This window comes from Paenibacillus chitinolyticus NBRC 15660 (assembly GCF_000739915.1).
GTDB classification, from domain to species: domain Bacteria; phylum Bacillota; class Bacilli; order Paenibacillales; family NBRC-103111; genus Paenibacillus_F; species Paenibacillus_F chitinolyticus.
The window spans coordinates 57672-171919 of the sequence record NZ_BBJT01000004.1 but is presented as its reverse complement, the minus strand read 5'-3'; the positions used below and the strand labels follow the sequence as shown (position 1 = coordinate 171919).

The following is a 114248-nucleotide window of genomic DNA, read 5'->3' as shown; positions in this document are numbered from 1 at the left end:
ACGATCGTCATAGTTGTGGGCATCCTGGCCGTTCAGCTCGTTACGATCACGCTGGCCGCCTATGCGTTTGCCCGGTTGAATTTTGTCGGCTCCGGCATTCTGTTCATCATCTTCCTGACGCAGATCATGATTCCGCCGGACATTCTGATCTATCCGAACTACACGATCATGAAAGAGCTGAATCTCGTCGATACGAAGCTGGCGATCATGCTGCCGTACTGGGCTTCCTCGTTCGGAGTGTTTCAGCTGCGCCAGACGTTCAAGCAGATTCCGCTTGATCTGGACGAAGCGGCACGGGTGGACGGCTGCAAATGGTGGCAGACGCTCTGGTACGTGTACCTGCCTGCCGCCAAACCGACTTACATCGCGTTCGGCCTTATTTCCGTGAGTACTCACTGGAGCAATTTCATGTGGCCGCTCGTCGTTACGAACTCCGTCGAATCCCGTCCGCTTACCGTAGGGATCGCGATTTTCGCCCAGTCGTTTGAAACCGGCGCTCAATGGGGAACGGTCACGGCAGCGACGCTGATGGTGATCCTGCCTCTGCTCATCGCGTTCTTCGTGTTCCAGAGACAATTCGTCGACAGCTTTATGCACTCCGGTATCAAGTAGGGGGGCGCGCAGACATGGAACTGATTTTAATGGGGACGGCGTGTGCTTCTTCGGGCAGGGATAGAGACAATACGTATCTGCTTGTGCGCGATACGTCCGGGAGCACGCTTATTGACATCGGAGGCAACCCGCTCGGGAAGCTGAAAACACTCGGACTTACGACGCACGAAGTCAAGCGGGTGGTGTTTACACATGTTCATATCGACCATATTTACGGTCTGCCCTCCCTGCTGTGGGGGATGTGGATCGACGGTCGTGAAGATCCGCTGGAAATTTACTGTGACGAGTCGGAGAAAGAATGGCTGCAAAACTGGCTGGACCTGATGAAATTGACGAAATGGCCCATTGCTTTCGAGATTTCGGTCCGGGCGTTCCAGTGGGAGAAGCCTGCACTTCTATGGAAAGAAGGCGAAACGGCTCTGTCGGTTTTTCCGAGCAGGCACGGCGTTGCGGCCGTCGGCATCCGGGTGGAATGCGGCGGAACGGTATTCGTTTATTCAACGGATACGATGCCGAACCCGCTCATTCGGGACATGGACCGGATCGACCTGCTTATCCACGAATCGACGACGGCGGAGAGAAGTCTGGCGATGCACAGCACCTTGCGCGACATTGCCGGTTACTACGACTGGAGCAAAATCGGCCGGGGCATACTCGTGCACCTGACGGACGACGAGCCTTACGAGGATCTGCTGAAGGAAATACCGGAGCCGGTTTCTTCCAAAATATTTTTGGGCCGGGAACTGGAAAGAATTTTTTTGTCCGGTGAAAATTCGATTGACTAGGGGAATGCGCCCGAGAATCAGCCGTATCCGGCAGAATACGAGGGCTTATTGTGAGCGAGAGGGAGTGAAGAGATGGATCATTATGCGGGGTACATATTTGATTTGGACGGAACGATTTACTTGGGCGATCATGCGATCGAAGGAGCGGTGGAAACGATCCATCATCTGCAGTCCAAAGGGAAGAAACTTCTGTTCTTGACGAACAAGACGATCGAATCCCGTGAAAACTACGTTAAAAAGCTCCATGAATTCGGGGTGAAGATAGGCATGGAACAGATGCTGAATCCCGCGCTCGTCACGATCCGTTATTTGCAGAATCACTATCCGGGCCAAAAGGTATACGTCATCGGAGAGCCGATTCTAAAGGAAGAATTTCTGGAAAACGGCATCTCCTTCGCGGATACGCCGGAGGAAACCGGTGTCGTCGTCATTTCCTGGGACCGCGATTTTCATTACAACCATTTGGATTTCGCTTACCAGGCGATCAAGCACGGGGCCGAGGCGATTGCGACCCATCCAGACAGAACTTGCCCGATGCCGGGCGGAGACGTTCCCGACTGCGGAGGAATGATCGGTGCCATCGAAGGCACGACCGGCAAGAAGGTCACGATGATTATGGGCAAGCCTTCCGTCATGACGGCGCTGACCGCGCTCGAAATTTTGCAGGTGGAAGCGAAGGATTGCCTGATGACCGGAGACCGTCTGGAGACGGACATCCGGATGGGAGCCGAGGCGGGAATGAGCACCGCGCTTGTCCTCACGGGCATTACGAGCGAAGCGGATGTCGCATCGGCCGAGTTTAAGCCGACTTACGTGCTGCCTTCCGTTCACGCTATTGTGAAGCAAGGCTGTTCTTCCCAGTAACCCGCCGCCGGGAGACCGCACCGCTCGAAGCTCCAAGCGCGCTGCTCGGAGTCACATGACGGTGGTCACATGAGATTCAACTTAGAGGCAGCCGGATCAACCGGCATGTCACTTGCCTAAAGGGACTGAAGGTGCTGAACGTTTGATTGGACCGGAGACCTGGAGAATGTTTAATCAACGATGAGGTGATGAGGATGAAAGAGACGACAGAACGTGCACAGCGAGTGGCTTATTGTCTGAAAAAGAAACCCGTGATTACAAGCTTGATGAATGCGGAGGAGCTGCCGGGCATTTTGCAGACCTCCTCCAATATCGTCTTTATATTGAAATCGGATATTTTTATGATCGAAGGCATTGTGGAAAAAATCCGCGAAGCCGGGAAGCTGTCCTTTGTCCATTTCGACTTGATCGAAGGAATCGGCAAAGACAAAGCGGGAGTCGCCTATATGGCGGAGAAAATCGGCATCGACGGGATCGTCACGACGAAGAACAACATTATTGCCGAAGGGAAAAAATACGGCCTGATTACCGTACAACGGCTGTTCGTTTTCGACTCGGTATCGCTGGATAACGGCATCAAAATGACAAAAAGCTCCCAGCCTGACGCGATCGAGGTTCTTCCGGGAATGGTCTGCTCGCGGATTATGAAGCGGATCCGGGCCGAAGTGGATGTGCCGGTTATTGCAGGCGGTCTGATGACCGATCTGGAAGACTTTAACGCCGCTCTCGGCAGCGGGGTTATCGGCATCTCGACGTCCAGTAAGGAATTGTGGCGCTGGCAGGATGAAAACCGCTAGAGCCGCCTTAACAATTTCTTCATTAGATGTGCGGCGCCGGATGCGTTAGGATATTCAAGGGATTTCTATAGATGCTTTTGTATCGTTTCTGCGGGAAGTAAGCGTACGCGGCTCCTTTGGGAAATAACGGTTGAATACTTGTGGATGGCTTTGAAAACACGATCCGCTTTTATTCGGCCGTTTTTCATATAATCGATACGCCTAGGAGGATGAAGAATGCGCAAAAGTTTACGCAAAAAGATGGCCGGCGTCTTGACTCTGGCCCTGGCGGCGGCTCCGCTCCTGCCGGTCTTGCCGACTCAGTCCGTTCAGGCAGCGGCCATGCCGAAGCTGCTCATTACGGAATTGGTGCCGGATACGACCAATTTCGCGAGCTACGACGCTTTCGAGTACATCGAGGTGTACAACAACAGCGCCGTGCAGGTCGATCTGCAGGGCTACCGGTTCAAAGCCGGAAGCTGGAACGCTCAAATCGCGCAGTCCTACAAGCTGGGGCCTTGGGAGACCGGCGTGGTTTGGACTCGTAGAGCCGAAATCGCTCCGCTTGGCAAAGAGGCGTTCAACAGCTATTATTCCCTTTCCTACGCAAGCAAGTACGTGCCGGACAGCAAGCTTCACATCATTGAAAATGTCGGCGGCCTGACGAACAGCGGAACGCAGACCGTCACGATTCTGGACCCGGCGGGCGCGGAAGCGGTCAAGGCTTCGTACACGGCCGACGATGTGGCCGAAGGCAAGACGATCACCTACCGCTATCCGGCGGCAGGCGGAACGGCGATGCAGAAGATCGCCGGACTGCAGGCGCCGACACCCGGCAGACTCCTTGCCGGACAAGCCCCGGCCCGTCCGAAGCAGGACAATCAGGCGCCCCAGGCACCGGCGGGGGTTACGGCGGTGGCGAGCGGAGGCAGCGCGAAGCTGGCGTGGTCGGCGAACCCGGAGGCAGACGTGTTCCAGTACAACGTCTACCAGAACGGAGTGCTGCTCTATACGGTGCCCGCTTCGCAGCGCGAGTTCACGGCTTACTCCCTGATCGGAAACAAGCCGTATACGTTCCAGATCAGCGCCGTGGATCTGTCCGAGAACGAGTCGGCCAAAACGTCCGTTACCGTTACGCCTTCCCACCAGTTGATCACGCAGGAAGAAAGAGCCGTCAATCCGAAAGACAGCAAGTACCAGAGCCTGTGGAACATCAGCTCCGACGGTCCGGTCGTTCCGGGACTGAAACAGGATCTCGTTCCGCAGGGAATGGCGTATTACGGGGCCAACAACTGGCTGCTCACTGTGGCATACCTGGAGGACGGACGCCCCGCGACTCTCACCGTCACGGACGCTTCGACGAACCAGTACGTCAAATCCGTCGTGCTGTATAACAGCGACGGCACTCCGTACACCGGACATGCCGGCGGCGTGGCGGTCAGCCGGGATCACGTGTGGATCGCCTCCGAAGGGGCGCTGCACCAGCTCCGGCTGAGCGATGTGACCGGCGCCCAGAACAACGGCGAAGTCTCCTTCATCGGCTCCGTTCCGGTGCCGGTGGATGCGGCGTTCAATACGTTCGCCGACGGCGTTCTTTGGGTAGGCGAGTTCTACGAAGCGAAGAGCTACCCGACCGACCCGAGCCACAAGCTCGTAGGCCGCGACGGCGTGCAGCACTACGCCTGGACCGCGGGATATCGGCTCGATCCGGTCACGGATACGATCCGTTCGGACAAGTGGAACGGCAGCGCCGGCACGGCTGCGGTACCGGACTATCTCCTGTCCATCACGGAGAAAATTCAGGGCATCGCGTTTATGCAGAATTCCGTCGTGCTCAGCCAGTCCTACGGACGCGGCAACGACAGCACGCTGTACCGCTACAACAACCCGCTGCAGGAACCGGCTCACGCCACGGGAACCGTGGGCGGGACAAGCGTGCCCGTCTGGTTCCTCGACGGGCAGTCCGCCAAGGCTACGAACAGCAAGCTGACCGCCGTCCCGATGACCGAGGGCATCGTGCCGGTGGGCGACGACCTGTTCGTCCTGTTCGAATCCGGTGCGAACAAATACCGGTACACGACGACGTACATCATGGACCGCATTCTCAAAATCAACTGGAACCAGTGGGACCAGATGTAAATCACCCGGCCGTCCGCTTCTCGGAAGCGGGCGGTTTTTTATTTTGCGGGAAAAGGCAAGGGGATGTAAGATATAGGAAACAAGGGAAGAGGGTGATAAGGCCATTTTCATCTATATCGTGCTGATCGCGGTCGGTCTTGTGATGCTGCTCGCGCCGGGGGCCGTATGGACCGTTAAGGAAAGCTGGAAATCCAACGACGGAACGGAGCCGTCCGATCTGTATCTGCTCTCCACAAGGCTGGGCGGTGGGATTTTTTTGCTGGTCGGAATAGCTTGTATCGTGGTTAGCCGGCTGTAAGCGTGAACATGCGCAGCATTTAAAGGGGGAAGAGAATTGATAAAAAAATGGAACGGCACGTTGTTCGGCACACTCGGGCTGACCGTGCTTTTGAGTTTTCTTCACGGAGCGGGTGGAGAGCTGCTTTTTCTAAGCGCTTATAAGTACTCTGCGATAGTAGAAAGCTTAGGTCTCGCTGTGGCTGTCTTGACCATTTTTTACGCGCTCCCGGTTTTTGCATGTTTTAGAACGAAATATTGGGCTGTGTTGGCTTTTCTCTTTGTACTGAGCCCGCTCGGCTCCTTGCTGTTTTTTTTCATCGGTGGACTGTTTTTTTCGGTCGCGGAAGATGACTTAGGAGCCGGAATACTTTGGTTCATTACGACGGGGATCAATCTTGTGAGTGTTGTGCTCGGCACACTCCTCGGAGGCTTGACCAACCTGATGCTGCACAGCAGGCGTATGCTGAATTCTTGAATGTTTCTTATAAAAGGAGGACCCACCCATGCCGATTCAGGCGATTCTTTTCGATTTCGACGGCACGCTGGCGGATACACTGCCGCTTTCTTTCGACGCTTTCCGCTGCGTTTTTGAAACGTACGAAAACGAGACGCTGACCAACGAGCAGATCACGGCCATATTCGGACCCACGGAGGATGACATCATCCGGAGGAATGTGTCGGACTCATCCAAAGCGGAAGCGGCCATAGCGGATTACTATGCTTTTTATGAAAATCATTTTCATGAAAGAGTGAGCATGCCCCGGGACATTGTACATATGCTGGAGGATTTAAACGGGCAAGGGGTCCGGATGGTCATCATAACGGGCAAGAGCAGAAGAGCCCTCGATGTTAGCTTGAACAAGCTGGGAATTGAGAAGTATTTCTGCTTCTCCGTATCCGGCGACGAGGTGGAACGGCCGAAACCGGATCCCGAGGGGATTTTTGCGGTGCTGAAGCTGCTTGGGTTGTCTAAGGAGGAAGCGATCTTCGTCGGAGACAGCAGCGCGGATATTACAGCCGGAAAGTCGGCCGGATTGATGACGATTGGAGCTCACTGGTTCGAGACCGTTCAGACCGCACGATTTGATCCGGAGCCGGACCGTGTATTAAAGAGCGCACGGGATCTGACGGAGCTGGTAAGAGAATCGGGTGCTGCGCTAGAACGTTAAGAGCAAAAAGAAGGGACAAATGCAGCATGACATACCAAAACGCACTGGAAGCATACATAACAGCTACGAACACGCATGACTTTGATGAAGTGAGAAAAATTCTACACCCGCAGGCGGTCTACTGGTTTACGGACAAGAGCTGCACGACGCCGGAGCAGATCCGGGCGTACTTTGAGAACACGTGGAACCTTATACGGGAGGAAGTGTATTCGGTCCGTGACGTGCAGTGGATAGCGGAAGGGCCGCAGTCGGCCGCATGCATCTACACGTACTGCTGGGAAGGCTACCACGAAGGGAAGTTCGTTTCGGGCAGCGGGCGCGGGACGAATGTGTTCGTCAAGGACGCTGCGGGCGAGTGGAAGCTTGTGCATGAGCATCTAAGCGGTGCCGTTCAGTAGGGTAAGGGAGTGGGATTATTGAGGCGAACCTTATAGGACATGAACAAGAATAGTAGGAAATACAATTTGAGGAGGCCGACCTGTGGGAAGAAATTTTGCGAATTTGCACATCAAGTCGAATAACCTGGAGAAAGCTCTTAAAGCATTAAGAGAGCTTAGCGAAGGTTCCCCCGAATTATTAGGTAAGAAATCGTCCGTTCAAAACCGAGCGGTCTCGGATGCGGACAAGACGGGAAATGAAGCTCAAGACAATACATTTGTCTTTTATGTAAGCAAAAGCAACGAAAACTGGATCAGTGTGCTCCACGATTATTTTGTATGGGGTACGGTGAAGAAGATCGGCAAAGCGTTGTCCCGGCTTATCGAGGAGCCGGTGGTGACGATCGGATTTATAAATGATGAAATATTTGAGTTGTCGATTTTCGAGAATGGAGATATCGGAGCGGAAAGAATCTTCTGCGGACCGTGGACGAGAGAGGACTATGAACTCCAAGAGGAGCGCCTTCATGATGACCGCCTGCGGGAAGTGTTGGATATCCGTAAGGAAGATTTTGACGAATTCATAAAGATTACGAGTCCGGAACAAGCCGTGGATCAACTGTCGGAATTCTTAAGCATGTCTTTGTGGAGTGATTCGGAGTGGTTGCCACACGATGAAAATCTTAGAAATCGTTTTGAGAAATATGAATTTCATATTGAAAATACATGAGCTGTATAGATATGGCCCACGCTCTATCATTAAAATGTTGAGACATGAAGTTGTTTTCGTATAGCTGCATAAAATAACGCAGGAGCCGGCCGACGCTGGTTCTTTTCTCAATTTTCGCCTGTAAAGGACGGGCCCCTCCCGCTCCAAACGCCCGCCAAAACGGACTCATGATCAAAAAACTTCGGCATTAACGCGCCGGAGCTTTTTTGCATTCAATCAGAGAGCCAGATGGCATGAAATGTTGACACACATAGCCGGCCGGCAGTTTGCATAAGGCGTTAAAAAATACTTTTGACACGACACCGAATGGTGTCCTATAATTCAAAGTGACACCAAATGGTGTCCAATTAGGAAGCAGCCAATTAACAAGATTTGGACCTGAATAAGTTTCATTTAAAACAATGAGGAGGAAACAAAATGAGTACAATCATAAGTGCGGAAACAACCGTCAAAGAAGAAACCCGGCACCGCGGAAAAACGATTGCTTATTGGACCTTCACATTACTGCTCGTAATATCCATTACGTTAAGCGGTATCGGGCAACTCATGCGATATGGGGGGAATGTGGACTTAGTGAAAAATATCGGGTTCCCTTTATACGTCACGAGCATTCTTGGGACTTGGAAATTACTTGGGGTCATTGCTATCATCGTGCCGGGTTTTCCCCGGCTTAAAGAATGGGCTTACGCCGGTATTTTCTTCTTAATGACGGGTGCGGCTTTATCTCATGCGTTTGCTGACGATTATGGTGATTATGGTTTTAATCTTATCCTTCCGCTTTTCTATGCCGCATTGAATATCGCCTCGTGGGCGCTGCGTCCGGGGAGCCGCAAAATGTAAGGAAGCGGTGAAATTATCGGCTGCTCCTTCGTACAACCAATAGATTCCTACTATTAAAATGTTAAATTGGAGAGACTGCATTCGGTACCCTCCGTTTTTGAAAACCAAAACATAAAAGGAGAGATTTAAATGTCGTATATCGTTGATTTTAAAAATGTGTCCACAGTTGGTTTAGAGTCCTCACCTGTAGCGGAAGCGCTTGCTGGATTGCGTGCTAACGAAGCCCGTTATTTTATGAACAAATACAAGCATGAATTTACGGTTGTACCCGCCAGTGAAAGTCAGGAGAACCTTGATTACGTGAACCGGATTTTGAAAGAAGAACGTGGTCTTGCGTTTGCGGCCAAGCCTTTGGAAACGTCGCAGTTCCAAGTGGAAAATATCCAATTTACCTACGTCTTTTATGAGGACGGACTTGCGCTCAATGTCATGTATACGGTGGATGACCCTAAGAAGCGGGCCGTTGGTTTTAAGCTTTCCGAGGGAATGGAGGTACCGCAGGAGCTAGAAGGGAAGTTTAAGTTTGCCAGGCAGAAGTCCAAACTAGCCGGAACCATTCGGGGATCGTTTTTTGTAATCAAAGGAGAATATTAAAGCAAGCCAACATGTAAGTGGAGAAAACATTGTTCGAACACGACAAGACTTACAGGCTGCTGATCGAAAACATTTTGGAACGCCTTCCCCGGATTGGAGACGAAGCCTGTCTCACCAGTCCGCTCACAGGAAAAGCGGCCGCCTTCATTTCCGGAGGGCGGCCGCTTTTTATATGGGAAGAGGAGGGGCAGGGCCGGCAGGGTCCGTTGTGCGGGTTGGGGACTCGTTCCTCCTTTCTGAGATTATCGTATGCGAGATTAATAGAAAGGTGGCGGCGGCCGCCCGAATCTATGAAAAAAGGGTTTATCGATCTCATATGAAAAAAGTCCTTTTATGTTCGCTATTGTTATGATACACTTAAAACGAACTTAAATGAACATAAACGTACCTTATAGGAGGTTACACCATATGGAAATCCGTCACACGACCAACCCTGCTGATTTTAAAACGTTTACAACCGAACGCATGAGAAACGATTTTTTGATCGAAAATCTGTTTCAGGAAGAGCGCATTTCGATGGTTTACACCCATTATGACCGCATGGTCATCGGAGGCGCGGTTCCTGTCAAGGAAACGCTGGAACTTGAAGCGGCCGAAACGCTCAAAACGGAATACTTCCTGGAGCGCCGCGAGGTTGGCTTCCTGAACATCGGCGGAGACGCCGTCATTACGGCGGACGGAGAGAGCTTCGAGCTGGGCCGTCTGGATGCGCTGTACGTGGGCAAAGGGAACAAGAAAGTGACGATCGCAAGCAAGGATTCTTCGAATCCGGCCCGCGTTTATTTCTGTTCGGCTCTCGCTCACGCGGAAATTCCGTCGAGAAAAATTTCCATCAAGGAAGCGAATCCGAACCACCTCGGCTCTCTGGAAACGTCCAACGAGCGGATTCTGAACCAGTACATTCATGCCGACGGCATCCAGAGCTGCCAGCTGATGATGGGCGTTACCCAGCTCAAAACGGGAAGCGTATGGAACACGATGCCGGCTCATATTCACGACCGCAGAATGGAAGCTTACCTGTACTTCGATCTGAAGGAAGACGCGCGCGTATTCCATATGATGGGCGAGCCTTCGGAAACGCGTCACCTCGTAGTCTCCAATGAACAAGGCGTGATTTCGCCGAGCTGGTCCATCCATTCTGGAGCGGGAACCAGCAACTATTCGTTCATCTGGGCTATGGCCGGTGAAAATTATACCTTTAAAGATATGGATATGGTGCCTATGAACGAGTTAAAGTAGAAGCATGAACCTGTTTGACAGGCAAGGAGGAATTATTCATGCTGGCTGCTGAACGCCATCGTACCATTCTGGAAGAACTGGAAGGCCGGAAAAGCGTCAAAGTTTCCGAGCTTAGCGATAAATTTCAGGTCACGGAAAAGACGATCCGCGAGGATCTCGAGAAGCTGGAGGAGAAGGGGCTTCTGAAGCGGACCCACGGGGGAGCTGTCCCTTTGCCGGACGAAGAGAGCCTGCTGCCGCAGATTCCGAATATCAAGCATGTCCGCGAAAAATCCGCCATCGCCGAATACGCGCTGACGTTCATCGAACCGCACGACATCATTGCGCTCGACGCCGGGAGTACGACGCTGGAGATCGCCCGCAAGGTGAAGAACATGCCGCTCACGGTCCTGACCAACGATCTGCTCATAATCCGGGAGCTGACGGCCAAGGACCAGATCCGGCTTGTCGTGCCGGGCGGGTACCGGCATCATAACCTGCTCGTCGGCACCGATCCGGATTGGGTGAAGAAACTCAACGTACACAAGCTGTTTCTGTCCGCGACCGGCATTCATCCGGATTACGGACTGACCATTTTCACGGAGGAGCTGACAAGGCTCAAGCGCGTGTACATGGAATGCGCCAAAACGATTTACTGCGTCGCCGACCACAAGAAGTTCGGCAAAGGAGCCTTGATCACGTTTGCCGGGCTTGACGAGATCGACTACTTGATCACCGACAGCGGCATCGGTTCCGAGACGCTGAGCAAATACGGGGAAGCCGTCAACATTTTGCAGGCCCCCCTCTAATAACCGTTAGGCTAAGGAAGGTGTACGGAATGAACTTATTTGATTTGTCCGGCAAAAAAGCCGTCGTAACCGGGGCGGGCCGCGGCCTAGGCGCCGCTATCGCGATCGGTCTGGCCGAGGCGGGAGCGGACGTGGCGCTGGTGACGAACCGGACGCCGGCGGATGACGTCAAGGCACGGATCGAGAGCCTCGGCCGCCGCGCGGTCACCATCCAGGCGGATGTCTCCGACCGCAGCCTGCTGTCCGGCGTCATCGGCCAGGCCCTCGAAGGCCTGGGCGGACTCGACATCCTGGTCAACAACGCGGGCATCATCCGGCGCACGCCGGCCGCCGAGCATGACTACCAGGACTGGCAGGATGTGCTGGACGTGAACTTGAACTCCGTGTTCACGCTCTGCCAGCTTGCCGGCCGCCATATGATCGCGCAGGGTTCCGGCAAGATCATCAATGTGGCCTCCATGCTGTCGTTCCAGGGAGGCATTAACGTGCCCGGCTACACGTCCAGCAAGCATGCCGTAGCCGGCCTGACCAAAGCTTTGGCGAATGAATGGGCCTCCAAAGGCATTCAAGTCAACGCCATCGCACCGGGCTACATGAGCACGGACAACACCGAGGCGCTGCGCGACGATCCGGTCCGCAGCAAGCAGATTCTCGAGCGCATTCCGGCGGCACGCTGGGGCACGTCCCAGGATCTGGTCGGACCGGCGGTGCTGCTCGCATCCCGGGCCTCGGATTACATGAACGGACACATTCTGTGCGTCGACGGGGGCTGGATGGTCCGCTAATCCGTCCCGCCCTGCTTTTTCCGCTTCATCGGGACAGGGCCGAACTCCCCTGCACAAAGCCATGCCCTTCCGGGTTACAATGAGAACATCCTTCTCGTTCAACCCGGCAAGGGCTTTTTTTGCGTTGGACAAATAAGTTTAATCAATAGGAGTGGAAAAAGGGACGCATAAAAGACTTATTAAGTTTATAGGAATATGATTGACTAGAAACTCTTTAAGTCCTATAATATTTCGTATGCAAAATATTTGCAGGCGAATAGTAAAGAAAGGAAGGAATTCGTATTGGAGGAACAGGATCGCATTCACCGGATTTTTCAATCCTATCGTGAGGTCAATCAGGCTTTTTTCCAAGTCTTGATGAAGGCGGCTCAACTGTACGGCCTGACGCCGGTCCAACTGCTTACCCTGAAAAATCTGAAAGAACATCCGCTTATCGGATTGGGGGAACTCAGCGAGTATATTCTGCTCGGGACCAGCACGACGAGCGGGATTGTGGACCGTCTGGTCAAAGCGGGCCTCGTTTCCCGGGAGCGTTCGGAGACAGACCGCAGGTCCGTTACGCTCAAACTGACGGAGCAAGGGCTGGAGCAGTGGAACCTGGTCGAACGGGACCACATGGACCGATTGTATATTCTCGCTTCGGTATCCGAAGAGGATCAGCGGCAGCTGGAGCGTATCAATACACAAATCCTAGAGATTTTACAGAAAGTGAGAGATGAAGAAACCCATGAGTACAGAAGCACCCCAATTTAAACGGGGGCCCATTGTGGCCTCCCTGCTGATCGGAGCGTTCGTCGCCCTGCTCAGCCAAACCTTCCTCAACGTCGCCCTGCCGGGCATGATGAAGGACCTCAAAGTAAGCGAGAACACCATCCAGTGGCTGTCCAACGGCTATATGCTGGTCAGCGGCGTTCTCGTCCCGATCAGCGCCTTTCTGATCGAACGTTTTACGACGCGGAAGCTGTTTATCGCCGCGGTGGGATTGTTCACGCTGGGCACGATCATAAGCGGATTCGCCCCTGGGTTCGAACTGCTGCTGACCGGCCGTCTTGTCCAGGCGGCAGGCGCAGGCGTGCTAATGCCGCTGATGTCGATCGTCTTCCTGACGATCTTCCCTGTGGAAGAGCGCGGCAAAGCGATGGGCATGATGGGCGTCGCCATGATTTTCGCCCCGGCTATCGGTCCTACGCTGTCCGGCTGGATTATGGAGCATTACAGTTGGCGCGCCCTGTTCTACATCATTATCCCGCTTTCCGCTTTTGCCCTGATTTTCGGAGCCGTATCGCTTAAAAACGTGACGCGCACGTCCAAGCCGCGTCTTGATATTCTCGGCGTTATTCTATCCACACTCGGTTTCGGAGGACTGCTCTACGGCTTCAGTGACGCGGGTAAAGACGGATGGGACAGCACGATTGTTGTGACTTGTCTGGCGGTCGGAGCCGTTTCGCTCATCCTGTTCATCTGGCGCGAGCTGGTGACCGAGAAGCCGATTCTGGAATTCCGGGTGTTCAAATTCAACATGTATTCCCTTACGACCGTCATTAACGTCATTGTGACGATGGCCATGTTCTCCGGGATGATTCTTCTCCCGCTCTATCTGCAAAACATCCGCGGATTTACGCCGTTCGAATCCGGACTTCTGCTTCTGCCGGGCGCGATCCTGATGGGGATCATGTCCCCGATTACCGGTATTATTTTCGATAAAGTCGGAGCCCGCTGGCTATCCGTCACAGGTCTTTTGATCACGGCCGTGACAACTTACGAATTCAGCAAGCTTACCGTGGATACGACGTACACGACGCTTATTCTGATCTACACGATCCGCAGCTTCGGGATGTCGATGCTGATGATGCCGATCCAGACCGCAGGAATGAATCAACTTCCCCAGCGTTTGAACGCGCACGGATCGGCCATGTCGCAGACGCTCCGGAACGTGGCCGGCGCCATCGGTACCGCCCTGCTCGTGTCCCTTATGACCAATGCGGCCAAGTCCCATGGAGCGGAGCTCGTTGCCGCAGGCGGCATCAATCCCGCCGATAAGGTCAAAATGGCGGAGATTGCCCAGCAGTCCGCGATTTACGGCATTAACCATTCCTTCGTCGTGGCGACATGGATGACGGTGGCCGCTCTCGTTATGGCCTTCTTTATCCGTAAAGTGAAGCCGCACGTCGAGATCAAGCACGAGAGTGTCGTGATCGAAAACAAAGACGCCGAAGCCGTCACGGTTTCGTCGAAATAGGTAAAACGGACATCGTCCCGAACGCAGCCCCCAAGGCTGCTTCCGGACGATTTTTTTTGCTCCGGAACAGCATGCTCCAGGAAGGAATCCATCGAGGAGTTGTCGAATTTTGGAACCATGCAAGCTTTGCAGAGAGAGGGGACTTATCAAATGAAATGCAGCATTTGCCAATGGGTTAAAATCGTCGATATGAACAACGAAGCTATGACGGAGCAGCTCTTTGTACACGGGGAGATCGAAGGGGCGGCACTGACGGTGGGCGCTTCGGTCGTTACACATTCGCTCGGCCTCAAGAAATTCGAAGTCGTTTACGACAAGAGGGAGGGCATCGAAACGGCCCGTTTTAAAGTGGTCGACATCGAAGTGGACATGCTCCAGCACCCGTTTACGACCCGTGCCTACCTAGAGCCGCAGGTGCTCATTATCGGCCAGCACGACGTGGGTGAAACGGAGTAATCCGCGAGGCTCCCGGCAGGGCTGAGAAGGCGGCTGAAAACCGTATCCCGATTGGATTCTTCGCGGATAATCGGCTATCATGGGGAGAGACGACTTTGCTTACAAAGGAGAATGGAGACATGATGCGTTTATTCATGATGCTGGGAAGCGTTAATATGTTTTTGGCGGTGGCGCTGGGGGCTTTCGGCGCTCATATGCTGAAAACGAAAATCAGTGCGGATATGCTTGCCGTCTACCAGACCGGCGTGCAGTATCATATGATTCATGCGGTTGGCCTTATCGCAATCGGTCTCGCCGCGGATCGTCTGACGCAGAACCAGTCCCTGGTTAATGCTTCGGGCTGGGCGATTGTGATCGGAATTATTTTATTTTCCGGGAGTCTCTATGTCCTGAGCTTGTCCGGTATTAAAGTGTTAGGGGCCATTACGCCTTTCGGCGGGGTTGCGTTCCTGGCAGGCTGGGTTATGCTGGCGATTGCCGCAATGAAATAAGAGCCGGATAAAACGGCTCTTTTCTTTTTTGTAAGGGACTTAAATAATAGCAGGAAAATTTACCTATTGCGTAGAAGTTGTTACCATTTGCACGGTTGTCTGTCGATTCAGGTGTTTGTCGGAAGACGATAATGTCGATTGAGGGCGGATTTGCAGGATGACCCTCCGTATAAAGCCAACAAACCCAAAATCCTTTTGGTTGAAAGGAATACCGGATGTATAAGACATTCAGTCCAGATGAGGATAGCGAATCGGGCTTTATCGCACCCGCTATGATTCCCGTGTTTGCCTACGCGTTCAAAGAGGCCTTGATCGGAATGGCGGTTGTGAATCAGCAGGGTGATATTCTTGAAGTGAACGAAGTGCTCTGCGGGATGCTGGGCTATACGCGCCGGGAGCTTCTCGGAATGAACAAGGACGATATCGTTTGCGCAGCGGTCGGCACGGGGGACTGGATGAGCCGGTGGAAGGAACTGGCCGCAACCAAAAAACTGCAGATGGAGAAAAGGTTCCGGCATAAAGACGGGCACTGGGTCTGGGCGATGCTGAACGTGTCTCTTCTCCCCGGTACGGACGGTTCCTTCGTCTATTATGCGCAGCTGCAGGACCTGACGAGCCGGAAAGCCATGGAAGAAAAGCTGGAGCGGAGCCGTCAGGAGCTTGGGCCTCTTTTCGAGTATAATCCGGACATCGTCTGCATAGTGGATATGAAGGGGCACATTGTAAGCATTAATTCTACGATGAGGCAGATCACGGGGTACGAGACGGGCGAATTGGCGGGGCATCACTGCAAAAGGTTCATTTTCCCGGGAGACCTGGTGGCGGCGGCGGAACTCTTCGAGGCTGCGAAAAGCGGCAGAACCGGGACAGGCGAATTCAATGTTTCGCGCAAGGACGGAAGCTGGATTACCGTGGAGGTCAACACGCTTCCGATTCAGGTAGGCAGCCACGTGGAAGGGATTTATGCGATAGACAAAGACGTAACGAGGCGCAGGGAAACGGAAGAACGGCTGAGAACGTCCGAGAAGCTGTCGGCCGTGGGGCAGCTTGCGGCGGGTGTCGCCCATGAAATCCGGAATCCGCTGACAGCTCTGAAAGGCTTTACTCAGTTTCTGCAGTCCGGGGCGGAGGGGAAGCAGGAATACTACGAAATCATGATGTCCGAGCTTAACCGGATTGATCTCATCCTTTCGGAGCTGCTTATGCTAGCCAAGCCCAAAGCGTCCGAATTCGCTTGGTTAAATCCGGAGCTTGTGATCCGGCATGTACTTGCGCTCCTTGAAGCGCAGGCCATTCTCAAGAACGTCCAATTCTTGACGAATGTGGACGGCAGCCTGTCCGGCATGATGGGTGCCGAGAATCAGCTCAAGCAGTTGTTCGTGAATTTATTGAAAAATGCGATCGAGGCCATGCCGGACGGAGGACTTATCACGATCCGGCTGCAGGAGCAGGCGGACAAGCGGATTTGTTTCGCCATTGCGGATCAGGGAAGCGGGATCCCGCAGGATTTGATCGACAAGATCGGCGTGCCCTTCTATACGACGAAAGATCAGGGCAGCGGACTGGGCATGATGGTCAGCCGCAAAATTGTGGAGGAGCATAAAGGCACCCTTCAGATTGAAAGCGTCATAGGGGAAGGGACGATCGTTTACGTTCGGCTGCCCATAAACAGAGAAAGCGGCGAAATGGAGGAAAAGCGGAAATGATACCGGTTCTCTTAGGCGGGTATGCAGCAGTTATCGTGATCGGAAGTGTGCTGCTGAGAGCCTATGCAGTCTGGATCTGCCTGGGAGCCTCGGCCGTACTGGCGGGGGCGCTGTATACCCTTAACAAGCGCGGAAACCTCGCTGCTTCCGGGCAAGAAGGACTTCCGGCATTGGACAACAAGCCGGCGGATCCGCCAATTGCGGATGAAACCTCCCGATTGCTGGACACTTTATTCGATTACAGCCCGAACGCGATCAGCGTAACGGATGAGCACGGCAAATTAACCCGGGTAAGCCGGACCATGGAACGGCTCCTCGGAGCGACGAACGAGCAATTGATCGGCAATTCTTTCGGAGCCTACGTGTCCGATGAGCACAAGGATAAGCTCAAGCAGCGCTATGGAGATCTGCGCACGGGGACGCCGCAGTTGTTCGATATCCCGGTGCTCCACCGGAGCGGGTACCGGATCGACTTGTCGGCTACGGGTGTGCCGCTTGAGACGGAGGGGGCAAACCGGCGGTTCCTGTTCATGTTCCAGGATATCACGGAACGGCGGAGAGCCGACGAACAGTTCCGGCATATGGCCTATTACGACGATATGACGGGCCTTCCGAACCGGCGGCTGTTCAAGGAGCAGCTTACGGAGACGCTGCATCTGGCGGAAAGCCACCATCAGCGGGTAGCGGTCATGTACGTGGACATCGACGGGTTCAAGTTGTTTAACGACTGCTTCGGTTACGACTACGGGGACATGCTGCTGCTTCAAGTGGCGGAACGGTTCACCCGCTGCGTCTCGGATAACGACTTCATCGCCAGAACGGAAGGCGACGAATTCGCCTTCTTCTATACGGGCATTCAGGGGCGGGAACAGGCCCTGCAACTGGCCTCCAGGCTGCTGTCCGTGCTTGAGGAACCTTTCATGCTGGAGCAGTACGAGCTGCACGTTACGGCAAGTATAGGCATTTCGCTGCTCTCGCGCGAACACGAGGATGCGGATACGCTGATGAAGCATGCGAATATGGCCGTCACCCGGGCCAAGGAGAACGGAAAAAGCGACATCCAGATTTTCAACTCCGAAATGAGATCCGTCTCTCTTCAGAAACTCCAATTGGAAAACGACCTGAGACGGGCCATTACAAACAACGAATTCGTGCTGCATTATCAGCCGCAGGTCGAGATCGAAAGCGGTCAAATCGTAGGGATGGAGGCGCTTATCCGCTGGAACCATCCTCAGAAGGGCTTTATTCCGCCGGGCGATTTCATCCCATTTGCGGAGCAGTCGGGACTGATCGTGCCGATCTCGGAGTGGGTGCTGCACGAGGCGTGCCAGCAAAACCAAGCCTGGCAGGATGCCGGCCTACCGAAAGTTCCGGTATCCGTGAACTTGTCCTCCCGGCAGTTTCTCCAGCATAATCTGAAGGCGAAAGTCGATCAGGTGCTGCAGCATACGGGGCTGGCTCCCCAGTTTCTGGAGCTGGAGATTACCGAGAGTATGACCATGGACGTGGAGCATGCCATCGCTTCGCTTCTGGAGCTGAAGCAGCTCGGTGTCCAGGTGAGCATCGACGATTTCGGCACGGGATACAGCTCCCTGTCCTATTTGAAAAGATTTCCGGTCGACCGGCTGAAAATCGACCGTTCCTTCGTCCGGGACATCATGGAGGACCCGAGCGACGCCGCTATCGTCGCCACGATTATTTCCATGACGCGGCACTTAAACTTGAAAGTGATCGCCGAGGGCGTGGAGACGGAGGAGCAGCTTTCCTTTCTGCACCGCAATCAATGCCATGAGGTTCAGGGCTACTGGTTCAGCCCGCCTCTAACGGCGGATAAGATGGGCTCTATGCTGCGCCGGATCACCTGCAGCGCCGGGAGGCTCAAGGAAGCCTAGGTCGGCCGAGAAGGTGCGGATCAGTCGATAAGGCTGCAGGCATGCGGAAAAAACCGCGAAAGTTAAAGCGGTAAAGCTTTGGCCTCAGTTTTTAGAAGCCAGACTCGCGATTGAGAGAAAACGGCACCGGGATGCGGTTCAGGTCCCCGATGCGGCGCCGTTTTACGCTAGTCAATCTCGCCGCCCTATAGAAGAAAGGCCCGAGCGCGTATGCGCCGGGCCTTTTTTAATGCAAGGACATATTGTCAATCTCGTTGAGCTTAAACAGATAGACTTTCTTTTCGTCCACATGGTAGACGGTAACGTTGCCCGATTCTTCATCGAAATTCAGAACCCGGCAGGGAAGATTGAGGCGGATGCCGGCCCCTTTTACGACGGAAAGGCGGATCAGGGTGTTGTCCTTGATCATCTTCCGGAGCTGCTCCTCGACCTGGGGGCGGGTCTGGTTGGAAGCGGATGCAGTGGAAGGCGCGGACGAGCCGGTTTTGGATGCGGAAGCCGCCTGGTTCCCGGAGGAAGCCGGGGTACCGTCCGATCCGGCAGCTTGTGAAGAAGGACCGGTCGAAGATGTGCCGGAGGAAGGCGTATTTAATGCGATCAGCTTGCCGAGCTCAATTCCCTGCTCGATCGTAAAATCCGTGAAATTAGCGTTATTCAAGACCTGCAGCAGCTTTTGAAGCGCAAGGCCATTCGTCTCTTCTTCCATCAAAATTTTAACGGTAAACAAATGGCCTTGTTTGGATGTTTGATTCTTGTTAGTAGTCATAAGACCTCCGTCTCGCTAAATCTGGTCCTTTTACTATAGCATGAAATGGGTCTTTAGATACACTCTGTTTTTCGGGAACCAAAACTCTTTACCGGGCATATACTGCGTATGATTTTGAAGCGAGGAGATGTGTCATTATGATGAAAGTGGAACCCATCGAACTGGATGGAAATACGGCCATTGCGATAGAAGTAAAGCTGCCCAAAACGACGCTGCTTGTCGTGACGACGGATAAAGGCTATATCATGTGCGGAGCCCAATTTATACCCTATTTTACAGGGTGAACAATAATGGCTTTGAAAAGCTGTAATTCCTTATGGGACAAAGCCTCCCGGCATTTTCGGGTGTTTTTTGAGCCATGGACAAAATGTCTTTATTGAAGTCTTTGTGATCACACTTGTGACCAAAATGTAAGGACAAACGGTTCAAAACGTGACTATTTTAAATTACACTTTTGTCCAAAATTTGCACCAATTTAATAAACCCACTAACAGGTAAGATAGTGGGTTGTTTAGCTATTCCTTTGGTTTAAGTGGTCCAATTTTTTTCTTTTCAAAAGTAGGTAAGTCCGGGGTATCCTTGGATTGTTTAAGTAATTTATACTGAGGGGTAAAAGTCTTATTCTTAATGTCCACCGGTGCAAGTATAAAATAATCCTTGTACGAGTCAATGACGATCATTGGTTCTGTTGTGTTAGTAACTAAATACTCTGTTTCTTCTCTTGCGTCATTTTTTCCTTTTTCTTGAACGAGGAACATATTACAAGAAATGATTGCGAAGAACAAGAAGATCACTGTTACCTTTGTTCCATATTTTTGAGAAATGTTTTTAAAAATATTATTTCTGCCTGTTTTCTCAGTGTAAAAAATTCGATCTATCCAGCTTTTGATTTCTCTATATTTAACAAGAGGAATAATAACATAAGCTATGATCGTGAAAGCAAAAAAGAGGCCATATGCTAAGGTCCCAATCGAACCGAGATTATAGAGAATGCTAAACGCACCTATATAGCCCATTAGACTAATATAGCTTAATGAAATCTCAACTCTTCTTGTTTCAAGGTAGGATAAAATATTTATAAAAAGGAGCGTAATCATTATAGACCTAAATAAACTCCATGTTGATTTAATGATTGTCGGTAATCCTACCTCTACAAACATGTCTGGCAGCTCATAATAGTCTTTATAACCAACTTCATAAAGATAGCCAGCAAGATAGCCGAAGGCCGTTATTAAGATAACAATAAGCGCTTCACCAATTAGTCCATTTGAAGATTTTTCATGCTTACCCTTGTTTATTTCTTCTGTCAAATCCATTCCCCCTGAATTGTAATATGCTGGATATTATATCACATTAGTGAGCGCATAAAATTACTTAAAAGTATTCACTATTAAAATGCAAATGGCTCCCGATTATTATATCTGGAGCCTTTCTCTATACCTAAGATTCCTTTTTGCTATTGCTGTCCATTTCGACTTTAAATGTGATTGATTCTATTTTTAATGACCAATGAGGAAAATGTGTATAGGTAATCTTAATCGGTTCAATTTTCAACAATATTATCTCCTTTCAGTTTAATCTAAGTCTCTTGATGTCTTAAACAGGTATGTATACTGTATTGCTTTTTGCCGTTTTGTAATACTCTAGTTGCCATAACATTTGAAATTTTGATGGATATCCTTTACCGTACACATGTTTGCCTTTACAATAGTTCGTGACAGCTTGTCTTGCAGATTCTTTTTCGCCATAATAGATTTGAGTTTGATCATCTACATACATTTGAAAAATCCAATGGAGGGAAATAGTATAGCATTTGCTCGTTATGGGAGTGAACTTAATTTTTTTATACTCCTTTGTCTCTGAAATGATTTTTAATTTTGCGATTAGCTGTTCCTCGTTTTGGAAATAATTGAAATCGGCATGAATGTTAGAGAGTCTGTTTTCGATTTCTTCTGTTTCTCCATAATAAAGCTCTGTCTTACCTTTTAAATTAATGAAAATTGCGATAGCGAACGGTAAGTTCATTCAACAGACTCCTTTTAACATTGTAAACAACGTAAACTTCGTTAAACGACTAATTCAAAATTATGGTATACTATGTTAAACGACTTGTCAACTGGTTAAACAGAGTTGGCACATTAAATCCATCTAAAGGGAGTATCATATGGATTTTGGAAAATACCTAAAACAATTGCGCGGCAATATGACTTTAAGGGAAGCTGCAGATAGAAGTGGACTTAGTCATACTTATATTAGCTTCCTCGAAAAAGGTGAGAGGCCTGGAACTAAAAAGCCAATTCAAGCTTCTCCTGAAGTCTTAAAGAAATTAGCAATGGCATATAACCATCCTTATGAAGACCTATTACAAAGAGCCGGTTATCTTGATGAGCAATTAATGATGGATTATGAAGGAAAAATTTATAGTGAACCTGTGATGGCTTCATTTGTTAGAGAGCCAGTGTCAAAATACTCTTACAGTAATGTTATTGAGCTTAGCACACTGTTATTTTCAAAAAATAACATAGCCTATGAGGGACGAATTCTATCTGATAATGAAAAGAGAAAAATATTAAATATAGTAGAAGTTCTGCTTGATGATGAAGAACCGTAAATGGTTCTTTTTTTGTTCGCAAAATAAGAATGTATGTTCGTATTAAAATGTATCATTAGTTCCAGATGTTGTCAATGAGTAGTTCCATGTACCTAAATTTGAGTAATTGCATCCCTTAACTCAACATAATTACAGTGTTCGTTGAAGCATTCGTATTGCTCTTTTATTTCTTCGTCTGTTTCATGGTAACCGGCAAAATCAACTTCTGATTTACACTTTGGACAAGTAAACAAAGGTAACACCGCCTTATCAATTTTCTGGTATAATGAGATCTGAAATGAGTTACCTTAATCATTAAATAGCGGCGGCATATATAGTGTTAACGTGGTGAGTTGTTACCCTGTCGAAAACCATGTTTAATTTAGACTTGTTTAACTCAGTGTACATTTCCTGCGCTGAATCAAAGAATTTGAAGAATGGCATTTTAACATTTACAAGAGCTACCTGTACGGCTGTGGATTCGCCGTAGTGCATTTCACATACCAGATTATTGCGGACAACCTTTTGAACAATTGCTACCGAATATACTTTTTTCATAGTCAATACCTCTTTTCTTTATTCCACTTTCTTAATTACATATTACACTTTTGTAATGTGGAAGTCAACTAATTACGGTTACTTTTTTTGACTTTGTAATTTGACTTATGTAATATCATATTAGAAACTGTTAGGGAGTTGCTTGCATGGTAATTGTAAAGCCTTGCTTAAACAAGCTTTTAGCGGAACGTAATCTTAAACAAATTGATCTTGCAACAATGACAGGGATTTCTGCGCCTGTCTTGTCTAGGTTTGATAAGAATACACAACATGTTGACAATCATCTATTTACTATTGCTAAGGCTTTAAAAGTAAAAATCGATGATTTGTTTGAAATCGTAGATAATGATGATTTGTTTGAAACCGTGGAGAATAACGAGGGAATGCTAAAAGTTGACATAAATGAAAATTAGAAATTTAGCCCAAATTCAGAATTGAATTGGGCTTTTTTGTAATAACATTCTAATTAATTAACATGTAGATTATGGAAGATACATATTGTATAATAAAATCATCATTACAAACCAACTGCGAGGTTATTTTATGACACCCTTCGGCATTTTCTTTGTTGTTTCTCTTTCAGTCTTTATTATATCTGTTGCTATTATAAATATAAAAAAGAACATTAAGGCTGCTATACCAACCTCATCTTTTGACGGTAAACACGTCTTAGGTATCCCGGGCATTGGAACTGGCATCTCTGCAAAGGTAGTTACAAACAAAGACAACATTACAATCAATAACACGCAAATTATTCCTATGGATCGCTTCCAGTTTGCAAGAGGGGTGTCTGCTCAAGAAATCGTCTTAGATGATCAGCAGAAGTCTGTAATTCTTAGAGGGATTGCTGGCGGCTTACTATTGGGGCCTATTGGGGCTGTAGTAGGGGGTATGAGCGGCTTAGGTACGAAGCAGCAGAAGAAAGAGGTTACGCAACACTATATCCAATTAACTTATACTAACAAGGATAATGAACAGATAGATGCTTTATTCTTGGTTGATCGTGATAAGAAATATTGTGATGGTGTAGCTGATTACATTAACAAAGAAACAGGTAAAACAGCACCAGTACAAAAACTACAATACGAAATTTAACACTATGTATAGACGCCGCTGAGCGTCTTTTTCTTTTTATATATCGCCTGAACAACTAACCGCATGAGCTTCGGTTACTTTGCCCATTGTTATTGGTCCAACTCTAGCAAGCTTATGTAGCAGCCTAGACTTATCAACTGTTCTTACCTGTTCAAGCATAACAACTGAATCCTTTATGGTTCCGTTTGGAGATGCTTTTAATACAACATGAGTAGGCAATTTTGCTTTGTGTACTTGAGCAGTAATAGCACAAACAATAACTGTTGATCCATATTTATTGCCCCGATTATTAGAAATCACCAGTGCAGGCCTTAAACCGCGTTGCTCAGATCCAATCCCATCAAACTTTACCATCCAAACTTCCCCACGATTAACCATTTTACCATCGTCACATGTAGCATCTAGAAGTAGTTTACTCATACAAATAAACACCTCATATTATATTATTTTACTGTTATTGTATAACTTTAGTTTTATACATACAAGGGAATATATGTTCTATTTAGAATTAAATAATAAATGATTGCAATAATTATAAATTATGATATGATGGCATTGTCAGGTGATCTATCTGGCTGCTAAGATTGGTCAACATGATCTAGAAATAGACAGATTGAATAAACGGATTAGATGAATCATTGGGAGCCTAGACGCCTGTCTAGGTTCTTTGTCTTGCTCATTTATTAACAGGAGGGATAGACTATGTCCAAGCAATCACAGGAGGTTGTAGACCTATTTGAGAACGTCTGCGAATTGATTGAGTCGGTTAGAGGAAGCCAGGAGCGATTTGAAAAGAGGTTTGAACAGTTTCAGAAGGAATTGACCGCTCAACTGAACAGAATAGATGATAACAACAAGGTAACAGCGGCTGAAGCTAAATATGATATAACCTTTTTAGCCAAAGAGTACGGACAACTTAAATTAGAGATGAGCCGGTTAAATCAAGCTTAGTAAAAACGTTAAAGAACCCGGATGTTTGTCCAGGTTCTTTTTCTGTTATCTTCTTCTGCGACTTGTTCTTGTATCTTTGCTTTCATTGAACAATACAAGGAGAATAAGAATGCCAATGATTAATAACAAGAACAACAGTTGCAAAAAGGTACTGAGGAAAAAATAAATTAAATATGCGGATATTATACCAATAGGGATAAAGAAAATTACAGGCCACTTATAATATTTTTCATTTTCATAAGCTATGTAAGTATTCCAAAACGAACCTATTGAAAGAGCTAGAAAACAAATAGCAGATAAAAAGCTTAGACCAACTACTTTAAAGGAAGGTCCCGGATTACGAAAAATATACAGGCACTTATCTAAGAAGCTTTCCGGAAGCTGAAATAACATAAGCTGTTCATAAGCCAAATAACCAAAGCCACATGAACACGCTAATAAAAGTAGATAAACTCTCCAGTCTTCAAAATATTGAAGTTGGTCAAAAAAACGTTTCATTCAATTCCCCCTCGAATGTATGTTTGGTGGTATAATTGAAATGTAACATTTTGGATTTGCGCTTGTCAACTTTTGGCACTTGTCATAATATTATGTAGGAGTATATACCTATAGAAAGAAGGGCAGCTATTTGAGATTAGATATGGGTAAAATATTGGACATTCTAAAGTTAACGCCGTTATACTTGTTTCCTATTGTTTTAGCCTCTGCAGCAATGCTGTTTTTGCCAGTAGACATATTAAAACAGCTTGGAATAGATCCTTTTACAGTGAAATATAAGACATGGATAGGTTTAACCTTTATCATATCTTTTTGTTTTTTGATTACTCATCTGATTTACAAATTCACTACTTTTGTCACTGGAAAAAATGGTGACAGAAAGTTGCATAAATTCCGCATAAAATACCTACATGGTCTAACCGAAGAAGAAAAAGTTATTTTAAGATACTATCTTTTTCATAACACAAGATCACAAAAATTAGACTTGTTTAACGGAGTTGTAAGTGGGTTGATACACACTCAAGTGATATACCAGGCTTCTTCAGTTGGAGACTATTATGGATTCGCCTGCAACATACAACCATGGGCTTGGAAATATTTAAAAAAGAATACCCATTTGCTAAATCCCGAATAGCTTTATCCATGCCTAGACAAACAAGTCTGGGTATTTTTGTTTTGTTTAGAAAACGGAAAACTCCGTTTTCAGATCAATTAGGGAGTAATATCAGTCCTCAAAGTTGGGGTTTGCTAATCGCATTCTCCTCTAGACCCTTAGTTTTATCATTAGATTATTGATGTCACTGAGGGAGAAATTTCCCTAAGTATCCGCTATCTATCCTGGTATCCTGTAAGATACCCTTGATTTTATAGGGTGTACAAGTATCCTGTTGAATTTACATGTGCAGATTAGGCGTCTGCCCTAAAGAACCCAACTATCCCAGCAATAACGCAAGCAGCTCCAACAACAAGGGCAATAGCATCTCCTGTATCTGGACTATCCGAATAGTTAAGCCCAATTAAACCTACCCCAAAAATAACGCTACCAACACTAAGCAATTTATTTAACAAATATTATTCCTCCTATAGATTTTCATATATGCGAGCAATATTCAATTATCTATTGATATACATAAATAGATATGGTATAATAAAAGTATAAAGGAGGTGAACAAATGGCAAAAAAGAAGAGAAAGAAAAAGAAGCAGATGTCCGATAAACTAATTCCGCTCACCACAGCAATCATTAGTTTATTGGTGTCCATCATCAATCTCATCATAGCACTGAAGTAGTAACCAGTACGGATGGGATACACGGTCGGAAAATAAAAGTACGGCCGTGTACTTCTTAATCTTTCTCTTCATTATTATAGCATGAACAAAGCAATGGATGAAGGAGGATGAAAATGTCAAGAATAAATAAAGCGGCTACTGTAATTAGTCTTATTTCCATTGGAATTAGTGTGCTGACACTGTTTATTATATTGAATAAGTAGGTGAACAAATTTGGATAGAGATGAATTGATTCGAATCGTTAATTATGAAATATTAGCAGTTCCTGAAGTCCTGGAGGAATTAGACATTACCAATCAGGCTTTAAGTTCTCTGATCGAACGCGGTAAACTTGTTCCAGTAAAAGAAGTAGGTAGAACAAGGTTGTTTTTACGGGAAGATGTAGAGAAACGCAAGAAGGAAGCTGCTGAACTCAAAGGGAAATATAGACCATTCGACTAAATGAAAAAGATCAGCAATAATTACCCCACGCTGTTATAGTGTTATTCGCCCCTAAGAAGACCATAAGCGCCTGTTATAATGCACAAGGCTCCTACTATGTACATTGGAATATCTCCACTTGCAGTATCAAAATAAGCAAACATGAGCATACCAATACCAAACAGTAGGACAGCAAGGCACATCCCTGTAAATTTACTCATAATCTGTTATAGTCCTTTCAGTTTATTTTACACTTGTCACACTTTTAAATATGCCATAGGCTCCAGCAATAGTTGCATTTAAATCCACACACCCATAAAGGGTGTGACACTGATTAAGATTCCTAGTAGCGTAGGGAGAGTCCTATTTCAATCCGCGCACTCATACAAAGTGCGACTACCTTACATAAACAAGTATATCACATAATTATAATATTGTATAGTTATATTTAATAAAGGTTACATTAATTCTTCTGTACTTTCTTTGGCATTGAATCCTTATGTACAATCATGTATTATTGGGTAGCAGGAAGGGTTTCCCCTTCCTTGCTGTTTTAGGACTAAGAGCGCTTTTCATTTCTTGGAGGAATTGGGGCGCTCTTTTCCTTTTCCGCAACTTCTAGTTCAAGTTTACGGATTTCAAGTTTGAGTTTTTTAAGCTCAAGCTTGTTTTTTTTGTTCGCTATTCGGAATACACCATAACTAATGAATAATCCCAATAGCGTTAGGAAAGTTTTAAACATTTCCATGTTTCCAACAACTCCTATGTATAATTTACCTTACAAGATAATTATAACATATTTATATCATCCTGTATAGTTTTATTTTATAAACAACGATTGATTATTCATTGACTATATGCAACTAATTTAACGAATATTGGACTATGTAAAAGGTAAATACAATGGGATTATTTCTATGTGAAAAGGAGAGACAATTAGATAAATAAAGTGTGACAATGGTGTATAAGTATACATAAAAAGGAATGAGTATTAGTGTGATGAATAATGTGAATAAGGGAATAAGGGAATGTAATAGGGGAAAAGGAATAAGGGAAACTAAGAGGAATAAAGGAAACTTAGAAGAATAAAGGAAACTTAGAAGAATAAAAAGTGTTAGGCCGAGCCGATTCTGTTACTATTGCGATAACTTACAAAAAGTAAGTGGATTATAACTGGCTTATGATTATAGATAACTATTACATTCATTTTGACATTATCAAAATGCCTATCTAATTTGATTCTTTACTATATAATGTATCTTATATAGTAATTAGAGGGGGGTATTTTACATCTAAAAGCCGGTCAATTTTAGAGAATGAGGCCGCAGCACTTCTACTCCTACACTCACCTTATTTTAATTTTCACTCTAAATTTCCATCGATTTTGTTATCGTAGTGCTATCGTTAAAATGTCTCAGCTAGGCTTTAATACTCTACAAACATTAATGTATACTCGTTGCATATTTTTTCGATGTATATCTAGGTTAGTTGAATTATCCTATTAGATCAGTGTTTATACGATATCAATTATAAATGGCAAAGCGCAACATATCATTAAAGCCTATAAAAGAACATTGGCAAACCGTTATCTCGATACTTGATAGCGACTTGCACTTCTAGTAGTTCACAAGAATGCAGTTCATCTTTATGTAATCATATGGAAAATTTACATAAAAAATGGTATACTCTTATCAATACATACCGGGTGTAGGTGACAACTCCCCATGCCTAAAGGCGAGGGCTTCTCAGATCATCGAGACTCGTATCCTCATCTCTCCCTGAAGGCTCTGTCCGAGCCTTACATATTTGGTTTCGTTACGAAACTGCTAATGTACGTTGAAGAATGTTTTTTGCTGCGTTTATATCTCTATCCTCAACATATCCGCAATGACTACAGTTGTGTATGCGAACAGAAAGAGACTTCTTTATGATTTGACCACAATTGTTACACTCTTGAGATGTATTTCTTGGATCTACTTGGACAACTACACGACCAGCACTCTCAGCCTTGTACGTTGTAAATTGAACAAGTTGATTCCAACTAGCATCAGCAATGCTTTTAGCAAGATTATGATTTTTTAACATCTTAATTTTAGTGAGCTTTTCAAAAGCAATGTATCCGTATTGGTTAACCAATTTTCTAGAAATCTTATGTGCATAATCTTTGCGTTGATTTGCCACTTTTTCATGTAACTTTGCAAGAAGAAGTACAGATTTCTTTCTACGGTTTGATCCACGTATCTTATTTGAAACATTACGTTGTAATTGTTTTAGTTTATTTTCGCTCTTACGAAGATACTCTGGTGAATCAAATATTTGACCATCAGAAGTTATTGCTAAATGTTTAATCCCAAGGTCAATACCAACCCTTTTATCAGATACAGGAAGTTTTTGAGCAGGAGTCTCACATGAAAAACAGACATAATACTTCCCATTCTTCACTGTGATAGTACAAGTCTTTACTTTACCTTGTGGCTGGCGATGTAGCTTTATTTTCACATCTCCAATTTTTGAGAGTCTAACTTTATTTCCAATAATAGAGTAACCAGCTTGAGGGTATGTAAATGAATCATATCGCTTTTGTGGTTTGAACCTTGGAAATCCAGGAGTTTCACCACTTTTTACACGACGAAAGAAAGATTGGAATGCTTTATCTAAACGATTAGCTGCATCTTGCAGCACTTGCGAATGAACTTGTTTTAGTGCTGGAATATACACTTTGCGTTCTGTGAATGTTTTAGCTTGATCGTAATAATTTAGACTTCTTCCTTCATTTTTGTAGGCTAAAATTCTTTCTTCGAGTAGGCGATTATAGAGCAGCCTACAACGTTCAAGAGTGAATTCGATCTTCTCTTTTTGTTGCTTGGTTGGATACAATCTAAACTTGAATGCGATTCTCATATAATTCACCTACTTGTCTCTCTGATTTTCAATATACTATTTTACATGTATCTAGAGGGAACACTTCCTACTGTAGTCAAATACAATGTTATTGTTATTCTCTACTTGCCCATGTTAAATAATGCCACAGTACATTAGATATATGCAAGATGTCTATTATGGATTCCTTTTAGCGTCTTACATCCCCATAGCTAAAGCAAGGGGTTTTTGGTGCTGATTATAAAATACATGCCAAGAACAGCGCTTATTGTGATAGGTGCTGTTCTTGGTTTCAGGAGGGAATAGTAATGAGTAATTTAACTATTGCAAACAGAAGCTCAGAATCTTTGAATTATATAATATATCTTCAGAATGCCATATTGAACACTGATATTGAGTTAAACGGAACAAGCCACAGGAAATTTCCTTGGGTATCAATAGATTTAGATAAATCAGTTCTGGTAGAGCTTCAACATGTTCTTATCAATATTTGGGTAGACTTAGTGAAGAATGTTAGAGCAGAAGATGCAGGTACACAATTGATCAATTTAGAAATATTAAATCGTGTTACAGGCGATAAGGTAAAGGCTGCGCTTGAAAAATTAAAAGCTTCTTTTTTGGCTTGGTGGAACGATCCTTACATTGGAGGTTACAATAAACTTAATTACATTGACAGAAACTTGCTTAACAAAATTTATGATAGAGTCAAAGAGAAGCTAAACCACTCAGAAGCGACAATTTCATTAGTTATTGATGTAGTTTTTGATGTGCCTGTATTTGACACTATTATGAACAGCAGAAATTACGTAGTTATAGCTATTGCAGAACTTCCCGACATGCGTCTTTTCCACGACAGTGGTTACATAGATGAGCGATTGATATTGAAATTAGTAGAAAAAATATATAATTTTCTTGAAATTTAAGAGAGGAGAATTAACTTCAAGGAATAATAAAATAAAACTGTACAATAACATATTTGAATGTTACACTCGAATTGTACCTTCACAAAAGTATTTCAAGCGAGGACGGTGTAATGGAAAAGCAAAAACTAATATCCTTGTTGCAGCCTAAAGACTACGAAAGAGTATATATACATAATGAGATTTTTACTGAGTTGAAGAATACAGATAAAATCAAATCTGCCACAAACATAGCCTTTGCTTATTGCTATTACTGTTTAAATTGCTATTTATTTCGTTACTGCAAATATGGAAACGCGTATTGGTTTACCAAGGAGACCTTAATCGAAATGCTTGGATTTGCCAGGAACAATAAGACTTTTGATTACCTCATAAAGAAAAATGGTTTATTGGATCGATTAGGCTTAACAGAAACAGTGTCAGACCTTCCTGTACAAAGCGAGTTTGATGACCAATTTGTTTCATTCATCATGTATAAAGCTTTAAACGACAAAGAAATCTTCACTCTACCTCACAAGTATACAGTTAAAAAACCAATCAAGGCTTTTAGACGTTATGAGGATGACGTATTTGATGGAACATTCTACGACATCAGTAACACTCACTTATTTTCAATTCATCGGTTCATTCAAATTATAAGCAACCCGGATCTAGGAGCCATTGGTTTCTTTATGTTTCAGTATTTGTTGTACAATTGTGCAAAATTTCCTAGTGGATATTTTATAACTCTAATTAGGTTGTCAGAAGAATTATCGCTAAGTACAGGAACTATTCAAAAGTACATAAACAATCTAGAAAAGACAGGAAATATAAGAATAGAGCAGCCAAAACGTTATCTAAAAGAAGGGGAGTGGAAAAGATATGCCAACACCTATTTTATTAATCATTAAAATAAAAAGGTTAAATATTTAGTGTACATATAATAGATCTTAAGAGAGAGTCTTATTAATAATTAAAAGATTATAAGCAATACAAATATTTAACCTTTTTGATTTCAAACTTAAATGAGGTGAAAAATGAGTAAACTAGATACTTTAGTTTTAATTGTGGTAACACATTTGGTGTTAGCCGGTATTGCCTTGATTTTGTGGGCATGTTTTAATGATCCGGCAGTAGAGGATTTCTTATTATACTTATTAGGACTCGTATGGATAATCGGAGGATCTGTTGCGATTGCTAAGATTTAACCAGGGTACTCCACAACAAGCGATAGAGTTTAATTCTAAGCCAAAATCCAACACATTTATCAATAAAATTCTCATGTCTCCTACTCGATTAAGGGTTTCATTCCTTTAACAAAAATGCATCTTAAATTTATTAATTACTCTGTTGTATTTTCTTTCATAAACTTTAGTCAGTTAAAAACATAGAAAATGGCATACACCTATAATAGAGTAATTATTAAATCTAATACTTATATTTATATTATATATATTACTCTATTATAGGTGTATGTCAAAATCTATGTTGTTGAGCATTCATCTTTTACTCCCAGAAATCGACTAAGTCACGGTGAATTAAGAGAATAGAAAAGCCTGCTAGAATTTTAGAAAAACGCTGTAACCCTTGATATGCTTGGGTTTCTAGCACATTAGGACAGAATTACTGATATAGAAAAGTCCTCATATTCCTTATCTAATAAGGATTTTACCTATTTTTCTTAATCGTATTAAAGGGAGACAAAAACCACTACCGCTTTAGAAAATCGTTGTAACCCGCAGCAGTACTAGGTTTGTGGATTTTTTTTATAAAAGTAAAAGAATGATATATTATTAATTATCCCGTTGCAGAGCGATTTTACTGTAAAACCCTTAATGGTATTAAAGGGGACATCAACAACCAGCGCTTAAAACTTGAGTGATGTCTCTCTTCACAGCGCAGGGAGGCAGGGATTAGGTGACAATTGTTCACATCAAATAATAGACCTGTCATCTGCGCTTAATATAACTAGTTAGACAGTGAATTGAGAAGGTGAAATGCTTCTCCGGCTTGTGATGCGGCAAGCAACTAACAACTAAATATCTTATCGCTTAATGCGAGGCTTTGACAGCCTTATCATCATCCTACTCATTACGTTGTGAGTAACCATAATTACGGAACTAGTGATATCAGGGCGCCTTTCTTTGAAAGAGGGCGCTTTGACACTGGACCAATATAAATGGAAAAGGATGATTAACTGATTGAGTAAAGAATTAACGAAATTTGAGAGTGAATTTGGACTAGTAGTTAATAAAGAGGGCAAAGTGGTAACAAATAGTCTAAGGGTTGCAGCCATCTATGGTAAAGAACATGCAGATGTTTTAAAGAAAATTCGCAAGTTCATTGGTCTTATCCCAGATTTAAGCCGACACGGAAATTTTTCCGAGTCCTCATATATTAATGAACAAGGCAAATCTCAACCGATGTTCGAGATGGATCGACAAGGATTTTCTATGCTCGTCAATAAGTTTACTGGCGATGATGCAACAGTTTTTACATATAAATATACAGAAGCATTTGAACTTATGGCTGAACAGCTTGCTAATCCAGCAATGAGATACCTGGCCTTGTCAGAAGAGGATAGAGCTATTGCTTACTTTAGTGAAGTTAAGAAAAAGAAAGAGCTTGAACATCAACTCGAACTATCGGCACCTAAGATTCAAAAGTATGACGAGTTTCTAGATGCAGATGGTTATATGACCATTGGCGATGCTGCTAAGGTACTGAATATTGGTAGGAATAAATTATTCGAGTTTTTGAGAAGAATCGGAATCCTAATGAACAACAATACTCCTTATCAGAAGTATAGGAACGGTACTGATAAATTCAAAGTAATACATACGACAAGGAATAGAGAGCCAATCAGTGTAACTTTGCTAACTCCTAAAGGCTTTGACTATATTGCAGATAAAGTAAAAGAAAAATTTCAAACATTTAATTCTAAGGGAGAATGAGATTAGATTATGCAAGGAAAACAAGATCTAAGCAGCTTAGAAGAGTTGCTGTCAGGAAGCATCGATCAACTTGATAGATTACTTATTAACATAATGACTACGGTTAAAGAAAACGGATTTGAAAGCGATGTATTTGAGAAAGCAAGCAGTGACAATGAAATTAGTATAGATACGTTGGAATACCTAATTCATGTAAATAAATATATTGATGAGAGGGAAGAAGAATATGAATAAGGAGCAATTGGTGAAGAGAGTAGCTAAAGAACTGGATATGAGTAATAAACATGTAGAGTCTGTTGTAGATACAGTTCTTGAAACAATTACTGTTACAGTTGGCGATGGTGAAGAAGTTGCTTTGCATGGTTTCGGTAAATTTGAGATTCGTTCCCGCGCAGCTCGCAAGGGATTTAACCCGTCTACTCGCGAAGAAATGCAAATTGACGAGTCTAAGTGCCCAGGATTTACGGCGGGTAAAAACTTCAAAGAAGCGGTCAAATCTAAGTAAGGAGTGAATAAGTGAATCATTCCAATCTAACACGCGGTTCAGAGGAAAGCTTAGATCGTTTTCTATTGCGTCTCGGAGACGATAAGGAGATTTATGGATTAGATAATTGGCATCAAATTAGAGATGTTATGAATGCTGAGTCAAATGAAGATTTTTCTGAATCTAAGTGGAGAAAAGATTATCACCTTTTAAAGCGCGGGTATGATTTGCATCAAGCTCAATTAAATCCCGATGGTATTGTATTGCTCCAAGAAGAAAAGAAGCTTGAGGCTCAAAAGGAATACAAAAAGATTCAAACTATAAAAAGTGAGCTCAATAAGAACCTAAATAAAGCAGCTAGACGAGAAGTAATGTGGGACATGATTAAAGATTCTATCGAGAAGATTCCTGTTCCAAAGTTTCAACCCATTATCTATCCACCTACAAGGGATAAGGTTGGCGTTCTCTCCTTTGCCGATATCCATTTCGGTAAATACTTTAAGAGCTTGAAAAATGAATATAACGAAGACATAGCGCGCGACAGGATGTCTCTGCTTATGGGTGAAACGTTAGAAATCATTAGGCAACATGGTTTTGAACATATACATATTATCAATGGTGCAGATTCAATTGAGGGTATGACACTCCGAACGAGTCAATTGCAATCTATACAAAGCGGACTTATTGATCAGACTATTAAATTTAGTAAGTTTATCGCATCCTGGCTCAATGTATTGTCTCAGTATGTGAGAGTAACCTATCATCATGTGCCATCGGCTAATCATTCGGAGATTAGGCCATTTAACAGTAATCGCGGCGAGTATCCATCGGAGGATTTAGAATTAGTGATTATGAACTATGTTCACGATGTGCTTGCAAACAATCCAAGAATTGAGGCTCCGCTGTACGATAAGGATTACGTAAAACTGGATGTACTCGGATATAATGTTTGGGCGTTGCATGGACATCAGTTAAAAGGTAAAAAGAATGCCATTAGGGATTTATCCTTGTTGCATAGAGAATTCATCGACTATTTATACATAGCGCATTTCCACCATGCAGGAACCTTAACGGTAGGAGAAGGGTTGACGAATGACATAGAAATAATTCAGATTCCTAGCGTAATGGGAGCAGATGAGTATTCGGACTCACTCATGACAGGAGCTAAAGCCGGTGCTAACTTTTCTGTATATGAACGGAATAAGGGTAGATCAATCAGTTACAGTCTAAAACTAAATTAGTGAGTTAACTTCAAGCACATCACGCCTTTTCGGTTTGGTGTGTTTTCTTTTGTTCATTAAATAATGAAGGCGGAGAACCCTGTTCTTAAATTGGCCACTCCCTCCTATCCGTCTTCATTTTAAACTTAAGGGAGTCAAGGATGGTGTAATTATGGCGGAGAAACGAAAGCCTTCAGCTAGGCGTCCGGCTGCTGAGAAAAAGAAATGTGAAAAGTGCAAACAAGATAAAAATAGAGATAGAGAATTTTATAATTCAAATTCAAAATGTTCAGATGGTAAGGCGAGTATATGTAAAGAATGCTTTGAAGTGCTAGTTGAGGAATATGGTTTTGAATTTTTTATTCAATTTTTGCAGCATGTAAATCGTCCTTATCTATCTGATGAATGGATTAAATGGGAGGAAAATTGCGGGAAATACTTAAAGAATGTCTCTTCGCTTCCTCAGTATAAAGATTTATCGTATTCATCTTCTATTGAAATTCCAAAATCAATTGTTCAAAAAACTGAAACCGATATAGATCAGTTATTGATGGAGAAGTGGGGAGAGGGATATGAACCAGAAGAGTACCGAGCGTTTGAACGCAAGTATGCAACTTTAAGCAATAATTATCAAGAAAGAACTGCCATGCACACAGAGGCGCTAATTACGTATATTCGCTATAGAGTAAAAGAAGAGTTAGCAACAGCAAGGGGAGATGCAAGAGAGGCAAAAGATTGGGGAGCATTGGCAAAGGATGCGGCAACAGCGGCAAAAATCAATCCATCACAATTATCTAAATCAGATTTATCTGATGGATTAGATGGATTTGGTCAATTAGTGAGAAGCGTTGAACAATCTGTTGACATCATCGAGATTTTACCTAAGTTCAAAGAACGCCCTCAAGATTCAGTCGATTTTAACATTTGGTGCTATGTAAACTATGTAAGAGACATGAAAGGCTTACCATCGGCCGAATACTCAGAAATTTATCAATTCTATGAAGAACGTAAGAAAGAGTATGAATCGATGAAACAAGAAGCGGATGCCTATGAAAAATAATTCATGCTTACAGGCTGATGGATTTTCAAAAAACTTAGATAAATATTATGACTTGGTTTCATGGGCAAGGTGGAACCCTGATCTTTGGTGGGATCTCATCACTCCCCCAACTGGTGGAATAAGACTAGACTTAGATCAACGAGTTTACCTAAGATGTATAGCAAGATTTGTATCGAATTATATGGTGTTTCCCCGTGGATACGGAAAAACTATGCTCGAAGTTATGGGAATGGTACATACGGCTATCTTTTTTCCAGATATAGAAATATCAATGACTGCGCAGACCAAAGAGAACGCGGCAAAACTTGTTGAAGAAAAGTTTAGGGAAATAACGAAATTTTATCCTATGCTTTTACATGAAATTCAAGGAAGACCTCTTTTCAGTAAAGATTCGGTAGAGATCGTTTTTGCATCTGGCGGCAGAATAGATGTTATGGCAAATGCTCAAAGCTCAAAAGGCGCAAGAAGAAAGCGTCTAAATGCAGAAGAGGCGGCATTGCTTAATAATGCATTGTTTGAAGATGTTTTAGAGCCAATCGTAAACGTGCCGCGTAGAACAATTGGTAAGGAAGCGTTGATAAATCCTGAAGAGTTAAATGGGCAGATTAACTTCATGACAACATCTGGTTTTAGAGGCTCAGACGAGTTTGAACGTAATTTAAGAATGATTGACGAAATGGCGGAATTGAAGGGGAAAATTGTACTTGGCTCGGATTGGCAACTTGCCGTGAAGTATGGGCGTGGCGAACCCAAATCAGCAATACTTGATAAGAAATCAAAGTTATCCCCAACATTCTTCGCAATGAATTATGAAAGCAAATGGGTCGGAGCTTCTGACGGAGCGCTCGTTAATATTAATAAAGTGTTAGATTTAAGAACTCTTTCTCAGCCTGAGTTTGAAGGTGATGGAAAGAGTTCTTACATTTTGGGTGTCGATGTAGCACGAAGCCAATCTAAGAATAACAACCAATCCTCAGTAGCAGTATTAAAAATAAAAAGAAATAAAGAAGAGAAAATAACAAGAATAAGTCTTGTGAATTTAATCAATTTACCTATAGGAATGAATTTTACTGGTCAAGCAATTGAGGTGAAACGGCTTCAAAATCTTTATAATGCTAAAACTGTCGTCGTCGATGTTAATGGTGTAGGTACAGGCTTATGCGACGAGTTATTAAAAGATACCGTAGATCCAAATACAGGTGAAAGTCTTGGCTGTTGGGACACAATTAATACAGATCATGAACCGGAAATCCAACGATCAGACAAAGTGATTTATGCGCTCACTGCTCAAGGTATAAATCATGATATTATTGTTAGCTTCATTGATATGGTGGAAAGTGGAAAGCTTCAGTTATTAGTGAAGAATGTAGATAATTCATACGATATTAACGATACTGACTCGACCAAAAAGAGTTTGCCGCATATCCAGACAGATTTACTTATTGAGGAAATAGCAAATCTTAAACTTAGACAAACCCAGAGTGCCAGATACACAGTAGAGCAATTGACGAAACGTGTGGACAAAGATAGATACAGTGCTTTGGCTATGGGCCTATGGTATATAAAGAATTTTGAAGATAAACAGAGAAAAGTCAAAAATAAAATGGTGTTTCTATACAACTAAAGAAAGGAGGACAAAGTGTGTCGGATACAGTCAACATAGTAAAGAATGAAAAGGGCAAGGTTATTACCGCTCAATTAGCTTATACGCCATATAACAGTAGCAATCATTATGGTAGCTATAAGCAAGATGCAAAGTATTCTAGCCAAGATATCAAGAGGCTGCTCTCAAACCATGAAAAGAACTCTGTTGCACTTAGAGAAATGTCTGATTACCTTTACATTACAAATGGAACTTACCGAAGATTGATTGATACCACTAAAAACATTATTTCATTTGAATATCTTATCGAACCTTCCGTTGCAAACATTGAAAAACTAAATACGAAGTCGTATCAGAAAAAACACGCTGAGGTAAAAGTATACTTGGCGGACTGCATTATGGATACCACAGTAGATGACATCCTGTTCAAAACAATTAAATACGGTCGGTATTCAGCATATGATCGTGAAACTTTTCTACAGCCATTGCCTTTAGATTACACGCGAATAATTGGAATAGCTTCTGATGGCAATCCGGTTATACAGTTCAATTTTGAGTATTTTGAACAGTTTACAGATATCCGAGAAAGAGAAATGCAGTTAAACGGATACGACCCTTTATTTAAAAAGATGTATCTGGACTATAAAAATCGTATCGATGACCCTAAAGTTAACTTTTCCAATGAATACAATTGGAGAACGCTACCTCATGAGAAAACATACACAATAAAAATTGGTTCCAATTTAGAAAGTTCAGAAGGAATAGGCTTACTGTATGGTTCCATTGACGATATTCAGTATTACGACGAATTAAAGGAGTTAGATAGAGGTGTAGTCAACTCCCAAAGAAGAAAGATTATTGTACAGCAAATACCGGTTGATAAAGAGGGCAATTCGATTTTAGGCGAAGAAGAAATCATACAATCGCATGAGAATTTAAAGGCCTTATTGCCCCCAAATGTGGGGTGCTTGACTGTTTTGGGTGGAACAAAGTTCGATGATATCCCTCTGCAATTATCTGCACTCGAAAAGGGTAAGGTTCAGGAAGTGCAGAGCGATGTACTTATGAACGCCGGTATTGGCGAGGGGGCATTAAAAGGTGGAAACTTCTCTGCTGGCGTATTAAACGTCGAGATTATTACTAATTCTCTTGTTAAGATTCTTGGACAGATTCAATCGATCTGGTTTAATCGAAAATTTAAGAAGTTTGGTAATAGTCAGTTTCAATTTCGAATGAAATTCCTCGGGATTACATCATTTAACCGAGATAAAGTGATTGCTGCATTTGATGGATTGCTTGATAAGGGTGGAAGTCTAAGTCATTCTATCGCGGCTAGAGGAATGGATGTTTCAAATTATATTGACATAGTAGCTATTGAGGATGTTTTAGAGTACAAAGATAAATTTAAACCACTGCAGACTTCTCACACGATAAGTGGTAAAGATGGAGGCAGACCGCCAAGTTCTGACTTGTCCAATGATAATACTGTGAAAGACAAAACAAATGGTGGAAATATGGCTCCGCGTACAGGTCAGTGAGAGGAGGTGATTGATTGCAGAAACAGCTTGTATTGAATTCCCTAAAAACAGTTCTAAGTGAAGAAAACAGTAATCCATTGTTTCTGGAAATGGACATTCTTCTCATGCGAAATGCAGTGAACCTGAACAATTACTATTTCACTGAGAGCTTTATCGATGAAATTGTTCAGAATCAGAATAAATATAATGGTCTTCCACTGGTTGTCGATTTAGAAAGATTGCTTGAAAATGACTATGATGGTCTTGGACATCAATATTCCGAATTTCTGAATAAGTTTTTTACTCAACAGATTGGGAACTACGTTTCTTTTGAGAAGAAGTATGATGAAAATGGGATTGCAGAATTACATGGAACAGCGAGGATCAGCAAACGAAATGAAGACCTAGTGAAAGTAATAAATGAGCTATATGTAACATCTGGTCTAAATTTTAGTGTTGAAGTGATTGCTCAAGAATATAGAGTCGATGAAAACAATTGGCTTATTATTGATGCCCATCCGGGGAACTTATTAGTTTCGGATTGTCTTGTATCGGTTCCTGCAGAACCATCAAGTAAGGCATTAAAATTAGTTGCTCAATTGACTAAAGGAGGAAAAGAAAAAGTGAGTCTAGAGGAAATGAAGATTGAAAAAGAAAAACTCGAAGCCCAGGTAGCGACTCTTACCGCTCAACTAAATGAAGCGAATCAAGCGGTAACGACACTTGGGAAAGAGAAAGAAATGCTAACTGCTCAAGTAGATGATTTGTCTAAGTATAAGAACGACACATTGGAGAAGGCAGAAGTAGACAAAATTAACGCCTTGATTGCAGAGGTAAAAGAAAGCCTAAGTGAACAAGAGCTTACATTGGTTAACGAAGTAGCGGAAGCTAAAGAGTTCACTAAAGTTCAATTCAAAGTGAATGAAATTTGTGCTCAAAAGTATAAGGAATCAATTAGGCTTAACAATTCGACTGGTGGCAGTTTCTTTTCTGTAACCAAGCAAAAAGACCTTGGCAATGACGAGCTTACAAAGTTCAATATGTAAAAAACTAATCAGCCTTTGATGGCTGTTTTTTAATCTAAGGAGGAACAGATAGAAATGGCAAATAAATATGGTATTGTGCGTCTGGATCGTGTGTCTGGTACACCAGATGGCCGACTTAAAGCAAAGGTTGATTTGGAGAATGGGCAATTTGTAGTACAGGATGAAGTAAATGGTGAACTAAAACTTCCAGCAGCGGTGACTGACCGTGTTGTATTGGTGGCTTCCGTATGTCATCAATATGAAAGCAAGAATGAAGGTGACTTCATTAATAAGGCGGGGTCTAATTTAAAACCCCGTACCTATGAGAAAGTAGCCGGTGACATCTTTACTGTTACTGCAATTGGTTATACAGGTGGTACTTCTCCGCGCGGCGACTTTAATTCTATTCAAGTTGGAGATAAAGGACATGTACAACCTAGCGGTAAGCTTGTGTTCTATGCCGCTGCTGACACTACTGCCTATCTAACTGTTGAAGTGATTGGTAAAACTAAACTGAACGGTGACAATGCTGTTCAAGTTAAAATTGTAAAGTAAATAATTAATATACTGGAGGAATACATAAATGATTGAACAACGTATTTTGAACTGTGCCGTTGATGCAGCTCTTGGTAGAAGTACCGATCCTAAATTTACACCTGAACAACGTGTAGAAGGTATGCGGGCATATCTAGCTGAATTGGGGAAGGATTATCGTCGTAATGAGATTCTGATTAATGAGGTTATTGAGCAAACAGTTGATGCTATTTTGCCAATTAAAATCACTGAACGATTGGGAGTATTTGCAGATGTATCCCAAGTTCAGGACGGTGTAACTAAGAAGTGGCACGTTAAGAATGGAAAGATTACTGCCGCCTATACTGCACTCGGTGTTGAGCAACCGCGTCAAAAGTTGTACAAAGGAACGTTCACTACACAAACAGCACCAATCAGTGGTGCGGTTTATGCTGAATACGAGGACTTGATTACTGGACGTGTTGACTTTGCTGATATGATCAACCAACTTGTTGGTGCGATTATGGATCAAATTTATGCAGGTATTCAGGATGCGCTGATTGGTGCATTCGGCACTACAAATAATGCAAATCGGTTTGTTGGCGGCTCTTTCATGCAGGCTGAATTTGATAAGTTGAAAGGTACAGTCCAGGCATACGGCAAACCAGTTATCTTTGGAACAGCGGTAGGACTTACTGGTATCTCTAATGGTGCAGGCTTTGATTGGAATAAAACATCCGAAGCTGACCGACTTGATATTCGTAATCTTGGACATGTAGGCAAATATAAGGGTTCTGATGTAGTGGAATTGCCTAACTCTTTTACCGACGAAACAAACGCGCAAAAACTGCTTGATGACGGCTATATTTACATGGCTCCTGTTAATGCTGACAAGCCAGTAAAGATTGTACTTGAAGGCAGTATGCATATTCGTGATAAACAAGAGCGCGACTGGTCTACAACAAAAGAGTACTATCGTAAAGCCGGTATCTCTGTACTAGCAATTAATCATATGGCTTTGTACGAGAATTCTTCGCTGTAATCAAACAAATGGAGGGGGATTTCCCCTCCTTATATTAAGGGAGGCTATATGACTAAAACAAAAATGATTAGAGTGGTCAACAATATGCCAACAGGTTCACTTGGAATTGTATTGACCGACGGGAAGCCGATTGTTTTGCCTAAACCCGGCAACTACAAAGAGGTATCCTTTGATAATGTGCTTAACATTTTTAACTCATGCAAATTAATTCAAAGAGGACATCTATATATTGATAACAAGGATGTTCGGATTGAATTTGGACTTGAAGACGGTGATCAAGTTGATATCAATGCACTCTCTAGAGAAGAGTTAGGCGAACTTGTAAAGGAATCTGACGCAAAGCAGCTTGAGGCAATTCTCGCGGCTGATACAAGCGATGGGACTAAAGAGAAGATTGTCCTGCTTGCGAGAGAACAGTACAATAATGAGTCCATGGATGCTAAAAAGGTGAAAGTAATCGAAACAGCTACAGGAATGTCGGTTACGGAAGAAGCTCCAAGCGAATCAGAAACAACTAAATCAAGCATGATTTCAAAGAAGTAAAGTTGGTGAGAAATGTCTGTCACATTAGAAAAAATATATGATGTATTTTACTCATCGATAAATGAAGATCTGGCGAAACACCCTGAATTAGATGTAAATGTTCCCGACAACATTGTTGATACCTTTTTAGATTCTGCTGCCTACGAATATGAAGAAAACTTTGGCGAAGAGATTGTTTACGATTCCAATAAGACAGAAATTTTAAATGATATTCCCCGACATCATATTCGTTTACTCGGAAAGCTGATTTACAAAAGCTATATGGAGCGTGAGCTGAATAGTTGTCTAAGGCTTGCTAATCATTTCAACAAAAGATCGGAATTACAGGTAACGGGGTTGCAAGCTAAAATAGTTGCTCTTAAAGAAATAACAGGTCGTCTTACACGGGAAACTAACAGGATGTTCACGAGGGGAATTCTAAAAGGGGTATCAAAGTTAGGGTGAATACATGAAAGACTACAGCAAATGGATGTCTCCTAATTCAGACAGTGAAGAGATTCTTTTCGATCTATGTGAAAAAAGCAAAGTTAAGATTAATGATTTTACTGCAGGCGCTGTTTCTTATGAAGCTGTGATAAACGATGCAAATGAGTGGCAAAAAGACGTTGACCTAATTATTCTCATTAAAAAAAGCGAATATAACATTCATTGTGGAGATTATATTCAAGCTAACAATCAATGTTTCCTTGTTCTGTTTAGTCCAGAGGACAGAAATTTCTTTTGGTCAGTTAAGGTGCGTAAATGCCATTCGCTTATTAGATGGTTGAATGAAACGGGCAGTATTAAAGAGATTCCTTTCCTGTTGGATAATGTAATAAATAGCTTAGGAATTGAGATGGGAAGAGTAGTCAATCTCCCCGATGAAGAACGAAGAATTTTGATTCAACGTAACAGCGATACGCTCAAATTCGCCAAATCAAAAAGATTCATTTTTGATAACAGGGGTTGGAAAATCACAGCAATTGATGGGTTATCTAGAGAAAACATCATAGTCATCACATTACTTGAAGACACAATTAACACTTATATTGACAACGTCGATGAATGTATCGCTAATTTTAAGAACGAGAAGACGTCTAAGCCTGGCATCTGAGGAAGGGGCGTGATAAATATTTGGCATATTTTAAAAACTTGAATAAGTATATAAATGAAACCGTTCTTAAACTGATTGCTAATCAAAATCTTTGCAAATTGCTCAAATTCAATTCGAATAATCCTTACGCTGAGATTGACATTATGGACACTGGCGAACTGATTTACTCTAAGATTTTTCCTTACAGTCATGTTCCAGAAACCGACAAAGAGGTGGGCAGTTACTTATGCATTATTCTAGATCGGTTCAGATTGACTTCAAACCAAGCGATTAAATCTGGTCAATTAAATATCGATATCATAGTCCACAATGATTTGTGGAGGATGAATGGTACAGGAGAAATGAGGCCTTATGCAATCATGCATGAAGTTGACGAGGCTCTTAATGGGAAAATAAGAGTAGGTATCAAGGATTTGACGTTCTCGGACTGTAGGCATGTAAGATATAACCAATCTTACAGCGGCTTTCAGCTTACATACTCGATTCAAAGTGTTAACTAGATGGAATCCGTTAAGTATATCTTAGGAAAACCAGAAGTGATTCAGGAAGCAGGAGAAATATTCCCCATCAAAGTAAAGGACTACGACGAGTTTAATGATTGTAGAAATGTCCTCTACATAAATAAGAATCATTTCTCTAACGAATATCAAGAATACCCTCTATTAGATCTTATAGTATACGGTTATAAAGATGTCGAGATGATACGACAGCTTAAACTGCTTATTAAGTTAGTGACAGGTTACGATCCTCAACTTCACGAAGACAAAAACGGCTGCTCTTTTATCATAAGTGGTGATAAGAAGGTGTATAGCGGTAATTATGATAGCTTTCGCAGAATTGTCATGCGACAGAACCTGCTGTTTGAGCAAAAGGTTTACAAAAATAAGCTCACACAAGAATGGGCCAATAAGGCAATTGAAGCAAAGAGCAAGAACGGAATCCCTATCACCTTCGAAGACATGATTACAACGGTCTCTGTAATTACTGGCAAAACCTATGACCAAATTGGGGAACAAACCATTTATCAATTAACTGCTGATTTCAAACGCATAGCGAGAGATAAGAGTTATCACACTTCGATTGCGATGAAATGTGCTGGTGCTGAAAAAGTTTCTATCGAGCATTTTGCAGAGGAAATCAATATGTTTGAAAATCCTTACGATAACTTATTCGTTGGTAAAGATAATCTAAATAATTTAAATAAAGCATTGAAAAAATAAAAGGGCGAAAGCTCTTTATTTTATTTTAGGAGGAATTTTTAAATGGCATTGATTGCTGACGTATTTATCGCACTTTTAGTTGACCCGAGTGGTCAAACTTTTGCATCAACTACTCTTCAAAGTGGGGATATTGATTTTAACGTAAAGGAAAACGAGGTTCGCGGTGGTCGTGGTAATGCACTGCAAGGTGTTCTACACTCTGACCGTGATATCTCTGTGAAGATGACAGATAGTCTGTTCCGTTATGATTGGATGGCTAGACAGCTAGGACAGACTATTGTGACAGGAGCAGGCAAAGCATATGCTATGCCAGAATGGTACACCGCCAGCGGCACGACTACGATCAAGATTTCGCTTCCTGAAGCACCGATTGCTGATACATTAGTAATTTACAAAGCTGACGGAACCCTTGTCTCAAAGGCTAATTACACACTCTCTAATAAAGATGTAACCTTTACAACGGGTGTTACTGCAGGTGAAAAAGTCGATGTTAGGACTTATCAATATGCCACCTCTGCAAAGACAGAAACCATTAACATTGACAACAGTGTATTTGCAAAGGGTACAAAGCTAATTCTTGAGACTCTTGAGATTGATAACGACGAGACACCTCTGTATAAGATTCAGTACATTTTCGAAAGCGCAGTCCCTACGGGGAACTTCTCGGTTAAAACGGCTTCCGAGAGAAACGGTCAAGCGCAGCAATTTGATTTGAAAGTGCTTAAACCAAAGGACGGCAACGTTATTGGTCAAATTGTACGTATTCCGCTAACTTAATTTGTAGAGGGTAGATTCCTTTTGGTTTCTACCCTATTTTTTATTAGAAATTCATCTTGAGAAACCTGATAAAAGGTTGCTGAATATGGCTTTTTACAATAGGGAGGATAAAAATGACAAAAGCAAAAAATAAAAAACTGGAACTTACACTTGAGCAAGTTACTGTCCAGGATGAGCAATACGACAATTTGAAAAAGGTTGTATTTGATGATGGGGCTTATACAGAGGTTTATGAAAAGTTCCGTCCATCTCGAATCGAAACGATGATTGAGCAATTGGCGAATTTCTTAGAAGAGTATGAGAAGCACCAAGGGAAAATTGAGGATGACAGCACAATTGCCAAATTCCTATATCTACATGTAGTTGTTCACTTTTCAACGATTGTTTCTGAAATGCCTTCTGAATTTTCGACAAAATTAGACCTGTTTACCAAGCTTGCCGACAACGTATATGTTAGAAAGCTTGAAATACATTTTGATAAGAGTGAAGTCGAAAAGGTGTATGAAATGATATTCAAACGATTGGATGATTATCAGAATCTAATTGAGCAGAACACGGAATTGAGCAAGAAGATGAGCGAAAGAGTAGATAAATTGAATATCCAGAACAAAGAGCTGCTTAACTGGAATCAGGAAAATGCCTGATTTTAATTCAATTAAAGAACTTCAACGATACATACAGACGAAAGCAAATTTAGCTTTAAAAAATGAGGTTGCCACTAACACGGTTGAAGCAATGATGAAGAAGATTGATGAAGTTGTATATGACGTATATGAGCCCAAGGTGTATGAACGTGAAAAGGATCATGGTGGTTTAACTGACCCAAACAATATTAGAGTACAGATGATCAATGATGATACAGTTTCAATTGAGAATATTCGTTCAGATGGGAATAGGAACGTAGTGGAGATAGTGGAGACTGGGCAGGGTTACTATTATTCATTTGATTATACCAATAAACCAAGAGCGTTTACTGGCGCCACTCGGCAAGAACTTAAAACTTCGAAATCCCACATAAAAGCAATGAAGCTTGGGTTAGAAAGACAAGGAATTAGAACAGAACAGTAAGCACTAGGAAGCGATCATTGTGTCGCTTCTTTTTTATTTCCTTTAAAGGAGTGAGACAATGGCTGATGATTTGAGGATATTAATTACTGCCGGTTTAAACGTTGGGAAAACAACAACTGAGATCAATAAAGCAGTAGCTGCCTTAGATAAGAAGATAGACAAACTGCAACTAAGAATTGATGTTGACCAGAATTTTACCAAAAATATCCAAATCTTTACTGGGGCTATAGAGAAGTTAAAGAAGCAGTTAGAGGAATTAAATAAAACTTTTCAAAATACGAATGCAGTAAACAACTTTAGAAGATCTTTAAGTGATACTGACAATCAACTGAGAACATTAGGAAATACAGCACAAGCAAGTAGAACACATGTAACAGGTATAGGCGAAGCCATGGCTTCTGCAATTGCAGGTACACTTACCTGGGGAGTAGCCACCACTGCTATTTATGGTAGCAAGAGAGCCATGGAAGAAATGCTCCAGGTTATTGTTGAAGTTGATACCCAGATGACTCACCTTAAGCGTGTCATGGATGCTGATACAAACTTTGAAGAAATGCTGAACGGCTCAATTGCTATGGCAAATGAGTTGGGGCAAAAGATAACCAAGATTAATGAGGCTTTAATTGACGCGGCACAAGCAGGGTATGCTGCTCAAGAAGCTTTGGATATAACCAGGACAGCAACACTTGCATCTAATGTATCTGATTTAAGTCCAAAAGAAGCTATGTCCAATCTAATCGCGGCAATGAAGGCATATAAGATTGAAGCAAAAGATACCATCCAAATTGTCGATAAGCTGAATCAAGTAGATAACGACTATTCAATTACCACTAAGACATTGTCACAAAGTATGGAAAAGGCTGGTGCTACGGCTGCTACTTACGGAGTTAGCCTAGATCAGTTAATTGGCTATACAGCGGCGATTGGCGAGGTAACAAGAGAAAGCGGTAATATTATTGGTAATGCTCAAAAGTCTATCTTCTCCAGTCTATACAGCAAAAAGGCTGCTACTGCTCTTGCCGAAGTTGGAGTAGCGATTACGGATGTAAATGGACAGAATCGTAAGGCATCTGAAATTATTAATGAGCTGGGTAGCAAATGGAAGTCGCTATCTATGACTCAACAACAGCATACAGCGTTAAGCATTGCGGGTAAGTATCAATTGACGCGATTCCTGGCTTTGATGGGTAATTTTGATATTGCTATTAAAGCGACTCAAACTTCTCTCACTTCTCAGGGATCTGCATTCCGTGAAAATGAAAAATACATGGATTCACTTCAGGCAAAGTTGAATCTAAATAGTGCAGCTTGGCAAAACCTTGCTATAACAATTGGGAATAGCGGAGTAAAGAGTGCGTTTAGTGCAATTGTAAGTTCAATAACTGGCATGGTTAAAGGCTTCACATCGCTTACAGAGGCTACTCATGGATTGAATATCTATTTACCTTTAGCTGCTGCAGGCGTATATGGATTAGTTAAGGCGTTTAATGCATTAAAAGCTGCTGGAATCGGTCTAAAATCAGCTTTTGGATGGGTAGGTATCGCGCTAATTGGTGTGGAAATGTTGATATCTGCATTCATGGGTGGCACAAAATCTGTAGAGGCTAACTCTCAAGCCCTTGCCGAAAACGCCAATCAAACTCGAATGAATGCCGATAACATTCAAAGTCTAGTTGACCAATATAACAAGCTTGAACCACTAGCTACAGGTAACAGTGAGAAACAAAAGGAATTACAGTCTGTACTGAACCAAATTAACAGCATTGCCCCTCAATTAATTGAACATACAGGAAAATATGGCGACTCTCTTTCACTCAACAAAGAAAAAGCTAATGAGTACATCGAATCTTTAAGACAGATGACAAAAGAGCAGGTCGAACAGGCTAAATTGGCTAATGGTATCGAACTCAACAATGTGAATACCGAAATTGCGAAAGCAGAAGATAAGATAAAAAAGTTTGGTACGAATGTTTCTAAAGAGTTTAGTGACTTACAAGTTTACCAAAAGCTATTTGATGCTCGAACCGCTGAACAGGCTGCAATTAATTTCACGAACACGGTAAAGAAAATGAAGAGTGAAATTAAAACTCTTTATGAATCTGGCGATGTTTCGAAGGCCATAGTAAAAGAGGGAGAACTCAAGAATTTACAAAAGCAGTATAGTGATTTTAAAAGGCTCCTTGAAACTAGCGGTGCAAGCCTAAAAGAATATGCAGAGGTAGTAAACGACAAGAATGGTCTTGAGCAGAAGAAGACTCAATTTGTTGAGAGAGAAAGAGCATTAGATAAACTTACGCAGACTCAAGATAAAGCTAAAGGTAGTACCGATCAATTAAGCGGAGCTTTCAATGAACAGACTGGTGAGATTGAAAATAACACAGATGCTCTACAAGATAACAATGATCAAGTTGCAACCGGCATAGCTAAGAATCAAAATTTCATTAAGCAATTTAATACTACAACTAATGAATTGAAAACTTTAAATAACGCTATCCATGATGTAACAAAAGGTCAGGCTTTGTCCAGTGAAGCCACTCAAGATTTAATATTGCAATATCCCGAATTGGCTAGTTACGTACAGATTAGCGCAGAAGGTTTTACTATTGAGAAGTCAGCATTAGATAAAGTTAGACAGGCTAAAATTGATAAAGCGAAAGCGGACCTGGAAAATGAGAAAGCTTCTACGGCCGCCGCTATATCTAATACTATTGCACGGATGCAAGCTTATGGAAAAGAAATCGGAGCAATTAGAAGTGTAGCTGAAGCTAAAGGTAAGCTTGAAGATGTAAACAGAAAAATTATTGAGAATTCTAAACCAGGCATTGAAGAGGAATTAGGATTTAAAGTTGCAACAATTCCTAATCAATATAGAGAGAAATTTGAACAGCAAAAGAAAGCTCAATTAGCAGAGGCCAACGCAACAAGAGATGCATTAAGAGGCTTTATCAGTGAAATGACTGGCTTTGATGCTCAAATTGCTGTTTTGCAGAAAACATTAGATAACCCTAATTTGGGTGTATCTTCATCTAAGACTAAAACGCCAAAAGAGAAAAATGCTAAAACAAAGTCTGAACCGTCAGCTTATGATGAAACCGAAAAGTATAAAATCAACGAATATGAACGTGCATTGCGAAGTCTAGATGATGAACTCAGGGAATCGGAAGCTATTATCAATCGTTATCCTGACACGTCTAAGGATTATCGCGACGAGTTAACGAAGCAAGTTGATATTCGGAAGAAGATGCAAGCTCTTGCCCATAACGAAGCTGAACGACTTCGCTCGGAGATATCGGATGTTAAGAACAAAATTGCCGTTGGTAAACTCAATCAAAAACAAGAAAATGACTTACTCAAGCAACTTGAACAGAAAGAAAACAATCTTAGCCAACTCAGCAATAATTGGTGGGATTATCAAGTTGCAGTTGAATCGACTCAGAAGAAGATTACCGAAAGCATAGCCAAGTACAATAAAGAACAATTCGATATTTCTAAGAATTGGATTGATCAAGAGAAGTATTATAAGCGGCTATCTTTGGAAGATGAATTGGCTGCTTGGGAACGTGTCCAGGCTAGGTATGAGCAAGGGACAGAAGAACGGTTAAATGCGGATAAAGAAGTATATCGTGTCAGACAAGAACTCTTGTCTAAGTATGAGGAAGACTTCAACAAGGTAATGGAGAAAGCATCTCAAGCTGCAGATGAAACAATTGAGAAGCTTCGTAAAAAGATGGAGACAAAGGAGTCGTTTAATCCGGGTGAACTTGCAGATTCAGTAGATGCAATCATGGCAAGTATCGATATGATTGATAAGAAATACCCGAATGGATACTCGCCTATAGATACTTCTGACGAAGCTAGAACGCGGCTTAATGCTTATAAAGGTAACATTACTGGACTCGCGGCCAACATGAAAAGTATCATGGAAATGCCGTATCAAAACGCAGATCAGCTCAAAAATATGATTGATGGACAGATTCAGTTTGCCAACAATATCAAAAAGATTATGAATGAAACGAACGCGCTTATTAAGCAGACTGAAACCGCATATCGGATGCAAGAGGCGTCGTTAGAAAATCAAATTAAACTTCATCAGCAGAGAAACGATAAGATTATTGAAGGTTTGAATAAAGCCCTTGAGGTCAAAGATACGTTTAATTCGACCGATTTCAACACTTCGATTAATTCTATCTTGTCTGCTTTAGATGCATTAGATGGTAAGTATGTTAAAGGTAATTTCGTTGAATCCACATTAGGTACGCGCACTGATTTAGCGGATTATAAAAAGAAAGTTACCGAGATAGCTGAAGCGATTAAGAATTATCAAAACAACGCTAACTTTTCCTCGTCCTCAATTACAGAGCAGACTAAATACATTAATGGGTTGAAGACTCAAATTGATTTGCTTAACGATTCCATCCGAGCCAGAGAGTTACAGTACAAGAATGAAGAAGAAGCTCTCGCTCAACTAATTAAAACAAAAGAGAAATCTTATGACGATGAAATCAATAAGCAGAAAGAAGCATTAAAGAATCTTGATGAGCAAATTGATAAAGAGGATCGCTTAAAGAAACTCAAAGATATTAATGACGAGCTTGATAAAGTTAAGAATGATAAGCGGTTTTCTTATATCGGTGCAGATGGCAAGGAAATTCTTACTTACGACAAGGGTAAGGTTGCTGAATTAGAGAAGCAGCGCGACGAGCTTTTAAAGCAGTACGAACGCGAAGACGTTAAGAAGGCTCTCCAAGACAGCATTGATCAGCTTGAGAAAACCAAGAATGAGACTATTCAAAAACTGCAGGAACAACTGGATAAGACTAAAGGTATTCATCAAAACGAACTCGAATCCCAAAAGCTGTACGTTAAAAGTCTTGAGGATTTGTATCGGATTGGTTTACAGGATGTACAGAACAAAATTGGTCAGTTGAAGTCTCATTATGATACTGAAATTGCAAATGAACAGGCGCGCCTAGATACGCTAAGACAAGTTCATCAATCTGAATTAGACAGTATGAATATGTACGCCGGTTATCTGTCTCAGTTAAATCAATTTCTTACCCAGGATACTCAAACGAAGATCGATGCTCTTAAAACCATTTATGACAAAGAGGCAGAAGACCTTAAAAAGCACCTCAAAGAAATGGTCGAGAATACTAAAAATGGCTCAATTGAGTTTCACAAAGTTCTAGATGAATATAAAAACGGTGCGATCTCAAGACTTGACTCGATGGTGTCAGCAGCTCAAGACAGACTTCGGCAGATGCAGGCTATAATGGCGGCTATGGCTTCTATGTCTGGAGGCGCAGCTCCTTCTTCTGCAATCGTTCCTAAGTATCATACGGGTGGCGTAGTTGGTTCTGCTCCACTAGCCAGTAATGAAGTTCCCGCTATTCTAAAGCTTGGAGAAGAAGTATTTACGCAGGACCACATAGCCAAACTAAAAAGCATCATCATGCAACCAATTAATTTTGTTGGAAGCATCTTAGGAAATGTACGCAACACTATTCCTGATACTCCAATTAGAAACAATCAAGCAATAGCAGGACCTACGTATAACTTATCTAATTTTACAATTCAAGCGAATAACCCTACCGAGTTGTTTAGCGGATTGAATAATTTAATTAAATCAAATAGGACTTAATATGGAGAGGTTTAGGCCTCTCTTTCTTTTTTTATGGAGGTGAATTATGACAATTATCGGATACGATTTTTATGGAACACAGTTTTTCCATAGTCCAGGAAACGCAATAAAAGACATCTTCTATGGTGAGTTAAAGGGTGGTATCTACGATGAATTAGAGATCCGAGATCGTACAGATATGCCGACGGACAAGAACAAAACCAAATGGGAAATTGACCATAGAGCGATATTTAAATTCGTCGGTGATCTAGAAGGTGGCAATATTTCCAATAGTGGATTAGAGATTGTATCCTTTGCAATTAAGCGCCGAAGAGTCAATGAAATCGATTCTGTTACGCTTGACCACATTCCTTTTGTAAATAATCTCAGCATCAACTACGAAGATTACACGCAACCAAATGATGAGTTAATTTATACAATCGTTCCTATTGCCCAAAATGACCTGGAAGGCAAGCCGGTTGAAGTTCATGTGAAATCTGATTTTGTTGGCTGGTGGTTGGTGGATAAAGAAACAGATAATACACTTGGATTTGATTCAGCAATAGGTGAAATCGGTAGTGTCGAAACAGCTTTAAATCAAGGTAGAACGGTAATTGAAACCCTCTCTCGTTATCCTTCTGTATATTATTTCGATAAGGATTATCACACTTTTTCTCTAAGCACTGCAATTATTCCAAGCGAGTTCGAACGTTCTGGACAGAACTATGAGAAGATCGTGAATACGTTTATTCGTGATCATAGACCTTTTATTGTTAAATCCGATACGGGTAGAATCTTTGTCTGTGACTGCAGTAACCCAAGTTTTAGCACACCTCTAAATACATGGAGAGATTATGATTACGGTGTTTTAACCATAGATTTTCTTGAAATTCAAGATTACAACGAGTTTATGAATGAGTAAGAAGGTGAAACATGCAATATTGCTCATCTGATTATTTGGCTGCTTTAAAAAGTCCAATTAAACAAATGTATTTAAAATTTGAGTTTTATGATGCGCAAATGAATTACATTAGTGAATTTACAAAGCAAATCACAGCACAGGATTCAGGCTCCATTTCTGTGGATGCTTCTCGCCCAGTGAGACGCAGCTTTTCATTTAAGCTCATGAACCGTAAGAACGAATTTAATTTTGGCGAAGACAATCTTATTTGGATAGATAAGCGTGTTAAGGTATTCACGGGTTTAAAGCTAAGAACAGGTGAAATTGAATATATTCCACAAGGGGTATTCATTCTAACTGAGCCTGAAGATAGCCATACGGTTGAAGGCAAAATAACCAGTCTTAGCGGTATGGACAAGATGTTCTTGTGTACAGACAAACGTGGGAAATTTAGAACTGAAACAACAATAGATGCTGGCGGAAACATCGGAGCCATCATAAGAGTATTAGCTCAAAAATATGGTGAAACGCAATTTAACTTTGACCCTATTACAGAAACGATTCCATACACGTTTACTTTTCAACCAAGCGACAATATTTATAAAGCAATGTCTGATCTGGCTCTACTTGCTAAGTGTGAGCTTTTTTATGATGTAAATGGGTATCTTCGGTTGCGTAAGATCGATTTGAATCAATTTGAACAATCTCCCTCAGTATGGATGTATGTGCATGGCGATCCGAATGAACGCTTCTATGCTGGAAACGTTCGTAAGTTTGATGAAAATCAATTAGCTAATCGAATTATGGTTTTAGGCGGATCGAGCCAAATTGCTGAGAGTAGATTTGAGCTTATTATTACGGAAACTAATCCATTATGGAAAGGCCATCCCTATTCTATTGAGAAGATTGGCGAAATTACCTATGAGCATAACAGCGGCAATCCTGACAGTTTGCTTGCAACAAATGAAGAATGTAAATGGAGAGCTAAATACGAGCTTATGAATCGGCTAGGTTATGCAGAGCGCGTTTCTTTGTCCTTAAGTCCAAACCATTTGCATGACGCAAACGATGTCATTGAGATTGAAGACGTAGAAAATTCGGTAACAGGCAAATATCTTTTGCAGAGTTTTTCACTCCCATTAACTCCACAATTAATGAACTGCGAATGCATGAAGTATCGTCGCGTTATAGCCGATTGGAATTTTATCTAAGGAGGTGATCGGTTGACGAATGAAGATTTTATAAAAGCGGTTAGACAAATTGTAAATATCGAATTAAAAGAGAACAATTTAGCAATTGGGCATTGGCATTTAGGCACGGTAATGAAGGTGAAAAATAAGACTCTCCTAAGTATTTCAATAAATGGCTCGGCGACTTCCCAAGACGTTCCGTGTAATCCAGATGTGAATTTTATCAAAGGAGATCTTGTTTACGTCGTTTATGTAAATGGAGACTCGAAAAATAAATTTGTTCCTTATAAACGGTTTGCAGATGAGAATTATACCGGCAATAGTGTGGCAAACCAAGTACTAGGAAATCTATCCCTTAACCATAAGGAAGAATCGGGATTAACAGCGCCTTACAATTTTACTGTCATTCAAGGGACGCGCGGCGGGGTTCAGTATTCTGAATTGTGGATTCTTGTTAATGCCTACTACGATTACAAAACGAAGCGTTTTAAAAGAAAAAATGTAAATAACTATTCTTTTGGCTGGCAATTTCAAGGCATGGGTACATATCCAGGTGAAGAAAACTTTGGCGACTATTCAAATCAAGGCGTAAACCTGTGGAAAGCAAACGGTAAATCAGCATATGGGGTCAATGATCCGGCTAGAGATATGACGAATGAAGATATAGGTGCAGTACAATCAGACGGATCGTGGCGTGAATTTGGAATCATGTTAGGCTGGAATAATGTCTTTATGTGTGATTCCTATGGCGGCATGACAATTGGTGGTGCTGGATTTGAAATAGACGGGAATGGTACGAGTCCCTTCAAGCGTGTATCTTTAAACAAGTTTAACGGTGGAAGTGTAGATTCTTCAAAAGAATATGAGCAATATGGCTACGCATATAACGGCAACCTGTGGAACGCCTTTCATGGAATGCACGGAAGCGATCAAAACAACAGAAATAGCTTCTTCTGGGGGCTAGTTAGCCCAATTGATTTTTATGATCAAGGATACCATAACCCATACTCTAACCAGGCTTCTATGGAGGAAGTTAAATTTGTTTTACGAATGAAGCCTAAGAACGTAGGACATCAAGCAGAAAACTGGAAAGATATCATGTCCATGGATATGGAAGGAAATATGAAATTAAAGGAAAGAACCGTCTCCGCTACTCTAGTAGCAAATGCAACTGTTAACGGAACAGACTTTAATTTTAACTATCCCGACTCAACATGGAATAAGAGTAACACATTTATAGCAGGCGTAATCGGTGTTCAGTCCAACGGCTCACTTAAACAATTTGGCGCTATAAATGCGACCTTCACAGACTTTGGAGCCTACGGTTATCTCGGCGAGGGTTTTGTTTCTGCAAAAATTCTTATATCCAAATACTAAAAGAAATGAGGTGATTTATTGGCTATACAAAAGCCCTATAATATCAGCTTAAAGGGTACGACTGTCGATGCGAAGGATTCCATAAAAGTATCTTGGCAAAGTTCTGGTGACATGAGTACAGGATTTCAGGTTCAGATTTATAGAAACCAAGATAACAACTTAATTTATGATAGCGGTCGAATAACATCGTTTGCGAAAACCTATTCTCTTCCAGCATTTGCTTTGCCAAATGGGTACGAATTGAAAGTGAAAGTTACAATATGGGATTCGGGTAACAACTTTGCAGTCTCGGACACGGAAATATTCCAAACATCATCTAGACCAAATGTTTCTGTATCTCCCATTGGCATCGTAAATTCCCAATCGTATGAGTTTTCTGCGACCTATAGTCAGAATGAAGATATTCCGCTCAGATCATGGATTTCTTTCTTATATGACAAAGATAAAACGCTAATTAGCCAGTCTAATGTAAGGATGTCAACTCCACTTGTTTATTTAATTAATTATTTAAAAAGCGGTTCATCTTATTTTGTTGAGTTCCAAGCGACAAGCAATAAAGGTTCCGTTGGTACGAGTGGTTTGATACCATTCTCTGTTAGTTATCTGCAGCCTGACATCAGCATTAATCTTGATGCGAAGAACATTAAGAATGCCGGAATTCAATTGTCATGGAAAACAATTCAGATTATTGGAAGTACCACTAAGCAGCCTGTTTATCTAAATGGAGAGAAACTAGACCTGCGCGATGATGTTTTTACATTTACAGACGGATTTCATGTGGACGCAGACTTTACATTGAAACTGTGGTTTGAGGACATCAAATCTTATACAGATTTATTGGTTTTAAAAGGACAGAACGGAATCATGACTCTTCAGTATTGGGACGACGATCAACGTTTTCACCTATTTAGAGAAGTTTACAACTACCGTTCGCATTACGCCAGCCAGCCGCTAACCGGAAATGGCTATTTTTTATGCATTCAACAGATTGGCGGAGACATGAATATATTTGGTGAGGTGAATTAGAAATATGGCAGTTAATTTATCTACGTTTCCTTTAGCGATAGATCAATTTCAAAAACACTATGAAATTCAAGCTCAAGACATTCCAGGAATACAAAGGTTTCAGGAATTAAAATTAAAAGCCAGCCGTACTCCCTCAGAAGAGACTGAGTTAGCTAATTTAACAGTGCAGTATCGGGAAAAGTTTATTTCTGCCGATGATTTTAATAGGTTCCAAGATGCCTTGGTTAACATGGAAATCTTCATTAAGGATAATGTAGAAGGTTATATCTTAACCAAGCAGGGGGAATTTACAAACTACGTAGATGCAGCCAAAAATACAGTCCAGACCACAAAGGACTCTGCCCTACAAACCATTGAACAAAAAAAGGAAAATGTAATTACTTATCTTGATGGAACCACGGCAGGAGCTTTACGAAATGATATTGGTGTCATGGGGGATTTGGAGACTGTAAATAAACAATCTCTTGTTAAAGTGGCCAATGAACTTCGATCTGACAGCATAAGAGTAGATAATAAAGTCGGCGTTTTGTCTACTCTTAATACGACTGATCAGAGCAATATTGTGAAAGCGATGAATGAAATCAAATCAAATTTAGAGATAGCATATTGGATGGGGGTATAAAATGATCAATACGCCAAAAAGATTATATGTGAATCAGCCGGGTATGACTGTTTCGACAGCGTATACCGTTCCAGCGTTAACAACAACGATTGTGAAAAATATACATATTGCGAATAATACGGCTGCTGTTTCTACTGTAACTATTCATCTTGTGCCCAATGGACAGACGGCAACGAATGCAAATAAAATTATCGCTAGTTATCCGGTTAAACCAAATGACAGTATTAGTGTTGATCTGTCATCGGTTCTCCATAGCGGTGACACGATTCAAGTTTCTCAAGGTACAGCAAACGCTATTTCAGTTTATATCTCTGGAGTTGAGTGTGTATGAGTATTCGCCGTTTAGGAGACATGAGGATCAAGCCTGGGGCATCTGGTGATGTTCAGCCAAGCGATGTAAGAGCAGGTAAAACATTTTCGTCTGAAATTGATACTGATTTAGTTGGAACTTTGCCTGATCGTGGAGCTATGACATTTACACCAAGCGGAACAAGTACTGTATCAATTCCAGATGGCATCCATGCCAGTAGCAAGATAACACAAGTGAACGTACCCGCGGATAAAGTTTTAACTGGTACAACAATTGCAAGTGTAGCAGGTACAATGTCTAATAGAGGTGCTCCAACATTTAACGTTTCTCCTAACAATCAATTAATCTCACCAGGTTATTATTCAGGCGGTATTGTAGCAGGGGACGCGAATATCAAGCCTGAAAATATTCGTCAGGATGTTTGGATTGGAGGTGTAAAAGGTACAGGTCTTAAATATGGTGTTGGAGAATGGATTCCCTTTCCCTCATCTAAGCCATATAGACTATTACAAAAATTCACCTATACAATTCCGTTCACGGATGGCGCAAAAAATGGCCAAATAAATATTGCTGGTAGAAAAGGTTCATTTTTAGCTTGGTATTATTATTGGTGGAGTAACCCGAATTATACAACAAATTATAGATCGTTTATAGTTTGTTTGAACGAAAACGGAACTGAAAGATGGAAAAATAGTCTAGGTACTAATGCACCGTCTCACTCAGGTGTTTATGTCTCTAAAGACGGCCTTTATGGATTCTTAACTAAAGTTGATCAAATATCGGGTGAGTCTAGTACTTATTACAATCTTACAGTGATTAAATATCGTATGTCTGATGGTGCAGTAATATGGCAAGCGCCAACTAACTATATATCTTTTTCTCCAACTGGTTTTTTTGAAGATACAAACGGTGAACTTTTTATTTATGGTTCTTATCTGGGAAGTGGCGACGGGAGCAATACTATTGTTAGATATAATATGGCATCAGGTACATCATCAGGCTTTATTTCCGGAGGATCAGGTCGAACAGAATCTATAGCAATAACACCCGATGGAAGATATATTTATGTTAAAAGTACGGGTTACTCTGACTATAATAAACTTCAAGGTACAGGTACAACAAGTAACAATGAATTTGGCAAAAGATTATTTAGTACATATGGCAATTATTATTTTTCAAGAACCAACAAGATTTTATATGTACCTTCTACAGGTAAGCTTATAGCTATTGGAGACAGTAATGCCGTAATAGGTTCTGGTCCATTGCCTTCAGGATTAAATGGCACTGAAATAACTATGATGCTTGAAATGAACCCGGATACTTATTATCCAACTGAAGGATTTTATAGAGGTCTTCCGGGTGGATACTGGGCTGGATACGCAACTTTAGACGATACTGGTTATGCACTTTGTGGACTTAGTAGCTCTAAAGGTGTATATCTATTAGACGGCAATACTAAAACTACGCCAATGTTAATACCCAATTCGTTTTTTACCAGTGGATATGCGCCTAGCATGGCTTCGTGGGATGGTAGTAATTATCTTGCATGCGCTGATTCTGGATATAATTCTGCTACTGTTTATTACCTAAACGCTTATTATATATAAGGAGGTCAAAAGATGTCTAAAGCCTATATTCTACTTAATGAAAACGGTGATCTAACTTCAACATTCTTTGAAAAAGAATTTGCACCTAAAGAGGCTATAGAAGTTAATGCCCCTATGTTGGACCAAGATAAAATGAATACTCATTATTCATTTCTTACATATGATAAAGAAACAAAAGTGCTTTCTTACAGGTATGAAGAAATATACAAAGGACCAACACTTGAACAACAAGTTGAGGAGCTCAAAGCACAAAATGCACAGATGCTTCTTGCCTTAACTGAAAACGGGCTATTATAAAGGAGCTGAAAACATGGATTGGTTTAAGACGGTAAAAACGTACTACGATGCCGGTTATTATACGAATGATAATGTTAAGGTATTTGTGATTAAAAATAAAATAACTGTTGCTCAATATAAACAAATTACTGATGAAGATTACTCTATATAGAGTAAATGAATAAAATATATGTATAAAGGGTCTCGTGAATGTGAGGCCTCCTTATTAATTAGGAGGATAAAAATTGAATGAATCAATTTTGAAACTTATCTTTAGTACAGGAGCAACTATTACTACATACGCATTCGGCGGTTGGTCTGCAGTATTAGGGGTTCTTGTTGCTCTCGTAGTAATTGACCAAGTAACCGGTATTGTGGCATCGATTAAAGACGGAACTGGGCTAAGCTCTCGTGTAGGTTTTATTGGTATAAGCAAAAAAGTATTTATTTTTGTAGTTATCGCAATGTGTCATTGGTTTGATGGCATTATGAATCTGAATGGGATCTTGATGGATGCAGCAATATATTTTTACATTGCGAATGAAACCATCTCTATTATCGAAAACCTTGGACGCATCGATGTACTCATTCCAGAACAACTCAAACAAATCATTACTGTGCTACGAAATAAGAATCAGAAGTAGGTGATGAATAAATGGGCTTACAACTTGAATTTATCTTAAGTAAATCATCAAAACGTCTAAGCGATCTTCATCCAACAGTTAAAATTGCTGCGGAAAAGCTAATCATAAACAGTTATAAAAGAGGAGTTCCAATTGTAATTACACAAGGACTTAGGACATTTGCAGAACAGAACGCCTTATATGCACAGGGGAGATTTGGCGACAAGAAGCCTGTTGTAACAAATGCCAAAGCCGGTGAGAGTTTTCATAATTATGGTGTAGCTATTGATTTTGCATTGTTATTACCAGATGGTAAGAATGTGTCCTGGGATATGCAAAGAGATGGGGACGGAGATCGTCAGTGTGATTGGCTTGAGGTTGTTGAGGAAGCTAAAAAGCTTGGATTCCTTTGGGGTGGAGACTGGATTAATTTTAAGGATTCTCCACATTTTGAAATGACCTTTGGTCTTACGATTAAGGATTTTCAATCAGGTAAAAGACCGCCTATTGTAAAGGAGAGCATCAAGGAGGATGAAGATAATATGCCATTGCCATTGAATGATTATGAATGGAAAATGCTAAACGGTATATGGAGTCAACGATATAACAAAGGTGAAATTACAGATTGGAAATGGATTGATAAGATCAGATGTAAGCAATTAAATGCTGGCGAGTTAGCATTCCTGAATGCGGTAATTGCAGCTAAAAAGGATTGTCTAAGTGTAGAAGCTGAGTCCGCGGGGATGTAAAAAATTGAAGAAGATAAATGAAGGCAAGAAATTTGAAAAGAATTATGAAAGTGCAGTAAATCGCACCAATTACTTTTTTCTAAGACTTAAAGATAGCGCTAAATGGTTAAGGGGTTCTGGAGCTACTTTTACACCTGAAAACCCATGTGATGGGATTCAATATGCTGCCCCCTTTCTATGGCTAGTAGAATTGAAAAGCACCAAAGGGAGTTCGATAAGCTTTAATCCTGAAAGACCAGAAGAGAAACCCCAAAACAAAACTACACAGGTAATGATTAAGGCTCATCAGGTTAAATCGCTTATGAAATTTGCAACTAAAGATGGATTGATACCTGGATTCATATTCAATTTTAGAGAAAGAAAAACAAAAACTAAATCATATCCGGATGAAACGTTTTTCGTACATATAAATGATTTCATAAGCTGGTCAAAGAGTAGTGGGAAATCAGGAATAAACAGAGACGACTGTAAGACGATTGGAGTTAAAATACACTCGTCTAGAACTCAAAAATACGATATAAGCAAATTCGTAGGAGAAGCAGTATCGGCTTTTATTCAACGTGGATACATTAAGAGTGAATTCATAAAAGGTATGAGTGAATACTTGCTTACTATTAGTAAGTGATATAAAGGAAACTATAGGGTAGTCTTTAACAATCGTTTTTTAACGAAAGTTGAGGATTGCCCTATTTTTTTCTCTATTATTAAAATAAAAGGTTGCAATAAATTAAAATGTGCTATATTATAGATTCATGGAGATAGCAACATGCGGAGACAACAAAACAAATAAAAAAAGGATGATTAAATGACCGAAAAAACCAATGTTAGAGAAATTGAATTTCATGGCACCAAATTATTATGTGTTCAATCCGAGGATAAAAAAATTTGGGTTGGTGTTTCTTTTATATGTAACGGTATTGGTCTTAGCGAAGGCCAGCGTGATAGACAAGTGAAAAACCTTCAAGACGATGTTTTGTTGAAAAGAGGTTGTAAAAAGCTGCCCGTCAAATTTGACGGACAGGTTAGAGAAACATTGATTATTGATATTGATTATTTACCTTTATGGCTAGCCAAGATATCAATTACTCCGTCGATGTTATCTAGAAACCCTGAACTTGTTACTAAACTAATCGAATATCAGTTAAAGGCAAAAGACGTGCTTGCTCAGGCTTTCATTTATAAAAAGACAGAATACCACATCCCAGATACTTATGCAGAAGCCTTAAGGTTAGCTGCTGAAGTTCAATTTCAACTTGAAATTGCTCAACCAAAAGCAGAAAAATATGATGAGTTCTTGAATTCAGATGGACTAATCCAGTTGAACGAAGTAGCGAAACATTTAAAAATTGGACTAAAGACTTTTTACGCTATCCTCCGCACAGAAGGAATCTTGATGAAACAGAAGAAGCCGAATGTGCATATTCCTACAGCCAAATATGCAAATAAGGGATACTTCTCTATTGTTAGAGAGCAAGTACCAAATAAAGACAGTAAGATGGTTTGGCATTCAGTTGCTTATGCTACACATTCGGGCTTTGATTTTCTGAACAAATTTATAAGTGCATACATACAAGAAGAGACTGCATAACAAGTAAAGTGGAGGATATTAAATGAGAATTGAGGTATCCGATAAAATAGTGGCTGTTTGGCTAAACGAGTCTGATTTGCATTCGGAAGAGTTGAAGCAATTGGCATTGGAGTGCAGGAGAGACAAAAAGAAGTTGGTTAAATTTGTTTCGGGGAAAAATGACATTGCTGAAACTGTAGAAAAACTGATAATGAATAACTTAAATATAGGCCCTAACAAAAGTAGATATAAATAAAATAAAAGTAATTAATAATAAATAATTAATACTAATTGATGTGTTGAATAGGACAAATCGTTCATGAATAAATTTTTCTTGAGGTGATCATATATGATTAGAAAAAATGAGAAAAAAGTAATTTTAGGAATCAAAGACATTATGGAAAGATTACAAATCGGTAGGAACATGGCTGCGCGAATTTTAGCATCTGACGAACTACATGTATTCCGAATTAATGAAAAAAGATTTGTACACGAAGATGTTTTTGAAAAGTGGCTTAAAGGCGATCAATAAAAATATATTGCGGAGTCTGGGTGTGATAAACTAAAATTGTCACGTTTTGACTCCGTTTTACTTACAAGGTATACGGAGGTATTTGAATGCCAGAGCCTAAAAAAAATCCTAAGACAGAAACTTGGGAATTTGTCTTTGATTACTATGTCAAAGGTGTTCGCAAACAGGTCAGAAGAAGAGGTTTCCAGACCAGAAAACAAGCAAGTAAAGCTATGATTGCTCTACAAAATGAAGTCTTAGAGGAAAAGTTTGTATGTACAGACAAGACAACCGTAGGGGCCTTTGTACAGAATTGGATTGATACAGTTAGAAAATTAGAAATTGACGAAACGACCATGTATAACAACAAACTTTATTTAAAGAATCACATAATGCCTCGCATTGGAAAATTGAGACTTCAAAAATTAGACCATATTGTTTGTCAGGAATTTGTTAATGAAATGCATGAGAAAGGTTATGCAAGAAATACGATAGACAGAGTTGTAACGATGCTGAAAAAGGCTCTTGATAAAGCTGTACAGTATAAATTGATTCGCGAGAACTATATGAGGCAGGTAACACTACCTAGAGTAGTTAAAAAGGCAAAGGAAATATGGACGGCCAAGCAAGCGATCCAGTTTTTAAAAGCAACAGAGGACAGAAGATTTCATTGTGTGTATGCATTAGCATTGTTGACGGGAATGAGGCAAGGAGAAATCCTTGGACTAAGATGGAGAGACATCGATTTTGAAAGACGAATTATTTCTATCAATCAAACGTTAACTCATTATGGGAAGACCATCAAAAGTGGTGCAAAAACTGCTGCGGGAATTAGAACAATTGCTATGCCGAATTTGCTTATAACGATTTTGAAGAAACAGTATGAAAAATACGATGAACTGAAGCAAAAACTTGGTGAGAAATTTATTGATATGGATCTGGTTATTTTCAATTTGTCTAATGGTAAAACAGTTTTTCCATCAAATTTAACTAAAGTTTATACTGCCGATGTAAAGAGAGCGGGACTTCCTCATATTACGTTTCACTCTATGCGTCACACTCATGCAACAATGCTGATTGAGCAAAACGTAAATGTGAAATTGATTTCCGAAAGACTGGGACATTCTAAAATTGGAGTAACCCTTGATACTTACAGTCATGTGATTCCAAGTATGCAGCAAGAGGTCGCGGATACGATTGATGAGATCATGGTGATGTGACCACGTTGTGACTTTTAACTGATATGGTTAGAAAGGCCTAGATTTATCAAGGGTTTGAGGCCGATTACATCCATCGCGGAGCACTTGATGTCGCTCTGCTGAACGAACGGCTGAGCGACCGCCAGATTATCGCCGCCCGTGCCACGGGTGTGAAAACCATCGGCGAGCTGCTCGACGCTCCGCTGGAATCCGTTACGCATACGGCCGAGGAGATAGGGATCTTCGCGGGTATGACCGGCCGTGACGCCATACGTAAAATGATGTAGAAAAATCGGAAAGCCTCGGATGCGGGTGCTGCCGCTGTGCAGACGCCCGCCTTTTTTTTACGCGGAAAAACGTGACGCTATCCTTCATCTAATTGTCCCAAAAGATCATTTGAGGTATAATTCCCATGTAATGGAAAATACGTTCTCTCCAATTCTTTTATTGACCGATGTCCTAATAGATTTATTTTGTGAGAGGGAAACCTGCGGGATTCGGTGGTTTTCAGAAAGTGGTGATGGTTTGGGGCCCAAAATAACTTCGATTCGCACACAATTGAAGAACTATCTAGATCGCCGGCAGATGACGATTAATCAATTTGCGGAAATATCCGGAATCAACTCCGGAACGTTAAGCATTATTTTGCACGGGAATCGTCCGATCGCCATGCAGCAGCTGGATCGAATGACCGCCGGAATGGGGCTTCACGAAGGCCATTTCTATGACGTGTACATTGAAGAATGTTTTTTTCATTCGAATCCGGATTGGCGCAGATTGGGGCCGCTCATACACCGCTGTGCGGAGCTGGGCAAACTGGATCTCCTGCTGCGCGTGGTACGGCTGATGCTGGAAAATCTCTCGTATCTTCCTTTGTTATTTGAGACGGCCGAACAATTTCATTCGGAAGGAAGAAGAGAGGCCGCCGTACTTTTGTATGAGTGCATTGCGGAGAGTGAAAAGTATCAGCATTCCGAAAGACTGGCCCTTTGTCAGTACCGGTTGTTTACCCTTGCCATAGGAGATGATTTAAAAGCTAATTTACGGGCGGCGACCTTATTCGAAAGCTATGTGCCCCGGTTAGACGTATCGGATCAGTTGGATGCGCTTAATCAATTGGCTTATGTGTTCGGGACTCTGCACGAATGGGAGAAAGTCGATACACTAGCCAAAGAGCTGCACCGGATTGCGACGATTCAGTACCGGCTTGAGCCGGCTTCGGAACCCGGCAGGGAGACTATCAAGCAGCCCAAACGTCCGCTTTGCTATTATATCCTCCAGGCCCTGCTGATTCGTTCGGTCGTATGCGAGGAACGCGGCAAATTCGATCAGGCGCTGTATTACGTTTCCTTGTACGCGAAACCGGACTGGGTACGGGAACAATCGGATGAAGAGAGACGTATTGTCGAACAGTTTAGAGAATGGGCGGTAGCGAATACTTATTTGTACCGCATCATGTCGGGAGACCTAGTGGTTCTGCCCGAATACATCAACTGTATCGCGTCCCGCAAGGACGATATTTTCACGGCACTCTGCAAAATCGTACAAATAGCCAATCGGTACGGATATGAGATCGACGATATTCTGGACCGCTTTTCTTCTCATCTTCCCTATCAAACCTATCAATCTGAATTCGGCGAATACAACAAGCCCGTTATGAAGGAGCGATACGCCCAGTTTTTGAGCGATTTGGCGGCCTATCATTTGACTCAAAATCGTAGAAAAGGGATAAAGTTTGTACTGCACGGATTGGAATTTTCTGTTAGAATAAATAGTGAGAGAAATATTATTCAATGCATGGCGCTTTTTGAAAGATTTAGGCATTTGGCGGGCGTTGAAGAGAAGAATGAATTCAAACATTTAGTGAATGAGGTGCGATTAGGATGAAAAGAAAACTATCGGTTTTGCTCGTGCTGTCGAGTGTGGCAATTGCTGTTTTGGCGCCAAGTACGGGATTTTCAGCTCAACCGCAGACGCAAGTACATAAGATCGTACAATTGGGGCATGGCTGGGGCAATTAACCCGCCGAATGAACAGGATAGCGGCAGTAAAGACATTCCCGTTTTTTCCGGGAGTGTCTTTTTTATTCGGGGGAGAAGGCGTCTAAGAGTAATGTCATTCGGACGAAATGCTATAATTTAACAGAAGGATGTAAAATATGACAAGAAGAGAGGTTAAGTACAAGTTTTACATATGACCTATAGGAGAGTATGAGGATGGACGACATTCATCAGCATATTGAAGAAATCCGTAGAGAAATGATGCGGCTCGCAGGGGAATATGGATTTTCCGATTCCAGGGTTTTAACTAAATCTCAAGAATTAGACCGTGTTTTGAATACCTATCAGCGGGAGAAATGTAAGCTCAAAGAGCAAAGGTATCCGGGTGTTATTCATCTAAGCCTTTCTTCCGTAACCGGATCCGCTGAATTCATAAATTAGGAGAATACCCGTATGCCTAATTCGATCATTCAATTGTTCAATTCCGATCAGCTCCTTATTGTGATGTTTTTGATGTGGGTGCTTATAAGCGGCATGTTTATGGTCTTACATCTGGACGGTAAAAAAAGCAAGCGAACACGTGATGAAGTTGACCCGAAGCGGGAAGAACTGCCTGAACACGAGCATCGCAAAAATGAAAGAGGGCGGCTTTAACGGATAGAAAACCGCTCAAAAGCAGCTCGGATAACTAAGAGCTTTTGTGTGCGCTTCGATCTTGTTCGAGCGCTTATTTGCGTTAGATCGCAGCCCCCCAAAAAAAGCGGTTACCGCTGCGCGAAAGACGCAAGGGTAACCGCTTCTTGCAAGGTGCCGTTAGGCCGCTTCCGTTTACGGAGTCAACTTCGGCAGCGTCGGAATGGTCTGGCTGCAGTCGCCTGCCAGAGGCAGGTTGCGGCACACATACTGGCCCGCGCTGTTCTCGGTGGCGCCGTCCGAAGGGACCGGCAGATGAACGCGCTGCTTCCACAGCTGCCAGAGCATGAAGCCGTCAAACGACTTGCCTTTGTTTTTGACGTATTTGACAAGCGTCTCCACATTGTAGTAAGCGGAGGCGACGTTGTTCTGGCCGTTCAGCATCTCGGCATCGTAGACGGTTCCCGGTGCGGCATTCAGTTTCAGCACGGCACCGCCGGAGCCTTCGGGCGCAATCTGCAGGCCCATGTTGATGGTCCCGCCGTAGATGGCGCGGTACGATTCGTAGCCTTCGCGAGGGTCGTAATAGACGCCGCCGTCGTAGGACATGAGGTTGATCATGTCGATTTTGCTGCCGTGATCTTTCACGACGCGGTACATCGTGCCGCCGAACGGCGAGCCGTACTGGACTTTGCCTTCTTCGAACGGCGAGCCTTTCACGTAGTAGGCTCCTGTGGACCAGCCGGCGATGGAAATTTTCAGCTTCGCGCCCCGTGCCTTGATTTCGTTGTACAGGCTGTTGATGATGTTTGCGATTTCGGCGTCTTTGGAACAACTGAACGATTCGGCTGCGGCTTTGTTGCAGTTGCTGCCGCTCGACTCCCAGTCGATATCCACGCCGGAAGCGCCGAGATCCAGCGCCAGGTCGACGACATGCGGCGCGTTGAAATTCCCCCACTGGGTGCCTTGGCTGTAAGACCAGCCGCCCACGGAGAGCCACGTGTCCGTTCCGCGCGCATTCAGTGCGGCGATGTTGCTGCGCAGATCCTGGGACTGCTGCGGCGTGAACTTCAGCTGACCGCGGCCCGTAGAGGCGCCCTCGACAAACTCAAAGCCCGCAACTTCCTGATCGAAGGCGTAGGAACCTTTGACATACTTCGTATCCGGTCTGGCGAAAGACAGGTTGATATCCGTGACGTAATTCGGGATGTTCTCCAGCTTCAGATCGTAGATGCTGGTGTTCCAAGTACTGGCATAGGCGACGTACCTGCGGTCCGGGGAAGGCGTGGTTCCGCCTGCCGGTGTCGTCACGCTGACCGGAGCGCTTGCGGCCGAAACGTTGCCGGCTGCGTCCTTGGCCTTCACGGTGAAGCTGTAGGCCGTCGAGGCGGTAAGGCCGGTAACGAGAGCTGTCGTTCCCGTGACGCTGGCGGCAAGAGCCGTTCCCTGGTAGACGTCATAGCCAGAGACGCCGACGTTGTCCGTCGAGGCTACCCATGACAGGGAGACGCTTGTGCTCGTGGAGGCGGTTGCCTTCAGCCCGGAAGGAACGGATGGCGCCTGCGTGTCTGTCGTTCCGCCGCCGGTTGAGCCGCAGTCGCTCACATACTTCCAGGCGCCCCAGGTGTTCGCCGTGTTGGGCTGTTCCCCCTGCGTCCACCATTTGGCTTCGAAGGTCTTGCCGGAGTAGGAGACCCTTTTGCCGGCCGTGTAGGCGGTTGTAGAGTTCCAGGCGGGGTCTTGGCATGCCGCCGCAGCCGTACCGGCCGCATTAGCCTGGCTGGAAGCCAGAGCAGGCACTACGCCGAGGCCAAGCGTGAAGGCGAGGGCGAGGTGAATCATTTTCATTTTTTTTCGGGGAGTTGTGTAAGAAGTCATCAATCGGTACGCTCCTTTTGAATTGAGATAAGTGCGGGTTCTGCCGGTAAGCGGTTGGATAGGCCTCCTTTTTTTGTAAGCGGTTTCAATCGCACTTTTATTATCCCATGTCGGCTCGTCCCGAATAAGGATAAAAACCTATCATGCAGGGGGGAATTTCGATAAAGTCTATTTTCATGGTAAAATATCCCTTATATAAAGACGGGTTAAGACGGTGGTTAGCAGCGGAGTTTATGCCGATCTGAGAGCCGACTTCGTGCGCATTATCGAGGGGAGAGGCAGGGGCGGATAAATTGACTAGAGGGAAAATCATTTACCGGATGACGGAGCTTCTCTTTCTTGCGGGTTTGATCTATTTGATTAGAGGTTATATGAGCGTTTATTTGGTGCGGTCCGTGGGCCTTTCGGATTGGCAGGCTGCTCAGGTTGTATGGATTATTCTACTTGTGTGTTTGCTCGTTTGCGCGGCGATCGGCATCCTTCAGGGACTTCAGGCTTATCTCAAAAAAAAGGGGAAGTTTTAAAAGGCGAAGCCGGTATGCGGCAGATGATTAAGGCTGACGAAGCGACACAGAAATAGGTCCGGCTTGTTCGCCGGGAATCTGGAATGCCGGGGAATAGCCGACAGCGGGGATGGAGGAATTCTTATGGTTAGACTAATGGTAAAGTGCTTCCTACTAATTATGGCGGTGCTAATTGTTGTTGGAATTGCTCATTTCATTAATGGGCAGGGCTGAGTTGGAGGTCCTTCGGTATCCATAAAAAAACCTCCGGAGCTGCCGAAGCAGACCGGAGGTTGCCGATGCGCTTAAGGCAGGAAGCTGCCTCTGGCGCTGACGTAAAGCGAATACCACTCTTCGCGGGTCATGAGTTCCGCCTGGCGCTCGGCGTCCTTGCAGGCGGCGATGCGCTCCGCGTTGGCCGTACCGATCACCGGCTGGATCATGGCCGGATGCCGCATGAGCCAGCCGAGTACGATAGCCTCGCGCGTGGTCTCTTTCTCATCCGCAAGCTTGCCGACGAGCTCCGCCGTCTTGCGGATGTGCTCCGGCTCCGATTCTCCGAGGTTGCCGGAGAATTTTCCCTGGGCCAGCGGGCCCCACGCCTGGATCTGGATGTTCTCCATCTGGCAGTATTCCAGCAGACCCTCGGAGAAGTTCACCGAAGTGCCGGCCTTCTGGTTCACGTGAACCCCCTGGTCGAGCCAGTCGTGGCGCGCCAGACTCATCTCCAACTGGTTGACGGCAAGCTGGTCGGGCAGCGCACGCTGAAGGAAACGGATTTGGGCGGCGCTCATGTTGGACACCCCGAAATAACGGACTTTTCCGGCGGCTTTAAGACGGCCGAACGCTTCCGCGACTTCTTCCGGCTCCATCAGCGGATCGGGTCTGTGCAGCAGGAGGACGTCGAGATATTCAGTGCCCAGACGGCGGAGAATTCCGTCGACGGCTTCGCCGATATAGGCTTTGGAGAAGTCGTAACGCCCGGGTACATCCCCCTCGGCGAAGCGGATGCCGCATTTGGACTGGATCACCATCTCCTCGCGCAGACCCGGCTTGTTTTTGAGAATGCGGCCGAAGGTTTCTTCCGCTTTTCCTCTTGTATAGATATCGGCATGGTCGAACATGGAGATTCCGATGGAAAGAGCGGCTTCGACGGCTTTCTGCGCCTGCGTTTCATCTTCTTTGGTCACCGGATCGGAATTCCAGCCTCCGCCGAAAGGCATGCAGCCCAGTACGAGACGGCTCGTGTTCAGACCGCGTTTTTTTAACGGTAGTATGTTCATCATCATTCCTCCTGTTGTAGGCGCTATGCGGCAGACGTATGTACATTGTTCATTATACCGAATCCGGCGGAGAGTGCCAAAAAAACCAAAAGGAAGACCGGGGGAATTTACCGGAAGGTTCCTTTCTCTTCTTTTCCTTTCATGCCTCGCGCAGCTCGACGGCGTACGGAGCGGTGTCATTGGTGAAGGAGGACCTTTTTGTATTATACTGGTAAAGAGATTAGTTCCTTAAAGGAGGCTGACAAGTATGTTCGTAAGTCTGAACGAGTTTCAACAGGAATGGAAGCAAGAGGCTTCGTTGACGGGAAAAATTTTAAATACGTTGACGGACGAGTCGCTCGACCAGAGCGTCGCGTTGGACCACTTCTCCCTTGGAGAGCTTGGATGGCATCTGTCTCAAGCCATTTACGGCCTTTTTTCGGCGGCAGGCCTGAAGTTCGAGGGACCGGAGCGAGGCGCGGGAGTTCCCGAGTCCGCCAAAGAAATCGCCGATGTCTACGAGCAGATAAGCTCGAACCTGCTTCGGGCGGCGGGTGAGCAGTGGACAGACGAGACGCTGAAGCAAAGCATTACCGTGTTCGGCAGGGAAACCACGATTCATGGCATCATGCGCTTCGTTATTCAGCACCAGGCTCATCACCGGGGCCAAATGACGGTCCTTATGCGCCAGGCCGGCTTGGTTGTGCCGGGCGTTTACGGCCCGAGCAAGGAAGAACGCGAGCAGATCGGCAAATAATCGGCCCAAAGCTAGCCGTGAGCAAGCCCCGAGCGGGACCTGCAGAGTTTTGCCGGAGGCGGCGTACATAGCTTCTATAGGAGAACATCAAGTGAATTTCGCTTGGTGTTTTCTTTTTGGGTGGAGAACGTACGGAATCATGATCCGCAGGCTGCCGATTTCTGAACGTCACGAGTGTCGGACCAGCAGGGCCCGTCCGTTTATACCCGCGCGGCTGCCCCGTGCATGCGATACCAGACTGCACGCGGGGAGATGCCCAGGGGTGAAATACAAAGAACGTGTGCATGACATGCACGCGTTCTTTGTATTTCCGCACCGGATTGATCTGCTAAGGAGCCGTTCATGAACCATTCGTTTTGCCGGAAAATACGTAAGAAATTGGAAAATGACTTTTTCTGTTTACTTTCTTTTAACGAAAATTTTCTTTTTCAAAAAGCATTTTCAAATGAGACCAGGGATGCTACTCTAACAGAAGGATCGACTTACAAATCATGGGAAGAGGAGCTTGCCATGCGAATCCAAAAGGTGACGGAACCCGTGAACGGAGGGAGACGGCTGCTTACCTGGCGCTATTACAGTCTGCTTCTGCTGCTTACGGTCGGGTTGGAATACGGGGCTCTCGTCGCGGTGCATCTGCCGTTCGGCGATGAAATGACGGGCTTTCTGGTCATGATGGCCTTGTTTGCTTTTAGTGTGCTGCTGGCGATATTTACCTTTGTTTTCGGCCTGCTGACGTGTCTGGAGAACAGACAGCCTATGCTTATCGTGCCGTGCGCTCTTCTGACCGCCGGTTTATATCTAGCCATAATCAGATGGGAAGGAATGTGATCTGAAATGATCCGGTTCGCGTATTTCGGAGAAGAGGATTTCGACCAGCTTATCGAATGGAGCGGAGACGAGGCTTTTCTGCTTCAATGGGCGGGGCCCCAGTTTAAGTACCCTCTAACCTCATCGCAGCTGGAGGCTTACATGGAAGGGGCCAACGATCCCGAACAATCCGGCCGGCTCGTTTATAAGGTGATCGATTCGGAGACCGACCTGACGATAGGGCATCTTTCGATCGAAAATATCGACCGGCATAACCGCTCCGCAAGGATCGGCAAAGTGCTTGTGGGCCATACGGCCCGGCGGGGCCGAGGAACCGGGCAAGCGATGATCCGCGAGGCGCTCCGGATCGGATTTGAAGAACTCCGTCTGCATAAAATGACGCTCGGCGTTTTCGACTTTAACGAAGCGGCAATCCGCTGCTACGAGAAGGAAGGCTTTGTGAGAGAAGGCCTCATTCGGGACTCCAAACGAATGGGAGACACCTACTGGAATTTGATTGAAATGGGCATTTTGGAGAGCGAATGGCACGGAAGCAGCCGGTAAAAACACCGGACTACAGACGCCGGCATACAAGCCTGGTCAGATAGGCGGACAGATAGAGCAGAGGGGGAGAAGGCAGTGGAAGACATCCTGCGCGCAGCGAAGAAGGTGGCCATCCAAGCCGCTTTGCAAGCCGGGCAAGAAGCGAAGAACCGGTTTGAGAATATCAACAGCATCCTGGAGAAGGACGATTTCGGCGACGTCGTAACGGAGGTGGATCACCTCGCGGAGGAAATTATTTTGACCCACATCGCAAAAAGCTTTCCCGATCACTGCGTGGACAGCGAGGAGATCGGGCACAACGGGAGGCAGAGCGACTGGATGTGGATCGTGGACCCGCTGGACGGGACGAACAATTACGCGATAGGGCTTCCGCTTTTCGCCACGTCCATCACGCTCATGCACCAGGGAAATCCCGTGCTGGCCGTAATCTACGAACCGATGGTGGACAGGCTTTTCGTCAGCGCGGCGGACAAGGGGGCCTTCTGCAACAATATCCGCGTTCAGACCAAACCGTGCCCGTCTATTCAGCGCGGCACGATCGGCTGGATACAGGGGCACAAGGTCCAGAACGAGGCGCGTGCCGTTAAGCTCCGCCATCATCTGGACGTCCGGTTCAAGCGGATGATGAGGGTGTGGGCGCCGACTCTCCAGTGGTGCATGCTCGCCAAGGGAGACCTGGACGGCATCGTTCTCTACAATTCGGAGGGAACCGATCTGTATTCGGGTATCCTGATGGTACAGGAAGCGGGCGGACTCGTTATGGATTATGAAGGCAAGCCGTTCAGAGGAATGAGTCCGGAGCCTTATCTCATTGCCTGCCACCCGGCTCATAAGGAGCATTTTTTGAAAACGGTGGCCGAAGGGATGGGCTGATCGCTTCAAACATCCGCAGCCGGCGGTCCGGCTGTACACGATCCTCCCCAAAAACCAAGCGAAGGCGGGCTGCAGATGGAGCATAAAATCATGATGGTAACCGGGGCCAACTCCGGCATGGGTCTCGCCACAACGATTGCCTTGGCCCGGCAAGGGGCGAAGGTCGTTATGGTGTGCCGCAGCGAAGAGCGGGGGCAGAGCGCTCTCCGGGAAGCGATAGCGTCCAGCGGCTCCGGAGAGATCGAGCTGATGCAGTGCGACCTCGGTTCGCTACGGAGCATCCGGTCTTTTGCCGCGGATTTCAAGAGCCGCTACGATCATCTGGACGTGTTGATCAACAATGCCGGCGTCGTATCGCTCAAGAGAGAGACTACTTCCGACGGCTTCGAAGTTATGATGGGCGTCAACCATCTGGGCCATTTTCTGCTGACGAATCTGCTGCTGGGGCCGCTGAAGCGGGCAGAGCAGGGCCGGATCGTCGTCGTCTCCTCCGGTGCGCACAAAATCGGCAAAATCCGCTGGGAAGACCCGCATCTGACGAAGGGGTATACGGCATGGACCGGATACGCGCAGTCCAAGCTGGCGAACATTTTGTTCACCAAGGAGCTCGCCGTCCGGTTGAAAGGGACCGCCGTTACGGTGAACGCCCTGCACCCGGGAGCCGTCGGCACCCAGATCGGCGTGGACCGGAATACGGGCTTCGGCAAATCGGTGCTCGCTATGCTGCGGCCGTTCTTCCTGACACCCGCCCAAGGGGCGGAAACGGCGGTTTACCTGGCTACCAGTGGTAACGTGTCGTGCGCCACGGGCGAATATTTTTACCGGAAGAAGATTGCGCCGGTGTCCGCACGGGCTAAAGACAAGGAACTCGCCGCGAAGTTCTGGGATTGGAGCGCGGGGGAAGTGGGGCTCCAGCCTTCGGAAACGGAGTGATGCGGATGCAAACGGATTAATCGGGTTAACGCAAGTTACAGCATGTTAAAACATAAAGCAAGTTAGCGGCGGTAAAGCGATGACGGGTCCTATTCAATAGAACCGGTTTGATTAAGCGGCCAGGGGCGGATGCTTCCGGAGCCGTTTTTTTTGCGTGGACGAAAGCCGAGGCCGGGCATCGTCTTGCGGATTGTCGTGATTAGAATTCATTTTTGCACAAAGGAGCCTCCACGAATTGAACTGTCTTTCATTTATTGTCCATGGGTATAATCAAATCGAACAAAGAACCAAACTAAACGGCAAAGGAGTTGATGCCGTATTCTGGACGAACGCAGTACCCGGATTTTGACGCTGCTGCAGCAGGCAGCCGATTATGTATCTCTGGAAGAACTGATGCAGAAGCTCGGCATCTCCAGACGAACCGTTTATTACGATATGGAAAAAATCAACGACTGGCTGAAAACGATTCATCTTCCGCCGGTCGAATATGTCCGGGCGGCCGGATACTATTTGCCGGACGAAAGCCGTAAAGGCATTCCGGAGCTTGCCGGACAGCTTCCCGTCCAGCAGTACTACTTGTCTCCGCGGGAGCGGCTGGCCTGGCTGGTCGTCCATCTGTTATCCCCGGCGGGCGGATCGCTTTTCGTCCATCACTTGACGGATCTCCTGCAAGTCAGCCGGGGAACCGTGCTGAAGGATTTGAACATCGTCCGGCCGGAACTGGAAGCCCTGAAGCTTAAGCTTACTTACGATCGCAAGCAGGGCTACCGGGTACGGGGGGAAGAGAGCGACAAGCGGAAGGCCCTCGCGTATTACTTCGGGCAAATTTTCGGAAGCGTGGGCTGGGAGCAGGCGCTCAGCCGGAGCGAAGACCCCGGCAGTTTTGACCGGGTGCTTAACTTATTCCCTCCGATGAAGCCGGATCACTTAAAGCGGGTTTATCGGCTCATCGCCGACAGCGAACGCACACTCGGCGTGGAACTAACGGACGAGATGGTGTTTAACTTGACCACACGCTTCCTGCTCTATACACGCCGAATCCAGAACAAGCAGCTCATCTCGATCGACGAAGACGAGCGGAGCGTGCTTGCGCACATGCCGGAATACGAGGCGGCGGCCCGTATAGCGGAAGGTCTTGGCTATTTGTTCGACACCGCCATACCGGACGAGGAAATCGCGTATTTTACGATGCACCTGCTCGGGGCGCGCGTCAACCGCATGGAGCAGATGACGGGCTCCGAGGAAGTGATCGACAAGCTCCGCGAGGCGGCCAAGGGAATGACCGACGCCTTCCAGCGTCACGCCTGCGTGTTTCTGCCGAACCGGGAAGCGATGGAAGAGAACCTGCTCGTTCATCTGAAGCCGGCGTATTACCGGATTCTGTACGGGCTGGGGCTCGATAACCCGCTCCTCGGCAACATCCGCTCCAAGTACGGGGAAGTGTTCGAGCTGACGCGGCGCTCCGCGGCACCGTTCGAGCAGCTTGTCGGACGCAGGCTCAACGATAACGAGATCGGCTACCTCGCCATGCATTTCGGCGGCTGGCTGCGCAGGGAAAACACGGAGCCGGTAGAGAGGCGCCGGGCCGCCATCGTCTGCGTCAACGGCATTTCCGCTTCGCGGATGCTGAAGTCCCAGCTCGAGCATTTATTTTCGGCGGTGGACATTACGGCCGTTCTCTCGCTGCGGGATTACGAAGCGTTCGAAGAGGAGAGCGTCGATTTTATTTTCTCGACGGTCCCGCTTCCGGACAGCGTCGTCCCCGTGTTCGTCGTGAATCCGATCCTCAGCGACAAGGACAAGGAGCATCTGCTGAACCAGATCAACTCGGTCGTCGGCCGCAAGTCGCGGGCCCAGGCCAGCTCGGTTCAGGCTCTGCTCGACATAGTCCGCAAATACGCGAAGGTGACGGATGAAGCGGGACTCACGGAGGAACTGAACCGCTACATGTCCGTGGGGAAAACATGGCTGAGCGAAGCCCGCAAGCCGTCGCTGGCCGACCTGCTCACCGGACCGATGGTCCGGGTAGAGAAGGAGGCCGCCGACTGGCGCTCCGCCATACGCGAGGCGGCCCTGCCTCTTCTCGAGGACGGGCGCATCGAAGAGGCCTACATCGGGGCGATGATCGCCAAGGTGGAGGCGCTGGGCCCCTACATCGTCGTGGCTCCGGGCATCGCCATCGCGCACGGCAAGCCGCAGGAGGGAGTGAAGCGGCTGGGAATCAGCCTGCTGCGGCTTGCGAAGCCCGTAGCCTTCTCCGAAGAAGCACGCCATCAGGTACAGGTGATCCTGGTGCTGGCGGCGATCGACGGAGAATCGCATCTCAAAGCGTTGTCGGAGTTGACGCTCCTGCTCAGAGAACAAGACAGCCTGACCCGGCTGAAGGACGCCGGGACCAAAGAACAGATATTACAGCAGATACAAGAAGGTCCCCGCAGTTAGACTACCGGATTTGGGAGAGATGAGAGATGAAATTTTTAGAACCATCGTTAATTGCACTTGATGTCGAAGCCGAGACGGCGGACGAAGCGATCCGCCTGGCGGGAGGACTGCTGGCCGACGCGGGAGCCGCGGAAGCGCGCTATGCCGAAGCCATGGTGGACTCCTATCGGGAAAAAGGCCCGTATTTCGTTCTGGCGCCGCATATCGCTCTGCCGCACGCCCGTGCGGAAGACGGAGTGAAAGAAGCGTCCGTCTCGCTGCTTCGGCTGAAGAAACCGGTCGTATTCGGCCACGCGGCCAACGATCCCGTTCAGCTCGTATTCGCACTGGGCGGGTCCACCAGCTCCGAGCATATCGCCATGCTGCGCAAGCTGACGATGTTGCTTAGCAACCCGGACAACGTGGAAGCGTTCAAGCAGGCAGCCGATGTAGATACTATCCAACAACTTATTAGGGGGAACGAACAATGAAGATTTTATGCGTTTGCGGTCTTGGACAAGGAACCAGCCTGATTTTGAGAATGAATGTGGAGAATGTGCTGAGCGGCATGGGCGTAAGCGCCGATGTGGAGCATACCGACGTATCCACGGCGTCCGGCACGGCGGCGGAGTTTATCATTACGAGCAATGAATTGGCACAGAGCCTGCAAGGGCACTCGGCCAAAATCGTGATCGTCAATAACTATTTTGACAATGACGAAATCAAACAAAAACTGGAAGAAGTACTGTAACCCATTAAGGAGGGGTCTTTATGGACGTGCTTTTTTGGATCGCCACCAATATTTTCGGAACACCGGCCATTCTGCTCGGGTTCATCGTTCTGGTCGGCCTTCTTCTCCAGAAGAAATCGACGAGCCAGCTCGTAAGCGGTACTTTTAAAGCTATTATCGGTTTCCTTGTAATCGGCGCCGGTTCCGACGTTATCGTCAAAGCATTGAACGTCTTCGAGCCGATGTGGAAAGAGGTCTTCGGACTGGAGGCCGGCTCGCTCGGGTCGTTTATGGGGCAGGAGGCGTTTAACGGCAAATACGGAAGCGCCGTCACGCTGGCGATGCTCGTCGGCTTCCTGATCAACGTTGCGCTGGCCCGTTTTACCCGGTTTAAATTCATTTATTTGACCGGTCACATGATGTTCTGGACTTCAACGATCTTCGCGGGCGTGATCGTGCATGCATCAAGCGGTATCGCCATTTGGAAGCTTGTGCTGATGATTGCCGTCGTGCTCGGTCTGTACTGGACATTCCAGCCGGCTCTCGTTCAGCCGTTCCTGCGCAAAGTAACGGGCAACGATAACATCGCCCTCGGTCACACATCCGCCTCGGTTGCCCTGCTGGCAGCCCTGTTCGGTAAACTGCTCGGTAACAAAAACAACGACTCGGAGAAAATCAAAGTGCCGAAAGGCTTCGAATTCCTCCGTGATTCCAACGTCATTACAGCGCTCAGCATGGGGATTCTGTTCCTGATCGGGGCCATTATCCTTTCGACGAAAGGAACGCCTGCCGCCGCCGAACTGATGGCGAAATCGGGCGATCAGAACTTCATTATCTATTCGATCATTCAATCGTTTACGTTCGCGGGCGGTATCGCCATCGTTCTGATGGGGGTCCGGATGTTTGTCGGCGAACTGGTTCCGGCCTTCAACGGGATCGCTACAAAACTCGTACCCGGAGCCAAGCCGGCACTGGACGCGCCGGTTGTATATCCGTACGCGCCGAATGCGGTCGTACTCGGCTTCCTGGGAGCTTTCGCGGGCGCCATTATCTGGCTGCTCGTGCTCGGTAACACTGTTTCCTACATCTTCGTTCCGACGATGATCGTCTTGTTCTTCCACGGGGCTACGGCCGGCGTGTTCGGGAACTCGACGGGCGGCGTCCGCGGGGCTGTGATCGGCGGATTCATCACGGCCACGATCGTAGCCTGGGGACAATTCCTCATGGTCCGCTTCTTTATCTCTTCCACGGTGCCGGATACGGCCATGTGGGCGGCGGATTCCGATATGTTCATCATCGGTCCGATTTTGAACTTCCTGGCTAAATTGTTCTTTTAATTAAAGCAGTGCGGGCCGAAAAGCCCGAAGACAACAAGACGGTGACAGCGCTAAGCTCCGCCGTCTTCTTTACAGAAAAAAGAGTGGAGGAGACACGTTATGAGCTATATCCGTACCTTACATGGAGACATCGCCAAAGAGGATCTGGGCTTTACGTATTCCCACGAACATATTGTATGCCGTCCGGCCTTCTGGCAGGAACGGGGAGAGGACGATCTGCTGCTGGACGATAAAGAGAAATCCAAGCGGGACGTTCTTGATTTCAAAAAGCACGGCGGACACGCGATTGTGGATGCGACGGCGGTCGATTACGGCCGGGACGTCCAGGCGGTGCAGGAAATTGCCCTGGAAACGGGCATTAAGATCGTAGGCACGGCGGGCTTCAACAAAAGCTTCCTTTGGGATGCCAAAATCAAAGAAGAGCTGAAGCCGCTCACCGGCGATTATGAAACCTATACCCAATGGATCGAAGCGAAAAGCATCAACGAGCTGGCCGATTTCGTCATCCGTGAAGTGGAAGAAGGCCTTGAAGGAACACCTTTCAAAGCGGGGCAGGTCAAATTCGGGACGGGCTATAACCGCATTACGCCCCTGGAAGAGAAAACGCTGCGTGCGGTAGCGCGCGCCCACCACGAAACGAAAGCTCCCGTGCATTCCCATACGGAAGTCGGCACCATGGCGCTGGAGCAAATCGAGCTTCTGAAAAGCGAGGGCGTGAACCTGTCGTACCTCAGCCTGGGCCATATGGACCGCAACCCGGACCCTTACTACCACGAGCAGATCGCCGCAACCGGCGCTTACATGAGCTTTGACGGCATCGGCAAAATCAAGTACGCTCCCGAAAGCACGCGGATCGCACTGATTCTCAATCTCGTGAGCAAGGGCTACGAGGATCAGATTCTGATCAGCGGGGATACCGCCCGCAAAACCTACTACAAGCATTACGACCACGGCCTCGGCCTGGAGTACATCATTGCGAAGTGGGTGCCGCGCTTTGTGGACGAAGCGAACCGCAACGGATTCGACGGGCAGAAGCTGATCGAGAAATTTTTCGTAAGCAACCCGGCCAACTGCTTCTCATTCAAAAAGTAAGGAGGCGCGCACGATGAAATTCGAGCACGAAAACTCGTACGAGGTGCAGGACAAAATCCGACAATTCCGGGCGGCGATCTTGCCTATCGGAGCCGTGGAAGCACACGGTCCCCACCTGCCGCTCGGCACCGATAATCTGCTTGCCGAACGGCTGGCGGACAAACTGGCGGCCCGCACGGACAGCTTCGTGCTTCCGGTCCTGCCTTACGGCCAGGTGTGGAGCCTACGGAATTTTCCGGGCAGCATCAACGTCTCCAACGAGGCGCTGATCCGTCTGCTGGCCGATATCGGCGAGAGCCTATACCAGCAGGGCTTCCATATTTTCACGATGGTCAACGGCCATTTGGGCAATGCGGTCGCGCTTAAGGAAGCCGCGCGGGTTCTATACGAGCGGGTGCCTGAGCTGAAAGTGTTCTATTTCTTTTATCCGGGCACGAAAGAAATCACCGCTCAGGTCAGGGAGTCTTCGGCGGCCCACGGCACCTATATGCATGCCGACGAAATCGAGACGTCCTACATGCTTTATCTGGCCGGTGAGTACGTGGACATGAGCAAGGCCATAGACGGCGCTCCCCGCATAACCGCGGAAGCGGACTGCACGCCGACGCCATGGGAGGAAATCACGTCCTCCGCCGTTCTCGGCGACGCCACGCTGGCAACCCGGGAGAAGGGCGAGAAGATTATCGAACGCAGCCTGGACGTGATGGCCGAAATGCTATTGCGGACTAAGCGGGCTTTGGAAGACGGAGATCACCAAGATTCAACAGACTGACAACGGGGTGAGAGCTATGATGATGAATACGTATTTTGATGTGATCGGCGAGCTGCTGAACAAAGTCCGGACCGAACAGGCCGGACCGATTCGCGAAGCGGCCGAGAAAGTGGCGGCCTGCATTCAGGACGGCGGCATTATTCATTTGTTCGGCTGCGGCCACTCGCACATTTTGACCGAGGAAGTATTTTACCGGGCAGGCGGGCTTGTTCCGATTCGTCCGATCTTCGTCGAAAAGCTGATGCTGCATGAAGGCGCGGTACGCTCGTCGGAGCTGGAGAGACAGAACGATCTGGCGGTCGATTTCATGAAGGAGCAGGACATCCGCAAGGGTGAAGTCGTCTTTGTCCTGTCCACTTCGGGCCGCAATCCGGTTCCGGTCGATGTCGCCCTGATGGCGAAGGAGAAGGGCGCCGTTACCGTCGGGATTACTTCTCTGGAATATTCCATGAGCCAGCCGTCGCGGCATACCAGCGGCAAGCATTTGTCCGAGGCGGTGGATCTCGTGATCGACAACTTCTCGGTCAAAGGAGACGCCGTGCTGAATCATCCGGGCTTGCAAGTTCCTTTCACACCGAGCTCGACCGTGATCGGAGCTGCGATTCTGAACGCCGTTTTTGCCGAGTCCATTGAAATCATGATCGAAAACGGTTTTAACCCGCCGGTGTTCCTGAGCGGCAACATCGACGGTTCCGATGCGCACAACCAGGCGCTGATCCAAACGTACAAAGAGCGGATCGCCCTGCTGGCGTAGCCTGATTTAACAGAGAAAAACAACCGCAAATCAAACAGAAGGTTGTATCCGGCTCAGAACCGGCAAATGTGTGGAGTAATAGAGAGATAAGCAGACCAGAGAACGGAAATTTTACAATCAACCCCAAAAAACGTTAACCGGGAACAATCGCCGAAAGACGACTTGCAAAACATAAGCGGATAGCTGTCGGGAGAAACCATACACCCTTATCCCTTTTTTGCGGTCTTGATCCGGCGGTGAACGGGTGAGGAGGAACGACATGTTCGCACAAACAGTAACCATACAGAATGCGCAGGGTTTTCATGTCCGTCCGGCTCAGCTTTTTGCTGAAACAGCCGGCCAGTTTGGAGCAGAGGTGCACCTGAAGACCGGAGACGGACGCACGGCGGATTGCAAAAGCATGCTGGAGCTGATGACGCTCGGCATTGAAAAGGGAGCTGTCGTGACGATCGAAGCCAGCGGCGACGGAGAGAAGGAAGCCGTTGAAGCCCTGGCGCAGCTTGTTGAAAGCAAGTTCGGTGAAGCCTAATGAAGGGGCTGCATATTCAGGGAATCGGCGTTTCGGAAGGAATCCGCATCGCGCAGGCATTCGTTTACCGCGCAGCGCACGGGAATGCTGGCGGAGCTTCTGCCGAATGGAAGCCTATTGCGGCTGATCCGGCGGTTGTCGAGGCTGAGCTTGCCAAGCTTAAAGAAGCCAAAGCCCGCTGTGCAGGCGAATTGGAACGGCTCACGGAGAAGGCGAAGGAAACCGTCGGTGAAGAGCAGGCCGGTATTTTGGCGGGCCAGCGGAAACTGCTGGACGATCCGGCCTTCTATCCGAAGATGGAAGCTCGGGTCCGGGAAAAGCTGGAGCCGGCTCCGCAGGCCGTCTCCGAAATCGTAAGTCAGGTCGCCTCCTGGTTCGAAGGGATGACCAACGACTACATGAAAGAGCGCGCCGCCGATATCCGCGATATCGGAAGCCGCCTCTTGGCCTGCCTGTCGCCCGGAGAGAGAGCCGGTCTTGAGGGTATCACCGGCGAGGTGATCCTCGTGGCCGACGATCTTACGCCGTCCGACACGGTGCAGCTCGACCCGGCCAAGGTTGTCGGCTTTATTACCCGCACGGGCGGAGCGACCTCCCACACCGCCATTCTGGCGCGGTCGCTCGGCATCGCCGCCATCGTCGGCGCAGGCGATGCCGTGGACGGCATTGACGACGGGGACACCCTCGTCGTCGACGGAGCCGCCGGGCTGTGCATCGCCCGGCCGGGAGAAGCCGAAGCGGAGCAGTACCGGCTCCGCATGGGGCAGGATCTCGAGCGCCGCAAGTCGCTCGAGGCATACGCGGCCCGTCCCGCGGTAACCGCGGACGGTACGCGCGTGGAGCTCGCGGCGAACATCGGAACCGCCGCGGAAGCCGGAGCCGCCGCCGCACAGGGAGCGGACGGCGTGGGGCTGTACCGCACGGAGTTCCTGTTCATGAATTCCCCGTCTATGCCGGGGGAGGAAGAACAGTACCGTGCCTATCTGGAAGCGGCCAAGCTTATGGAGGGCCGCCCCGTAATCATCCGCACGATGGATATCGGCGGGGATAAGGAGCTTCCGTATCTGCAGCTGCCGAAGGAAGTGAATCCCTTCCTCGGTTACCGGGCGATACGGATCGGCCTCAGCCGCAAGGAGCTGCTGCTCACGCAGCTGCGGGCGGTTCTGCGGGCCAGCGCCTACAGCAAGGTGAAGGTGATGTTCCCGATGATCTCCGGCCTGCAGGAATGGCGGCAGGCCAAAGAAATCCTGGCGGAAGCGCAGGCGGAGCTGAGACAGGAAGGCGTACCGTTCGACGAGAACATGGAAGTCGGCATCATGGTCGAGATTCCTTCCACGGCCGTGATGGCGGGCCAGTTTGCCCGGGAAGTGGACTTCTTCAGCATCGGGACGAACGACCTGGTTCAGTATACGCTGGCCGTGGACCGGATGAACGAGCACGTGGCGTACTTGTACGACTATTTCCATCCGGCCGTTCTCCAGCTGATCCGCACCGTGATCGAAGCTTCGCACTCGGCCGGCAAGTGGACCGGCATGTGCGGCGGCATGGCGGGCGATCCGTTGGCCGCACCGCTTCTGCTCGGTCTCGGACTGGACGAGTGGAGCATGGAGGCGGGGCGTCTCAGCCCACTGAAAGAAGTGCTGGCCGGGCTGGATCGTCAGGAGTGCCGCGAGCTTGCGGAGCGGGTGCTGCTTCTTGATACGCCTCAGGCGGTGCGTCAGGCGCTCGAGGAGTTCCGCGAGTCTAAATCTGTTTAAATCCCGCCGGCGAAGTGGTCGGAAAACCTACGCTGATGCGAAGATTGAAACAGATGTCAGGTTCAGTGCGGGAGCGGCCGCTTGCTTGTGTTACCCATGAAGGGGAATTCCCGCTTCGGAAGGATCTTGAGGCTTGGCACCCGGCTTTTCCATCTTTGGGGGCAAATTAAACCCTTGATCGAGACTCGGATGCAGGCACTCTCCGACAGATCGGCAAATCCAAAACAACCCGGTTCCGTATAGAGCGGAACCGGGTTTTTCGGTTTTGCCTGCCTTCCGGCAAAGGGGCGCAGTCTGCGTCTAGCTCCCGTCCTGTAGGGCCGTTCGATCAGCGGGGGAGGCTGCTGCCTTACATACCGCGCTTACGGCCTCCGCGTGCGGCGGACGTCGCTTGGAGGCCGTCGCGGACAGCAGCTAAGCCCGCGTCCAAACGGACGGCACGGCAGCGTTCCTCACCCGGAGCGGAGCCTTTGTCCGTCCGTTATCCCTCCCGGTGCGCCGGACAATACAGCTTCATCAGACGGACGGTCTCCTCGTCCAGTTCTTTCCCGCGGTTTTCGAGTCCGTTCACGACGGCTTCGCGCTTGGCGCCTTTCATGTTCTGGCCGAACTTGAACTTGGCGGACAGGTCTTCCACGTCGATGCGGATCACGGCGACGCCGCGGATTTGGCTGACGTACCCCCGATTTTCCAGCGAGAAAGGCTCATAGCCTCCCTCGGGCTGAAGCTTTTCCATGAAGACGCCGAGCGCCTTCGCTTTTTCCTCCAAATCTTCCACGAGGACAGCCTTGCCTTTTATCACGACGGACTTAAAGAAGGCTGTCGCCGGACAGGCGTACACGGGCTCCGTAAAATAGGAAGGAATGAGCGCATACTCCTTGGCTATGGCGAAAGTGACGAGAGGATTCCGGCCCAGGTCCGAAATTTTTTCGCCGACTTTGCTTCCGTGGGCATAAATCGCGCCGTCCGCGTATACAAAATTAAGAGCTTTTAAATTCGGATACCCGTCCTCGCCGATCGTTCCCAGAATTCCGAATGTCATTTCGCTCATAAACTGCTCGATTTCCTGCCAGTCTTCCACACCGAATTCTTTTCTTCTCAAAGTCTCCACCCCTGTAATTTGCCTGCTTGCGGCTGTTTTTTTCATCTTAGCGGGACGGTTGACTTTTCTGAAGAGCCACTTTACGCTATTTTTAGTGGACCAGTTGCAGTCGGTCACAGGCAAAAGGGGAGGGTGAAGGTTCATTGCTTGATGTACGCGCGTTCAAATTTGTGCAAAATAATGAAGCCGCTGCTCCTCAAATGCAGCTTCCCATACAAAAGGCATTCGCCGGACCAGGGTTTCGCCCTATCGGCTAACCGAAACCAACCAGACATAATGGAGGTATTTTCTTATGTTAAAAGTCGCTCTGCTCAGTTTCTGGCACGTTCACGCCCTGGATTACGAGAAAGACGCTAACCAGCATCCGGACACTCAGGTTGCCGCGATCTGGGATGAAGACCCGGCCAGAGGCCGCAAAGAAGCGGAAAACCGCGGAATTCCATTTTACGAAAACCTGGCTGAACTGCTTGCCGACGATGAAATCGACGGCATTATCGTGACGACCCCGACCCATCTTCACCGGGACGTTATGGTGGCGGCGGCCAAAGCGGGCAAGCATATCTTCACGGAAAAAGTCGTCGCCGCCACGAAGAAGGAATCCGACGAGATTATGGACGCGGTCCGCGAAGCGGGAGTGGTCATGACGGTTTCGCTGCCGAGATTGAACGCTCCGTACACACTGGCGATTCGGGACATTCTCGAACAGGGAGTTCTCGGAAAACTGACGCTGGTTCGTACAAGACTATCCCATAACGGCGGATTGAGCCGGGAAGAGGGAGGCGGCTGGCTTCCCGAGCGTTTCTTCGACGAATCCGCTGCGCAGGGAGGCGCCATGATCGATCTGGGCTGCCATCCGATGTACCTGACCCGCTTGTTCCTCGGGATGCCGGAAAGCCTGACGGCGAATTACGGCAGCGTGACGGGACGCTCCGCGGAAGATAACGCGGTGAGCGTACTGCGTTATCCGAACGGCGCTCTGGGCATCGTGGAAGCGGGCTTTGTGAACAGCCATTCCCCGTTCGTGATCGAGATTCACGGCACGCAGGGCACTCTGCTGTACTCCCAGCACGACGACAAGCTCCTGCTTCGTACGCGGGCGCAGGAAGGGGAGGAGTGGCAGACGGTGACGGATCTCCCGCAGGCGAAGCCTTCCGCTTTCGAGCAGTGGGTGGCGCATATCGAGTCCGGTACCCGGGCGGAGGAGAACCTGCTTCTGGCAGCGGACCTCACCCGCTTGATGGAAGCGTCCAACGCCTCGGCGGCGAGCGGTTGCGCCGTTAAGCTGTAGAGGAACGAGACCCCGCCGTCATGCGACGTCACATTACACGCTGAGAGCTGCGTGCATTGCGACATGCTGGGAGCTGCATGCGTTGCGAAAATGGAGCGCAGCAGCCGACCTAGACGTTTTGACAGCGCTGACGCATGGCCTCGGAAGAAATCAGCGGGCGCTTTCCCGGCCCTTCTCGTTGTCCTGATCATTTCTTCAGGCATCGCGCCGCATAAAGACAGAAAAAGAAGCCGGTTAACCGGCTTCTTTTCTTGTACTTCCCGAGAAATTCGTCTACCATTTACCGTGTCTCGTGTCTCGTGTCTCGTGTCTCGTGTCTCGTGTCTCGTGTCTCGTGTCTCGTGTCTCGTGTCTCGTGTCTCGTGTCTCGTGTCTCGTGTCTCGTGTCTCGTGTCTCGTGTCTCGTGTCTCGTGTCTCGTGTCTCGTGTCTCGTGTCTCGTGTCTCGTGTCTCGTGTCTCGTGTCTCGTGTCTCGTGTCTCGTGTCTCGTGTCTCGTGTCTCGTGTCTCGTGTCCGGTTGTCTGCCTCTCCAAACGGCAAGCGTAGATATCCGCAGCTGTCCGCTCCATAGCCCGACACCGCAAGCTCCGGTGTCTGCCCGCTAGTCCGCCGCACCGCCGGCCGTGGCTGTTGCCGCCCCCGCTTCCGCTGCATTGCGTTTCAACTGACGTTCGATACCGGCCCGGTCGATCTGGATCCAGTACTCGGCGATTTTGCCGTTCTCCACCCGGTACACCGCGCTCGCCAGCTCGATAACGGGCAGGCCGGTCGGCGGATAGCCGTCGACTTCGCCGATGTGCGTTCCCGTCTGCTTCCAGCGTACGTACACCCGGTCGCCGGAGCCCAGCAGCTCCTGTACTTCCAGGGTGAAGGGGCCGTAGGCATCGAGCATTTCTTGCACGTGCTCCGCATAAACTTCGGGCGTGCGCTCGACCGTCACCTCTTGTTCCGACTGGACCTGGTGGGCGAATACTTTACCGGCCATCAGCTCGGGAGCGGCCGCCAGTTTTTTTCCCGACCGTACTTCATCAAAAAAACGTTTGACCACTTCTTCCGGTCTTAAAGCTTTCATGATTCTTTTTCCCCCGCTCTCCTGGGTTATGTATCGGCATGTTATGTCCCCGCTGCCGGTTGACCGAACAATTCGTCCCTGTGTCAGTCAGGTCCATTTGGCCGCCCAGAGCTTCATTTCTTTTAAAATTTTGTGTAAATCGCGGCCTTTCGGTGTCAGCGTGTATTCCACGGTAACCGGTACGGTCGCGAAGGCTTTCCGTTCGAGCACGCCCTGTTTCTCCAGATGGCGGAGAATATTCGTCAGTGCGGTAGGGCTAATCGAAGCAATGCTGCGCTGAAGCTCTCCGAAGCGTCTCGTACCGTCGAAAAGCTCCCGGATCACAAGGAACGCCCATTTTCCGCCGATGACATCGAGCGTTTTTTCAATGGAACATTCGATGACGCAAGGCTCCTTCGGAATATAGCTGTTTGCCGCCGGTTCCGCCGGTGTTTTCCCGGATCGAGCTGTCATGAAGGCGCTCCCCCCTTTTAAAAGTATAAGTCCGCCGCAAGGCCAAAACCCTGCTAAACAAAAGTGTAGCAGCTACAATTTTATGGGTATGATCAAAAAAAGATCACTACTGTTCATCATATAGAAAGTATTTTATGATGGCAATGGGAGGCGGCTTGTCCGCTTCGTGAAAACAGATTGGGGAGGTTTATGGAACATGCACTATCGCAGACTCGGACGGTCGGGCTTGAAGGTCAGTGAGATTAGCCTCGGAAGCTGGCTTACTTATGGAGGCTACGTCGAACGTGACAATGCGGTTCAATCGATCCGTAAAGCTTACGATTTGGGCGTTAACTTTTTTGATACCGCAAACGTTTACAAGCAGGGGGAAGCCGAGAAGGTAGTCGGCGACACTTTGAAGGAATATCCGCGTGAATCTTATGTGCTGGCGACGAAAGCTTTCTGGCCGATGGGCGAAGGACCGAATGACAGAGGCCTTTCCCGCAAGCATATCATGGAGCAGGCGCATGCCAGCCTTAAAAGACTGGGAACCGATTACGTCGACATTTATTACTGCCACCGGTACGATCCCGAGACGCCGCTGGAGGAAACGCTCCGCGCCCTCGACGATCTCATTACCCAAGGCAAGGTGCTTTACATAGGGGTAAGCGAATGGACGGCGGCTCAAATGGCGGATGCGCTCGGTCTGGCCGAGAGATATCTGCTAGATAAAATCGTCGTCAACCAGCCGGTTTACAACATGTTCAACCGCTATATCGAGAAAGATATCATCCCCCTGGGCGAGGAAAAAGGAATCGGTCAGGTCGTATTCTCGCCGCTGGCGCAGGGGCTCCTGACCGGCAAATACAAGTCGGCGGACGACATTCCGGCGGACAGCCGCGCCGCCAAAGTCGAAACGATGCGCGGCGCCGTTACGGCGGAGAACATTGCGAAGGTGAAGCAGCTCGAAGGCATCGCAGCGGAGTTGGATCTTACCGTGGGACAGCTCGCCCTTGCCTGGATTCTGCGCCAGCCGAACGTAGCGAGCGCCCTCGTAGGCGCGAGCCGTCCGGAGCAGGTGGAGCAGAACGTGAAAGCCGAAGGCGTGAAGCTGGCGGCGGACGTGCTGGAGCGGATCGAGGCGGTTCTCTCGGGGAACGAAGCAGCCGGAAAGTAACCGGTTCGGGATGGAGGCAAGCCCGCCCGGACATCCGTATTCCGCATTCCTGAAGGAGTGCCTATCTATGGCACGGGACGCCTATAAACCAAACAGGCGCACAAAAAATCACCGGTTCCTGGAACCGGTGATTTTGTTTTGCCGTCCGCCTACTGCGGGGAGCGGAGGGCATTTTCCACACGCTCCGCTTCCCGTGCGGGCTCCTCAGCCTTTCGTCCGTTCACGAAAGCGCAGACGGCGCCGAGAAGCAGAGCCAGGCAGCTGACTTTAAACACGAGGCCGAACGCGGCCGTCGTGTGGGTATTCAACGTCGCCTGAAGCTGAGGGAGCAGGCCTTGAAGCTCCGCTTTATCTTTGGCGAAGGCTTCCTTCACCCGCCCGGCCGCATCGGGGGACGCGGCTTGAAGCTGTTCCCGCTCCTTGCGGTCCCATTGGTCGAGCAGACCCTGCATCGACCCTGAGGCGCTTCCCGAAGCAGCCCTGCGGCTTCCGGCCTGCTGCTGCAGAGCTGCGGCAAGTCCCGCCTTGCTCTCCCCGGACAGAGAGCTGCCTGCGATCCGTTCCGCCAGCTCTGTTTTGGCGGAGGCCATCTCGGTCTGCATGGATTGGGACAGCAGAGTGACGAGAACGGCGATGCCGAGCGCGCTCCCGATCGTTCTGGCCATGGTGCCGATGCCCATGGCGATGGTCGTTTTTTCCGGCGGAGGAAGCAGGACGGTAGTTGCCGTCAAATTCGCGATCGCCATGCCGGTTCCCATTCCGGCAATGACCAGGCGCCAGATGTAATCCATCGTCGAGGACTCGGTCGTGAGTCCCGCCAGCAGGTAAGTTCCGAGGGCAAGCAGGATCATCGGTGACCGAGAATATACGCGGGCCCAGCTTGGCGGCGCCTTTGGCGGCAAGCACGGAGCAGATCATGGAAGCGATGGCAAGGACGCTTATAATGAGTCCCGCGCGCAGCTCCGTCATGCCGATCACCTGCGTGAGGAAGAATGCGAGGATGAAGGTCGGGCCGGTCATGCCGATGCCGAGCAGGAACAGGCCGAGATTGCCGGACGGAAACCGTTTGATCCTGAAAAGAGACAGCGGAAGCATCGGTTCTTTTACGCGGGACTCGATCCATAGGAACAGGAGGAGCGAAACCAGAGCCGCCGCGAAAAGGGACAAAATATAAGGAGAGTCCCAGCCTTTCTCGTTCGCCTGCATAAAAGCGAGCGTCAAGGTCAGCGAAGCGGCCGATACCGTCAGCATACCGCCCCAGTCGAGCTTTCGCGTAGCCGTCGGATCGTAAGATTCCGCCAGGGAGGAGGCGGCCAGCACGAGAGCCAGGGCGCCGATCGGGATATTTATGTAGAAAATCCACTGCCAGTCGAGCTGGTACGAGAGCACGCCGCCCAGGGCGGGGCCGCTTGCGGCCGCAAGGCCGGCCAAAGCGCCGGTAATGCCCATCATGACGGCTTTCTTTTCGGGAGGGAACAGGGCCAGCAGCAGGGGGGCGACCAGAGGGGTGATTAATGCCGCGCCGATCCCTTGCAGAACACGGAAAACGATGAGGGACGTGATCGAGCCTGCCAGACCGCACAGAAGGGAACTCAAGGTAAAAAGGAATAGGCCGGTCATAAACGCTTTTTTGCGGCCGAACTGGTCGGCGAGGCGGGAAGCGGCAAGCAGAAAAACGGCGAACGACAGGCTGTAGCCGTTCACGACCCAGGAAATGCCGGCGGTGTCGGCACCGTAAAACGCGCTCATCCGGGGAAGCGCCACATTGACGATGCTAGTGTCGAGAATCGCCATAAAAAAACCGAGCAGAAGAGTAAGGATGGCGGGGATCTTGCGTGATTTTTGCATGGATGGGAAACCTCCGTAGATATAATTGACTGACTGTCAATCAGTCGATGAAAAAACTATATAACATTGACTGACTGACAGTCAATAGTTAAATTTAAAAGAAAGAGCTTCGTTCTCCGATTATTTTTCAACCGGAATCGGACAGGCGGGCATAAAGGCGGTGGAGAAGTTGGCACGTGTAACGAAAAGTCCGGAGGAACGCAAACAGGAATTTTTATCCGCTGCGGAGTCGCTGTTCCGGGTGAAGGGATACGAACGCACGGCGGTTAGCGATATCGTAAAACAGGTCGGGGTCGCCCAAGGGACCTTTTATTATTATTTTAAGTCGAAGGACGAACTGGCGGACGCGATGATCCGGCGTATGCTGGACGAGCACATGGGGCTTATTGAGTCCATTGCGGAAGACCCGGAGCTGTCCGGTCAGGAGAAGATCGTCAAGGTCATGAAAGAAGATTTCGTGAAGCGGGGAGACAATCTGGAGAATCTGGATTATATGCACCATGAGAACAACGCGCTTCTTCATCAAAAAATGCTCGTGGAATCCGTCAAGGCTTACACGCCTTTCATTACGGGCATTATCGAGCAGGGGATCGGGGAGGGGAGCTTCCATACGAGCCATCCTCGGGAAGTGGTCGAGTTTTTTATGGTCGGTTTGTTTTTCCTCTACGACCCCGGCATTTTCGCCTGGACGGTGGAAGAAGTGGTGACGAAACTTCAAGCCATCGGTGAAATTCTGGAAAAGCTGCTCGGAGCGGAGAAAGATTCGCTCGATATCTGGAAGGACCTTCCGGATATGCCCATCATCATCCAGAAGGCGCTTAAAGCCGAAAAAGCGTCGCGGTGAGAAAGCTCCCCGTCCTAATTCCGGCCCGGGGCGTGTCTCGGACACAGGCGACAGTAAAGAGCTGAACGGCGGCGGATTCACTTGGCTGAGCGCAGTGAGCGTAAGCCGGCATTCGGTTGTAATTTTCCGGCCCGGCCCGAAAGAGAAGTACACGCGATCAAACGCGGAAAATGCTCTGATCTCTGGAGGAGGCGTCCGTGTTCCATGGACATCATGAATATCATGAATATCACGATATCTCGCTTGACATAAACGGCCTGAACGGCCTGAACAACATGAACAACATGAACAACATGAACAACATGAACAACATGAACAACATGAACAACATGAATCATCTCAGCCGTAAGCATTGCCACGCGATACGCAGCGCGAAAAGCCAGCCCGGAATTGTACCGGGCTGGCTTCTTGTTCGCCGGGATAACCGACGGAGTTATTCTTCGAATAATTTGGCGAGATTTTCCGCGAAAGGCGCTCGTACGATCCCTTTTTCCGTGATGATCGCGGTCACGTATTCGTTCGGCGTCACGTCAAACGCCGGATTGTACACCTTGACGCCTTGCGGGGCGGTACGCTTGCCGAAGCCCTGCGTGATCTCCTCCTCGCCGCGCTCCTCGATCGGAATATCTTCCCCTGTCGGCGTGCTGAGGTCGATTGTGGACATCGGACACGCCACATAGAACGGGATGCCGTGGGCTTTGGCGAGCACGGCCACGCTGTACGTGCCGATCTTGTTGGCCACATCGCCGTTGGCGGCCACACGGTCGGTGCCGACGATGACGGCCTGCACCCAGTTCTTCTTCATGACGGCGCCGGCCATATTGTCGCAGATCAGCGTCACGTCGACGCCTGCCTGCTGAAGCTCGAACGCCGTCAGGCGCGCGCCTTGCAGGACCGGACGCGTCTCGTCGGCGTACACCTTCAGCGAGACGCCCTTCTCCTGCGCGAGGTAGAACGGCGCCAGCGCGGTGCCGTACTTCGCCGTCGCGAGTCCGCCGGCGTTGCAGTGCGTGAGGACGCCCATGCCGTCCTCGAACAGCTCCAGGGCGAACTCGCCGATACGGCGGTTCGTTTCTTCATCCTCGGCCTGGATCGAGATGGCCTCGGTGAGAACCGCCTGCTTCATTTCGCCGTGCGAAATGTCCATCTCGACAAGCTTCTGCGTCAGCCGCTTGAGTCGGTCGAGCGCCCAGAACAGATTGACGGCCGTCGGGCGCGAGGTGGCGAGATAGTCCGCCTGCTTGGCGACTTCTCCCGCCAGGCGGCGCCGGTTCGCTTCGCGCGAGATCGATTCGTCTTCCTGCGCGTCGCGGATGCCGAGGAAGACCCCGTAGGCCGCCGCGATGCCGATTGCGGGCGCCCCGCGGACTTTCAGGTGGCGAATGGCTTCCCACACCTCGTGGGGCGTTTCCAGCGGCAGGTAGACGATTTCCTCGGGAAGCAGCCGCTGATCCAGAAGATCGAGCCGCTCTCCGTTCCAGCGGACGGACTGGACCCAACCGCGCTGGCCTTCGCTTTGTACTCCGTTTTCGTTTGCAGTCATTAGCGCACTCCCTCCTTAGCGACGGAAGCCTCGCGGGCTACCGCAATCAGTTCGTCGATCGAGCTTGCTTGACGGCCCCGTTTAATCAGGGTCGTGCCGATCGCAAGCGCAAGCCGCTGCGCCCGTTCGCGTGCCGCTGCGTCTTCGATTCCGTCAATGTCCGCCACGTGCGAGAGGCCGTAGATCCGGCGGACCATTTTGCATCCGGCGAATCCGAACGTCTCCTGAAGAACGCGGTTCATGTACCAGTCCTGATAAGCGGGCGTTTCGGACATCGGATCGACGGTTTCATTGTCCCACAGGGCGCGGAATTCACGCTCGAATACCGTCCACACTTCTTTCACGGTTTCCAGCAGGTATTCCCGGTAGTACGTACGCTCGGTCTCGCCTGCGCTCCAGCCTTCCTGGCCTGCGTAATTCAGCAGCAGGTTGGCCAGGACCGCGCCGATATCAAAGCCCATCGGTCCATAGTAGGCGAATTCGGGGTCGATTACTTTCGTGGAATCTTCTTTGATGAAAATACTGCCCGTATGCAGATCGCCGTGAAGCAGAGCTTCGGCGCGCGTCAGGAACGTATTGCGCAGAATGGCGACTTCCAGATGAAGCTCGCGGTCCTGCCAGATAGCCTGAACGGCATCTTTCAAATGATCTTCGATGTTGTTATTTTCCGAATCGCGGTAAGGATCGTCGAAAATAAGATCCTCCGTTATTTTGCACAACTCTGGATTAATGAACCGGCCGACCCGCAGTTTCTTCTCCTGCTGGTTCATTCCGAGATCCGACGAGAAAAACAGCGTGCGTGCCATAAACCGGCCGATATGTTTCGCGAAGAGCGGGTATTTGTTTTTCTCGATCAAGCCCTTGCGCATAATGACGTGGTCGCTCAAATCTTCCATAACCGTCAGCGCAAGTTCCTTCTCATACGCGAATACGTGAGGAACGAGGTCCGGGCACAGGGAACCCTGGAGCTGCAGGGCTTCGCTTTCGATCCGCGCGCGGTCCAGCGTAAGCGGCCACGACTCTCCTACGACTTTGGCGTAAGGCAGCGCCTGCTTCAGAATCAGGCTGCGTCCGGACTTTTCATCCGAGATGTGAAAAACAAGATTAAGATTGCCGTCCCCGATCTCACGGCTTGTCAGCACCGCGTCCGGCGAGAAAATGTTCGGCAGTCCTTGGGCATATGCAATCGCTTCCGCTTCCGTCAGCGCATGGTAAGTCGTAGTCATTTGGCGTTCCTCCTAAGAAAGAATTAATAAGTGGCGGCTTGTACCGGGTTGTCCGTTAATTCCGACTTAAATACTAGTATAAAGGAAAACACCCCTGCATGAAACACAATTTTTAGGGCTCCGGTCCCTGGACACGGCTTACATAAAACGACTCCGTTCGGCCTACACTACCGGAAGATATCCCACATCAGGAGGTACGTCATGTCGATTGCGATCCGTTCCGCCCACAAAGTATTGAACAAACAGGTAGCCAACTGGACGGTACTTTACGTCAAGCTCCACAATTATCATTGGTATGTAAAAGGAAATCAATTCTTCACGCTGCACGTGAAGTTCGAGGAGCTGTACAACGAAGCCGCAGGCTATGTCGATGAACTGGCCGAACGTCTGCTCTCGATCGGAGGCAAGCCCGTCGCCACGCTCAAAGAGTGCCTGGAATTGTCCGGCATCGGGGAAGCCGCGGGCAGCGAGAATTCGGATGCGATGGTGCGCGCCCTGCTGGCCGATTTTGAAACGATCATAAGCGAATGCAAAACGGGCATGAAAGAAGCCGAGGAAGCCGGTGACGAAGGAACCGCCGATATGCTGCTTGGCATTACGCAGTCCCTGGAAAAGCACCGCTGGATGCTCGGTTCTTTCTTGAACGGCTGACGGAAGCGGACGGTGTGAACTTGCCGACCGCAGCCGTGTCATATGCCTTGCGATCCGGGCAAAATACCGGTTACGGATGCCGGCCGGCGGCCTCTAACGAGGCGCGCCGGTTTTTTGCGGTTGCCTTTGCGAAAAATTTACCGTCGTTTTAAAGCGATTTTTGCCGGACGGGTTTGGCTTTTTGGGAAAACGCCTACTATAATAAGAGGGAGTGAGCCGAATAACGGGCAAGAGAGGTGTAAACGGTGACACATTCCCACATGGCGTTGAAAGAATGGGCTTCGGCCGTACAGGCGCTGGAGCAGGGCGAGCAGGTTCTCATCATGCGCAAAGGAGGCATTCGCGAAGAAACGCGGGATTTCCGCGTCGTTTCCGATGCTTTTTACCTGTATCCTACCTACGAGCATCAGAAGCCGCATCTCATCAAAGATTCCGCGCAGCCGAGGCTTCAAGAAACGCTGGACGGCTGGAATCCGGACGACAGGCAGGTGACGATTTCCTCCTGGGCCGAATTGGTCCGCGACATCGAAATAAGCGACGGGGAGACGCTGGAGAAGCTGCAGCCTTTTCATATCTGGACCGAGACCTTCGCGGAGGAAAGATTGAAATGGAAGCGCAAGCAGCCTCTTCATGTCATGCTGCTTCGCGTGTACAAGCTGGACAAGCCGGTTACCCTGGACGTCGATCCTTCCTATGAAGGCTGCAAGTCCTGGATCGAGCTTCACGGGGAGCTGGAGTCCGCCGGCAGAACGCCGGTGCTGAGCGACGAAGCGTTCCGGGCCGCGGTGGACAGGGTGGAGAAAGCTCTGGCGGACGGCGGGCCGGTCAACGGGGCTTAGTTTCGATGCGGGCGGCCGTGTCGCTTTCCATCGACTGCGGAAGCCTCCTACAGGCTTCCGCAGCGAGGACGGGATAGGTTTAGCTTGAATGAACAGATGATGTTCAATCGGAGTTTTTTTTGAGGCAAACCGGGCATTCTGGGAACAATTACATAATTTTATTCGCCGCACAATGAAAAAGCTCATATGACGGCGTTTAAAGACGATAGACCGGGGAAAATGCCCTTTCTTGATTTAAGCAGGCGGCATAGACTATGATGAAGCTATTGAGAATCATTGATAATCATATTAGAATGATTATAAAGTGAAATTCATTGAAAAGTTGGAGGGTTAATTCACTATGGCAAACGCACCCGTATTCACAATAGAGGGTCTTAAGGCACAAATTGAAGGCAAAGAGATCCTGAAAGGCTTAAGCCTTGAAGTCAAAGGCGGAGAAATCCACGCCATCATGGGACCTAACGGTACCGGTAAAAGTACGTTGGCTTCCACGATCATGGGCCACCCTAAATATGAAGTGACCGATGGCTCCATCAGCCTGGACGGCGAAGACGTGCTGGAAATGGCCGTCGACGAAAGAGCGCGCGCAGGCCTGTTCCTCGCCATGCAGTACCCGAGCGAAATCGCCGGCGTAACGAATGCCGACTTCCTCCGCAGCGCGATCAACGCGCGCCGTGAAGAAGGCAGCGAAATTTCCCTGATCAAGTTTATCCGCCAGATGGAAAGCAAAATGAAAGAACTTGAAATGAATCCGGAATTCATGCACCGTTACCTGAACGAAGGTTTCTCGGGCGGAGAGAAGAAGCGCAACGAGATTCTGCAAATGCTGATGCTTGATCCGCGCATCGTCATTCTTGACGAGATCGACTCCGGTCTTGATATCGACGCCCTTCGCATCGTCGCTACCGGCGTTAACGCTATGCGCAGCGAAGACCGCGGCTTCCTGATCATTACCCACTACCAGCGCCTGCTGGATTATGTAACACCTGACTTCGTACACGTGATGATGCAGGGCAGAATCGTTAAATCCGGCGGCCCTGAGCTGGCACAGCGTCTGGAGAAAGACGGCTACGACTGGATTAAAGAAGAACTGGGCATCGTCGACGAAACAGTCGGCAATGACGACGAGCAAGAATTCCAAGTTCCTATGAACACAACCGCACCGAAATATAACTAATGGCCTGGGCTATATATTAGGAGGAAATAGATATGACGACACAAACCATTCTTCCCGTTGATTCCCAAGCCGTCGCCCAAGCGTCGAAAGCCAGACAGGAGCCGGAGTGGTTGACCGATCTGCGCGTGCAGGCGGCAAATCTGGCGGGATCTTTGGAACTGCCTAAATTGGAAAAAACGAGATTGGACCGTTGGGACCTGAGCTCTTTCGGTACGTACCGCGAGCCTCAAGCCCTTGCTTCCGTCAGCGAGCTGCCGGAGCAGGTTAAAACACTCGTCGGAGATACGAACATTATCGTTCAACGGAACTCCGGCGCTGTATACCAGACTCTGTCCGAAGAACTTGCCGGCCGCGGCGTTATCTTTACGGATCTTGAAACCGCGGTTCGCGAACACGCCGATCTGGTCCGTCCATACCTCGGCAAAGCGGTCGAAGCGGGCGAAAACCTGCTGACGGCCGTGCATGCGGCAACGTGGAGCGGCGGCGTATTCCTTTACGTTCCGAAGAACGTAAACGTGGAAATTCCGCTGCAAGCCTTGTTCCTGTCCGATGATTCGGCAGCGAGCTTCTCTCCGCACATCCTGATCGTAGCGGACACGAACAGCTCCGTCACATACGTGGAGAACTTTACTTCCATCGGTACCGGCGCTTCGCTCGTACAAAACGGGGTAACCGAAGTATTCGTGAAGCCTGGCGCGAACGTTCATTTCGCTTCGGTTCACAACCTTACGGAAGGCGTTACGGATCTGACTTACCGCCGCGCCGTTGTGGAGAACGACGCAAGCGTGAACTGGATCGTCGGTGAGATGAACCAGGGCAATTCCATGTCCGACATAACTTCGATCCTAAAGGGCAACGGCTCTTACTCGGATGCGAAAGTCATCTGCGTGGGAACGAACGATCAGAAGCTGAACCTGACGACACGGGCGATTCACTTCGGTCTGAGCTCCAACAGCGACATGATTACGCGTGCCGTTATGAGAGACCAGGCTACTGCCATCATCAACGGCATCACGAAGATCGAGAAAGGCGCAACGGGCGCCAACGGCCAGCAGACGGAGCGCGTGCTCATGCTCAGCCCGAAAGCCCGCGGCGACGCCAATCCGATCCTTCTGATCGACGAAGATGACGTAAAAGCCGGTCATGCGGCGAGCGTGGGCCAAGTAAACCAGGACCAGGTTTACTACATGATGTCCCGCGGGATTTCCCGTGAGGAAGCCACTCGTCTCCTGATTTACGGCTTCCTGGCTCCGGTCGTATCGGAGATTCCGATCGCCAAGCTGGAAGAGCAGCTGCAGACTATGGTAGAGAGGAAGCTGGGGCAATGAAACCTTCGGAGATACGCGAACTGTTCCCCATTTTGAATCAGGAAGTGAACGGGCATCCGCTCGTTTATCTGGATAGCTCCGCGACTTCCCAGAAGCCGGTCCAAGTCATCGAGGCCCTGAAAAAGTATTACGAATGGGACAATTCGAACGTACACCGAGGCGTCCACACCCTGGGGTCCCGCGCCACAGACGCTTACGAAGGAGCGCGTGCGAAGGTCGTCCGTTTTATCAACGCCCGCTCCGAGCAGGAAATCATCTTCACTCGCGGCACGACGACGGCGATCAATCTGGTTGCCAGCTCGTATGCCCGCTCCATCTGCGGGGAAGGCGACGAAATCGTCATCACGCCGATGGAACATCACAGCAATCTCATTCCCTGGCAGCAGGTCGCGAAGGCGACCGGCGCCACGCTTAAATATATCCCGCTTCAACCGGACGGTTCCATCGCCCTTGAAGATGTGGAAACTACCATTACGGACCGCACGAAATTCGTATCGGTCGTTCATCTTTCCAACGTCCTTGGCGTCCTGAACCCGGTGAAAGCCATCGCCGAGATCGCTCACCGTCACGGCGCCAAGATGATGGTGGACGGTGCGCAGAGCGCTCCTCACCTGAAGGTGGATGTGCAGGATCTGGATTGCGACTTCTTCGCCTTCTCCGGCCACAAAATGTGTGGACCGACCGGAATCGGGGTATTGTATGGGAAGAAGGAGCTGCTTGAAGCGATGGAGCCGATTGAATTCGGCGGCGAAATGATCGACCATGTGGATCTTTACGATTCCACATGGAAGGAGCTCCCCTGGAAATTCGAGGGGGGAACGCCGATCATCGCCGGTGCCGTCGGTCTTGGAGCGGCTATCGACTTCCTGGAGGAGATCGGCCTTGACGCCATCGCCGACCACGATGCCAGCTTGACTGCCTATGCGTTGGAGCGTATGCTTGAGGTTGAAGGTCTGAATGTTTACGGTCCGAGAAACAACCGCGTCGGGCTTGTCACCTTTAACCTCGGTGACGTTCATCCGCACGACGTGGCTACGGTGCTGGATGCCGAAGGTATCGCCGTTCGTGCCGGTCACCACTGCTGCCAGCCGCTGATGCGCTGGTTGGAACAATCGGCTACGGCACGCGCCAGCTTTTATTTATACAATACTGAAGATGACATCGACCGACTCGTCCAGGGCTTACTAAAAACAAAGGAGTATTTCGGTCATGCAATTGGATGATTTATACCGCAGAGTCATCATGGATCATTATAAAACGCCGAGAAACCGCGGGTCGTTCGAAGATAACGAATCGGTTTCAATCAACCTGAACAACCCTACTTGCGGGGACCGGATTACTTTGCAGATGCAGGTAGAAGACGGAAAAGTCAAAGCCGCTAAGTATGTGGGCGAGGGATGCTCGATTTCGATGTCCTCGGCTTCGATGATGACGGATGCCGTCAAAGGCAAAACGCTCGAAGAAGCGCTCGAAATGGCAGAGAATTTCTCCAAGCTGATGAAGGGCGAAGACGTTGGATTCGAATACGAAGATATAGAGGCTTTGTCCGGCGTGAACAAGTTCCCGGCTCGTATCAAGTGCGCTACACTCCCATGGAACGCGCTGCGCAAGGGAATCGAACAGACGAAGCAATCGTAATGAACAAGAATTAAAGGAGGTTGGTACGATGGCTAAGCAAATGCCAGAAATGGAAGAGTACAAATACGGCTTTCGGGACGAGCACAAGTCTATTTTCCAATCGGGAAAAGGACTGAACGCCGAGATCGTGACCGAGATTTCCAGAATGAAAGGCGAGCCCGAGTGGATGCTCGAGTTCCGTCTGAAATCGCTGGAACAGTTCTTCAGCATGCCGATGCCGCGTTGGGGCGGTAACCTGGATGATCTCGATTTCAACGACATCCAGTACTATGTCAAGCCGTCCGAGAAGCAGGGCAAGACGTGGGAAGAGGTTCCTACCGAGATTAAGGAAACGTTCGACAAGCTCGGTATTCCGGAAGCGGAACAGAAGTTCCTTGCCGGCGTATCCGCTCAGTACGAGTCCGAAGTCGTTTACCACAGCATGCAGAAAGAACTTGAAGATCAAGGCGTGATCTTCATGGACACCGACAGCGCGCTGCGTGAATATCCGGAGCTGTTCCGTGAATATTTCGGAACCGTTATTCCTCCGAACGACAACAAGTTCGCCGCACTGAACAGCGCCGTATGGTCCGGCGGCAGCTTCATTTACGTTCCGAAAGGCGTAAAATGCGAAGTTCCGCTTCAAGCGTATTTCCGTATCAACTCGGAAAATATGGGGCAGTTCGAGCGTACCCTGATCATCACGGACGAAGACAGCTTCGTTCACTATGTAGAAGGCTGTACCGCTCCGGTATACAGCACGAACTCGCTTCACAGCGCGGTCGTTGAAATCGTATGCCGCAAAAACTCCCGTGCCCGTTACACCACGATCCAGAACTGGGCGCCGAACATCTACAACCTCGTAACCAAGCGTGCCGTCGCCGAAGAAGGCGCGAACATGGAATGGGTGGATGGCAACATCGGCTCCAAGCTGACGATGAAATACCCGGCTGTCGTGCTTAAAGGCCGCGGCGCCAAAGGCTCCGTTCTGTCCATTGCCGTTGCAGGCAAAGGCCAGCATCAGGATGCCGGTGCGAAGATGATCCACCTTGCTCCGGACACCACTTCGACGATCATTTCGAAGTCGATCTCCAAGCACGGCGGTAAAGTAACGTACCGCGGACTCGCTTCCTTCGGCCGTAATTCCGCAGGCGCGAAATCCAACATCAAGTGCGACACGCTGATTATGGATAAACAATCCACGTCCGACACGATTCCGTACAACGAAATCATGAACGACAACATCACGCTGGAGCACGAAGCGACCGTTTCGAAAGTATCCGAAGATCAGCTCTTCTACCTGATGAGCCGCGGTCTGTCGGAAGGCGAAGCGACGCAAATGATCGTAATGGGCTTCATCGAGCCGTTCACGAAAGAACTTCCGATGGAGTACGCGGTTGAAATGAACCGTCTCATCAAGTTCGAGATGGAAGGTTCCATCGGTTAACCCTTGTCCCGTAAGGGGTTTGTGGGCTTAAAAGATGTCCTTTGCCTTGAATAGATAAATAAAATAAGTGCCTATGATGGCTTGCACATTTTGTTCAAGTCACATAGGCGCTTTTTTTGTTCAAAATCATAATGAAAATATTTGGATAAATGTAAAATAATAGTTATATTGGGAGTGAGCATCATTAAGGTGTGTGAGGTTGATAGAAAGGGGCACGGAGCTCTACGGAGGTTAAACGGATGAAACAATACGGCATGCTTTTTACTTTAGTGGTATTACTTCTAACTGGCTGCAGTACAGATAAACAGACCTACACGCTTGCAAACATTCAGCTGATCACCGAGGGAAGCCGAATCATTCAATCAGATGGAAATAAACTAGTTATGCTGGAATACCATTTTACGATTAAAGGATCTTCCGCTATCGATACTCAGAGTGCGGAAATCAGCTATGGATATACGGGACATTCCAAAGACGTGGTCCCCATTAACACCGGCACCCTATCGCTAAAATCTCTCTGTAAAAGGTTTTCGGGCGGCGACGGTTGTAAATAAGAGAAAAATACTCTGACCGTAAGGTACCCCATAACCTTTTCTCCCGAATTGCCATACAAAGAAGAAGACTTGGAGTACTTAGAGTCACACCTGGATGAAATAAAATTTAAGTTAATGACCGGTGGAAAAGAGTATGACCTGATAGACAGTACTCATGCGCAACCTAAAGATTAAGGCAGCCGGCCCACGCTTATCGTGGGATCGACGGCCAGGGGCACTAATGCGCTGGCGAGCCAGACGGCGGCGATAAGAAACGAGAACAGGGAGAGGACCAGTCCCGCGGAACGCCGGTGAGCGCGCCGGGCGGCAAGCCCTGCGCCGAATGCGACGAATCCAAGAATCAAGCCCAAGGGCAGCGTCACAACCGGCAGATTCAGGAGGATCGCCAAAATGCCGCAGACGATCGACAAGACGACGGAGGTTCTTTTCTTCCGTATCGTGGGAGGCGCTCCATCAGGAGGAAAAAAGCTCTCGGGTCGGCGTTCCGAATCCGAAGCCGAATCCAGATGCCCCGGGTGTACGGGGAATTCTTCGGTCGCCCGGAATGTAACAGGCTCCGGAGCGGAAGGGGCGAGGGAACGCTCGCCGCCCGAATCGGGAGAGGGCGGTTCGTGCCCGCGCCGGGATTCGGCTCTGTCCGTTTCGAATGAAGCGGACTCCTCGGCCGGGTCAGACTTGCGTTTTATCGTCACGAGGGGCTGTTCATTGCTTGGATGGGTGCTCTTGTTTCGTTCGTCGGCCATTGCAAATGCGCCTCCTTCATAAAAAATAAAAGCCGGTTACACAGCCGGCCAAGTTCCGTATTAATTTCAATTGGATACCGTTATTGTAGCATAAAACAGCCGCTCAATTCCCGGAGGGAAAAGGCGGCTGCCGCTTTTTTGTAGGAGTCTCTTTTAAAGCGCTTACTAAACGGTGATGGATTGAATCTCGAGGTCGGTGCGCTGAGTGAGATCGATGAACGTGTCTTCGGCGTCATCGATTTGAATGAGGGGACGGAAGTAATCGTTCGGGAAGGTCATGACGATCGTGCCGGACTGTCCGTTGGATAGGGTGGCTTTTTTGCCGATAAAGTTCGGAATCATGTTGGCGATAAACACATGAACAGCTTGAGGGTCAAGCTCGCCGAAACTCATTTTGTGAAGCTCCTTCAAGACGTAGAGCAGATCCCGTTTGGACTGGTACGAACGGTTGTTGATCATGGCGCTGTACACGTCGGCTACCGCAACGATTTTGGCCGCGGGATGAATCGCTTCGCCGGTTTTGCCCAGCGGATATCCCTTCCCGTTGAGGCGCTCGTGGTGCTGGAGGGCGACCAGGGCGGATAGCTCGTCGGCAATCGAATTCCGGATAATTTCATATCCGTAGACGGTGTGCTTTTGCATCTCGGCATACTCTTCGTTCGTAAGCTTGCCGGGTTTTTGCAGGATGTCGAAGCTGATTCGGCATTTTCCGATATCGTGAAGATAGCCGGCCTTGCCGATCTGTTTGGCTTCTTCTTCGCTTTTGCCCAGCCAGGTCGAAATAAAATAAGAGATAAGCCCGACCTGAACGCTGTGCTGGTACGTATAGTCATCGCGGCTGTCCAAGCACAGCAGCAAATTCACGACGTCTTTTTCTTCCCGCACGTTGGAAATGAGAGGAGTGTAATACTGCTCGACAACCGTGTCGGAAAGCTTGCCGGTCCTGACCGCGCTTTCGAACAGATCCTTGATGCCGCCGATTGCGGTGTGAAACGATTCCTCCTGCTTCGAAAGCTCCGCGGTAACAGCCGTTTCCGTTTGAGCTTCGTGGCCGGGCCGCAGTCGTTCCTCGATGTCCACATATTCAATCTGATGCTTGTTCAGTTTTAAAATATCGAATTCGTCCACTTTCGTATCGGCCGATAAAATGTTCAATCCGATGGAGTTGAACGTATCGCGGGTAAGACGGTCCCCCACTTGCAAATCTGATATATGAATTCTCATCTGAATTCATTCACCTTTTCCAAATTTTTCTCAAGCACCTTCATATTAGCAGGAGAATAAAGAGAGTTGCAATGTAACATTTTCCAACTATCGGAATTTACTTGTCGGATTTGATCAATTATTGATAAAGAAATGTAAACGGGGAAACAGCGGAAAAAAAGTCCGGTGCAAGCCCGACACAAATCGCTCACGCCGCCGAGAAGCCAAACGAAGCGGAAGCGCAAAAAGAGCCTTATAGGAATAAGGCTCTTGGCGATAATTCGATTACATGCCGATGTAGCGGCTGTACAACGTTTTGGCGGCGACAGGGTCGGTGACGCCCTGTACGAGCACCCGTCCGTCGGGAAACACGGCGAGTGTGATGTCATCCGACGGGCGGAAACGAAGCAGAAATTTGTTGCGGCTTACGCGGCCGAGCGGAGCAAGGCGCTGTTCCCAGTGCTCCAGCGAGAAGTCGGCCGGACGGACGGGATGAATTTGAACGGAATCCCGCCCGCACAACGTCTGAATCGTTTCCCCGTCAATCTCGGCGTCCAAATATTCGAACGAGCGATGCGCGCAAGCCGGACAGTCGGCCTTGCGGGCGCCCGAGACGTCCACCGACGTGTAGTGGTTGTACCAGAGGTCCCACTGCTGCATGCGGCGGTTGAGATGCTGCCTGTCCCCGATCAGGATTTTCATCGCTTCCGTGGCCTGGTACGAGGCGACCATATGAATGATCGGGCCGATCACGCCGGCGGTGTCGCACGTGTCCGCGGTACCGTGCGCCGGCGCGGAACCGAACAGGCAGCGCAGACACGGCGTTTCGCCGGGCAGAATCGCCAGCGAAACGCCGCGAGAAGCGACGGCGCCGCCGTACAGCCACGGAATGCCGTGCTTGACGCTGACGTCGTTGATCAGAAACCGGACGGAAAAGTTATCCGTTCCGTCCAGGATCAGATCAACCCCGGTCAGCAACTCTTCGGCATTCAAGGGATTCAAGTCGGCAACGTGTGCTTCGATGCCGACGAGAGAGTTCACCAGCCGCAGCTTCGCGGCCGCGGCTGAAGCTTTCGGCTGCGCCTGGTGGGCGTCTTCTTCGTCATAGAGCATCTGCCTTTGCAGATTGCTCTCTTCGACGAAGTCGCGGTCGATCAGGCGCACGAAGCCGACACCGGCGCGAACCATGTGGTTCGCGAGGACGGTGCCGAGCGCGCCGAGGCCGACGATGGCGACCCGCGCGCGGCCGAGCGCCCGCTGGCCGTTCTCGCCGACGGGCTTGAAGAGCACGTGCCGGGAGTAGCGCGCCGGCACTTCGGCCGCGCCGTCCGTGGCCCGTGCCTGCGGGGCCTGCGCCGCCGCTGCGCTCGTTGCTCCGGCTTGGACCGTCTCAGGCTGCGCCGTAGATTCGGCGGCCGCTTCGGTCCCCGCTGCGTAGGAAGGGGAGGAAGCCGCGGACGACTGATCGTCCGGCGGCGGATAAGGATGAGGGCTGCTCATAGGAGTTGCTCCTTCCGGATAGAATGGGAATGATCATTGGGACAATAGTTCCGGCGGGTCCGGTGTTCCCGTGTACTTTACGCGGTAGTGGATTCCGGTTACGGAATCGGGCGACCGTCTCTTACGCTCGCCGGCGTACCTCGTTTCTCTTCCTGGCATTTAACATCGCCTAACGTTTCGATGCTTCGATCCGAAAGCGTTCGCCGCTGCGCACGCTGCACTATTCCCGGCCGGGGGGCGGGTCCAGCGGATTCCAGCCGCCTCCGCCTTCCGGCGAAACATAGCCTTTCCACTCGGAGCCGTCTTCGCCGATTTCTTTTTTCCAGACGGGCAGGATCTGCTTCACACGTTCGATGGCGTAACGGTTTGCCTCGTAACAGTCTGCCCGGTGCGGCGTGGAGACGGCGATGACCAGACTGCTTTCGCCGATTCCGATGGGCCCCAGCCGATGCGTCATCGCGCAGCGGCATCCGGGCCAGCGGGCTTCCAGCTCTGCGCCGATGGTTTCCATGACGGAGACGGCCATAGGCTCGTAGGCTTCGTATTCGAGCAGGACGGTGCGCACTCCGTGCGTGTGCTCGCGGGTCGTGCCGATAAACGCGAGTGTCGCTCCACAGTCGGGATGGGTAACCTTTTGGATGACTTCGGCGGGGTCGATCGGTTCTCGCGTAAGCACGTAGCGTGCGGGTTCGGCCGCTTCGTCTCCGGCATCCGGCGCTTCGCCGCTTCCGCCCGAGACGGGAGGAATGAGCGCAAGCTCGTCGCTCTCGCTGACAAGCTCGTGCGGCGCGGCATACGCGTGATTTTTGGCCAGAAAGCAGTGGGCCAGAAGAGACCTCGCGGCAGGGAAGCGTGCGGCAATTTCGTCCAGCAGGTCCTGAACCGTCGCGGAACGCCCGGACGCGTCCGGGGACAGCGCGATATCGATGGAAGGGCGGCCGAGCTCATCGGCCAAGCCCGCAAAAAGCCGGATATGAAACGTCATGAGGACTTCTCTCCTGAAAGTTGCGTTTTCAACTAGCATATCATATCCTAAAACGAAAATGATATAATGAGGCTGTCCGGGCAACCGGGCTTCTTACATAATGAAGCCAAGTATGGCATACGTAATAGAGACAGGCTTTACAGCGGAGGTGAAATCATGCCCGAAAAGCAGCAGAAGCACCAGACGTTAGTGATTCTTCATACGAATGACTTGCACAGTCATTTCGAACAGATGCCCAAAATTGCGACCTGCTTCAAAGAGCTCCGGCGCCGCCATGAAGGGAATGAGATCCTGACGCTGGATATCGGCGATCATCTGGACCGGATGAGGCTCGAAACCGAAGGAACGGGCGGCGCAGCCAATATCGAAATCATGAATGCAACGGGATACGAGGCGATGGTTCCGGGCAATAACGAAGGCTTGACATACGCTCCGGACGCGCTTCGGAGTCTTTTTGAAACGAAAGCGGAGTTTCCCGTTATCGGAAGCAACATTCTTGATGCGGACACGGGGAAGGTTCCGGCTTGGATGATTCCGTACCATATCGTGCGCAAAGGAGGCATCACCGTAGGTTTAATCGGGCTGACGGCGGCTTTTACGGATTATTACGAGCTGCTCGGCTGGGATGTGCAGGAGCCTATTAAGGCTGCTGCCTACTGGGTAGAGAAGCTGCGGCCGCAGGTCGACATCGTGATCGTCCTGTCTCACCTCGGACTCCGTTACGATGAACGGATGGCGGCGGAAATCGAAGGCATCGACGTCATCCTCGGCGCCCACACTCACCATCTGCTGGAAAAGCCGCTGCACATCCGCAGCACGCTGGTCTGCGCCGCAGGCAAATACGGCCAGTATGCGGGAGAGGTGGAGATCGCCTACAATGTGCGGGAGCGGCGCATCGAGCGGCTTGCGGGCCGCGTTCACGACGTATCCGGCTGCGAGGACGACGCGGAGATCGCGGGAATTCTCGCCCGTAATGCGGAGCTGGGCCGGCGCGCCCTCGATATCCCGGTAACGGATCTCGCAGAGCCGCTGGAGCTTGACTGGTACGGCGAGTCTCCGCTCGGCAACCTGCTCGCGTCCGGCCTGCGACGCTGGATGAACGCGGAGATCGGGCTCGTCAACGCCGGCCAGCTGCTGCGCGGGCTTGCGAGAGGGCCCGTCACGCTCGGGCGCCTCTTGGCCGTCTGCCCCGGCCCGATTAACCCGTGCCGGGTTAAGCTGACCGGCTCCCGGCTGCTGCAGGCGCTGGAGGAATCCCTCCTGCCGGAATTCCAGAGCAAGCCGATCCGGGGCTTCGGCTTCCGGGGAGAAGTGCTCGGCATCCTGTGCCTGGACGGCTTGACCGTCCGATACGATCCGGAAGGGAAGCCTTTGCGCAAAATCCGGGAAGTGCTCGTGAACGGCGAAGCGCTGGACCCGGAGCGGTCGTATACGGTCGGTATGATCGACATGTTTACGTTCGGAGTCGGCTACCTATCCCTGCACGAAGCAACGGATGTGGAGTACCTGCTTCCCGAGCTGCTGAGGGATATTCTGGGCGAGGAGCTTCAGCATCCCGAGCGTTTTCAAGAGGCTTTCGAGTCCCGCTGGCAGCCGGAAGGCATTTGACCGATACCGGGAGGTTAACTTGTCTTGACTCTCTGATCCGGGTAAAATGTATAGTTGCGGGGATTTGTCCGTGCCCGGCACAGGTCCCCAGCTGTTATTATTAGGAGAGAGACCATGTTCAGTTTATGGATTGCCGCGATTATCGGGATTGTGGAAGGATTAACCGAGTTTTTGCCGGTTTCCTCAACCGGACACATGATTTTGACGCAATCTCTGCTCGGAATCAGCGACGATGAACCGCTCATGAAGACGTTCACGATCGTGATCCAACTTGGAGCCATTCTTGCCGTCGTGATCGTGTATTGGAAGCGGATCCTGCGTATTCTCGGAATCAACCGGGAGCCGGTAGCGGTTAAAGCGGGAGCTTCCCGGTTAAATGTCCTTCACATTCTGATGGGAATCGTCCCGGCGATGGGGATCGCGTTTCTGTTCGACGATTTGATCGAGACGTATTTGTTTTCCCCGAAAACCGTAGTCGTGTCCCTGATCCTGGGCGGTATTCTGATGATCATCGCCGAGAAGAAGATGGACCGGACGAAAGGGCCGGTCGTTGAGGACATGGACGGTATTTCGTATCGTCAGGCTTTTATCATCGGCCTCTACCAGTGTCTATCCGTTCTGATTCCGGGATTTTCGCGCTCCGGGGCGACGATGGCCGGCGGTATGCTTCACGGTGTGACCCGTAAAGCGGGTGCCGATTTTACGTTCATTATGGCGGTTCCGATCATGTTTGCCGCCAGCGGATATTCCCTGCTCAAGAGCTACAAAAACTTTACGTCGGACGACATCTTGTTTTTCGCAGTGGGCTTTATCGTTTCCTTTATTGTCGCGCTGCTGGCCATTGTGACGTTTATCCGTTTCGTACAGCGGATGAAACTGACTTATTTCTCTTATTACCGCTTTGCACTGGCCGCTATTTTCATCGTTTATCTGTGGCTAACTTAGGTTTTTCCGGGTTTTCGCCCATAAGTTTGGACAACCGGAGAGATATTTTTTACAAAACTGGATGAAACATGTAAATAAACCTCCTGGAACCGCGTCGAAAAAACGCGGTTTTTGTATTGCTCTTTCCAAAAATATCTTATACAGTAAGGGTATAAAGAGAGGAATATACAGATCGCGGGGTTTGGAGAATATGCGGCTTTTACCCATCAGCCAATGCCAGCCGGGCATGAGACTGGGCAGACATATTTACAACGAGCAGGGAGCGGTATTGCTTGCGGAAAATGTCGAATTAACGCAATCGCTGCTGGAGCGGTTGAAAACATACGGAATCGATTATTTGTATATCCAGGATGCGCTGACGGAGGATATCGTTCCGGACGATCTGGTCTCGGAGGAGACCAAGCTCAGGCTGTTCACGGAAATCCGTTCCACCTTCCGCAAGCTGATGAACGAACCGGGACGGAGAACACTGGCGAATTACCAGCATTTCGGCAAATCGTTCAGGCAGCAGATGGACCACGTGATCGATGATTTATCCCGTCATAAAGACGCCATGATTATGCTGGGCGATATTCAGATTAAAGACCACTACTTATATCAGCACTCGCTTAACGTCTGTTTATACACCACCATGCTTGGCATGAGCCATGGGTACGAAAGGGATGAATTAATGACGCTGGGCCTCGGGGCTCTTCTTCACGATATCGGCAAAACGCAAATTTCGGAAGAGATTCTTTCGAAGCCCTCTAAGCTGACCGAACCGGAATGGTCCGAGATGGAGAAACATACGGTGTACGGATATCAAATGCTCAAGAACGAGGCGAACATCCCTCTGCTTTCCGCTCACTGCGCGTTTCAGCATCATGAACGGATCAACGGCAGCGGGTACCCGCGAGGCATTAAAGACGAGGAGATTCATCCCTATGCGAAATGGATCGCGATGGTCGACTCCTACGATGCGATGACGACACAGAGGGTTTACCGCAAGGCGATGCTTCCCCACGAGGCGCTGGAAGTCATTATGGGCGGAGCAGGCACCTTGTACGATACGGACATGCTGAACCTGTTCCGGGATAAAGTGGCCATTTACCCGCTCGGCGTCACCGTAGCGCTCAATACCGGCGAAATCGCCGTCGTGGTCGACCTTAATGCTTCCGCTCCCCAGCGGCCCGTCGTCCGTGTGATCAAGAACGAAGCGCGTGAATTGATCGCCTCCCCGTACGAGATCGATTTGTCCAAAAAATTGACGATCATGATTACGGAAGTCCATCCCCTGTAAGCCATGCCGTCAAGCGAGCGTGGCTTAGTGCCGTTCTGTTTTTAAAATAACCCGTTGTAAGCCGAAAGTCGACGGAGGGTTCCGTTCGGCTTTTTTTGCGTTTCTTCCCCAAAGGCTGATATAAAATGGAAATCTCCGAACCATACTAAAAGAAGCGATTACGGGAAATTCCGCTTATACGGCAGAATTCCGGTTGCCGCAAGAGGTCCGGGAGGAATCGGAATGAACGGAATGAACGGGATGAAGCCAAGCGCGAAGTCGGAACTATTCATGCAGTGGGGATACGCCATGTACCGGTACCGCAAGCGGGTGCTGGCGGTTTGGATCCTATTCTTTGCCGGGGCCGCGATTTTGGCGGGTCAAGTACCGGCGCTTTTGAAAGACGACGGGTTTACGCCGAAAGGCAGCGAATCCGATAGGGGGTTTCACCTGCTGCAGGAGAAGCTGGGCGTTCCGCCTTCTTCACTGCAGCTCGTGTATGACGGGAACGGCAAAGATTTGACGACGGAAAAAGCCAAAGCCTCCATTGCAAAATCGCTGGAGCCTTTGAAGTCCTTGCCTTATGTAGATACGTGGGCGTTTGTCGAAAGCCCGAGAAAAGAATCGGCCCGGGCAGCCGAAATCCAGGCGGTTAACGTAGCACTCAAGCTGGAAGTGGAGAAAGTACTGGAGAAATACGGCGAGATCCAAGCTCGTCTGACTCCGCCTCCGGGGATGAACGTGTACACGGGCGGAGCGCCGGCTCTGCTGGCCGATATGCAGAAAGCGAGCAAGAACGATATCGCCAAAGCGGAAATGATCGGCCTGCCCATTGCGCTGATTGTGCTCCTGATCATTTTCGGCACATTAACGGCAGCTCTGCTGCCCCTTATCGTCGGCGTGGCCAGCTTGACTGCGACACTGGGGATTACCTACTTTATTGCGCGGCAGGTCGCGCTGTCCAACTTCCTGCCGAACATGGTGACGATGCTCGGGCTTGCGGTTGGAATCGACTACGCTTTGTTTATGGTCAGCCGGTTCCGGGAAGAGCTGAGAGCAGGCAGGGAGATTCCGGATGCCGTTGCGGTGACCTGCAGGATGGCGGGACGGAGCATCTTCTTCTCCGGAATCGCCGTACTCATCGGGTTGTGCGGCATGCTGTTCGTGGATCTTTCGTTCTTCCGCTCCCTCTGTCTGGGAGGCATTCTCGTGGTGACGATCTCGGTTCTGGCTGCCAACACTCTCCTGCCGGCGCTGCTGGGGATGCTCGGCAGACACGTGAATTCCTTGCGGGTCCTGCCGAAGGCGTGGTCGGAGAGAGGGACGACACGGCGCTTCTGGGAGCGGACCGCCTACTTCGTCATGCGCCATCCGGTCGTTCTGGCCCTCGTGCTGACGGCGGCGCTGACGGCCATGATGCTGCCCATACGCGGTATGCAGCTCAGCACGCCGAGCGGAGACGTCCTGCCGCCGCAGTATGGCGCGCGGCAAGCCGGCGACTTGGCCGGGCAGGCATTCGACGAGCGGGAGTTGAACCCGCTGCAGATCCTCGCCACGGCCCCGGAGGGCGCGTGGGATGCCGCATCCGTCGGCCGTCTGAGGGCCTACATCGACTCGGTGAAGGCAACCGGGGGAGTGAAAGGCGTCCGCAGCGTGCTGGACGGCTTCCCGGGCCTCAGCGACGAGCAGGCGGCTTCGGTGCTGAGCGAGCCTTCCCTGTCTTCTCCGGGCACGGGGAAGACAGCGGCCGCCCGGGACAGCGTGCTGATCCGCGTCGTCCCGGAAAGCGACCCCGACGACCGGGCGACCGACGCTCTGGTGCGGAGCCTCCGCGGGCTGGACCGGCAGCGGCTGGACGTTCATATGACGGGCGGTCCCGCGTACCGGCTGGATATGCTGGACCGGATTCAAGACAAGCTGCCGGTGGTAATTATGTTTGTCTTGGGAGTGACTTTTATCGTCCTCCTGCTGGCGTTCCGCTCGCTGCTTCTCCCGCTTAAAGCGGTTTTGATGAACGTATTAAGCCTAGGGGCGAGTATCGGAGCCGTGGTGCTCGTTTTTCAGCACGGTTTCCTGGCCGATCTGATGAGGGTAACCTCGACCGGTTACGTGAGCGCTACGGTACCCATCGTTATTTTCTGCGTCGTCTTCGGCATTTCGATGGACTACGAGGTGTTTCTCATTTCGCGGATAGCGGAAGAGTACGACCGGACCGGAGACAACGAGCGCAGTACGGCCGAAGGGATGATGAAAACCGGTTCGCTTATCACGAGCGCCGCTTTCATTCTTATCGTCGTGGTCGGCACGTTTATTTTTACCGATATCGAGATTATGAAGGCACTCGGCCTGGGACTTGCGCTCGCTGTCCTCATTGATGCGACTGTCGTCCGCGTCCTGCTCGTTCCGGCCTTGATGAAGCTGCTGGGCAGGCTGAATTGGTGGGCGCCGGGCTGGCTGCGTCCCCACGGACCGAGGGAGGGAAGCGATCCGTTACTGTAACGGAGATTATTTCATTTTTCATTGGCATCGGGTACAATAGAGGGCATACGTTTGCGCAAAGAGGCGTATATTCCAGGGGGATCGGGAAATCACCCCAATTTAGGTACCGGATGTGAAGAAGAAATGAATGAACGAACAGCTGTCCCGGCTTTAAAGAAACTTTCGCCCTCCTACGACCCGTGGGATCCGATACGTTCGCTCCAGCAGCACGGCCGTCACACGTTAACCAGCGTGGAATTCACGGTCTCGAATTTATGCAACATGCGCTGCGAGCATTGTGCGGTGGGCGATACGCTTGTCATGAAAGAAGGGCCGAAGCTTGCCCTGGATCATGCGCTCCGCAGGCTGGAAGAAATCCAGCACCTGGAAACGATCAGCATTACGGGCGGAGAGCCCATGTTCTCCGAGAAAACCGTAAAGGAATATATTGTCCCTCTGCTGCGGTACGCACGTGAGAGAGGAGTCCGTTCGCAAATCAACTCCAATCTCACTATGGAGCTGGAAAGGTACGAGTGGATTGCCCCTTATCTGGATGTGATGCACATTTCATTTAATTACACGTGCGCGGAAGATTTTCACGAAGTAGGTTTTGTCCGTTCGGGACGGCCTGTCGGAATGAAAGCCGCTTCCAAAATGTACGACCGCATGCTGGATAATTCCGTGGCGCTCAGCAAGGGCGGGATGTTTATTTCGGCGGAATCTATGCTGAACACCCGGACGAGCGAGAAAATGGTTCCTATACATAAAATCATTGAAGAAATCGGATGCCAGAGGCATGAGGTTCATCCCATGTATCCGAGTTCTTTTGCATCCAATCTGCCGATCCTCACTCTGGATCAGCTGAGGGATACGATTCACCGCCTGCTCGACGGACGCAATCCGGAGATGTGGATGCTGCTCGGAACACTTCCTTTCTACGCGTGCAATAGCTCGGAGGAAGACCGGAAGCTGCTGAGCCGGCTGCGCAGCGAACCGAACCTGACGGTCCGCAACGATCCGGACGGGCGCAACCGTCTCAACGTCAACATGTTTACTGGCGACGTTTACGTGACCGATTTTGCCGACGTCCCGGCTTTGGGCAATCTGCACGAGGATAAGCTGGAGACCGTTTTTGATCGGTGGCTGAACCATCCGCTGAGCCGCACGGTCGATTGCCATTGTCCGGCCGTTTCCTGCTGCGGTCCCAACCTGCTGGTGGCGAATTCTTATTACTCCGGTGAGGACTTCACACGGCGTCAGGCCATTCTGACGTAATTTAGCAGCAAAGGAGACTGAGAACCATTGGGGAGTTTTGAATGGGATAAAATTTTTCTGAATATGTCACTGGTCTTATTGCTGGTACTGCTCAACGGGTTC

At 47.8% G+C, this 114248-nt stretch carries 122 protein-coding genes and 1 pseudogene (2 of these 123 cut by a window edge); 101 read left to right on the top strand and 22 right to left on the bottom strand.

All coding sequences use genetic code 11. From position 1 onward, the window contains the following. The 21 genes from PCH01S_RS10780 to PCH01S_RS10675 all read left to right on the top strand — a co-directional run. Positions 1-612, top strand: the 3' portion of a protein-coding gene (locus tag PCH01S_RS10780) for a carbohydrate ABC transporter permease (RefSeq protein WP_042229173.1). The gene continues 201 nt to the left of window position 1, outside the view; the window shows 612 of its 813 coding nt (coding positions 202-813); the start codon falls outside the window, past its left edge; the stop codon is at positions 610-612. A gap of 14 nt (positions 613-626) precedes the next feature. Next, on the top strand, positions 627-1397 hold the full coding sequence (locus PCH01S_RS10775) for an MBL fold metallo-hydrolase (protein ID WP_042229171.1): 771 nt from the start codon (positions 627-629) through the stop codon (positions 1395-1397). 72 nt (positions 1398-1469) lie between these two features. Beyond that, a complete protein-coding gene (locus PCH01S_RS10770) occupies positions 1470-2261 on the top strand; it encodes an HAD-IIA family hydrolase (protein WP_042229170.1) in 792 nt (263 codons plus the stop codon). Positions 2262-2455: 194 nt separating this feature from the next. Then, positions 2456-3058, top strand: a complete 603-nt coding sequence (locus tag PCH01S_RS10765; RefSeq protein WP_016423882.1) for a glycerol-3-phosphate responsive antiterminator — start codon at positions 2456-2458, stop codon at positions 3056-3058. A gap of 216 nt (positions 3059-3274) precedes the next feature. Continuing rightward, positions 3275-5176: a lamin tail domain-containing protein gene (locus PCH01S_RS10760; RefSeq protein WP_042229169.1), complete on the top strand. Its 1902-nt coding sequence runs from the start codon at positions 3275-3277 to the stop codon at positions 5174-5176. Positions 5177-5279: 103 nt separating this feature from the next. Beyond that, positions 5280-5474 (top strand): DUF6199 family natural product biosynthesis protein, encoded by a 195-nt coding sequence (locus PCH01S_RS10755; RefSeq protein ID WP_327195112.1) that lies wholly within the window; start codon positions 5280-5282, stop codon positions 5472-5474. 36 nt (positions 5475-5510) lie between these two features. Beyond that, a complete protein-coding gene (locus tag PCH01S_RS10750) occupies positions 5511-5930 on the top strand; it encodes a hypothetical protein (RefSeq protein WP_042229166.1) in 420 nt (139 codons plus the stop codon). Positions 5931-5958: 28 nt separating this feature from the next. Beyond that, positions 5959-6624: an HAD family hydrolase gene (locus PCH01S_RS10745; RefSeq protein WP_042229164.1), complete on the top strand. Its 666-nt coding sequence runs from the start codon at positions 5959-5961 to the stop codon at positions 6622-6624. A gap of 26 nt (positions 6625-6650) precedes the next feature. Then, positions 6651-7022, top strand: coding sequence for a YybH family protein (locus PCH01S_RS10740; RefSeq protein ID WP_042229161.1), 372 nt, complete (start codon positions 6651-6653; stop codon positions 7020-7022). An 82-nt stretch (positions 7023-7104) separates the two neighbouring features. After that, entirely contained in the window at positions 7105-7731 is a 627-nt protein-coding gene (locus PCH01S_RS10735) for a hypothetical protein (RefSeq protein WP_042229159.1), read from the top strand. Between the two features lie 417 nt (positions 7732-8148). Beyond that, positions 8149-8571 (top strand): DoxX family protein, encoded by a 423-nt coding sequence (locus tag PCH01S_RS10730; protein WP_042229157.1) that lies wholly within the window; start codon positions 8149-8151, stop codon positions 8569-8571. A 129-nt stretch (positions 8572-8700) separates the two neighbouring features. Continuing rightward, on the top strand, positions 8701-9165 hold the full coding sequence (locus PCH01S_RS10725; RefSeq protein ID WP_042229155.1) for a hypothetical protein: 465 nt from the start codon (positions 8701-8703) through the stop codon (positions 9163-9165). A 408-nt stretch (positions 9166-9573) separates the two neighbouring features. After that, on the top strand, positions 9574-10404 hold the full coding sequence (gene kduI, locus PCH01S_RS10715; protein ID WP_042229152.1) for a 5-dehydro-4-deoxy-D-glucuronate isomerase: 831 nt from the start codon (positions 9574-9576) through the stop codon (positions 10402-10404). A 38-nt stretch (positions 10405-10442) separates the two neighbouring features. Next, positions 10443-11192, top strand: coding sequence for a DeoR/GlpR family DNA-binding transcription regulator (locus tag PCH01S_RS10710; protein ID WP_042229150.1), 750 nt, complete (start codon positions 10443-10445; stop codon positions 11190-11192). Positions 11193-11221: 29 nt separating this feature from the next. Next, on the top strand, positions 11222-11977 hold the full coding sequence (gene kduD / locus PCH01S_RS10705) for a 2-dehydro-3-deoxy-D-gluconate 5-dehydrogenase KduD (protein ID WP_042229148.1): 756 nt from the start codon (positions 11222-11224) through the stop codon (positions 11975-11977). Between the two features lie 282 nt (positions 11978-12259). Beyond that, positions 12260-12730, top strand: a complete 471-nt coding sequence (locus PCH01S_RS10700) for a MarR family winged helix-turn-helix transcriptional regulator (protein ID WP_042229146.1) — start codon at positions 12260-12262, stop codon at positions 12728-12730. After that, positions 12705-14216 carry a DHA2 family efflux MFS transporter permease subunit gene (locus tag PCH01S_RS10695; RefSeq protein ID WP_042229145.1) on the top strand — a complete coding sequence of 504 codons (1512 nt, stop codon included), beginning with the start codon at positions 12705-12707 and terminating at the stop codon, positions 14214-14216. The genes PCH01S_RS10700 and PCH01S_RS10695 overlap by 26 nt, the downstream gene beginning before the upstream one ends. A gap of 150 nt (positions 14217-14366) precedes the next feature. Continuing rightward, positions 14367-14672 carry a hypothetical protein gene (locus tag PCH01S_RS10690; RefSeq protein ID WP_042229144.1) on the top strand — a complete coding sequence of 102 codons (306 nt, stop codon included), beginning with the start codon at positions 14367-14369 and terminating at the stop codon, positions 14670-14672. Positions 14673-14791: 119 nt separating this feature from the next. Further along, entirely contained in the window at positions 14792-15163 is a 372-nt protein-coding gene (locus tag PCH01S_RS10685) for a DUF423 domain-containing protein (protein ID WP_042229143.1), read from the top strand. A 215-nt stretch (positions 15164-15378) separates the two neighbouring features. Next, positions 15379-16869, top strand: a complete 1491-nt coding sequence (locus PCH01S_RS10680) for a PAS domain-containing sensor histidine kinase (protein ID WP_042229142.1) — start codon at positions 15379-15381, stop codon at positions 16867-16869. Further along, positions 16866-18761 carry a putative bifunctional diguanylate cyclase/phosphodiesterase gene (locus PCH01S_RS10675; RefSeq protein WP_042229140.1) on the top strand — a complete coding sequence of 632 codons (1896 nt, stop codon included), beginning with the start codon at positions 16866-16868 and terminating at the stop codon, positions 18759-18761. Before PCH01S_RS10680 ends, PCH01S_RS10675 begins: the two co-directional genes overlap by 4 nt. Positions 18762-18987: 226 nt before the next feature. On the opposite strand, the gene PCH01S_RS10670 is transcribed toward PCH01S_RS10675, so the two are convergent. Further along, positions 18988-19527 (bottom strand): hypothetical protein, encoded by a 540-nt coding sequence (locus PCH01S_RS10670; protein ID WP_241688815.1) that lies wholly within the window; start codon positions 19525-19527, stop codon positions 18988-18990. Positions 19528-19664: 137 nt separating this feature from the next. Here PCH01S_RS10670 and PCH01S_RS30865 point away from each other — a divergent pair, with 137 nt between their 5' ends. Beyond that, positions 19665-19811 carry a hypothetical protein gene (locus tag PCH01S_RS30865; protein ID WP_009677149.1) on the top strand — a complete coding sequence of 49 codons (147 nt, stop codon included), beginning with the start codon at positions 19665-19667 and terminating at the stop codon, positions 19809-19811. 231 nt (positions 19812-20042) lie between these two features. Here PCH01S_RS30865 and PCH01S_RS10665 read toward each other — a convergent pair whose 3' ends face one another. Further along, positions 20043-20843: a hypothetical protein gene (locus PCH01S_RS10665; protein ID WP_255246835.1), complete on the bottom strand. Its 801-nt coding sequence runs from the start codon at positions 20841-20843 to the stop codon at positions 20043-20045. 280 nt (positions 20844-21123) lie between these two features. Next, positions 21124-21552, bottom strand: a complete 429-nt coding sequence (locus PCH01S_RS10660; RefSeq protein WP_042229138.1) for a hypothetical protein — start codon at positions 21550-21552, stop codon at positions 21124-21126. 139 nt (positions 21553-21691) lie between these two features. On the opposite strand from PCH01S_RS10660, the gene PCH01S_RS29280 reads away from it, so the two are divergent. Beyond that, the gene (locus PCH01S_RS29280; protein WP_053228694.1) at positions 21692-22138 is read left to right on the top strand and encodes a helix-turn-helix domain-containing protein; all 447 of its coding nucleotides are present in this window, start codon (positions 21692-21694) and stop codon (positions 22136-22138) included. A gap of 294 nt (positions 22139-22432) precedes the next feature. Here PCH01S_RS29280 and PCH01S_RS10650 read toward each other — a convergent pair whose 3' ends face one another. Continuing rightward, positions 22433-22675: a hypothetical protein gene (locus PCH01S_RS10650; protein WP_042229136.1), complete on the bottom strand. Its 243-nt coding sequence runs from the start codon at positions 22673-22675 to the stop codon at positions 22433-22435. Between the two features lie 146 nt (positions 22676-22821). Here PCH01S_RS10650 and PCH01S_RS10645 point away from each other — a divergent pair, with 146 nt between their 5' ends. Further along, entirely contained in the window at positions 22822-23088 is a 267-nt protein-coding gene (locus PCH01S_RS10645; RefSeq protein WP_042229134.1) for a helix-turn-helix domain-containing protein, read from the top strand. Between the two features lie 85 nt (positions 23089-23173). Beyond that, entirely contained in the window at positions 23174-23770 is a 597-nt protein-coding gene (locus PCH01S_RS10640) for a hypothetical protein (protein ID WP_241688816.1), read from the top strand. Positions 23771-23806: 36 nt separating this feature from the next. Here the strand turns inward: PCH01S_RS10640 and PCH01S_RS29725 are convergent, their stop codons facing one another. After that, entirely contained in the window at positions 23807-24190 is a 384-nt protein-coding gene (locus tag PCH01S_RS29725; protein WP_272509685.1) for a type II toxin-antitoxin system PemK/MazF family toxin, read from the bottom strand. A gap of 282 nt (positions 24191-24472) precedes the next feature. Here PCH01S_RS29725 and PCH01S_RS10635 point away from each other — a divergent pair, with 282 nt between their 5' ends. Continuing rightward, the gene (locus PCH01S_RS10635) at positions 24473-24721 is read left to right on the top strand and encodes a hypothetical protein (protein WP_042229132.1); all 249 of its coding nucleotides are present in this window, start codon (positions 24473-24475) and stop codon (positions 24719-24721) included. A gap of 45 nt (positions 24722-24766) precedes the next feature. On the opposite strand, the gene PCH01S_RS10630 is transcribed toward PCH01S_RS10635, so the two are convergent. Further along, positions 24767-25219: a hypothetical protein gene (locus PCH01S_RS10630; RefSeq protein ID WP_042229130.1), complete on the bottom strand. Its 453-nt coding sequence runs from the start codon at positions 25217-25219 to the stop codon at positions 24767-24769. Positions 25220-25349: 130 nt separating this feature from the next. On the opposite strand from PCH01S_RS10630, the gene PCH01S_RS10625 reads away from it, so the two are divergent. After that, complete coding sequence (locus PCH01S_RS10625; RefSeq protein WP_042229128.1) at positions 25350-25853, top strand: superinfection exclusion B family protein; 504 nt, start codon at positions 25350-25352, stop codon at positions 25851-25853. A gap of 272 nt (positions 25854-26125) precedes the next feature. On the opposite strand, the gene PCH01S_RS30395 is transcribed toward PCH01S_RS10625, so the two are convergent. Beyond that, positions 26126-26287 (bottom strand): hypothetical protein, encoded by a 162-nt coding sequence (locus tag PCH01S_RS30395; RefSeq protein WP_156972814.1) that lies wholly within the window; start codon positions 26285-26287, stop codon positions 26126-26128. 434 nt (positions 26288-26721) lie between these two features. Here PCH01S_RS30395 and PCH01S_RS10620 point away from each other — a divergent pair, with 434 nt between their 5' ends. After that, entirely contained in the window at positions 26722-26949 is a 228-nt protein-coding gene (locus PCH01S_RS10620; protein WP_042229126.1) for a helix-turn-helix domain-containing protein, read from the top strand. Positions 26950-27487: 538 nt separating this feature from the next. Here PCH01S_RS10620 and PCH01S_RS10615 read toward each other — a convergent pair. Both PCH01S_RS10615 and PCH01S_RS10610 read right to left on the bottom strand, forming a co-directional pair. Continuing rightward, positions 27488-27676, bottom strand: a complete 189-nt coding sequence (locus PCH01S_RS10615) for a hypothetical protein (protein ID WP_042229124.1) — start codon at positions 27674-27676, stop codon at positions 27488-27490. Between the two features lie 1067 nt (positions 27677-28743). Further along, the gene (locus PCH01S_RS10610; protein ID WP_042229122.1) at positions 28744-29829 is read right to left on the bottom strand and encodes an RNA-guided endonuclease InsQ/TnpB family protein; all 1086 of its coding nucleotides are present in this window, start codon (positions 29827-29829) and stop codon (positions 28744-28746) included. A gap of 287 nt (positions 29830-30116) precedes the next feature. Between PCH01S_RS10610 and PCH01S_RS10605 the strand changes: the two genes are divergently transcribed. The 41 genes and pseudogenes from PCH01S_RS10605 to PCH01S_RS10410 all read left to right on the top strand — a co-directional run bounded on the left by PCH01S_RS10605 (position 30117) and on the right by PCH01S_RS10410 (position 67058). Next, the gene (locus tag PCH01S_RS10605; protein ID WP_042229120.1) at positions 30117-30731 is read left to right on the top strand and encodes a hypothetical protein; all 615 of its coding nucleotides are present in this window, start codon (positions 30117-30119) and stop codon (positions 30729-30731) included. A 110-nt stretch (positions 30732-30841) separates the two neighbouring features. Then, complete coding sequence (locus PCH01S_RS10600; RefSeq protein ID WP_042229118.1) at positions 30842-31618, top strand: HTH domain-containing protein; 777 nt, start codon at positions 30842-30844, stop codon at positions 31616-31618. 126 nt (positions 31619-31744) lie between these two features. Further along, positions 31745-31915: a hypothetical protein gene (locus PCH01S_RS30385; RefSeq protein WP_156972812.1), complete on the top strand. Its 171-nt coding sequence runs from the start codon at positions 31745-31747 to the stop codon at positions 31913-31915. A 993-nt stretch (positions 31916-32908) separates the two neighbouring features. Continuing rightward, entirely contained in the window at positions 32909-33661 is a 753-nt protein-coding gene (locus tag PCH01S_RS29720) for a Rha family transcriptional regulator (protein ID WP_084706574.1), read from the top strand. Between the two features lie 9 nt (positions 33662-33670). Then, positions 33671-33895 (top strand): hypothetical protein, encoded by a 225-nt coding sequence (locus tag PCH01S_RS10590; RefSeq protein ID WP_042229117.1) that lies wholly within the window; start codon positions 33671-33673, stop codon positions 33893-33895. Then, positions 33888-34166, top strand: coding sequence for an HU family DNA-binding protein (locus tag PCH01S_RS10585; protein WP_042229115.1), 279 nt, complete (start codon positions 33888-33890; stop codon positions 34164-34166). The genes PCH01S_RS10590 and PCH01S_RS10585 overlap by 8 nt, the downstream gene beginning before the upstream one ends. A gap of 11 nt (positions 34167-34177) precedes the next feature. Further along, the gene (locus PCH01S_RS10580; RefSeq protein ID WP_042229114.1) at positions 34178-35386 is read left to right on the top strand and encodes a hypothetical protein; all 1209 of its coding nucleotides are present in this window, start codon (positions 34178-34180) and stop codon (positions 35384-35386) included. A gap of 151 nt (positions 35387-35537) precedes the next feature. Next, a complete protein-coding gene (locus PCH01S_RS10575) occupies positions 35538-36425 on the top strand; it encodes a hypothetical protein (protein ID WP_042229113.1) in 888 nt (295 codons plus the stop codon). After that, positions 36415-38049 (top strand): hypothetical protein, encoded by a 1635-nt coding sequence (locus PCH01S_RS31095; protein ID WP_053228693.1) that lies wholly within the window; start codon positions 36415-36417, stop codon positions 38047-38049. The genes PCH01S_RS10575 and PCH01S_RS31095 overlap by 11 nt, the downstream gene beginning before the upstream one ends. A 17-nt stretch (positions 38050-38066) precedes the next feature. Continuing rightward, entirely contained in the window at positions 38067-39566 is a 1500-nt protein-coding gene (locus tag PCH01S_RS10560) for a hypothetical protein (RefSeq protein ID WP_042229111.1), read from the top strand. 14 nt (positions 39567-39580) lie between these two features. After that, on the top strand, positions 39581-40591 hold the full coding sequence (locus PCH01S_RS10555; protein WP_042229109.1) for a coiled-coil domain-containing protein: 1011 nt from the start codon (positions 39581-39583) through the stop codon (positions 40589-40591). A 54-nt stretch (positions 40592-40645) separates the two neighbouring features. Continuing rightward, positions 40646-41125 carry a hypothetical protein gene (locus PCH01S_RS10550; RefSeq protein WP_042229107.1) on the top strand — a complete coding sequence of 160 codons (480 nt, stop codon included), beginning with the start codon at positions 40646-40648 and terminating at the stop codon, positions 41123-41125. A 28-nt stretch (positions 41126-41153) separates the two neighbouring features. Beyond that, on the top strand, positions 41154-42125 hold the full coding sequence (locus PCH01S_RS10545; protein WP_042229105.1) for a hypothetical protein: 972 nt from the start codon (positions 41154-41156) through the stop codon (positions 42123-42125). A 48-nt stretch (positions 42126-42173) separates the two neighbouring features. Next, complete coding sequence (locus PCH01S_RS10540; protein WP_042229104.1) at positions 42174-42668, top strand: hypothetical protein; 495 nt, start codon at positions 42174-42176, stop codon at positions 42666-42668. A 12-nt stretch (positions 42669-42680) separates the two neighbouring features. Then, the gene (locus PCH01S_RS10535; protein WP_042229102.1) at positions 42681-43112 is read left to right on the top strand and encodes a hypothetical protein; all 432 of its coding nucleotides are present in this window, start codon (positions 42681-42683) and stop codon (positions 43110-43112) included. 4 nt (positions 43113-43116) lie between these two features. Beyond that, positions 43117-43761 carry a hypothetical protein gene (locus PCH01S_RS10530; protein ID WP_042229101.1) on the top strand — a complete coding sequence of 215 codons (645 nt, stop codon included), beginning with the start codon at positions 43117-43119 and terminating at the stop codon, positions 43759-43761. Between the two features lie 500 nt (positions 43762-44261). Continuing rightward, positions 44262-44981, top strand: coding sequence for a hypothetical protein (locus tag PCH01S_RS10520; protein WP_042229100.1), 720 nt, complete (start codon positions 44262-44264; stop codon positions 44979-44981). A 42-nt stretch (positions 44982-45023) separates the two neighbouring features. Then, entirely contained in the window at positions 45024-45758 is a 735-nt protein-coding gene (locus PCH01S_RS10515) for a hypothetical protein (protein ID WP_042229099.1), read from the top strand. Positions 45759-45871: 113 nt separating this feature from the next. After that, complete coding sequence (locus tag PCH01S_RS10510; RefSeq protein ID WP_042229098.1) at positions 45872-46402, top strand: hypothetical protein; 531 nt, start codon at positions 45872-45874, stop codon at positions 46400-46402. Continuing rightward, entirely contained in the window at positions 46395-46826 is a 432-nt protein-coding gene (locus PCH01S_RS10505; protein WP_042229097.1) for a hypothetical protein, read from the top strand. Before PCH01S_RS10510 ends, PCH01S_RS10505 begins: the two co-directional genes overlap by 8 nt. A 58-nt stretch (positions 46827-46884) precedes the next feature. Then, complete coding sequence (locus PCH01S_RS10500; protein WP_042229095.1) at positions 46885-52467, top strand: phage tail tape measure protein; 5583 nt, start codon at positions 46885-46887, stop codon at positions 52465-52467. A 46-nt stretch (positions 52468-52513) separates the two neighbouring features. Beyond that, positions 52514-53368: a hypothetical protein gene (locus PCH01S_RS10495; protein ID WP_042229094.1), complete on the top strand. Its 855-nt coding sequence runs from the start codon at positions 52514-52516 to the stop codon at positions 53366-53368. 11 nt (positions 53369-53379) lie between these two features. Further along, positions 53380-54558 (top strand): hypothetical protein, encoded by a 1179-nt coding sequence (locus PCH01S_RS10490; protein ID WP_042229092.1) that lies wholly within the window; start codon positions 53380-53382, stop codon positions 54556-54558. Positions 54559-54570: 12 nt separating this feature from the next. Next, entirely contained in the window at positions 54571-55914 is a 1344-nt protein-coding gene (locus PCH01S_RS10485) for a hypothetical protein (RefSeq protein WP_042229090.1), read from the top strand. A gap of 18 nt (positions 55915-55932) precedes the next feature. Next, complete coding sequence (locus PCH01S_RS10480; protein WP_042229089.1) at positions 55933-56940, top strand: hypothetical protein; 1008 nt, start codon at positions 55933-55935, stop codon at positions 56938-56940. 4 nt (positions 56941-56944) lie between these two features. Next, on the top strand, positions 56945-57562 hold the full coding sequence (locus PCH01S_RS10475; RefSeq protein WP_042229088.1) for a hypothetical protein: 618 nt from the start codon (positions 56945-56947) through the stop codon (positions 57560-57562). Position 57563: 1 nt separating this feature from the next. Next, positions 57564-57893, top strand: a complete 330-nt coding sequence (locus PCH01S_RS29710; protein WP_084706573.1) for a hypothetical protein — start codon at positions 57564-57566, stop codon at positions 57891-57893. Beyond that, on the top strand, positions 57890-59479 hold the full coding sequence (locus PCH01S_RS30380; RefSeq protein WP_129112459.1) for a hypothetical protein: 1590 nt from the start codon (positions 57890-57892) through the stop codon (positions 59477-59479). The genes PCH01S_RS29710 and PCH01S_RS30380 overlap by 4 nt, the downstream gene beginning before the upstream one ends. A 12-nt stretch (positions 59480-59491) precedes the next feature. Next, a complete protein-coding gene (locus PCH01S_RS10470) occupies positions 59492-59776 on the top strand; it encodes a hypothetical protein (protein ID WP_042229087.1) in 285 nt (94 codons plus the stop codon). 13 nt (positions 59777-59789) lie between these two features. Beyond that, positions 59790-59927: an XkdX family protein gene (locus PCH01S_RS29705; protein WP_084706572.1), complete on the top strand. Its 138-nt coding sequence runs from the start codon at positions 59790-59792 to the stop codon at positions 59925-59927. Positions 59928-60000: 73 nt separating this feature from the next. Next, positions 60001-60399, top strand: a complete 399-nt coding sequence (locus PCH01S_RS10465; protein ID WP_042229086.1) for a phage holin family protein — start codon at positions 60001-60003, stop codon at positions 60397-60399. An 11-nt stretch (positions 60400-60410) separates the two neighbouring features. Further along, the gene (locus tag PCH01S_RS10460) at positions 60411-61127 is read left to right on the top strand and encodes a M15 family metallopeptidase (RefSeq protein ID WP_042229084.1); all 717 of its coding nucleotides are present in this window, start codon (positions 60411-60413) and stop codon (positions 61125-61127) included. A 4-nt stretch (positions 61128-61131) separates the two neighbouring features. Further along, positions 61132-61752: a hypothetical protein gene (locus PCH01S_RS29270; RefSeq protein WP_053228691.1), complete on the top strand. Its 621-nt coding sequence runs from the start codon at positions 61132-61134 to the stop codon at positions 61750-61752. A gap of 180 nt (positions 61753-61932) precedes the next feature. Beyond that, entirely contained in the window at positions 61933-62715 is a 783-nt protein-coding gene (locus PCH01S_RS29700; RefSeq protein ID WP_084706571.1) for a phage antirepressor KilAC domain-containing protein, read from the top strand. A 22-nt stretch (positions 62716-62737) separates the two neighbouring features. Further along, positions 62738-62950, top strand: coding sequence for a hypothetical protein (locus PCH01S_RS10440; protein ID WP_042229083.1), 213 nt, complete (start codon positions 62738-62740; stop codon positions 62948-62950). A 93-nt stretch (positions 62951-63043) separates the two neighbouring features. Further along, positions 63044-63226, top strand: coding sequence for a hypothetical protein (locus PCH01S_RS10435; protein ID WP_009671540.1), 183 nt, complete (start codon positions 63044-63046; stop codon positions 63224-63226). Between the two features lie 86 nt (positions 63227-63312). Continuing rightward, positions 63313-64425, top strand: a complete 1113-nt coding sequence (locus tag PCH01S_RS10430; RefSeq protein WP_042229080.1) for a tyrosine-type recombinase/integrase — start codon at positions 63313-63315, stop codon at positions 64423-64425. A 65-nt stretch (positions 64426-64490) separates the two neighbouring features. Next, positions 64491-64691 (top strand): annotated as a pseudogene (locus tag PCH01S_RS10425) (DUF1805 domain-containing protein); the annotation flags it as partial. Positions 64692-64929: 238 nt separating this feature from the next. Then, a complete protein-coding gene (locus PCH01S_RS10420) occupies positions 64930-66291 on the top strand; it encodes a helix-turn-helix domain-containing protein (protein ID WP_407670210.1) in 1362 nt (453 codons plus the stop codon). Between the two features lie 329 nt (positions 66292-66620). Further along, positions 66621-66845, top strand: coding sequence for an aspartyl-phosphate phosphatase Spo0E family protein (locus tag PCH01S_RS10415; protein ID WP_042229076.1), 225 nt, complete (start codon positions 66621-66623; stop codon positions 66843-66845). Between the two features lie 12 nt (positions 66846-66857). Then, positions 66858-67058, top strand: a complete 201-nt coding sequence (locus PCH01S_RS10410) for a hypothetical protein (protein WP_042229075.1) — start codon at positions 66858-66860, stop codon at positions 67056-67058. 174 nt (positions 67059-67232) lie between these two features. Here the strand turns inward: PCH01S_RS10410 and PCH01S_RS10405 are convergent, their stop codons facing one another. Next, positions 67233-68915: a fibronectin type III domain-containing protein gene (locus PCH01S_RS10405; RefSeq protein WP_042229073.1), complete on the bottom strand. Its 1683-nt coding sequence runs from the start codon at positions 68913-68915 to the stop codon at positions 67233-67235. 293 nt (positions 68916-69208) lie between these two features. Here PCH01S_RS10405 and PCH01S_RS30375 point away from each other — a divergent pair, with 293 nt between their 5' ends. Further along, positions 69209-69439 (top strand): hypothetical protein, encoded by a 231-nt coding sequence (locus PCH01S_RS30375; RefSeq protein ID WP_241688817.1) that lies wholly within the window; start codon positions 69209-69211, stop codon positions 69437-69439. Positions 69440-69723: 284 nt separating this feature from the next. Here PCH01S_RS30375 and PCH01S_RS10395 read toward each other — a convergent pair whose 3' ends face one another. Further along, positions 69724-70701, bottom strand: a complete 978-nt coding sequence (locus PCH01S_RS10395; protein WP_042229072.1) for an aldo/keto reductase — start codon at positions 70699-70701, stop codon at positions 69724-69726. A 247-nt stretch (positions 70702-70948) separates the two neighbouring features. Between PCH01S_RS10395 and PCH01S_RS10390 the strand changes: the two genes are divergently transcribed. The 14 genes from PCH01S_RS10390 to ptsP all read left to right on the top strand — a co-directional run bounded on the left by PCH01S_RS10390 (position 70949) and on the right by ptsP (position 84006). After that, the gene (locus PCH01S_RS10390) at positions 70949-71437 is read left to right on the top strand and encodes a DinB family protein (RefSeq protein WP_042229071.1); all 489 of its coding nucleotides are present in this window, start codon (positions 70949-70951) and stop codon (positions 71435-71437) included. 510 nt (positions 71438-71947) lie between these two features. Further along, the gene (locus PCH01S_RS31320; protein WP_241688818.1) at positions 71948-72265 is read left to right on the top strand and encodes a hypothetical protein; all 318 of its coding nucleotides are present in this window, start codon (positions 71948-71950) and stop codon (positions 72263-72265) included. A 6-nt stretch (positions 72266-72271) separates the two neighbouring features. Then, complete coding sequence (locus PCH01S_RS10380; protein WP_042229069.1) at positions 72272-72808, top strand: GNAT family N-acetyltransferase; 537 nt, start codon at positions 72272-72274, stop codon at positions 72806-72808. A 75-nt stretch (positions 72809-72883) separates the two neighbouring features. Continuing rightward, the gene (locus tag PCH01S_RS10375) at positions 72884-73681 is read left to right on the top strand and encodes an inositol monophosphatase family protein (protein ID WP_042229068.1); all 798 of its coding nucleotides are present in this window, start codon (positions 72884-72886) and stop codon (positions 73679-73681) included. Between the two features lie 75 nt (positions 73682-73756). After that, positions 73757-74614 (top strand): SDR family oxidoreductase, encoded by an 858-nt coding sequence (locus PCH01S_RS10370; RefSeq protein WP_042229067.1) that lies wholly within the window; start codon positions 73757-73759, stop codon positions 74612-74614. 318 nt (positions 74615-74932) lie between these two features. Then, positions 74933-77056, top strand: a complete 2124-nt coding sequence (locus tag PCH01S_RS10365) for a BglG family transcription antiterminator (RefSeq protein WP_322786825.1) — start codon at positions 74933-74935, stop codon at positions 77054-77056. Between the two features lie 26 nt (positions 77057-77082). Then, on the top strand, positions 77083-77526 hold the full coding sequence (locus PCH01S_RS10360) for a PTS sugar transporter subunit IIA (protein WP_042229065.1): 444 nt from the start codon (positions 77083-77085) through the stop codon (positions 77524-77526). Beyond that, a complete protein-coding gene (locus PCH01S_RS10355; RefSeq protein WP_042229064.1) occupies positions 77523-77786 on the top strand; it encodes a PTS sugar transporter subunit IIB in 264 nt (87 codons plus the stop codon). The genes PCH01S_RS10360 and PCH01S_RS10355 overlap by 4 nt, the downstream gene beginning before the upstream one ends. A gap of 20 nt (positions 77787-77806) precedes the next feature. After that, a complete protein-coding gene (locus PCH01S_RS10350; protein ID WP_042229063.1) occupies positions 77807-79102 on the top strand; it encodes a PTS ascorbate transporter subunit IIC in 1296 nt (431 codons plus the stop codon). Positions 79103-79201: 99 nt separating this feature from the next. Further along, a complete protein-coding gene (locus tag PCH01S_RS10345; RefSeq protein WP_042229062.1) occupies positions 79202-80194 on the top strand; it encodes a phosphotriesterase family protein in 993 nt (330 codons plus the stop codon). A 13-nt stretch (positions 80195-80207) separates the two neighbouring features. Beyond that, a complete protein-coding gene (locus tag PCH01S_RS10340) occupies positions 80208-80966 on the top strand; it encodes a creatininase family protein (protein WP_042229059.1) in 759 nt (252 codons plus the stop codon). 19 nt (positions 80967-80985) lie between these two features. Beyond that, a complete protein-coding gene (locus tag PCH01S_RS10335) occupies positions 80986-81720 on the top strand; it encodes an SIS domain-containing protein (RefSeq protein ID WP_042229907.1) in 735 nt (244 codons plus the stop codon). A gap of 259 nt (positions 81721-81979) precedes the next feature. Continuing rightward, positions 81980-82249 carry an HPr family phosphocarrier protein gene (locus PCH01S_RS10330; RefSeq protein ID WP_042229057.1) on the top strand — a complete coding sequence of 90 codons (270 nt, stop codon included), beginning with the start codon at positions 81980-81982 and terminating at the stop codon, positions 82247-82249. Beyond that, positions 82249-84006 carry a phosphoenolpyruvate--protein phosphotransferase gene (gene ptsP / locus PCH01S_RS10325; protein ID WP_042229055.1) on the top strand — a complete coding sequence of 586 codons (1758 nt, stop codon included), beginning with the start codon at positions 82249-82251 and terminating at the stop codon, positions 84004-84006. The genes PCH01S_RS10330 and ptsP overlap by 1 nt, the downstream gene beginning before the upstream one ends. A gap of 481 nt (positions 84007-84487) precedes the next feature. Here ptsP and PCH01S_RS10320 read toward each other — a convergent pair whose 3' ends face one another. Further along, positions 84488-85108, bottom strand: a complete 621-nt coding sequence (locus tag PCH01S_RS10320) for a pyridoxamine 5'-phosphate oxidase family protein (protein WP_042229053.1) — start codon at positions 85106-85108, stop codon at positions 84488-84490. 292 nt (positions 85109-85400) lie between these two features. Here PCH01S_RS10320 and PCH01S_RS10315 point away from each other — a divergent pair, with 292 nt between their 5' ends. Continuing rightward, the gene (locus tag PCH01S_RS10315; protein ID WP_042229051.1) at positions 85401-86396 is read left to right on the top strand and encodes a Gfo/Idh/MocA family protein; all 996 of its coding nucleotides are present in this window, start codon (positions 85401-85403) and stop codon (positions 86394-86396) included. Positions 86397-86997: 601 nt separating this feature from the next. Here PCH01S_RS10315 and PCH01S_RS10310 read toward each other — a convergent pair. Both PCH01S_RS10310 and PCH01S_RS10305 read right to left on the bottom strand, forming a co-directional pair. Beyond that, positions 86998-87468: an ester cyclase gene (locus PCH01S_RS10310; RefSeq protein ID WP_042229049.1), complete on the bottom strand. Its 471-nt coding sequence runs from the start codon at positions 87466-87468 to the stop codon at positions 86998-87000. Positions 87469-87555: 87 nt separating this feature from the next. Next, the gene (locus tag PCH01S_RS10305) at positions 87556-87921 is read right to left on the bottom strand and encodes a winged helix-turn-helix transcriptional regulator (RefSeq protein WP_042229048.1); all 366 of its coding nucleotides are present in this window, start codon (positions 87919-87921) and stop codon (positions 87556-87558) included. Positions 87922-88117: 196 nt separating this feature from the next. Here PCH01S_RS10305 and PCH01S_RS10300 point away from each other — a divergent pair, with 196 nt between their 5' ends. Beyond that, complete coding sequence (locus PCH01S_RS10300) at positions 88118-89077, top strand: aldo/keto reductase family protein (protein ID WP_042229046.1); 960 nt, start codon at positions 88118-88120, stop codon at positions 89075-89077. Between the two features lie 149 nt (positions 89078-89226). On the opposite strand, the gene PCH01S_RS31315 is transcribed toward PCH01S_RS10300, so the two are convergent. Together PCH01S_RS31315 and PCH01S_RS10295 are read right to left on the bottom strand one after the other, a co-directional pair. Then, complete coding sequence (locus PCH01S_RS31315) at positions 89227-89451, bottom strand: hypothetical protein (RefSeq protein WP_241688819.1); 225 nt, start codon at positions 89449-89451, stop codon at positions 89227-89229. Beyond that, entirely contained in the window at positions 89426-90925 is a 1500-nt protein-coding gene (locus tag PCH01S_RS10295) for a DHA2 family efflux MFS transporter permease subunit (protein ID WP_241688820.1), read from the bottom strand. Before PCH01S_RS10295 ends, PCH01S_RS31315 begins: the two co-directional genes overlap by 26 nt. A gap of 160 nt (positions 90926-91085) precedes the next feature. Between PCH01S_RS10295 and PCH01S_RS10290 the strand changes: the two genes are divergently transcribed. Beyond that, a complete protein-coding gene (locus PCH01S_RS10290; protein ID WP_042229043.1) occupies positions 91086-91769 on the top strand; it encodes a TetR/AcrR family transcriptional regulator in 684 nt (227 codons plus the stop codon). Between the two features lie 433 nt (positions 91770-92202). Here the strand turns inward: PCH01S_RS10290 and mtnA are convergent, their stop codons facing one another. Together mtnA and mtnK are read right to left on the bottom strand one after the other, a co-directional pair. Beyond that, positions 92203-93312, bottom strand: coding sequence for an S-methyl-5-thioribose-1-phosphate isomerase (gene mtnA, locus PCH01S_RS10285; protein WP_042229041.1), 1110 nt, complete (start codon positions 93310-93312; stop codon positions 92203-92205). After that, a complete protein-coding gene (gene mtnK / locus PCH01S_RS10280; RefSeq protein ID WP_042229040.1) occupies positions 93312-94538 on the bottom strand; it encodes an S-methyl-5-thioribose kinase in 1227 nt (408 codons plus the stop codon). The genes mtnA and mtnK overlap by 1 nt, the downstream gene beginning before the upstream one ends. Positions 94539-94739: 201 nt before the next feature. Between mtnK and PCH01S_RS10275 the strand changes: the two genes are divergently transcribed. The 8 genes from PCH01S_RS10275 (at position 94740) to PCH01S_RS10240 (ending at position 102151) form a co-directional block, all read left to right on the top strand. Further along, positions 94740-95189, top strand: a complete 450-nt coding sequence (locus PCH01S_RS10275) for a Dps family protein (RefSeq protein ID WP_042229039.1) — start codon at positions 94740-94742, stop codon at positions 95187-95189. 245 nt (positions 95190-95434) lie between these two features. Then, positions 95435-96028 carry a DUF1802 family protein gene (locus PCH01S_RS10270; protein ID WP_042229037.1) on the top strand — a complete coding sequence of 198 codons (594 nt, stop codon included), beginning with the start codon at positions 95435-95437 and terminating at the stop codon, positions 96026-96028. A 340-nt stretch (positions 96029-96368) separates the two neighbouring features. Continuing rightward, on the top strand, positions 96369-97205 hold the full coding sequence (sufC, locus tag PCH01S_RS10265) for a Fe-S cluster assembly ATPase SufC (protein ID WP_042229035.1): 837 nt from the start codon (positions 96369-96371) through the stop codon (positions 97203-97205). Positions 97206-97237: 32 nt separating this feature from the next. Beyond that, complete coding sequence (gene sufD / locus PCH01S_RS10260) at positions 97238-98533, top strand: Fe-S cluster assembly protein SufD (RefSeq protein WP_042229034.1); 1296 nt, start codon at positions 97238-97240, stop codon at positions 98531-98533. Then, positions 98530-99756, top strand: coding sequence for a cysteine desulfurase (locus PCH01S_RS10255; RefSeq protein WP_042229032.1), 1227 nt, complete (start codon positions 98530-98532; stop codon positions 99754-99756). Before sufD ends, PCH01S_RS10255 begins: the two co-directional genes overlap by 4 nt. Then, positions 99743-100171 carry a Fe-S cluster assembly sulfur transfer protein SufU gene (gene sufU / locus PCH01S_RS10250; RefSeq protein ID WP_042229031.1) on the top strand — a complete coding sequence of 143 codons (429 nt, stop codon included), beginning with the start codon at positions 99743-99745 and terminating at the stop codon, positions 100169-100171. Before PCH01S_RS10255 ends, sufU begins: the two co-directional genes overlap by 14 nt. A gap of 28 nt (positions 100172-100199) precedes the next feature. Continuing rightward, positions 100200-101597: a Fe-S cluster assembly protein SufB gene (gene sufB / locus PCH01S_RS10245; RefSeq protein WP_042229030.1), complete on the top strand. Its 1398-nt coding sequence runs from the start codon at positions 100200-100202 to the stop codon at positions 101595-101597. Positions 101598-101836: 239 nt separating this feature from the next. After that, on the top strand, positions 101837-102151 hold the full coding sequence (locus PCH01S_RS10240) for a hypothetical protein (RefSeq protein ID WP_042229029.1): 315 nt from the start codon (positions 101837-101839) through the stop codon (positions 102149-102151). 170 nt (positions 102152-102321) lie between these two features. Here the strand turns inward: PCH01S_RS10240 and PCH01S_RS31310 are convergent, their stop codons facing one another. The 4 genes from PCH01S_RS31310 to PCH01S_RS10220 all read right to left on the bottom strand — a co-directional run bounded on the left by PCH01S_RS31310 (position 102322) and on the right by PCH01S_RS10220 (position 106582). Beyond that, complete coding sequence (locus PCH01S_RS31310) at positions 102322-102894, bottom strand: hypothetical protein (RefSeq protein ID WP_042229028.1); 573 nt, start codon at positions 102892-102894, stop codon at positions 102322-102324. A gap of 165 nt (positions 102895-103059) precedes the next feature. Continuing rightward, a complete protein-coding gene (locus tag PCH01S_RS10230; protein WP_042229027.1) occupies positions 103060-104118 on the bottom strand; it encodes an HD-GYP domain-containing protein in 1059 nt (352 codons plus the stop codon). Positions 104119-104382: 264 nt separating this feature from the next. Beyond that, the gene (locus PCH01S_RS10225) at positions 104383-105597 is read right to left on the bottom strand and encodes a ThiF family adenylyltransferase (RefSeq protein WP_042229025.1); all 1215 of its coding nucleotides are present in this window, start codon (positions 105595-105597) and stop codon (positions 104383-104385) included. Between the two features lie 220 nt (positions 105598-105817). After that, positions 105818-106582, bottom strand: a complete 765-nt coding sequence (locus PCH01S_RS10220; protein WP_042229023.1) for a molybdenum cofactor biosynthesis protein — start codon at positions 106580-106582, stop codon at positions 105818-105820. A gap of 156 nt (positions 106583-106738) precedes the next feature. On the opposite strand from PCH01S_RS10220, the gene PCH01S_RS10215 reads away from it, so the two are divergent. The 6 genes from PCH01S_RS10215 to PCH01S_RS10190 all read left to right on the top strand — a co-directional run. After that, positions 106739-108190, top strand: a complete 1452-nt coding sequence (locus PCH01S_RS10215; RefSeq protein ID WP_042229022.1) for a bifunctional metallophosphatase/5'-nucleotidase — start codon at positions 106739-106741, stop codon at positions 108188-108190. A gap of 114 nt (positions 108191-108304) precedes the next feature. Next, a complete protein-coding gene (locus PCH01S_RS10210; RefSeq protein ID WP_042229020.1) occupies positions 108305-109135 on the top strand; it encodes an undecaprenyl-diphosphate phosphatase in 831 nt (276 codons plus the stop codon). A gap of 190 nt (positions 109136-109325) precedes the next feature. Continuing rightward, positions 109326-110414 carry an HD-GYP domain-containing protein gene (locus PCH01S_RS10205; protein ID WP_042229019.1) on the top strand — a complete coding sequence of 363 codons (1089 nt, stop codon included), beginning with the start codon at positions 109326-109328 and terminating at the stop codon, positions 110412-110414. 222 nt (positions 110415-110636) lie between these two features. Then, entirely contained in the window at positions 110637-112892 is a 2256-nt protein-coding gene (locus PCH01S_RS10200) for an MMPL family transporter (RefSeq protein ID WP_241688821.1), read from the top strand. A 123-nt stretch (positions 112893-113015) separates the two neighbouring features. After that, on the top strand, positions 113016-114146 hold the full coding sequence (gene yfkAB / locus PCH01S_RS10195) for a radical SAM/CxCxxxxC motif protein YfkAB (RefSeq protein WP_241688822.1): 1131 nt from the start codon (positions 113016-113018) through the stop codon (positions 114144-114146). A gap of 63 nt (positions 114147-114209) precedes the next feature. Beyond that, on the top strand, positions 114210-114248 hold the start of the coding sequence (locus PCH01S_RS10190; protein WP_174446803.1) for a hemolysin family protein. Its footprint extends 1275 nt past the window's final position; 39 of the gene's 1314 nt are visible here — the first part of the coding sequence; the start codon lies at positions 114210-114212; the stop codon falls past the right edge of the window.

Excerpts from the sequence above, each read along its gene's own strand:
- PCH01S_RS10645 (WP_042229134.1), top strand. The coding sequence starts at position 22,822 with ATGGTAATTGTAAAGCCTTGCTTAAACAAGCTTTTAGCGGAACGTAAT.
- PCH01S_RS29280 (WP_053228694.1), top strand. The coding sequence starts at position 21,692 with ATGGATTTTGGAAAATACCTAAAACAATTGCGCGGCAATATGACTTTA.
- kduI (WP_042229152.1), top strand. The coding sequence starts at position 9,574 with ATGGAAATCCGTCACACGACCAACCCTGCTGATTTTAAAACGTTTACA.
- PCH01S_RS10415 (WP_042229076.1), top strand. The coding sequence starts at position 66,621 with ATGGACGACATTCATCAGCATATTGAAGAAATCCGTAGAGAAATGATG.
- PCH01S_RS10310 (WP_042229049.1), bottom strand. The coding sequence starts at position 87,468 with ATGAAAGCTTTAAGACCGGAAGAAGTGGTCAAACGTTTTTTTGATGAA.
- PCH01S_RS10610 (WP_042229122.1), bottom strand. The coding sequence starts at position 29,829 with ATGAGAATCGCATTCAAGTTTAGATTGTATCCAACCAAGCAACAAAAA.
- PCH01S_RS10775 (WP_042229171.1), top strand. The coding sequence starts at position 627 with ATGGAACTGATTTTAATGGGGACGGCGTGTGCTTCTTCGGGCAGGGAT.
- PCH01S_RS10680 (WP_042229142.1), top strand. The coding sequence starts at position 15,379 with ATGTATAAGACATTCAGTCCAGATGAGGATAGCGAATCGGGCTTTATC.
- PCH01S_RS10670 (WP_241688815.1), bottom strand. The coding sequence starts at position 19,527 with ATGACTACTAACAAGAATCAAACATCCAAACAAGGCCATTTGTTTACC.
- PCH01S_RS10200 (WP_241688821.1), top strand. The coding sequence starts at position 110,637 with ATGAACGGAATGAACGGGATGAAGCCAAGCGCGAAGTCGGAACTATTC.
- PCH01S_RS10230 (WP_042229027.1), bottom strand. The coding sequence starts at position 104,118 with ATGAGAATTCATATATCAGATTTGCAAGTGGGGGACCGTCTTACCCGC.
- PCH01S_RS10335 (WP_042229907.1), top strand. The coding sequence starts at position 80,986 with ATGATGAATACGTATTTTGATGTGATCGGCGAGCTGCTGAACAAAGTC.
- PCH01S_RS10315 (WP_042229051.1), top strand. The coding sequence starts at position 85,401 with ATGTTAAAAGTCGCTCTGCTCAGTTTCTGGCACGTTCACGCCCTGGAT.
- PCH01S_RS10605 (WP_042229120.1), top strand. The coding sequence starts at position 30,117 with ATGAGTAATTTAACTATTGCAAACAGAAGCTCAGAATCTTTGAATTAT.
- sufB (WP_042229030.1), top strand. The coding sequence starts at position 100,200 with ATGGCTAAGCAAATGCCAGAAATGGAAGAGTACAAATACGGCTTTCGG.
- PCH01S_RS10430 (WP_042229080.1), top strand. The coding sequence starts at position 63,313 with ATGCCAGAGCCTAAAAAAAATCCTAAGACAGAAACTTGGGAATTTGTC.
- PCH01S_RS10690 (WP_042229144.1), top strand. The coding sequence starts at position 14,367 with ATGAAATGCAGCATTTGCCAATGGGTTAAAATCGTCGATATGAACAAC.
- PCH01S_RS10205 (WP_042229019.1), top strand. The coding sequence starts at position 109,326 with ATGCGGCTTTTACCCATCAGCCAATGCCAGCCGGGCATGAGACTGGGC.
- PCH01S_RS10730 (WP_042229157.1), top strand. The coding sequence starts at position 8,149 with ATGAGTACAATCATAAGTGCGGAAACAACCGTCAAAGAAGAAACCCGG.
- sufC (WP_042229035.1), top strand. The coding sequence starts at position 96,369 with ATGGCAAACGCACCCGTATTCACAATAGAGGGTCTTAAGGCACAAATT.
- PCH01S_RS10540 (WP_042229104.1), top strand. The coding sequence starts at position 42,174 with ATGACTAAAACAAAAATGATTAGAGTGGTCAACAATATGCCAACAGGT.
- PCH01S_RS10660 (WP_042229138.1), bottom strand. The coding sequence starts at position 21,552 with ATGAACTTACCGTTCGCTATCGCAATTTTCATTAATTTAAAAGGTAAG.
- PCH01S_RS10395 (WP_042229072.1), bottom strand. The coding sequence starts at position 70,701 with ATGAACATACTACCGTTAAAAAAACGCGGTCTGAACACGAGCCGTCTC.
- PCH01S_RS10495 (WP_042229094.1), top strand. The coding sequence starts at position 52,514 with ATGACAATTATCGGATACGATTTTTATGGAACACAGTTTTTCCATAGT.
- PCH01S_RS10770 (WP_042229170.1), top strand. The coding sequence starts at position 1,470 with ATGGATCATTATGCGGGGTACATATTTGATTTGGACGGAACGATTTAC.
- PCH01S_RS10675 (WP_042229140.1), top strand. The coding sequence starts at position 16,866 with ATGATACCGGTTCTCTTAGGCGGGTATGCAGCAGTTATCGTGATCGGA.
- PCH01S_RS10435 (WP_009671540.1), top strand. The coding sequence starts at position 63,044 with ATGATTAGAAAAAATGAGAAAAAAGTAATTTTAGGAATCAAAGACATT.
- PCH01S_RS10215 (WP_042229022.1), top strand. The coding sequence starts at position 106,739 with ATGCCCGAAAAGCAGCAGAAGCACCAGACGTTAGTGATTCTTCATACG.
- PCH01S_RS10470 (WP_042229087.1), top strand. The coding sequence starts at position 59,492 with ATGTCTAAAGCCTATATTCTACTTAATGAAAACGGTGATCTAACTTCA.
- PCH01S_RS10650 (WP_042229136.1), bottom strand. The coding sequence starts at position 22,675 with ATGAAAAAAGTATATTCGGTAGCAATTGTTCAAAAGGTTGTCCGCAAT.
- kduD (WP_042229148.1), top strand. The coding sequence starts at position 11,222 with ATGAACTTATTTGATTTGTCCGGCAAAAAAGCCGTCGTAACCGGGGCG.
- PCH01S_RS10390 (WP_042229071.1), top strand. The coding sequence starts at position 70,949 with ATGTTCGTAAGTCTGAACGAGTTTCAACAGGAATGGAAGCAAGAGGCT.
- PCH01S_RS10745 (WP_042229164.1), top strand. The coding sequence starts at position 5,959 with ATGCCGATTCAGGCGATTCTTTTCGATTTCGACGGCACGCTGGCGGAT.
- PCH01S_RS31095 (WP_053228693.1), top strand. The coding sequence starts at position 36,415 with ATGAAAAATAATTCATGCTTACAGGCTGATGGATTTTCAAAAAACTTA.
- PCH01S_RS10405 (WP_042229073.1), bottom strand. The coding sequence starts at position 68,915 with ATGACTTCTTACACAACTCCCCGAAAAAAAATGAAAATGATTCACCTC.
- PCH01S_RS10380 (WP_042229069.1), top strand. The coding sequence starts at position 72,272 with ATGATCCGGTTCGCGTATTTCGGAGAAGAGGATTTCGACCAGCTTATC.
- PCH01S_RS10545 (WP_042229105.1), top strand. The coding sequence starts at position 41,154 with ATGATTGAACAACGTATTTTGAACTGTGCCGTTGATGCAGCTCTTGGT.
- PCH01S_RS10350 (WP_042229063.1), top strand. The coding sequence starts at position 77,807 with ATGGACGTGCTTTTTTGGATCGCCACCAATATTTTCGGAACACCGGCC.
- PCH01S_RS10460 (WP_042229084.1), top strand. The coding sequence starts at position 60,411 with ATGGGCTTACAACTTGAATTTATCTTAAGTAAATCATCAAAACGTCTA.
- PCH01S_RS10305 (WP_042229048.1), bottom strand. The coding sequence starts at position 87,921 with ATGACAGCTCGATCCGGGAAAACACCGGCGGAACCGGCGGCAAACAGC.
- PCH01S_RS10520 (WP_042229100.1), top strand. The coding sequence starts at position 44,262 with ATGGAATCCGTTAAGTATATCTTAGGAAAACCAGAAGTGATTCAGGAA.
- PCH01S_RS10440 (WP_042229083.1), top strand. The coding sequence starts at position 62,738 with ATGAGAATTGAGGTATCCGATAAAATAGTGGCTGTTTGGCTAAACGAG.
- PCH01S_RS10275 (WP_042229039.1), top strand. The coding sequence starts at position 94,740 with ATGTCGATTGCGATCCGTTCCGCCCACAAAGTATTGAACAAACAGGTA.
- PCH01S_RS10710 (WP_042229150.1), top strand. The coding sequence starts at position 10,443 with ATGCTGGCTGCTGAACGCCATCGTACCATTCTGGAAGAACTGGAAGGC.
- PCH01S_RS30385 (WP_156972812.1), top strand. The coding sequence starts at position 31,745 with ATGAGTAAACTAGATACTTTAGTTTTAATTGTGGTAACACATTTGGTG.
- PCH01S_RS30865 (WP_009677149.1), top strand. The coding sequence starts at position 19,665 with ATGATGAAAGTGGAACCCATCGAACTGGATGGAAATACGGCCATTGCG.
- PCH01S_RS10530 (WP_042229101.1), top strand. The coding sequence starts at position 43,117 with ATGAAAGACTACAGCAAATGGATGTCTCCTAATTCAGACAGTGAAGAG.
- PCH01S_RS10255 (WP_042229032.1), top strand. The coding sequence starts at position 98,530 with ATGAAACCTTCGGAGATACGCGAACTGTTCCCCATTTTGAATCAGGAA.
- PCH01S_RS10685 (WP_042229143.1), top strand. The coding sequence starts at position 14,792 with ATGATGCGTTTATTCATGATGCTGGGAAGCGTTAATATGTTTTTGGCG.
- PCH01S_RS10575 (WP_042229113.1), top strand. The coding sequence starts at position 35,538 with ATGGCGGAGAAACGAAAGCCTTCAGCTAGGCGTCCGGCTGCTGAGAAA.
- mtnA (WP_042229041.1), bottom strand. The coding sequence starts at position 93,312 with ATGACTGCAAACGAAAACGGAGTACAAAGCGAAGGCCAGCGCGGTTGG.
- PCH01S_RS10330 (WP_042229057.1), top strand. The coding sequence starts at position 81,980 with ATGTTCGCACAAACAGTAACCATACAGAATGCGCAGGGTTTTCATGTC.
- PCH01S_RS10665 (WP_255246835.1), bottom strand. The coding sequence starts at position 20,843 with ATGGATTTGACAGAAGAAATAAACAAGGGTAAGCATGAAAAATCTTCA.
- PCH01S_RS10550 (WP_042229107.1), top strand. The coding sequence starts at position 40,646 with ATGGCAAATAAATATGGTATTGTGCGTCTGGATCGTGTGTCTGGTACA.
- PCH01S_RS10590 (WP_042229117.1), top strand. The coding sequence starts at position 33,671 with ATGCAAGGAAAACAAGATCTAAGCAGCTTAGAAGAGTTGCTGTCAGGA.
- PCH01S_RS10225 (WP_042229025.1), bottom strand. The coding sequence starts at position 105,597 with ATGAGCAGCCCTCATCCTTATCCGCCGCCGGACGATCAGTCGTCCGCG.
- PCH01S_RS31320 (WP_241688818.1), top strand. The coding sequence starts at position 71,948 with ATGCGAATCCAAAAGGTGACGGAACCCGTGAACGGAGGGAGACGGCTG.
- PCH01S_RS10615 (WP_042229124.1), bottom strand. The coding sequence starts at position 27,676 with ATGGAAATGTTTAAAACTTTCCTAACGCTATTGGGATTATTCATTAGT.
- PCH01S_RS10475 (WP_042229088.1), top strand. The coding sequence starts at position 56,945 with ATGGCAGTTAATTTATCTACGTTTCCTTTAGCGATAGATCAATTTCAA.
- PCH01S_RS10740 (WP_042229161.1), top strand. The coding sequence starts at position 6,651 with ATGACATACCAAAACGCACTGGAAGCATACATAACAGCTACGAACACG.
- PCH01S_RS10725 (WP_042229155.1), top strand. The coding sequence starts at position 8,701 with ATGTCGTATATCGTTGATTTTAAAAATGTGTCCACAGTTGGTTTAGAG.
- PCH01S_RS10360 (WP_042229065.1), top strand. The coding sequence starts at position 77,083 with ATGAAATTTTTAGAACCATCGTTAATTGCACTTGATGTCGAAGCCGAG.
- PCH01S_RS10240 (WP_042229029.1), top strand. The coding sequence starts at position 101,837 with ATGAAACAATACGGCATGCTTTTTACTTTAGTGGTATTACTTCTAACT.
- PCH01S_RS10490 (WP_042229092.1), top strand. The coding sequence starts at position 53,380 with ATGCAATATTGCTCATCTGATTATTTGGCTGCTTTAAAAAGTCCAATT.
- PCH01S_RS10370 (WP_042229067.1), top strand. The coding sequence starts at position 73,757 with ATGGAGCATAAAATCATGATGGTAACCGGGGCCAACTCCGGCATGGGT.
- PCH01S_RS10535 (WP_042229102.1), top strand. The coding sequence starts at position 42,681 with ATGTCTGTCACATTAGAAAAAATATATGATGTATTTTACTCATCGATA.
- PCH01S_RS10600 (WP_042229118.1), top strand. The coding sequence starts at position 30,842 with ATGGAAAAGCAAAAACTAATATCCTTGTTGCAGCCTAAAGACTACGAA.
- PCH01S_RS10695 (WP_042229145.1), top strand. The coding sequence starts at position 12,705 with ATGAGTACAGAAGCACCCCAATTTAAACGGGGGCCCATTGTGGCCTCC.
- PCH01S_RS10410 (WP_042229075.1), top strand. The coding sequence starts at position 66,858 with ATGCCTAATTCGATCATTCAATTGTTCAATTCCGATCAGCTCCTTATT.
- PCH01S_RS10635 (WP_042229132.1), top strand. The coding sequence starts at position 24,473 with ATGTCCAAGCAATCACAGGAGGTTGTAGACCTATTTGAGAACGTCTGC.
- PCH01S_RS10585 (WP_042229115.1), top strand. The coding sequence starts at position 33,888 with ATGAATAAGGAGCAATTGGTGAAGAGAGTAGCTAAAGAACTGGATATG.
- PCH01S_RS31310 (WP_042229028.1), bottom strand. The coding sequence starts at position 102,894 with ATGGCCGACGAACGAAACAAGAGCACCCATCCAAGCAATGAACAGCCC.
- PCH01S_RS10505 (WP_042229097.1), top strand. The coding sequence starts at position 46,395 with ATGCCTGATTTTAATTCAATTAAAGAACTTCAACGATACATACAGACG.
- PCH01S_RS30380 (WP_129112459.1), top strand. The coding sequence starts at position 57,890 with ATGAGTATTCGCCGTTTAGGAGACATGAGGATCAAGCCTGGGGCATCT.
- PCH01S_RS29710 (WP_084706573.1), top strand. The coding sequence starts at position 57,564 with ATGATCAATACGCCAAAAAGATTATATGTGAATCAGCCGGGTATGACT.
- PCH01S_RS10210 (WP_042229020.1), top strand. The coding sequence starts at position 108,305 with ATGTTCAGTTTATGGATTGCCGCGATTATCGGGATTGTGGAAGGATTA.
- PCH01S_RS10630 (WP_042229130.1), bottom strand. The coding sequence starts at position 25,219 with ATGAAACGTTTTTTTGACCAACTTCAATATTTTGAAGACTGGAGAGTT.
- PCH01S_RS10220 (WP_042229023.1), bottom strand. The coding sequence starts at position 106,582 with ATGACGTTTCATATCCGGCTTTTTGCGGGCTTGGCCGATGAGCTCGGC.
- PCH01S_RS29700 (WP_084706571.1), top strand. The coding sequence starts at position 61,933 with ATGACCGAAAAAACCAATGTTAGAGAAATTGAATTTCATGGCACCAAA.
- PCH01S_RS10765 (WP_016423882.1), top strand. The coding sequence starts at position 2,456 with ATGAAAGAGACGACAGAACGTGCACAGCGAGTGGCTTATTGTCTGAAA.
- PCH01S_RS10760 (WP_042229169.1), top strand. The coding sequence starts at position 3,275 with ATGCGCAAAAGTTTACGCAAAAAGATGGCCGGCGTCTTGACTCTGGCC.
- ptsP (WP_042229055.1), top strand. The coding sequence starts at position 82,249 with ATGAAGGGGCTGCATATTCAGGGAATCGGCGTTTCGGAAGGAATCCGC.
- PCH01S_RS10515 (WP_042229099.1), top strand. The coding sequence starts at position 45,024 with ATGGCATTGATTGCTGACGTATTTATCGCACTTTTAGTTGACCCGAGT.
- sufD (WP_042229034.1), top strand. The coding sequence starts at position 97,238 with ATGACGACACAAACCATTCTTCCCGTTGATTCCCAAGCCGTCGCCCAA.
- PCH01S_RS29705 (WP_084706572.1), top strand. The coding sequence starts at position 59,790 with ATGGATTGGTTTAAGACGGTAAAAACGTACTACGATGCCGGTTATTAT.
- PCH01S_RS10355 (WP_042229064.1), top strand. The coding sequence starts at position 77,523 with ATGAAGATTTTATGCGTTTGCGGTCTTGGACAAGGAACCAGCCTGATT.
- PCH01S_RS29725 (WP_272509685.1), bottom strand. The coding sequence starts at position 24,190 with ATGAGTAAACTACTTCTAGATGCTACATGTGACGATGGTAAAATGGTT.
- PCH01S_RS10510 (WP_042229098.1), top strand. The coding sequence starts at position 45,872 with ATGACAAAAGCAAAAAATAAAAAACTGGAACTTACACTTGAGCAAGTT.
- PCH01S_RS10500 (WP_042229095.1), top strand. The coding sequence starts at position 46,885 with ATGGCTGATGATTTGAGGATATTAATTACTGCCGGTTTAAACGTTGGG.
- mtnK (WP_042229040.1), bottom strand. The coding sequence starts at position 94,538 with ATGACTACGACTTACCATGCGCTGACGGAAGCGGAAGCGATTGCATAT.
- PCH01S_RS10300 (WP_042229046.1), top strand. The coding sequence starts at position 88,118 with ATGCACTATCGCAGACTCGGACGGTCGGGCTTGAAGGTCAGTGAGATT.
- PCH01S_RS10340 (WP_042229059.1), top strand. The coding sequence starts at position 80,208 with ATGAAATTCGAGCACGAAAACTCGTACGAGGTGCAGGACAAAATCCGA.
- sufU (WP_042229031.1), top strand. The coding sequence starts at position 99,743 with ATGCAATTGGATGATTTATACCGCAGAGTCATCATGGATCATTATAAA.
- yfkAB (WP_241688822.1), top strand. The coding sequence starts at position 113,016 with ATGAATGAACGAACAGCTGTCCCGGCTTTAAAGAAACTTTCGCCCTCC.
- PCH01S_RS10345 (WP_042229062.1), top strand. The coding sequence starts at position 79,202 with ATGAGCTATATCCGTACCTTACATGGAGACATCGCCAAAGAGGATCTG.
- PCH01S_RS10295 (WP_241688820.1), bottom strand. The coding sequence starts at position 90,925 with ATGCAAAAATCACGCAAGATCCCCGCCATCCTTACTCTTCTGCTCGGT.